General features: G+C 49.8%; 121 protein-coding genes, 1 tRNA gene and 1 riboswitch (2 of these 123 running past the window's edge). Of the genes, 48 read left to right on the plus strand and 74 right to left on the minus strand.

Features of this window, described 5'->3' with window-relative positions:
• The 6 genes in view from purL to purE are tightly spaced (each overlapping or abutting the next) and all read right to left on the minus strand, a layout consistent with a single transcriptional unit that may run on beyond the window.
• Positions 1–1,481, minus strand: the 5' portion of a protein-coding gene (gene purL, locus LLU09_RS04230; protein ID WP_228310599.1) for a phosphoribosylformylglycinamidine synthase subunit PurL. Its footprint begins 697 nt before the window's first position; only the first 1,481 of its 2,178 coding nucleotides appear in the window; the start codon lies at positions 1,479–1,481; its stop codon lies beyond the left edge, outside the window.
• Positions 1,465–2,142 carry a phosphoribosylformylglycinamidine synthase subunit PurQ gene (purQ, locus tag LLU09_RS04235; protein WP_228310600.1) on the minus strand — a complete coding sequence of 226 codons (678 nt, stop codon included), beginning with the start codon at positions 2,140–2,142 and terminating at the stop codon, positions 1,465–1,467. Before purQ ends, purL begins: the two co-directional genes overlap by 17 nt.
• Entirely contained in the window at positions 2,142–2,399 is a 258-nt protein-coding gene (purS, locus tag LLU09_RS04240; protein WP_228310601.1) for a phosphoribosylformylglycinamidine synthase subunit PurS, read from the minus strand. Before purS ends, purQ begins: the two co-directional genes overlap by 1 nt.
• Entirely contained in the window at positions 2,399–3,103 is a 705-nt protein-coding gene (gene purC, locus LLU09_RS04245; RefSeq protein WP_228311120.1) for a phosphoribosylaminoimidazolesuccinocarboxamide synthase, read from the minus strand. The genes purS and purC overlap by 1 nt, the downstream gene beginning before the upstream one ends.
• Positions 3,100–4,221 carry a 5-(carboxyamino)imidazole ribonucleotide synthase gene (purK, locus tag LLU09_RS04250; RefSeq protein WP_228310602.1) on the minus strand — a complete coding sequence of 374 codons (1,122 nt, stop codon included), beginning with the start codon at positions 4,219–4,221 and terminating at the stop codon, positions 3,100–3,102. The genes purC and purK overlap by 4 nt, the downstream gene beginning before the upstream one ends.
• Entirely contained in the window at positions 4,208–4,690 is a 483-nt protein-coding gene (purE, locus tag LLU09_RS04255; protein WP_228310603.1) for a 5-(carboxyamino)imidazole ribonucleotide mutase, read from the minus strand. The genes purK and purE overlap by 14 nt, the downstream gene beginning before the upstream one ends.
• A 285-nt stretch (positions 4,691–4,975) precedes the next feature.
• On the opposite strand from purE, the gene folD reads away from it, so the two are divergent.
• A complete protein-coding gene (gene folD / locus LLU09_RS04260) occupies positions 4,976–5,827 on the plus strand; it encodes a bifunctional methylenetetrahydrofolate dehydrogenase/methenyltetrahydrofolate cyclohydrolase FolD (RefSeq protein WP_228310604.1) in 852 nt (283 codons plus the stop codon).
• A gap of 165 nt (positions 5,828–5,992) precedes the next feature.
• Here the strand turns inward: folD and LLU09_RS04265 are convergent, their stop codons facing one another.
• The 5 genes from LLU09_RS04265 to LLU09_RS04285 form a co-directional block, all read right to left on the minus strand.
• The gene (locus tag LLU09_RS04265) at positions 5,993–6,967 is read right to left on the minus strand and encodes a nuclease-related domain-containing protein (RefSeq protein WP_228310605.1); all 975 of its coding nucleotides are present in this window, start codon (positions 6,965–6,967) and stop codon (positions 5,993–5,995) included.
• A 118-nt stretch (positions 6,968–7,085) separates the two neighbouring features.
• Positions 7,086–8,042: a calcium/sodium antiporter gene (locus LLU09_RS04270; RefSeq protein ID WP_228310606.1), complete on the minus strand. Its 957-nt coding sequence runs from the start codon at positions 8,040–8,042 to the stop codon at positions 7,086–7,088.
• Positions 8,043–8,163: 121 nt separating this feature from the next.
• Entirely contained in the window at positions 8,164–9,120 is a 957-nt protein-coding gene (locus LLU09_RS04275) for a calcium/sodium antiporter (protein WP_228310607.1), read from the minus strand.
• A gap of 106 nt (positions 9,121–9,226) precedes the next feature.
• A complete protein-coding gene (locus LLU09_RS04280; protein WP_040106898.1) occupies positions 9,227–9,616 on the minus strand; it encodes a hypothetical protein in 390 nt (129 codons plus the stop codon).
• Between the two features lie 152 nt (positions 9,617–9,768).
• Entirely contained in the window at positions 9,769–10,905 is a 1,137-nt protein-coding gene (locus LLU09_RS04285; RefSeq protein WP_228310608.1) for a globin domain-containing protein, read from the minus strand.
• A gap of 184 nt (positions 10,906–11,089) precedes the next feature.
• Between LLU09_RS04285 and LLU09_RS04290 the strand changes: the two genes are divergently transcribed.
• Entirely contained in the window at positions 11,090–11,500 is a 411-nt protein-coding gene (locus LLU09_RS04290) for an RrF2 family transcriptional regulator (RefSeq protein WP_040106896.1), read from the plus strand.
• A 5-nt stretch (positions 11,501–11,505) separates the two neighbouring features.
• Complete coding sequence (locus LLU09_RS04295) at positions 11,506–12,264, plus strand: immunoglobulin-like domain-containing protein (protein ID WP_228311121.1); 759 nt, start codon at positions 11,506–11,508, stop codon at positions 12,262–12,264.
• Positions 12,265–12,415: 151 nt separating this feature from the next.
• On the opposite strand, the gene LLU09_RS04300 is transcribed toward LLU09_RS04295, so the two are convergent.
• Complete coding sequence (locus tag LLU09_RS04300; RefSeq protein WP_094905915.1) at positions 12,416–12,928, minus strand: type 1 glutamine amidotransferase domain-containing protein; 513 nt, start codon at positions 12,926–12,928, stop codon at positions 12,416–12,418.
• A 164-nt stretch (positions 12,929–13,092) separates the two neighbouring features.
• Here LLU09_RS04300 and LLU09_RS04305 point away from each other — a divergent pair, with 164 nt between their 5' ends.
• Complete coding sequence (locus LLU09_RS04305; RefSeq protein ID WP_228310609.1) at positions 13,093–13,332, plus strand: hypothetical protein; 240 nt, start codon at positions 13,093–13,095, stop codon at positions 13,330–13,332.
• 31 nt (positions 13,333–13,363) lie between these two features.
• Here the strand turns inward: LLU09_RS04305 and LLU09_RS04310 are convergent, their stop codons facing one another.
• Positions 13,364–13,807: a hypothetical protein gene (locus tag LLU09_RS04310; protein ID WP_228310610.1), complete on the minus strand. Its 444-nt coding sequence runs from the start codon at positions 13,805–13,807 to the stop codon at positions 13,364–13,366.
• A gap of 92 nt (positions 13,808–13,899) precedes the next feature.
• Between LLU09_RS04310 and LLU09_RS04315 the strand changes: the two genes are divergently transcribed.
• From LLU09_RS04315 to LLU09_RS04325, 3 genes are all read left to right on the plus strand, one after another.
• Positions 13,900–14,094, plus strand: a complete 195-nt coding sequence (locus tag LLU09_RS04315) for a hypothetical protein (RefSeq protein ID WP_228310611.1) — start codon at positions 13,900–13,902, stop codon at positions 14,092–14,094.
• A gap of 77 nt (positions 14,095–14,171) precedes the next feature.
• Complete coding sequence (locus tag LLU09_RS04320) at positions 14,172–14,354, plus strand: CsbD family protein (RefSeq protein WP_228310612.1); 183 nt, start codon at positions 14,172–14,174, stop codon at positions 14,352–14,354.
• 120 nt (positions 14,355–14,474) lie between these two features.
• Complete coding sequence (locus LLU09_RS04325; RefSeq protein WP_228310613.1) at positions 14,475–14,762, plus strand: hypothetical protein; 288 nt, start codon at positions 14,475–14,477, stop codon at positions 14,760–14,762.
• Positions 14,763–14,815: 53 nt separating this feature from the next.
• On the opposite strand, the gene LLU09_RS04330 is transcribed toward LLU09_RS04325, so the two are convergent.
• Both LLU09_RS04330 and LLU09_RS04335 read right to left on the minus strand, forming a co-directional pair.
• On the minus strand, positions 14,816–15,547 hold the full coding sequence (locus tag LLU09_RS04330; RefSeq protein ID WP_228310614.1) for a hypothetical protein: 732 nt from the start codon (positions 15,545–15,547) through the stop codon (positions 14,816–14,818).
• Positions 15,548–15,756: 209 nt separating this feature from the next.
• Positions 15,757–17,181, minus strand: coding sequence for an APC family permease (locus LLU09_RS04335; protein ID WP_228310615.1), 1,425 nt, complete (start codon positions 17,179–17,181; stop codon positions 15,757–15,759).
• 103 nt (positions 17,182–17,284) lie between these two features.
• On the opposite strand from LLU09_RS04335, the gene LLU09_RS04340 reads away from it, so the two are divergent.
• Entirely contained in the window at positions 17,285–18,619 is a 1,335-nt protein-coding gene (locus LLU09_RS04340) for an outer membrane protein assembly factor BamB family protein (RefSeq protein ID WP_228310616.1), read from the plus strand.
• 135 nt (positions 18,620–18,754) lie between these two features.
• On the opposite strand, the gene LLU09_RS04345 is transcribed toward LLU09_RS04340, so the two are convergent.
• The 3 genes from LLU09_RS04345 to LLU09_RS04355 all read right to left on the minus strand — a co-directional run bounded on the left by LLU09_RS04345 (position 18,755) and on the right by LLU09_RS04355 (position 23,106).
• A complete protein-coding gene (locus LLU09_RS04345; RefSeq protein ID WP_228311122.1) occupies positions 18,755–20,338 on the minus strand; it encodes an SLC13 family permease in 1,584 nt (527 codons plus the stop codon).
• A 157-nt stretch (positions 20,339–20,495) separates the two neighbouring features.
• The gene (locus tag LLU09_RS04350) at positions 20,496–21,896 is read right to left on the minus strand and encodes a YfcC family protein (RefSeq protein WP_228310617.1); all 1,401 of its coding nucleotides are present in this window, start codon (positions 21,894–21,896) and stop codon (positions 20,496–20,498) included.
• On the minus strand, positions 21,871–23,106 hold the full coding sequence (locus tag LLU09_RS04355; RefSeq protein ID WP_228310618.1) for a M20 metallopeptidase family protein: 1,236 nt from the start codon (positions 23,104–23,106) through the stop codon (positions 21,871–21,873). The genes LLU09_RS04350 and LLU09_RS04355 overlap by 26 nt, the downstream gene beginning before the upstream one ends.
• A gap of 1,117 nt (positions 23,107–24,223) precedes the next feature.
• On the opposite strand from LLU09_RS04355, the gene LLU09_RS04360 reads away from it, so the two are divergent.
• Positions 24,224–25,525 (plus strand): acetamidase/formamidase family protein, encoded by a 1,302-nt coding sequence (locus LLU09_RS04360; RefSeq protein WP_228310619.1) that lies wholly within the window; start codon positions 24,224–24,226, stop codon positions 25,523–25,525.
• Positions 25,526–25,564: 39 nt separating this feature from the next.
• Here the strand turns inward: LLU09_RS04360 and LLU09_RS04365 are convergent, their stop codons facing one another.
• From LLU09_RS04365 to LLU09_RS04380, 4 genes are all read right to left on the minus strand, one after another.
• Positions 25,565–25,933, minus strand: a complete 369-nt coding sequence (locus LLU09_RS04365; protein WP_228310620.1) for a PH domain-containing protein — start codon at positions 25,931–25,933, stop codon at positions 25,565–25,567.
• Positions 25,934–26,164: 231 nt separating this feature from the next.
• Positions 26,165–27,502 carry a sodium/glutamate symporter gene (locus LLU09_RS04370; RefSeq protein ID WP_228310621.1) on the minus strand — a complete coding sequence of 446 codons (1,338 nt, stop codon included), beginning with the start codon at positions 27,500–27,502 and terminating at the stop codon, positions 26,165–26,167.
• Positions 27,503–27,597: 95 nt separating this feature from the next.
• A complete protein-coding gene (locus tag LLU09_RS04375) occupies positions 27,598–28,581 on the minus strand; it encodes an LLM class flavin-dependent oxidoreductase (protein ID WP_228310622.1) in 984 nt (327 codons plus the stop codon).
• 35 nt (positions 28,582–28,616) lie between these two features.
• The gene (locus tag LLU09_RS04380; RefSeq protein ID WP_228310623.1) at positions 28,617–30,395 is read right to left on the minus strand and encodes an SLC13 family permease; all 1,779 of its coding nucleotides are present in this window, start codon (positions 30,393–30,395) and stop codon (positions 28,617–28,619) included.
• Between the two features lie 239 nt (positions 30,396–30,634).
• On the opposite strand from LLU09_RS04380, the gene LLU09_RS04385 reads away from it, so the two are divergent.
• From LLU09_RS04385 to LLU09_RS04395, 3 genes are all read left to right on the plus strand, one after another.
• On the plus strand, positions 30,635–30,850 hold the full coding sequence (locus LLU09_RS04385) for a hypothetical protein (protein WP_175287737.1): 216 nt from the start codon (positions 30,635–30,637) through the stop codon (positions 30,848–30,850).
• Between the two features lie 82 nt (positions 30,851–30,932).
• Positions 30,933–31,406, plus strand: coding sequence for a glutathione peroxidase (locus LLU09_RS04390; protein WP_040106880.1), 474 nt, complete (start codon positions 30,933–30,935; stop codon positions 31,404–31,406).
• A 71-nt stretch (positions 31,407–31,477) separates the two neighbouring features.
• Positions 31,478–32,071 carry a pyridoxamine 5'-phosphate oxidase family protein gene (locus tag LLU09_RS04395; protein ID WP_228310624.1) on the plus strand — a complete coding sequence of 198 codons (594 nt, stop codon included), beginning with the start codon at positions 31,478–31,480 and terminating at the stop codon, positions 32,069–32,071.
• A gap of 111 nt (positions 32,072–32,182) precedes the next feature.
• Here the strand turns inward: LLU09_RS04395 and LLU09_RS04400 are convergent, their stop codons facing one another.
• Positions 32,183–33,640, minus strand: coding sequence for a protein adenylyltransferase SelO (locus LLU09_RS04400; RefSeq protein ID WP_228310625.1), 1,458 nt, complete (start codon positions 33,638–33,640; stop codon positions 32,183–32,185).
• 164 nt (positions 33,641–33,804) lie between these two features.
• On the opposite strand from LLU09_RS04400, the gene LLU09_RS04405 reads away from it, so the two are divergent.
• From LLU09_RS04405 to LLU09_RS04435, 7 genes are all read left to right on the plus strand, one after another.
• Positions 33,805–34,980, plus strand: a complete 1,176-nt coding sequence (locus LLU09_RS04405; protein WP_304612935.1) for a M20 metallopeptidase family protein — start codon at positions 33,805–33,807, stop codon at positions 34,978–34,980.
• Between the two features lie 39 nt (positions 34,981–35,019).
• Entirely contained in the window at positions 35,020–35,730 is a 711-nt protein-coding gene (locus tag LLU09_RS04410; protein WP_228310627.1) for a DUF5058 family protein, read from the plus strand.
• Positions 35,731–35,754: 24 nt separating this feature from the next.
• Complete coding sequence (locus LLU09_RS04415) at positions 35,755–36,471, plus strand: small-conductance mechanosensitive channel (RefSeq protein ID WP_228310628.1); 717 nt, start codon at positions 35,755–35,757, stop codon at positions 36,469–36,471.
• Positions 36,472–37,722 carry a M20 family metallo-hydrolase gene (locus LLU09_RS04420; RefSeq protein WP_228310629.1) on the plus strand — a complete coding sequence of 417 codons (1,251 nt, stop codon included), beginning with the start codon at positions 36,472–36,474 and terminating at the stop codon, positions 37,720–37,722.
• Between the two features lie 408 nt (positions 37,723–38,130).
• The gene (locus LLU09_RS04425) at positions 38,131–39,198 is read left to right on the plus strand and encodes an LLM class flavin-dependent oxidoreductase (RefSeq protein ID WP_228310630.1); all 1,068 of its coding nucleotides are present in this window, start codon (positions 38,131–38,133) and stop codon (positions 39,196–39,198) included.
• Positions 39,195–39,761, plus strand: a complete 567-nt coding sequence (locus LLU09_RS04430) for an NADPH-dependent FMN reductase (protein ID WP_228310631.1) — start codon at positions 39,195–39,197, stop codon at positions 39,759–39,761. Before LLU09_RS04425 ends, LLU09_RS04430 begins: the two co-directional genes overlap by 4 nt.
• Before the next feature lie 128 nt (positions 39,762–39,889).
• On the plus strand, positions 39,890–40,093 hold the full coding sequence (locus tag LLU09_RS04435) for a hypothetical protein (protein WP_228310632.1): 204 nt from the start codon (positions 39,890–39,892) through the stop codon (positions 40,091–40,093).
• Positions 40,094–40,112: 19 nt separating this feature from the next.
• Here the strand turns inward: LLU09_RS04435 and LLU09_RS04440 are convergent, their stop codons facing one another.
• From LLU09_RS04440 to LLU09_RS04450, 3 genes are all read right to left on the minus strand, one after another.
• A complete protein-coding gene (locus LLU09_RS04440) occupies positions 40,113–40,217 on the minus strand; it encodes a ZinT/AdcA family metal-binding protein (RefSeq protein WP_228310633.1) in 105 nt (34 codons plus the stop codon).
• Between the two features lie 110 nt (positions 40,218–40,327).
• Complete coding sequence (locus LLU09_RS04445) at positions 40,328–41,065, minus strand: SDR family NAD(P)-dependent oxidoreductase (RefSeq protein ID WP_228310634.1); 738 nt, start codon at positions 41,063–41,065, stop codon at positions 40,328–40,330.
• Positions 41,066–41,225: 160 nt separating this feature from the next.
• Positions 41,226–42,149, minus strand: a complete 924-nt coding sequence (locus tag LLU09_RS04450; protein ID WP_228310635.1) for an AEC family transporter — start codon at positions 42,147–42,149, stop codon at positions 41,226–41,228.
• A 191-nt stretch (positions 42,150–42,340) separates the two neighbouring features.
• Positions 42,341–42,437, plus strand: a riboswitch (TPP riboswitch).
• A gap of 80 nt (positions 42,438–42,517) precedes the next feature.
• Between LLU09_RS04450 and LLU09_RS04455 the strand changes: the two genes are divergently transcribed.
• Positions 42,518–43,102 carry a Ykof family thiamine-binding protein gene (locus tag LLU09_RS04455; protein ID WP_228310636.1) on the plus strand — a complete coding sequence of 195 codons (585 nt, stop codon included), beginning with the start codon at positions 42,518–42,520 and terminating at the stop codon, positions 43,100–43,102.
• A gap of 45 nt (positions 43,103–43,147) precedes the next feature.
• Here LLU09_RS04455 and LLU09_RS04460 read toward each other — a convergent pair whose 3' ends face one another.
• Entirely contained in the window at positions 43,148–43,573 is a 426-nt protein-coding gene (locus LLU09_RS04460) for a VOC family protein (RefSeq protein ID WP_040106866.1), read from the minus strand.
• A gap of 146 nt (positions 43,574–43,719) precedes the next feature.
• Between LLU09_RS04460 and LLU09_RS04465 the strand changes: the two genes are divergently transcribed.
• Together LLU09_RS04465 and LLU09_RS04470 are read left to right on the plus strand one after the other, a co-directional pair.
• Positions 43,720–44,643, plus strand: a complete 924-nt coding sequence (locus LLU09_RS04465) for a DMT family transporter (protein ID WP_228310637.1) — start codon at positions 43,720–43,722, stop codon at positions 44,641–44,643.
• A gap of 96 nt (positions 44,644–44,739) precedes the next feature.
• Positions 44,740–46,227 carry an aldehyde dehydrogenase family protein gene (locus LLU09_RS04470; RefSeq protein WP_228310638.1) on the plus strand — a complete coding sequence of 496 codons (1,488 nt, stop codon included), beginning with the start codon at positions 44,740–44,742 and terminating at the stop codon, positions 46,225–46,227.
• Between the two features lie 259 nt (positions 46,228–46,486).
• Here the strand turns inward: LLU09_RS04470 and LLU09_RS04475 are convergent, their stop codons facing one another.
• The 3 genes from LLU09_RS04475 to LLU09_RS04485 form a co-directional block, all read right to left on the minus strand.
• Complete coding sequence (locus LLU09_RS04475) at positions 46,487–47,146, minus strand: O-methyltransferase (RefSeq protein ID WP_175287722.1); 660 nt, start codon at positions 47,144–47,146, stop codon at positions 46,487–46,489.
• A 79-nt stretch (positions 47,147–47,225) separates the two neighbouring features.
• Positions 47,226–48,503 (minus strand): MFS transporter, encoded by a 1,278-nt coding sequence (locus tag LLU09_RS04480; protein WP_228310639.1) that lies wholly within the window; start codon positions 48,501–48,503, stop codon positions 47,226–47,228.
• A 40-nt stretch (positions 48,504–48,543) separates the two neighbouring features.
• Positions 48,544–49,056, minus strand: coding sequence for a DUF1572 family protein (locus LLU09_RS04485; protein ID WP_228310640.1), 513 nt, complete (start codon positions 49,054–49,056; stop codon positions 48,544–48,546).
• A 240-nt stretch (positions 49,057–49,296) separates the two neighbouring features.
• Here LLU09_RS04485 and LLU09_RS04490 point away from each other — a divergent pair, with 240 nt between their 5' ends.
• The 5 genes from LLU09_RS04490 to LLU09_RS04510 all read left to right on the plus strand — a co-directional run bounded on the left by LLU09_RS04490 (position 49,297) and on the right by LLU09_RS04510 (position 51,864).
• Positions 49,297–50,214, plus strand: a complete 918-nt coding sequence (locus LLU09_RS04490) for a DUF7916 family protein (protein ID WP_228310641.1) — start codon at positions 49,297–49,299, stop codon at positions 50,212–50,214.
• A 135-nt stretch (positions 50,215–50,349) separates the two neighbouring features.
• Positions 50,350–50,532, plus strand: coding sequence for a helix-turn-helix transcriptional regulator (locus LLU09_RS04495; protein WP_094906064.1), 183 nt, complete (start codon positions 50,350–50,352; stop codon positions 50,530–50,532).
• A gap of 23 nt (positions 50,533–50,555) precedes the next feature.
• Complete coding sequence (locus LLU09_RS04500; protein WP_228310642.1) at positions 50,556–51,053, plus strand: hypothetical protein; 498 nt, start codon at positions 50,556–50,558, stop codon at positions 51,051–51,053.
• Positions 51,054–51,093: 40 nt separating this feature from the next.
• Positions 51,094–51,447 carry a hypothetical protein gene (locus LLU09_RS04505; protein WP_228310643.1) on the plus strand — a complete coding sequence of 118 codons (354 nt, stop codon included), beginning with the start codon at positions 51,094–51,096 and terminating at the stop codon, positions 51,445–51,447.
• A 126-nt stretch (positions 51,448–51,573) separates the two neighbouring features.
• Positions 51,574–51,864 carry a hypothetical protein gene (locus tag LLU09_RS04510; protein ID WP_228310644.1) on the plus strand — a complete coding sequence of 97 codons (291 nt, stop codon included), beginning with the start codon at positions 51,574–51,576 and terminating at the stop codon, positions 51,862–51,864.
• Positions 51,865–51,899: 35 nt separating this feature from the next.
• On the opposite strand, the gene LLU09_RS04515 is transcribed toward LLU09_RS04510, so the two are convergent.
• Positions 51,900–52,058, minus strand: a complete 159-nt coding sequence (locus LLU09_RS04515) for a hypothetical protein (protein ID WP_170156349.1) — start codon at positions 52,056–52,058, stop codon at positions 51,900–51,902.
• 111 nt (positions 52,059–52,169) lie between these two features.
• Here LLU09_RS04515 and LLU09_RS04520 point away from each other — a divergent pair, with 111 nt between their 5' ends.
• Positions 52,170–52,346, plus strand: coding sequence for a hypothetical protein (locus LLU09_RS04520; protein WP_228310645.1), 177 nt, complete (start codon positions 52,170–52,172; stop codon positions 52,344–52,346).
• A 44-nt stretch (positions 52,347–52,390) separates the two neighbouring features.
• Here LLU09_RS04520 and ric read toward each other — a convergent pair whose 3' ends face one another.
• Positions 52,391–53,083 carry an iron-sulfur cluster repair di-iron protein gene (gene ric, locus LLU09_RS04525; protein ID WP_228310646.1) on the minus strand — a complete coding sequence of 231 codons (693 nt, stop codon included), beginning with the start codon at positions 53,081–53,083 and terminating at the stop codon, positions 52,391–52,393.
• 208 nt (positions 53,084–53,291) lie between these two features.
• On the opposite strand from ric, the gene LLU09_RS04530 reads away from it, so the two are divergent.
• Positions 53,292–54,155 carry a PPK2 family polyphosphate kinase gene (locus tag LLU09_RS04530; RefSeq protein ID WP_228310647.1) on the plus strand — a complete coding sequence of 288 codons (864 nt, stop codon included), beginning with the start codon at positions 53,292–53,294 and terminating at the stop codon, positions 54,153–54,155.
• 53 nt (positions 54,156–54,208) lie between these two features.
• Here the strand turns inward: LLU09_RS04530 and LLU09_RS12660 are convergent, their stop codons facing one another.
• The 5 genes from LLU09_RS12660 to LLU09_RS04555 form a co-directional block, all read right to left on the minus strand.
• A complete protein-coding gene (locus LLU09_RS12660; RefSeq protein WP_228310648.1) occupies positions 54,209–56,863 on the minus strand; it encodes a pectate lyase-like adhesive domain-containing protein in 2,655 nt (884 codons plus the stop codon).
• An 18-nt stretch (positions 56,864–56,881) separates the two neighbouring features.
• Positions 56,882–57,895, minus strand: a complete 1,014-nt coding sequence (locus LLU09_RS04540) for a WxLIP family cell surface protein (protein WP_228310649.1) — start codon at positions 57,893–57,895, stop codon at positions 56,882–56,884.
• 72 nt (positions 57,896–57,967) lie between these two features.
• A complete protein-coding gene (locus LLU09_RS04545) occupies positions 57,968–58,606 on the minus strand; it encodes a WxL domain-containing protein (protein ID WP_228310650.1) in 639 nt (212 codons plus the stop codon).
• A gap of 492 nt (positions 58,607–59,098) precedes the next feature.
• A complete protein-coding gene (locus LLU09_RS04550; protein ID WP_228310651.1) occupies positions 59,099–59,881 on the minus strand; it encodes a glucose 1-dehydrogenase in 783 nt (260 codons plus the stop codon).
• A gap of 71 nt (positions 59,882–59,952) precedes the next feature.
• Positions 59,953–60,786 carry a dihydrodipicolinate synthase family protein gene (locus tag LLU09_RS04555; RefSeq protein ID WP_228310652.1) on the minus strand — a complete coding sequence of 278 codons (834 nt, stop codon included), beginning with the start codon at positions 60,784–60,786 and terminating at the stop codon, positions 59,953–59,955.
• A 203-nt stretch (positions 60,787–60,989) separates the two neighbouring features.
• Between LLU09_RS04555 and LLU09_RS04560 the strand changes: the two genes are divergently transcribed.
• The 5 genes from LLU09_RS04560 to LLU09_RS04580 all read left to right on the plus strand — a co-directional run bounded on the left by LLU09_RS04560 (position 60,990) and on the right by LLU09_RS04580 (position 65,563).
• The gene (locus LLU09_RS04560; protein ID WP_228310653.1) at positions 60,990–61,676 is read left to right on the plus strand and encodes a DUF1028 domain-containing protein; all 687 of its coding nucleotides are present in this window, start codon (positions 60,990–60,992) and stop codon (positions 61,674–61,676) included.
• A 182-nt stretch (positions 61,677–61,858) separates the two neighbouring features.
• The gene (locus tag LLU09_RS04565; RefSeq protein ID WP_228310654.1) at positions 61,859–62,740 is read left to right on the plus strand and encodes a hypothetical protein; all 882 of its coding nucleotides are present in this window, start codon (positions 61,859–61,861) and stop codon (positions 62,738–62,740) included.
• A 344-nt stretch (positions 62,741–63,084) separates the two neighbouring features.
• The gene (locus tag LLU09_RS04570) at positions 63,085–64,158 is read left to right on the plus strand and encodes a YkvI family membrane protein (protein ID WP_228310655.1); all 1,074 of its coding nucleotides are present in this window, start codon (positions 63,085–63,087) and stop codon (positions 64,156–64,158) included.
• Positions 64,159–64,317: 159 nt separating this feature from the next.
• On the plus strand, positions 64,318–65,124 hold the full coding sequence (locus LLU09_RS04575) for a hypothetical protein (protein WP_228310656.1): 807 nt from the start codon (positions 64,318–64,320) through the stop codon (positions 65,122–65,124).
• 40 nt (positions 65,125–65,164) lie between these two features.
• Positions 65,165–65,563 carry a hypothetical protein gene (locus tag LLU09_RS04580; RefSeq protein ID WP_228310657.1) on the plus strand — a complete coding sequence of 133 codons (399 nt, stop codon included), beginning with the start codon at positions 65,165–65,167 and terminating at the stop codon, positions 65,561–65,563.
• Positions 65,564–65,572: 9 nt separating this feature from the next.
• On the opposite strand, the gene LLU09_RS04585 is transcribed toward LLU09_RS04580, so the two are convergent.
• Positions 65,573–67,072, minus strand: coding sequence for an aldehyde dehydrogenase family protein (locus LLU09_RS04585; RefSeq protein WP_228310658.1), 1,500 nt, complete (start codon positions 67,070–67,072; stop codon positions 65,573–65,575).
• 207 nt (positions 67,073–67,279) lie between these two features.
• Complete coding sequence (locus LLU09_RS04590; RefSeq protein ID WP_228310659.1) at positions 67,280–67,480, minus strand: hypothetical protein; 201 nt, start codon at positions 67,478–67,480, stop codon at positions 67,280–67,282.
• A gap of 168 nt (positions 67,481–67,648) precedes the next feature.
• Between LLU09_RS04590 and LLU09_RS04595 the strand changes: the two genes are divergently transcribed.
• Positions 67,649–67,846 carry a hypothetical protein gene (locus LLU09_RS04595; protein ID WP_228310660.1) on the plus strand — a complete coding sequence of 66 codons (198 nt, stop codon included), beginning with the start codon at positions 67,649–67,651 and terminating at the stop codon, positions 67,844–67,846.
• Here the strand turns inward: LLU09_RS04595 and LLU09_RS04600 are convergent.
• The gene (locus LLU09_RS04600; protein WP_228310661.1) at positions 67,830–68,468 is read right to left on the minus strand and encodes a hypothetical protein; all 639 of its coding nucleotides are present in this window, start codon (positions 68,466–68,468) and stop codon (positions 67,830–67,832) included. The genes LLU09_RS04595 and LLU09_RS04600 overlap by 17 nt on opposite strands.
• A 233-nt stretch (positions 68,469–68,701) precedes the next feature.
• Here LLU09_RS04600 and LLU09_RS04605 point away from each other — a divergent pair, with 233 nt between their 5' ends.
• Positions 68,702–70,270, plus strand: coding sequence for a hypothetical protein (locus LLU09_RS04605; RefSeq protein ID WP_228310662.1), 1,569 nt, complete (start codon positions 68,702–68,704; stop codon positions 70,268–70,270).
• Positions 70,271–70,314: 44 nt separating this feature from the next.
• On the opposite strand, the gene LLU09_RS04610 is transcribed toward LLU09_RS04605, so the two are convergent.
• The 3 genes from LLU09_RS04610 to LLU09_RS04620 form a co-directional block, all read right to left on the minus strand.
• A complete protein-coding gene (locus LLU09_RS04610) occupies positions 70,315–70,869 on the minus strand; it encodes a GNAT family N-acetyltransferase (RefSeq protein WP_228310663.1) in 555 nt (184 codons plus the stop codon).
• 72 nt (positions 70,870–70,941) lie between these two features.
• Positions 70,942–71,514, minus strand: coding sequence for a DUF6241 domain-containing protein (locus LLU09_RS04615; protein ID WP_228310664.1), 573 nt, complete (start codon positions 71,512–71,514; stop codon positions 70,942–70,944).
• Positions 71,515–71,670: 156 nt separating this feature from the next.
• The gene (locus tag LLU09_RS04620) at positions 71,671–72,228 is read right to left on the minus strand and encodes a GIY-YIG nuclease family protein (RefSeq protein WP_228310665.1); all 558 of its coding nucleotides are present in this window, start codon (positions 72,226–72,228) and stop codon (positions 71,671–71,673) included.
• A 309-nt stretch (positions 72,229–72,537) separates the two neighbouring features.
• Here LLU09_RS04620 and LLU09_RS04625 point away from each other — a divergent pair, with 309 nt between their 5' ends.
• Both LLU09_RS04625 and LLU09_RS04630 read left to right on the plus strand, forming a co-directional pair.
• Entirely contained in the window at positions 72,538–72,747 is a 210-nt protein-coding gene (locus LLU09_RS04625; RefSeq protein ID WP_228310666.1) for a helix-turn-helix transcriptional regulator, read from the plus strand.
• Positions 72,744–73,166 (plus strand): hypothetical protein, encoded by a 423-nt coding sequence (locus LLU09_RS04630; protein WP_228310667.1) that lies wholly within the window; start codon positions 72,744–72,746, stop codon positions 73,164–73,166. The genes LLU09_RS04625 and LLU09_RS04630 overlap by 4 nt, the downstream gene beginning before the upstream one ends.
• A gap of 198 nt (positions 73,167–73,364) precedes the next feature.
• On the opposite strand, the gene LLU09_RS04635 is transcribed toward LLU09_RS04630, so the two are convergent.
• Together LLU09_RS04635 and LLU09_RS04640 are read right to left on the minus strand one after the other, a co-directional pair.
• Positions 73,365–74,057 carry a copper homeostasis protein CutC gene (locus LLU09_RS04635; RefSeq protein ID WP_228310668.1) on the minus strand — a complete coding sequence of 231 codons (693 nt, stop codon included), beginning with the start codon at positions 74,055–74,057 and terminating at the stop codon, positions 73,365–73,367.
• A 102-nt stretch (positions 74,058–74,159) separates the two neighbouring features.
• A complete protein-coding gene (locus LLU09_RS04640; RefSeq protein ID WP_228310669.1) occupies positions 74,160–75,350 on the minus strand; it encodes a DUF5780 domain-containing protein in 1,191 nt (396 codons plus the stop codon).
• 111 nt (positions 75,351–75,461) lie between these two features.
• Between LLU09_RS04640 and LLU09_RS04645 the strand changes: the two genes are divergently transcribed.
• Positions 75,462–76,358 carry a phosphotransferase family protein gene (locus LLU09_RS04645; RefSeq protein ID WP_228310670.1) on the plus strand — a complete coding sequence of 299 codons (897 nt, stop codon included), beginning with the start codon at positions 75,462–75,464 and terminating at the stop codon, positions 76,356–76,358.
• A 58-nt stretch (positions 76,359–76,416) separates the two neighbouring features.
• On the opposite strand, the gene LLU09_RS04650 is transcribed toward LLU09_RS04645, so the two are convergent.
• The 3 genes from LLU09_RS04650 to LLU09_RS04660 form a co-directional block, all read right to left on the minus strand.
• Positions 76,417–76,677 (minus strand): GlsB/YeaQ/YmgE family stress response membrane protein, encoded by a 261-nt coding sequence (locus tag LLU09_RS04650; protein ID WP_040106822.1) that lies wholly within the window; start codon positions 76,675–76,677, stop codon positions 76,417–76,419.
• Positions 76,678–76,871: 194 nt separating this feature from the next.
• Entirely contained in the window at positions 76,872–78,992 is a 2,121-nt protein-coding gene (locus LLU09_RS04655) for a bifunctional glycosyltransferase/CDP-glycerol:glycerophosphate glycerophosphotransferase (RefSeq protein ID WP_228310671.1), read from the minus strand.
• Positions 78,993–80,594 (minus strand): glycosyltransferase, encoded by a 1,602-nt coding sequence (locus LLU09_RS04660; protein WP_228310672.1) that lies wholly within the window; start codon positions 80,592–80,594, stop codon positions 78,993–78,995. It lies immediately after the preceding gene.
• Between the two features lie 193 nt (positions 80,595–80,787).
• On the opposite strand from LLU09_RS04660, the gene LLU09_RS04665 reads away from it, so the two are divergent.
• A complete protein-coding gene (locus tag LLU09_RS04665) occupies positions 80,788–81,711 on the plus strand; it encodes a YsnF/AvaK domain-containing protein (protein WP_228310673.1) in 924 nt (307 codons plus the stop codon).
• 52 nt (positions 81,712–81,763) lie between these two features.
• On the opposite strand, the gene LLU09_RS04670 is transcribed toward LLU09_RS04665, so the two are convergent.
• Complete coding sequence (locus LLU09_RS04670) at positions 81,764–82,528, minus strand: LolA family protein (protein ID WP_228310674.1); 765 nt, start codon at positions 82,526–82,528, stop codon at positions 81,764–81,766.
• A 299-nt stretch (positions 82,529–82,827) separates the two neighbouring features.
• Between LLU09_RS04670 and LLU09_RS04675 the strand changes: the two genes are divergently transcribed.
• Entirely contained in the window at positions 82,828–83,250 is a 423-nt protein-coding gene (locus LLU09_RS04675; protein ID WP_228310675.1) for a hypothetical protein, read from the plus strand.
• Positions 83,251–83,290: 40 nt separating this feature from the next.
• Here the strand turns inward: LLU09_RS04675 and LLU09_RS04680 are convergent, their stop codons facing one another.
• The 3 genes from LLU09_RS04680 to LLU09_RS04690 form a co-directional block, all read right to left on the minus strand.
• Positions 83,291–83,653 (minus strand): hypothetical protein, encoded by a 363-nt coding sequence (locus LLU09_RS04680; RefSeq protein WP_040104842.1) that lies wholly within the window; start codon positions 83,651–83,653, stop codon positions 83,291–83,293.
• Between the two features lie 13 nt (positions 83,654–83,666).
• Complete coding sequence (locus tag LLU09_RS04685; RefSeq protein WP_124010350.1) at positions 83,667–84,191, minus strand: acyl-CoA thioesterase; 525 nt, start codon at positions 84,189–84,191, stop codon at positions 83,667–83,669.
• Between the two features lie 117 nt (positions 84,192–84,308).
• Positions 84,309–85,187, minus strand: a complete 879-nt coding sequence (locus LLU09_RS04690; protein ID WP_228310676.1) for a LysR family transcriptional regulator — start codon at positions 85,185–85,187, stop codon at positions 84,309–84,311.
• Positions 85,188–85,403: 216 nt separating this feature from the next.
• Between LLU09_RS04690 and LLU09_RS04695 the strand changes: the two genes are divergently transcribed.
• A complete protein-coding gene (locus LLU09_RS04695; RefSeq protein WP_228310677.1) occupies positions 85,404–86,714 on the plus strand; it encodes a S8 family peptidase in 1,311 nt (436 codons plus the stop codon).
• Positions 86,715–87,209: 495 nt separating this feature from the next.
• Here LLU09_RS04695 and LLU09_RS04700 read toward each other — a convergent pair whose 3' ends face one another.
• Entirely contained in the window at positions 87,210–87,944 is a 735-nt protein-coding gene (locus LLU09_RS04700; protein ID WP_228310678.1) for an MBL fold metallo-hydrolase, read from the minus strand.
• Positions 87,945–87,987: 43 nt separating this feature from the next.
• The gene (nadX, locus tag LLU09_RS04705; protein WP_228310679.1) at positions 87,988–88,764 is read right to left on the minus strand and encodes an aspartate dehydrogenase; all 777 of its coding nucleotides are present in this window, start codon (positions 88,762–88,764) and stop codon (positions 87,988–87,990) included.
• Positions 88,765–88,912: 148 nt separating this feature from the next.
• On the opposite strand from nadX, the gene LLU09_RS04710 reads away from it, so the two are divergent.
• On the plus strand, positions 88,913–89,218 hold the full coding sequence (locus LLU09_RS04710) for a monooxygenase (RefSeq protein ID WP_228310680.1): 306 nt from the start codon (positions 88,913–88,915) through the stop codon (positions 89,216–89,218).
• A gap of 51 nt (positions 89,219–89,269) precedes the next feature.
• On the opposite strand, the gene LLU09_RS04715 is transcribed toward LLU09_RS04710, so the two are convergent.
• The gene (locus LLU09_RS04715; RefSeq protein WP_228310681.1) at positions 89,270–89,449 is read right to left on the minus strand and encodes a hypothetical protein; all 180 of its coding nucleotides are present in this window, start codon (positions 89,447–89,449) and stop codon (positions 89,270–89,272) included.
• Positions 89,450–89,492: 43 nt separating this feature from the next.
• Positions 89,493–90,038 carry a dihydrofolate reductase family protein gene (locus tag LLU09_RS04720; RefSeq protein WP_228310682.1) on the minus strand — a complete coding sequence of 182 codons (546 nt, stop codon included), beginning with the start codon at positions 90,036–90,038 and terminating at the stop codon, positions 89,493–89,495.
• A gap of 195 nt (positions 90,039–90,233) precedes the next feature.
• On the opposite strand from LLU09_RS04720, the gene LLU09_RS04725 reads away from it, so the two are divergent.
• Positions 90,234–91,274: an acyltransferase family protein gene (locus LLU09_RS04725; RefSeq protein ID WP_228310683.1), complete on the plus strand. Its 1,041-nt coding sequence runs from the start codon at positions 90,234–90,236 to the stop codon at positions 91,272–91,274.
• 79 nt (positions 91,275–91,353) lie between these two features.
• Here the strand turns inward: LLU09_RS04725 and LLU09_RS04730 are convergent, their stop codons facing one another.
• The 6 genes from LLU09_RS04730 to LLU09_RS04755 are packed head-to-tail and all read right to left on the minus strand — an operon-like array spanning position 91,354 to position 97,932.
• Positions 91,354–92,190 (minus strand): MurR/RpiR family transcriptional regulator, encoded by an 837-nt coding sequence (locus LLU09_RS04730; RefSeq protein ID WP_228310684.1) that lies wholly within the window; start codon positions 92,188–92,190, stop codon positions 91,354–91,356.
• Positions 92,191–92,196: 6 nt separating this feature from the next.
• Positions 92,197–93,102: an ROK family protein gene (locus LLU09_RS04735; RefSeq protein ID WP_228310685.1), complete on the minus strand. Its 906-nt coding sequence runs from the start codon at positions 93,100–93,102 to the stop codon at positions 92,197–92,199.
• 49 nt (positions 93,103–93,151) lie between these two features.
• Positions 93,152–94,825, minus strand: coding sequence for an FAD-binding protein (locus tag LLU09_RS04740; protein WP_228310686.1), 1,674 nt, complete (start codon positions 94,823–94,825; stop codon positions 93,152–93,154).
• Between the two features lie 17 nt (positions 94,826–94,842).
• Complete coding sequence (locus LLU09_RS04745) at positions 94,843–96,357, minus strand: sodium:solute symporter family protein (protein ID WP_228310687.1); 1,515 nt, start codon at positions 96,355–96,357, stop codon at positions 94,843–94,845.
• 19 nt (positions 96,358–96,376) lie between these two features.
• Positions 96,377–97,246 (minus strand): N-acetylneuraminate lyase, encoded by an 870-nt coding sequence (locus LLU09_RS04750; RefSeq protein WP_228310688.1) that lies wholly within the window; start codon positions 97,244–97,246, stop codon positions 96,377–96,379.
• Entirely contained in the window at positions 97,243–97,932 is a 690-nt protein-coding gene (locus LLU09_RS04755; protein ID WP_228310689.1) for an N-acetylmannosamine-6-phosphate 2-epimerase, read from the minus strand. The genes LLU09_RS04750 and LLU09_RS04755 overlap by 4 nt, the downstream gene beginning before the upstream one ends.
• A gap of 474 nt (positions 97,933–98,406) precedes the next feature.
• Here LLU09_RS04755 and LLU09_RS04760 point away from each other — a divergent pair, with 474 nt between their 5' ends.
• Together LLU09_RS04760 and LLU09_RS04765 are read left to right on the plus strand one after the other, a co-directional pair.
• On the plus strand, positions 98,407–99,477 hold the full coding sequence (locus tag LLU09_RS04760; protein ID WP_228310690.1) for an NAD(P)-dependent alcohol dehydrogenase: 1,071 nt from the start codon (positions 98,407–98,409) through the stop codon (positions 99,475–99,477).
• A 295-nt stretch (positions 99,478–99,772) separates the two neighbouring features.
• Positions 99,773–100,900 carry an NAD(P)-dependent alcohol dehydrogenase gene (locus LLU09_RS04765; protein ID WP_228310691.1) on the plus strand — a complete coding sequence of 376 codons (1,128 nt, stop codon included), beginning with the start codon at positions 99,773–99,775 and terminating at the stop codon, positions 100,898–100,900.
• Positions 100,901–100,963: 63 nt separating this feature from the next.
• On the opposite strand, the gene LLU09_RS04770 is transcribed toward LLU09_RS04765, so the two are convergent.
• Complete coding sequence (locus tag LLU09_RS04770; protein ID WP_228310692.1) at positions 100,964–101,899, minus strand: nucleoside hydrolase; 936 nt, start codon at positions 101,897–101,899, stop codon at positions 100,964–100,966.
• 112 nt (positions 101,900–102,011) lie between these two features.
• Here LLU09_RS04770 and LLU09_RS04775 point away from each other — a divergent pair, with 112 nt between their 5' ends.
• Positions 102,012–102,479: a hypothetical protein gene (locus LLU09_RS04775; protein ID WP_228310693.1), complete on the plus strand. Its 468-nt coding sequence runs from the start codon at positions 102,012–102,014 to the stop codon at positions 102,477–102,479.
• Between the two features lie 52 nt (positions 102,480–102,531).
• Here LLU09_RS04775 and LLU09_RS04780 read toward each other — a convergent pair whose 3' ends face one another.
• The 10 genes from LLU09_RS04780 to LLU09_RS04825 all read right to left on the minus strand — a co-directional run bounded on the left by LLU09_RS04780 (position 102,532) and on the right by LLU09_RS04825 (position 111,626).
• Positions 102,532–103,446: a substrate-binding domain-containing protein gene (locus LLU09_RS04780; RefSeq protein WP_228310694.1), complete on the minus strand. Its 915-nt coding sequence runs from the start codon at positions 103,444–103,446 to the stop codon at positions 102,532–102,534.
• Between the two features lie 19 nt (positions 103,447–103,465).
• Positions 103,466–104,404: an ABC transporter permease gene (locus LLU09_RS04785; RefSeq protein ID WP_228310695.1), complete on the minus strand. Its 939-nt coding sequence runs from the start codon at positions 104,402–104,404 to the stop codon at positions 103,466–103,468.
• On the minus strand, positions 104,382–105,881 hold the full coding sequence (locus tag LLU09_RS04790) for a sugar ABC transporter ATP-binding protein (RefSeq protein ID WP_228310696.1): 1,500 nt from the start codon (positions 105,879–105,881) through the stop codon (positions 104,382–104,384). The genes LLU09_RS04785 and LLU09_RS04790 overlap by 23 nt, the downstream gene beginning before the upstream one ends.
• 12 nt (positions 105,882–105,893) lie before the next feature.
• Positions 105,894–106,274, minus strand: coding sequence for a D-ribose pyranase (rbsD, locus tag LLU09_RS04795; RefSeq protein ID WP_228310697.1), 381 nt, complete (start codon positions 106,272–106,274; stop codon positions 105,894–105,896).
• Entirely contained in the window at positions 106,249–107,148 is a 900-nt protein-coding gene (gene rbsK / locus LLU09_RS04800; RefSeq protein WP_228310698.1) for a ribokinase, read from the minus strand. Before rbsK ends, rbsD begins: the two co-directional genes overlap by 26 nt.
• 13 nt (positions 107,149–107,161) lie before the next feature.
• Entirely contained in the window at positions 107,162–108,106 is a 945-nt protein-coding gene (locus LLU09_RS04805) for a LacI family DNA-binding transcriptional regulator (RefSeq protein WP_228310699.1), read from the minus strand.
• Positions 108,107–108,251: 145 nt separating this feature from the next.
• Positions 108,252–110,186 (minus strand): aconitate hydratase, encoded by a 1,935-nt coding sequence (locus LLU09_RS04810; RefSeq protein ID WP_228310700.1) that lies wholly within the window; start codon positions 110,184–110,186, stop codon positions 108,252–108,254.
• Between the two features lie 184 nt (positions 110,187–110,370).
• The gene (locus LLU09_RS04815) at positions 110,371–110,802 is read right to left on the minus strand and encodes an RDD family protein (RefSeq protein ID WP_228310701.1); all 432 of its coding nucleotides are present in this window, start codon (positions 110,800–110,802) and stop codon (positions 110,371–110,373) included.
• 141 nt (positions 110,803–110,943) lie between these two features.
• A tRNA-Thr gene (locus tag LLU09_RS04820) sits at positions 110,944–111,014 on the minus strand.
• Positions 111,015–111,140: 126 nt separating this feature from the next.
• Complete coding sequence (locus tag LLU09_RS04825; RefSeq protein ID WP_228310702.1) at positions 111,141–111,626, minus strand: hypothetical protein; 486 nt, start codon at positions 111,624–111,626, stop codon at positions 111,141–111,143.
• Positions 111,627–111,798: 172 nt separating this feature from the next.
• Here LLU09_RS04825 and LLU09_RS04830 point away from each other — a divergent pair, with 172 nt between their 5' ends.
• Positions 111,799–113,268 (plus strand): AcpB/EbpR/MafR family transcriptional regulator, encoded by a 1,470-nt coding sequence (locus LLU09_RS04830; RefSeq protein ID WP_228310703.1) that lies wholly within the window; start codon positions 111,799–111,801, stop codon positions 113,266–113,268.
• A 64-nt stretch (positions 113,269–113,332) separates the two neighbouring features.
• On the opposite strand, the gene LLU09_RS04835 is transcribed toward LLU09_RS04830, so the two are convergent.
• Positions 113,333–113,706 carry the 3' end of a LolA family protein gene (locus LLU09_RS04835; RefSeq protein WP_228310704.1) on the minus strand. It continues 442 nt past the right edge of the window, so only the last 374 of its 816 coding nucleotides appear in the window; its start codon lies off the right edge, out of view — the gene reads right to left on this strand; the stop codon is at positions 113,333–113,335.

Consider the following 113,706-nt stretch of genomic DNA (forward strand, 5'->3'; position numbering starts at 1 on the left):
GTCATCGCAAGCGGCAGTGCACCGGTCGAAATGATGCTGCGGAAAGTCTGGGCCACCGCTTCCTTGCCGCCGTTCAACGGATCGGCATAGACATAGCGGCTCTTGCCGTCGATTGCCATGGCAATCGCCTTGTCCGTGCCTTCTACTCTGACGACGCCTGAACCGAAGCCGGATTTTTGGACGGTGTTCGCTCCGACCTGGTTGTCGTACTGTTCATATATATAGCGTTTCGAACCATGCGTCGGATGGCCGATGAGCGCATCGAACACTTTGTTCAGATCCTGGTCGCTGTAGCTGTATGGTGTTTCGTCCTGCGCCGGCGCCTCGCCTTCAAGAATGTAGACAGGTGCTTCATCGGACAGCGGCTGTACCGGGATGTCCGCATATTTTTCACCATGGAAGAAAAGTTCCAGACGGTCGGTATCCGTCACTTCTCCGATGACAGCAGCATCGAGCTCGTAGCCTTCGAACATGTCGAGGAACTTGTCCTCGGATCCCGCTTCGACGACGAGCAGCATGCGCTCCTGCGTCTCCGACAGCATCATTTCATACGGTGTGATGCCTTCTTCCCTGACCGGCACCTGATCGAGGTGGAGCGCAATGCCGGACTCACCCTTCGCGGCCATTTCAGCGCTTGATGAAGTGAGTCCTGCCGCACCCATATCCTGGATGCCGACGAGTTCCGGCTGCCTGATGGCATCAAGTGTCGCCTCCATCAGCTTCTTGCCGGTGAATGGATCGCCGATCTGGACCGACGGGCGCTTCGATTCGGATTCATCCGTCAGTTCCTCTGAGGCGAATGTCGCCCCGTGGATGCCGTCGCGGCCTGTCTTGAGTCCGACGTAGATGACCTTATTGCCGGTACCTTTGGCCGTGCCCTTCTGGATCTTGTCATGGTCGATCGTACCGACGCACATCGCGTTGACGAGCGGATTGCCGTCATAGGAAGGATCGAATTCCACTTCACCCGATACCGTCGGGATGCCGATGCAGTTGCCGTAGCCGCCGATGCCTGCAACGACACCGCGCAGCAGCCGGCGGTTGTTCGGTTCTGAGAGTTCGCCGAAACGCAGGGAGTTCAGGAGGCCGATTGGACGCGCACCGATGGAGACGATGTCGCGGATGATGCCGCCGACTCCCGTGGCTGCGCCCTGATAGGGTTCTACAGCCGATGGGTGGTTATGGGATTCCACTTTGAACACGACCGCCTGGTCATCGCCGATGTCGACGACGCCGGCACCTTCGCCCGGCCCCATCAGTACACGGTCGCCCGTCGTCGGAAACTGCTTAAGGAATGGCTTCGAATGCTTGTAGGAGCAGTGCTCGCTCCACATGACCGAGAAGATGCCCGTTTCCGTGTAGTTCGGCTGCCTGCCGAGGATCTCGACGACCTTGTCGTACTCGGAATCGGTCAGCCCCATATCGGCGTACAGTTTTTCATTCAGTATATCCTGTTCAGTCGGTTCAGTGAATGTGATCATGATTAGCCTCCCAAGCATTCATTTTTTCAAAAAGCCTCAATCCGTCGTCGCTGCCGAGCAGCTTTTCAAGCGCACGTTCAGGATGCGGCATCAGGCCGAATACATTGCCCGCTTCGTTGACGACGCCGGCGATGTCCGCCCTGGAGCCGTTCGGATTGTCATTATATGTGAGTACGATCCTGTCGTTTTCGACAAGGGTATCGTATGTCTCGTCATCGCAGTAGTAGTGCCCTTCGCCATGTGCAACCGGGAAGGTGACGGCTTCTCCCTTTTCGTATCCGCTCGTGAACGCCGTTTCATTGTTCGTGATCGTCAGCACCTCGTTGCGGGAGATGAATGTATGCGTATCGTTGAAGATGAGTGCCCCCGGCAGGAGGCCGATTTCGGTCAATATCTGGAATCCGTTGCAGACCCCGAGGACCGGCTTGCCTGCTGCCGCCGCCTCTTTTATGGCCCCGGTGATCGGTGCCACACTCGCCATCGCACCGCTCCTCAAGTAGTCGCCGAATGAGAAGCCGCCCGGGATCAGTACGCCATCATATCCTTCGAGGGAAGTTTCACGGTAGTCGACATACTCCGCCTCGCCGCCTGCCTTGATGGCGGCATTCAGCATGTCCCTGTCACAGTTCGACCCTGGAAATTTCACGACTGCAAACTTCATTATTGGGACACCTCGTCAAGGATCCTGTACGTGTATGTTTCGATGACCGTATTCGTGAACAGCTTCTCCGACAGCTGGCGCACACTGTCGTCGATCTTTGCATCATCCGTTTCATCTATTTCGAAATAAAGGACCTTGCCGACGCGGATGTTGTTGATTTCATCATGGTCGAGCTCGTGCACCGCGCGGTTCAGTGCCTCCCCTTGAGTATCCAGTACCTGTGGTTTCAGTGTGACGATCAGTTCTACCTTTTTCATTATCTAATGGCCTCCATCTTGTTATAGAATGCGGTGTACGTATCGAGCAGTGAGCCTGTGCTGTTGCGGTATACATCCTTGTCGAAATTCTCCTTCGTCTCCATATCGACGATGCGGCATGTATCCGGTGAAATCTCATCTGCAAGGACGATGTTTCCATCCTGGTCCTTGCCGAACTCTATCTTGAAGTCGATGAGGGAGAGTGACATCTCAGCCATCATCCGGCTGAGCACGGTGTTTATCTTCAGAGCGGCCGTCTTAAGCGCCCTGATCTCCTCAGTTGTCGCAAGCCCGAGCATCAGCACGTGGTCGTCCGTCAGGATCGGATCGCCGAGGTCGTCGTTCTTGTAGAAGAACTCGACGAGCGGCGGATCGAGCGGCTGGTGGGATTCCAGTCCAAGGCGCTTGACGATGCTGCCCGCAGCAAAGTTCCTGACCACCACTTCGAGTGGGATGATGTCGACGGCGCGTACAAGCTGCTCCGTCTCGCTGATGCGCTCCACAAAGTGCGAGTCGACGCCGTTTGATGCCATGTATTCGAAGATGTCGGCGGAGATCAGATTGTTGAGCCGTCCCTTTCCTTCAAGGAAATCGTGCTTTTCCCCGTTCCCTGCCGTCACTTCGTCCTTGTATTCGATGCGGTAGACGCCATCCACCTCCGTTTTGAAGACCCGTTTCGCTTTTCCTTCATATAAGAGCATTATGCTTCGACTCCCCTGATAAATTTTTGTTCCAGATGATCGAGTGTCGTGTCGACATCATCCGTAAGCAGTGTCACATGACCCATCTTGCGGGCAGGTTTGCGGCCGGTCTTGCCGTAGACATGCACATGCCAGTCCGGCTGGCTGAACAGTGTGTCCTCCAGACGGTCGAGGTCGTCGCCGAGCAGGTTCATCATGATCGCCTGCTGATGCTGGCGGACTTCCGGCATCGGGTGGTCGAGCAGCGCCAGGATATGGGCATCGAACTGGCTGATGCTGCATGACTCGATCGTGTGGTGGGCCGAATTGTGCGGCCTCGGGGCAATTTCATTCACATACAGCCGGCCTTCCCGGTCGATGAAGAATTCCACTGTGAACACGCCGACGAAATGCATGGCTTTCATGATCTGCTGCACGGCGCGCTTCGCCTCTTTTGTGTAGTCGATGCGTGAAGGGGCAATCGTACGGTAAAGGATCTGGTCCTTGTGGAGATTCTCCTGCAGCGGGAAATGGGTGACCTGTCCGCTTGTGCTGCGTGCCGTCGTCAGGGAGACTTCACGCTCCAGTCGGAGGTACTTCTCCACCACCCATTCCGCTTCGTCGAATGGGATGGATGCTTCTGTCAGGTCCGCTTCCGTTTCAATCACCATCTGACCCTTGCCGTCATAGCCGCCCGTCGTCGTCTTGACGATGACCGGCAGGCCGTGCTCCTGGATGAATCCATCCAGTGATTCCTCATCTTCTATTTTCTGATACGGGACGATGTCGGCGCCCGCCGCCTGTATCGCCGCCTTCTCGAGATCGCGGTTCTGGAGTGTCAGCACCGTTTCCGCACCCTGCGGCACGTTATAGTCATGGACGAGCGTCCGGAGAATATGCGCATCGATGTTTTCGAATTCATAAGTGACGACGTCGGATAGTTCACACAGCTGCTTCAATGACTCGAAATCACTGAAGGGCGCGTGGATGAACGTATGGCACGTCGCTCTTGCCGGTGCATCTTCTGATGGATCGAGTATTGCCACCCTGTATCCCATCCTGAGTGCACTCTGTGCAAGCATCTTGCCGAGCTGGCCGCCTCCGATGATTCCGATTGTACCTCCGAGACTAATTGAGCTCATCCTGCATCGCCTCCACTTTCTCTTCCAATGATTTCGTGTATGCCTCAAGCCTGTCATAGATTTCCGGTTCGCCTACTGCAAGCATCCTTGCCGCCAGTATGCCGGCATTCGTGCTGCCCGCCTTGCCGATCGCCGTCGTCGCCACCGGGATGCCGCCCGGCATCTGGACGATGGACAGCAGGGAATCCAGACCCTGCAGCGCCTTCGATTCGATCGGTACGCCGATGACCGGGATGTTCGTCATCGAAGCCACCATGCCCGGGAGATGTGCCGCCCCGCCAGCCCCCGCAATGATTACCTTGATGCCGCGCGATTTCGCTGTTTTTGCATAATCCATCATCATTTCCGGTGTACGATGGGCACTTACCACTTTCTTTTCGTACGGTATTGAAAAAGTATCCAGCATGTCACCAGCATGCTTCATCGTCGGCCAGTCCGAAGAACTGCCCATAATTATTCCAACTGTCATGAATAAATACCCTCTCTATATCCAAATGTTTTTTCCTCAAGTTCAGCTTAACAATATGGGTGTCGATAATCAACTTAAAAACGAACATTTTAATATATTTATTTAAAATAGTTTGTATTTTAAGCTATCAATTCTTGTATGTACAAATTATTATACGGTATCTCGACTTATTGGGAGACCTTGATGAAAATGTGATAAAATAAGCAATTCCCTTAAAATGATATGGAAATTTTCAATAAACTCATGGATAATGGAGGAGGAAAATCTTTTAGGAGGCGTTTTTAGATGACAGCAGAACTTTTGAACGGCAGGGAAATCGCGAAGGAATATCGTGCTGGCCTCGCCGAAGAAGTTGAGAGATTAAAAAGTAAAGGCATCACCCCGAACCTGACGGTTGTGATCGTCGGCAATGATGGTGCCTCTTTGAGCTATGTCCGCTCAAAAAATAAAGCAGCCGAGAAAATCGGCATGACATCCGACATCGTCCACCTTGATGAGGATACATCTGAAGAAGAGGTCCTCAACACCATCGACCGCCTGAACAATGATGATGCTGTAAACGGTATCCTCGTACAGGTTCCGCTGCCGAAGCAGGTCAGTGAAGAGAAGGTCTTGGAAGCGATCGCACCGCACAAGGACGTCGACGGCTTCCACCCGGTGAACATCGGCAGACTCTATACCGGCCAGCGTACTTTCGTGCCATGCACACCGCTCGGCATCATGGAGTTGCTCAAGCACACCGGCTCCCTCGAAGGGAAGGACGTGGCAGTGATCGGCCGCTCCCACATCGTCGGCCAGCCTGTGGCCAAGCTCCTCACCAATGAGAATGCCACTGTCACACTCATGCATTCCCGCACAAAGGACATGACGGCAAGACTCAAGGACTATGACGTCATCGTAAGCGCCGTCGGTGCACCAGGCCTCGTGACTGGCGAACACCTCAAAGAAGGCGCCATCGTCATCGATGTCGGTAATACAGTCGTTGATGAGAAGCTCGTTGGAGACGTCGATTTCGACTCCGCCAAGGAAGTCGCCAGCTACATCACGCCAGTACCAGGCGGCGTCGGCCCCCTGACCATCACAATGGTACTCAACAACACACTGCTCGCTGCAAAATGGAACAACAACATCGAGTAGCTTCATTTTATGTATGAATAAAGCCCGGGCGGCATGAGCTGTCCGGGCTTATGTGTGTGGAATCATATGACAATTAGACCTCCAACTGTCGTTGGCGGAAATCACGAGTGACAATTAGACCTCCAACTGTCATTGGCAGAAATCACGAGTGACAATTAGATCCCTTTATTCCTGATTCCAGTCCTTATACCTGAAGTTCATCCCGGCAAACAGGTACTCCATCACTTCACCCGGATTTACATATGCAGCATGCCTGCCACGCGCCGCCACCCTGAAATATTTGATCAGGATCGAACGGATATACCGCTCGCCCACCGTCCCACCCAGGAAATGATGGATGTCCGCCACACGCAGCTTACAGTCATTACGGATGACGCCATATTCGCAGATCGACCGCAGCACCGCCTTCTCCTTCGCCTCCCGATATCCGCAGCTAAGACACATGAAATGATAACGCATCACCTCGTGCTCAAACTCCCCACAACGATGGCAGCGCACCCCCTTATCCATCTTCAAATAAAGGGACGCGTCACATCGAGGTGGGGGATACGTACAATCGATGAAGAATGCTTCGATCTCCCTGCACAACACATCAACCGGCATGCGCAGCCGCGGATGCCCGCCATCCATCTCCAATATATGCTTCTTCAGCACATGGCGCATCACCACCCTGTCCTGGACCGCACCTTCTGCCTCAAACGAAAGATGTTCGTTGATGAACACGATCCTCCCTTCAGCCGGCACTGACGGATCGATTGCACCGAGCATAAACGTCACCTTTTCCATCGACCGCTTCAGCTGGACGAATATGTCCTTGATGAGCGGCCGCCCGTTCACCGACCAATTTCCACCACTATACGCATACTCCCCAGAATAATTCTTCACATCAAAAATGAAGATCCCCGCCGCACTCACGATCATCGTATCAACCTGTGTCGGTCCGCCGGCATCAATCCACACATCACGATATACCCGCCACCTTTCACTACCGTAGTCCTCAATCCAACCGTCGAACTCACACTCCCCCGCATGACCAATATCAAGGGCACCAAGGCGGCGCCTGCCCGATTCATCCAGCCCATTCCTTTCCGCCATGACCCTCATCCACTGATGTTCCTTCGTCTTCCTTCTCTTCTCCATAATAAAAACCCCCTTATCCTATATATGGAGGAAAGGAGGCATTCTCATTTTTTTCAGCTGCAAATAATTTATTTAATCCAGGTTAATAAATTGACTCTCACATACACCGCAGCCTTCCCTAGTTCCTGATGATGATGTAGGCCAGATAGGCGAGGTAGGCGGCGAGCATAACCGCCCCCTCCTTCCGCCCGATCCTGAAGTGGGTGCGCGAGAAGATCAGGAGCAGCACCGTCAACACCACCATCACCCAGCCGTCGAAGAAAAGCTTCGATTCTATGGCCAGAGGGGCGATGGTTGAGGAGGCGCCGGCGACGAAGAGGATGTTGAAGATGTTGCTGCCCACGATGTTCCCGAAAGCGATATCCCCCTGGTTCTTCATGGCTGCCGTAATGGAAGTGATGATTTCAGGGAGGGAGGTCCCCACCGCAATGATCGTCAGTCCGACAAGCGTTTCGCTCATGCCGAGGGCGAGGGCGATCTCTATTGCACCATCGACCACCATGCTGCCGCCGAATACGATGGCTATGAGGCCGCCTATAGTCAGCAGGATATTCTTCAGCCATGACTCACCGGCATCGGCCTCCACTTCAACTTGCGTTTGCGTACGGTTTTTCATTGCGATTTCAAATACATAGTAAAGGAAGACGGAGAAGATCAGCAGGATGACGAGTCCGTCACCTAGGCCCAGTACATTTTCCTCAGCATCCTGAAGGGCAACATCCGCCATCAGTATCATCAGTACGACGCCTGCCAACAGGGCGAACGGAATCTCCTTGCGCACCGTCTCACTCTTTACGGCAATCGGGGCGACGAGTGCCGTGATGCCGAGCACAAGCGTAATGTTCACGATATTACTGCCGATGACGTTTCCGAGTACGACACCCGCACTGCCTTCAAGTGCACCTGCGATGGAGACGGTCGCTTCCGGGGCGCTCGTTCCGAATGCCACGATGGTCAATCCGATGAGGAGCGGGGAGACATTCAGCTTGAAAGCGATGTTCGAAGCCCCCTCGACGAAGTAGTCTGCTCCTTTGATCAGCAGTATGAAACCCACGATGAGTAGAATATAGACCAATGCCTTCAACCCTCTTTCCTATGATATGAACTGCCTCCCCTCATTATTCCCTATTCATCATGAAATAAAAAGCTCCTTCCCGTTTGCAGGAAGGAGCAGATCGGTCATTCTTCAACCATCCCTAGTTCCTTATGATGATGTAGACCAGATATGCGAGGTAGGCAAGGAGCAGGACTGCACCTTCCCTCCGGCCGATCTTGAAGTGTGTCCGGGAAAAGATCAGCAGCAGGACGGTCAGTCCCACCATCACCCAGCCGTCGAAGAACAGCTTCGATTCTGCAGCAATCGGTGCCACAGTGGACGCTGTACCCGTAACGAAGAAGATGTTGAAGATATTGCTGCCGACGACGTTGCCGATGGCCATGTCGCCCTTGCCCTTGAGGGCTGCCGTGACCGATGTCATGATTTCAGGAAGTGAAGTACCGATCGCAACGATCGTCAGACCAACGAGGGCTTCGCTCATGCCGAGTGACAGGGCGATCTCGGTCGCACTGCTGACGACCATTTCACCACCGATGATGATCGCGATGAGACCGCCGATGGTGAAGAGTATATTCTTCAGCCAGGATTCGCCTGTGTCCGCATCCACCTTCTCCACTGTACTGGAACGGTTCTTCCGTGCCATTTCGAATACGTAATACAGGAATACCGAGAAGAACAGCAGGATGATGATCCCATCACCACGGTTGATGATGTTCGCACCGGCCCCCTGAAGTGCCACGTCGGCCATAAGTATCATCAGGACGATGGCCGCAAGCATCGCAAATGGAATCTCCTTGCGGACGGTTTCACTCTGGACGGTCAGCGGCGCAATCAGGGCCGTCAGACCGACGACTACCGTGATGTTCACGATGTTGCTGCCGATGACGTTACCGAGTACGACACCCGGACTGCCTTCAAGGGCCGCAAGGATCGCCACTGTCGCTTCAGGGGAACTCGTACCAAGTGCGACGATGGTCAGCCCGACCAGGAGCGGTGATACGTTGAGCTTCACTGCGATGTTCGAGGCTCCCTCGACGAAATAGTCCGCCCCTTTGATCAGCAGTACAAAGCCGATTATCAGAAGTATATATTCCAAAGACGCCATCTCGCTTTCTTTCTATATTTTAGTTACTACATTCCCTCCAAATCAAAAGGAAGCACAAAAAACTTTTCTTTTTAAGAGGAGGGTCCTCCTCCGCCCATCATTCCTTTTCCACAAGGAATGTGATGATGAGGAAGAGCAGAAAGGCGATGAGCAGGATGCTGCCGCCGACGATGAAATAGATCATATTGAATGTTTCGTTGAAGTTGAACGGGTTGAGCATATAGAAGTACATGCCGCTTGTAAGTGTCACTGCACCGACCATTCCCGCGATGCCGTGGATATGTACGAGCAGCTTATTTTTAATGGTGTAGACGCTGTAGAATATTCCCCATGCAAACATGGACAGCCATCCGACAAGCAGCACGTGCGTATGGATTGGACGGATGCTGTAGTCCATCTCCCCGGCCATCTGCGACCCGATGAATACACCGAGCAGACCGAATACCGATGCCACCCGTATAAAGTTTATACCCCATTTTCTTTCCATTATGAAGCCTCCTGATTTTTAAAAGTGGTCTGGAAGATTTTCCTTCTTCCATCCATCATTATAATATAAACCATTTATGGACAAAAAAATACACCCATCCGAATCTGGAACGGATGGGTATATTCTATATATGAAAAATCGTTGGACACATATTAAACTTTCTGCATGCTCATCTTCGGACCGAACGGCTCGAAGTGGATGCGGGAATCATCGATGCCCATGCCATTGAGCTCGGCAATCATCGGGGTCATGAAGCGCATGGAGCCGCAGAGGTAGATTTCACGGTCGTCACTGCCTGCAAAATCACTGCTGTTCAGGTAACCCTCTGTATCACTGTACTTCACTTGGATATCTGCACCTGCCGCCTGCAATTTCTCGAACTGATCCTTGAACGGCAGATGGTCCTCGTTGAATGTGCTGTATACGAATTTGACATCTTTGCCTTTGGAGACCGCCTCTTCAGCCATGGCCATGACCGGTGTCGCACCGACCCCTCCGGCGATGAAGAGCAGTTTATCGTGGTCTTCCTCGACTTTGAAGTCGCCTGCCGGTGCAGAAAGGAAGAGTGCGTCGCCTTCTTCGATGCCGTCGTGGAGATAATTGGATACTACACCCTTATTATCATCGACGACTTCACGTTTGACTGCGAATGTGATGCCGTCCTCTGCATCATTTGAACAGATGGAATAGTGGCGCAGTGCCTCATAAGGATAACCGGAAGGATTCACCTTCACCGTAATGTACTGTCCCGCTGTGAATATCTTATCCACATCGTCGGCATCCACTGTGAATCTGACGATATCAGGCGTCATGACTTCCTTCTTCCTGACGATGAATGGTTTGAAGCCATCCCAAGCAGCAGCCTGGTACATGTCATGCTCAACATCGATGAATACCTGGGCGATCTGATTGTAGTAGTCTCCCCATGCATCGATGATTTCAGGTGTCGCCTGGTCGCCAAGCACTTCCTGGATGCCTTCAAGCAGATGTTTCCCGACAATCGGATAGTGTTCCGGTCTGATATCAAGTGCACGGTGCTTGTGCGCAATGCCTACGACGTGAGGAACGATCGCATCAAGATTGTCGATGTGCTTGGCTGCAGCCAATACCGTCATCGCAAGTGCCTTCGGCTGGTCGCCGATCTTCTGGTTTGTCTGGTTAAAGATGTTGAGCAGTTCAGGATGGGCCTTGAACATATTCTGATAGAATGTGGAAGTGATTTCGGTGCCGTGTGCTTCCAATACTGGAATCGTCGCTTTGATGACCTCTTTTTTCTCTTCAGTAATCATATTAATAAAACCCCTTCGGTCATAAGATATATTTTAAATACACCTTTATAATAGGTTAATATGAAATGGTTTTCAAGCGGTTGTGCTCTATTTCACAATTTGTTCACAGAATAGATGCGATTCAGTTCACTTTATTTATATAGGGAATGAATGCGTGTATAATTATATGAAGGAGATGATTACAGTGAAACTGACATTGTATACGGACTACTCTTTGCGTGTACTGATGTACCTCGGCATGCGTGATGAGGAGAAGATCCAGATAGATGAGATTGCAGGCTACTATAATATTTCGAGGAACCATCTGACGAAAGTGGTGCACCACCTGGCAAAGCTGGGCTACATCAAAACTGTGCGTGGCCGTGGCGGAGGGATTATGCTAAACTATAGACCAGAAGCGGTCAATATAGGGGAAGTCGTCCGTCAGACGGAGGATAATTTCCATATGGCCGAATGCTTCTCGGAAGGCAACGAATGCGTCCTGACACCCGTGTGCGGGCTGCGCTTCGTGCTGAATGATGCCCTCAAGGCATATCTTGAAGTACTCGATAAATATACATTGCAGGATATTATTCCAAAAGCAATCCCGAGGTGACTACAATGAACTCAAGTACAATAATAAAATTCATGGCCGGCCTGCTTCCGGTAGCCCCCATCACAGGGGAACTGCTGGATGAAGAACTTCAGCAGGCTGAAGTTTCCGAAACTGAGGCCGAATCGGAAGACCAGGCCGATTCCAAGTACGCAGACTATGAGGGGCCGACGATGGAAGAGGAGATTGCAGCCCACAGCGGCAATGTGCCAGCCATCAAAGGTACCGGAGGGTATAACGTTCAAGTCGGGGACGATTTCGACCCGCTTGCCGGTGTCTATGCGGTCGACAATACGGATGGGAACATCACCGGCAACATCGAGGTGACCTCCAACAATGTCAACACCAATCAGCCGGGCACCTACAACGTCTCATACCGTGTTGAAAACAGCCGAGGGGCCTATTACGAGTACACGCGCGTGATTGAAGTATCGAATGCTGCCAGTGATCCGGTGCCGATGATTCCACCGACCGAAGCACAACTCTCAGGTGACACCGAGGAATCCGGATCCTCTGAGGATGACGCCTCCAGCAGTTCCGCCATCACATTCCTCGGCCTCGAAGATGTGACGATTTCCCAAGGGTCCGAATTCAATCCCAAGGAAGATGTCGCAATCATCGATGTGGACGGCAGTGACATCACCCACCGCACCCATATCTCAGGCGAAGTCGACACCGATACACCGGGTGAATATACGATCGCCTATGCGGTGTTCGATCATTTCGGTGACCCTCACGCTAAGGCACGGACGATTACAGTCGAATAGATGGAATTGCAACGCTCCTGAGCTCAGGAGCGTTTTTTGGTGCCATGATCCTCCAGCATTGTCCGAAAATTAAAAAATCCAACCCCGAAAAGGGTTGGATGAATACACTGCTTCATGATTTCAATTCTCTTTCTGTTGACATTCAGTCCGATCAGCCGAGCTGGGCTGAAATTTCACGGTTGAAGTCTTCTAGGTCATCCGGCTTACGGCTCGTGACCATGTTATGGCAGACTACAACGGATTTGTCATGCACCTTGGCCCCTGCGTTCTCAAGATCCTTCCTTACGGAAATGAAGGAAGTGATGTTGCGGTCCTTCAGCATGTCAGTATCTATGAGCACTTGAGGACCGTGGCAGATGGCGAATGTCGGCTTGTCTTCCTGCAGGAAGTGTTTTGCAAATTTACCGAAACGACCCTGCTCGTCACTCCGTAGCAGGTCTGGGGAGAATCCACCGGGAATCAGGATTGCATCGTAATCTTCAGGCTTTACATCTGCAATGCCTTTATCCGCCTTGAACTTGCCGCCCTGCTTGCCTTCTATTTCTCCAGCTTCCGGTGCGATGACTTCCACCTCATGGCCGTCATTCTGAAGCGCCTCTACCGGGTTTGTATATTCTACATCTTCTACCATGTCAGTCATGATTACTGCGACTTTCTTAGCCAAATCAATCACTCCTTAATAGAATGTCATTACATTATATAGTGTTCCACATATAGTGTTCCACATTTCAAGAGTCTTTAAACATATATTCATGTCATCTACATACAAATCCATGATATTGACAAATAGAACAGATGTTCCTATACTGGTCTGGCAGGAGTGATCATATGCAGTATTCATACGATAAGGATCTGGAATATAAGATTCTATATAATGTAAAGAATCATCTTTTCGAGTATCCCAACACGAGCATGGCGGAATATGACATCCGGACCGTCGACTTCCATATGAAGCTGATGGAGCAGAAAGGCCTGCTCAGACTGACGCCGTTCGACTACGACTTCTACTACAGCAATATAGAGCTGACGGATGAAGGCGAAGCGATGCTCGGAGAGAAAGTCCGGTAGCCCCACCCCTCCCGATTACGGGAGGGGTTTTTCATATGGGAAGGTTGAACGCTTTGCGGACCGCCTTCTCCATTTCATCATCAAGCACGATGACCGGATCATCCGAATCGAACCCGCCGATCATCTTCCCATCCTCGACCGAATCCACGATGGCCAGCCATTCGACACGCAATATATACTCCTCTTTTCCGAAGTGCGGGTTGATCCTCTGTATCTCCTTGAAGGGATACGTCTCCTGCTCGATCAGCAGCCCGCCCTGATGCATCCTGAAATCCTGGAAGGGCACGGCGGAATCGACCACCCGCCCGACCCCGAGCCATCCTTGGCGTGTACTGTACAGTGCAAACAGGTCCCCTCCCCCAGGACCCATGACACTTCTTTTGAAGCGTGTCGTCGTCACACTTACAATCCCTAGCTTCCGGTACGTCTCGAAATCCCGGAATGTATTGTTGAACTTTCCATTTATTGCATACATGTAATCACCTCATCCCACTCTACCCAAAAGGGTAATGTTTCACTCCAATTCGTGGGGGGTACTGAATAAAAAAGGAAAGGAGCGGTTGTTTCATGGCCAAAAAGGATAAGACTGACAGGATGTTCGAAGAATCTTCCGAAGATAAGCTTGGACAACGCGATTCAGAAGACGACTCCATGGAGGATGTCCTTTCCGATATAAATAAAAAGCGCAAGGAATTCTATGTGGATGAAGAGACGGATAAGAGCGTCTTCCACGACAATCGTCACGATTCAGGTAATCGCTAGAGGTTTAATCCACAGATGAACGGGGAATGGACCTGTGTAAAGCAAAACAACAATAATCAAGAAGAGGTGTATTATTCATGGCAGACGATACTAGCAAAAAAGACAAACTGATGGGCAAGGCAAAAAAAGCCGCAGGTGACATGATGAACGATGACAAGACGAAGGAAGAAGGCAAGCGCCAAGAGACGGAAGGCAAAGTGAAAGATGCTGCGAACGACGTCAAGGAAAAAGCCACTGATGCCTTCAACGACAGAAAATAACATCCCCCAGCACCGTCAAATGCACGGTGCTTTTTCTATGGATTTGTAGAATCATGTTTAGCCTCCTGTATGTATAGGTAGATACATTATATAAAGATAATATCAAAGGAGATGTTAATGATGGCTGAAGAGAAAAAAGGATTGTTTGATAAGGCAAAAGATCTTGTAAACAAAGCGAAAAGTGAAGATACGCGTAAAGACGTATCCGAGAACTGGGACAATATAAAGGAACAAGGCGACCAGCATGCGGATAAAGTCGGTGCCGGCGACAAATGGGATAAAGTAAGTGAAACAGGCGACAAGGTCGTCGACAAATACGGCATTGATGGAGATCCAGGCGAAGGCGAAAAGGATAAGACGACTCGCGCCGGTGATAATGCCAATGATAAGGGCAATGATGGCAAATAACAGTACATCAATATAAAAAAGGTGGATTCCATATGGAATCCACCTTTTTTATGCTATTCATCGGCAACAACGAGTTCGTCATCCGCACTGCCAGTATCCGTCTCCAGGTTTTCCAACTGGTCGATGGAGCGGGTGGCACTCGAGAGGTACTTGCTGCTGTTCTTCAGATGAATGTCGAGCATCTCCTCGTTCATGCCGTGTTCTTCATTCTGGTTCATCAGTTTGAACTCGATCAGTGCAAGCGTACGGTTTGAAATCGCCAGATACAGATCCGCCTTCACCCGTTCAAACAGCTCTTCATGCTCTGGCACCAGAAATGCCGGCGCCTCCAGGCCATCCACCTGCATCTCGAGCCCTTCATAGGATTCGTGCATCGCTTCCAGATTCGCTGCCAGCGTCTTGTTATCGAGCTCATGCCACAGGAACTGATTGTACATCGGCGTGAAGGTCTCGGCCCATACAGTGGAGATTTCATCCTGTATCTCTTCCGCGTCCTGGGTCATGTCCTCTATATGCACCGTTTCCTTTTTGGAATAGTCGACATCAACTGCGAGCATGTCCTTGCGGCTTACGGCATCCGTAGCATGTTCCTCGTAATCATCCAGGTTCAGCTTGGTTGTCCGGTCTGTATATTTTATGGAGTCATCCAACTGGATGCTCTTATGTGTAATCATGTTCACCATCGGTCTGTCAGCCTTGAAATCCTCGAAGTCGACATTTTGCTCCGCATCAGCACCACATGCTGTCAGCAGCCCCACTGCGAATAATAGGAATATCGGTCTCAATTTGGTCGTCTCCTTCATCTTTCTGATGCTTTCCCCTATATACCGAACCTATTGTAACACAACTGTAATATTAGCAAAAGCCCGATAAAAGCACTCTGATTTTACAGGAATATGAAAGGCTCCCGGACGCTTGGTCCGGGAGTCTGGATGTACAGGTTAGTCACCGATATCATATAAAATTTGCCATCGGCCAGTACGGTCATCCCTGATTATTCATCCTTGTTCAGGATGAGGTAGTCGAGCTCCTCTTTCGTCAGGGCCCTAAGCTTCTTCAGCTGGAACAGGAAGAAGATGGCGCCGAGTGCGACCCAGGCACCGAGCGCGATATAGGATGGCGCGCTGAGTGATGCAGGTGACCCCGGATACAGCAGCAGTACAAGAAATATCAGAGAAATCAGCGCACCCAGTACACCAAAGATGATATAGAGGATGTTGTAGTTCTCCTTTTTGCTGAAGAACTTGACCGCTACGAGGCTTGTGATCAGAAATGCGACCGACACGCCGGTCGATGACATGTCGACGATCCAGCTGAGTGCTGTACGGCCGAGCCAAGGTGCCGCGAGACACACGGTCATGATGAAGAGTACTGAGACATAAGGTGTTTTATTTTTGCCGAGCTTCATGAATACAGGCGGGATGAAACGCGCCCGCCCGAGGGCGAACAATAGCCGGGAAGAGGACAGATAGAAGCCGTTCAATCCCGTAAATACCCCGAATGAGATCGCCAGTGCGAGCAGTGTCATTCCAAGACCGCCCATTCCAGACTGGACGACGGATCCCGTCACCCAAAGTGCCCCATCGATCGACTGCTCGTCCGGGTACACCCAGGAAGTGATGAGGATCATCAGCACGTAGGTGATGATGGAGGCGATGATGCCGAAGACGATGAGCTTGAACGTCTTATCCGGGCTGAATTTGAATTCTTCAGCCGCCTGCGGGATGTTGTCGAACCCGACATACATCCACGGAGCGATGGCAACGATCAGGATGATCGAAGTCCATACGCCGTTCCCCTCATTGAACAGTGGCTCAGCATTCGACAGCGCAAACTCGCCCGAGAAGAATGACCATCCGAAGAGGACGGAAACTACGAGCGCCATGAACAGGCAGAACAGGAACTGGAGATTTCCAGACAGGCCGCTCCCCTTGATTGATATGAAGGCAAAGAGGATGAGCACGAGGGATGACAAAATGACTTCCATGATGTAGACATCCCAGCCTGCAATCGTATATAGATAGCCGATTTCAAGAAATTCAGGTAGAATGAACTTGAACAGCAGGCTGAAGGCGCTGGCATTCAGTGCGACGACACATATGTATCCGAGTGCCAGAAACCATGATGCGATGAAGCTGACGTATTTACCGAAACCGACATAACTGAAGGCGAACTCACCGCCCGAGACCGGAAAGCGCGTCGTCAGGCCGCCATATGCCACAGCGATGATCAGCATCAGGATGCCGCCGATGGTGATGCCGAGGGTCGACCCGAGCGTACCCGAGGAAGCCAGCCAATCCCCCGGGAGTATGAAGGCACCCCACCCGATGCTTGAACCATAGGCAATGGCCCAGATGAAACGTTTGGACATGGTATTATCGAGCTCGGTCCGCTCGACATTGGATATTTTTGTTTCCATACTTTTAATCTCCTCTGTTTGTTTTCTGAAATATAGCCTAACAGAGCAGCCGGCAAACGTAAAATGGACATATTGCACAATTAAAATGACAGGAGGAAGAAATATGACATTACTGCGCTTGATGAAATACTCGATATTATCAGGAACACTCCTCATTGCAGCATGTGGAGACGCTGAAGATCAGTCCGCTGAAGAAACGACGGAGGAACCGACTGAAGAGGCAACTGGGGAAGTTGCTGAGGAGACTTCGGAGGAATCCGGCGATATGCAGGCTTTCGGCGCCGAGGAATGGACCCAGTACCGCTTCAACCCTGAAAAGAATGCCGTCATCGATTCAGGGCATGAACCACTCGAGAATATGAAGTTCAAGACGGAGGATGAAGTCCGTGCCACGCCAGTAGTTGCGGATGGAAAGCTGTTCATCGGCAACCATAATTCCGGCCATATCCTTGCCTTCGACCTCGAATCCGGCGACAGGATATGGGAGGAGACGGCACCGAACTGGATCCATTCCGAAACCATCTATCACGAAGGCACGGTGTATGTCGGATACGGCAACCGCCACTTCCAGGATGACGGCGTACGCGGCACCGGGGAAAATGGTGTGATGGCACTTGATGCGGAAAGTGGCGAAATCCTCTGGCAGTTCGAAACAGACGGGGAAGTCATGCCGACACCGGCCATACATGGCGATCATCTCTACATCACGACCGGAGACCGCCACCTCTACAAGCTGACACTTGATGAGGGGGAGCTTGCGCATCAGCATGAACTCGGCTCCACCATCAGCATGTCCTCGCCGAATATACATGAAGACACGCTCTATGTCGGCGGCAGCGGCCCGATGCCCTATACTTTCTATGCATATGACCTCGAGCAGGATGAGTTGAAATGGCAGACCGAGTTCGATGAAGTCGTAATGGGACTCGATGATGTTCCCCCTGCCGTAAGTGACGGCACTGTCGTCACCACTGCCCTCGTCGAAAATGAAGAGGGAGAATCCGAGCATGAAATCTATGCGATGGACATTGAATCCGGCGAAATCCTCTGGGAGGACAACTGGGGAACCGGCCAGCCCGTCCAGAACAACAAATCCGGTGCGCCGATGATATATGAAGGCACCGTATATGTTGCCAGCCCAAAAACGAAGACTTACTATGCATATGACCTGGAGACGGGTGAGCAGCTGTGGGCGTATGAAGATGAGGCGGCCAAGGCACCGCCGGTGGCGAAGAACGGCATCGTCTACTTCTCCAATGTTGAAGGACGGGTTGTCGGCATGGATGCCGAGACCGGTGAGCCGGTCAAGGAAAAAGTACTCGGCGGCACCCTCGCCCCTGCCGGCCCAATCATCGTCAATGATACCCTCTTCGTCGGCAGCCAGGACAGCTACGTCTATGTCGTCCCGTTGAGTGACTTTGCAGACGCCAAAGAATAGGTTGATGGAGACCGGATGGTCATGCCCAGCCCTTAATTGTCATTCACCCGGACACTCAATGACAGTTGCCGTCCCATTAATCATAAGAACCAAAAAAGTGGCCCCCTCGTAATGAGGCGGGCCACTTTTCATCTGTTATCCACTATAGTTCAACAGGTCGATGCCGAAGATGAACGGCATCAGGAAGTATACGAATGCTACGATCAGGATGACCCCGACGATGTTCAGGGCAAAGCCCGTCTTGGCCATCTCCTGGATGCTGATCTTCTGTGTACCGAAGACGATGGCGTTCGGCGGTGTCCCGACCGGCAGCATGAATGCACAGTTTGCAGCCATGGCGGCCGGCACCATCAATGACAGCGGGTGCACTTCCAGTGCAATCGTCAGACCGGCAAGTACCGGCAGGATCATTGTTGCTGTTGCGGTATTGGATGTGATTTCCGTCAGGAACAGGATACCAAGTGCAACAATGAAGATGATGATGACGATATGAATGCCTTCGACAGCCGTCAGAAGTTCACCGAGCCATTGGTCGACCCCCGTCTCCACAATCGCTGCTGCCAGTGCGAGACCGCCACCGAAGAGCAGCAGTACGCCCCATGGCAGGTCACGGGCAACAGACCAGTCGAGTATGCGTTTCGACTTCCTTTTTGTCGGCAGCAGGAACAGGATGACCGACGCCATCATTGCAATCGCGCCGTCCGTAAGCATCTCCGTCACAGACCAGTTCGACCAGATGAACCCACGGGTGATCCACATGAATGCTGCGAACAGGAAGACGATGAGGACAAGAATCTCTTCCCGTGTGATCTTTCCGAGTTTGTCAAGCTCACTGGTGATGATCTCACGTCCCCCCGGCAGATGGTCCATGCCATGCTTGAATGAGAAGAAATGCATGTAGGCCCATGCCAGGAGCAGGAAGATGATGACGATCGGAACACCGAACAGCATCCACTGTGCAAAACTCATCTCGATGCCGAAGAGCTCCTGGAGCTGGCCGGACATGATGATGAGCGGCGGCGTACCGATCAATGTACCGAGGCCGCCGATCGTTCCAGCATAACCGATGCCGAGTACCAGTGATTTTTCGAACTTGCGCAGGTTGTCATCAAGATCATTTTTCGACAGCGAGTGTGCTTCGCTGATGATCGCCATACCGATCGGAATCATGATCATGACTGCTGCAGTGTTGCTGACGAACATGGACAATACGCCCGTCGCTATCATGAAGCCGAGCAGGATGGTCGCCGTCGTCGTGCCGATTGCCTTGATGATCGTCAGTGCAATCCGCGTGTGCAGGTTCCATCTCTCCATGGCAAGTGCCAGCAGGAATCCTCCAAGGAAGAGGAAGATGATGTCGTTGCCGTAGGCGCTGGTCGTCGTCCCGCTGTCCATGACCCCGCCCAACGGGAAGAGGAACAATGGCAGAAGCGATGTCGCCGGAATCGGAATGGCTTCCGTAATCCACCATGTCGCAATCCATAATGTGGATGCCACGACAAATACCCCGGCTGAGTCGAGCCCCTCGGTATTCAGGAAAAGGAGCGTGAGTATGAACAGCAGCGGCCCGAGGATCAGCCCCACCAACTGCATGCGTCCATAGGATTGCTCCGGCCCTTCATTTACAGGACCACGGTTGCCCTGTTCAGCGTGCTTCTTGGCTTCATCCACACTGAAGAATTTGAGCAGTGACTTCGTCCGTTTGGACTCCCGCCACATATTCTGATATGTATTCTTAAACTTTGACAATTTCTCTACCTCCCAGAAAACGCTTTCTATTGACACTAGATGAAGATATCATATTTTTTAGAATATTTCCATATGAATTTTACACCATATGGAAAACCGGCATCCACTTCCGATGCCGGTTCGTTTCCTATAGAGGACCCCAGTTGATCATGACGCCGATGGCAAGTACGGACATTGCAATGACCGACCAGATGAGGAACAGCGGCAGCAGCCACTTTGCCCACTTGATCCATGGCACGCCTGCGACTGCGAGACTCGCCATCAGCGGCCCGGAAGTCGGGAAGATGCTGTTGGAGAAGCCGTCGCCAAACTGGAACGACTGGACGGCCACCTGGCGTGTAACGCCGATCATGTCGGCAAGCGGTGTCTGGATCGGCATGATGATCGCCGCCTGACCACTTCCCGAAGGCACGAAGAAGTTGAATACGGTGTTTGCGATGAACATGCCGATTGCTGCCAGCACAGGTGTCAGGGCACCGAGAGGCACTGACAGGGCATTGACGATGGTATCCAGAATGTTTGCCTGCTCCATCACGACAAGCACCGCACGGGCCACCCCGATGATCAGTGCGCCGTAGACCAGATTCTTGCATCCTTCAAGAAACGTCAGAGTGAGCTTATTATAGTTCATGCCGGCAATGATACCTGCTACAAGACCAATGATGATGAAGAACGCTGCCATATGGTTCGTTGTCCATTGGAACTGGATGACGGCGAATACGAAGAAAGCCAGTGCTGCCGCCACCCAGGCCAGTATGAGTTTATGGCGCAGGGTGAACGGCGCATCCTTCATTTCCACCACGTCCCCTTCATCTTCAAGGATGCCCATCAGGCTGCGTGACGGATCACGCATGATGCGTTTGGCATAGACCCACGTGTACCAGATGGTCACACCGACCAGCAGTATAAATGAAATGACCCTGAAAAGCATGCCGGAGAAAAGCGGCAGCTCTGCAATCGCATGCGCGATGCCGACCGTATATGGGTTCAGGAACCCAGCTGCAAAACCGATGAATGTCGCGCCAAACGTGATGGAGACCGCAACAATCGCATCGAGCTTCAGGGCACGTGCCAGCATGACGCCGATGGCGACGAACGGAATGACTGAGTTCGCCACGGCCCCGGTTGCACCGCCCAGTGCAAACAGGATGGAGATGACAGCAATGAGCAGGAATTCCCTGCCGCGCATCTTATCCACTGCACTCATGATGCCTCCGGTTATCGCCCCGGAACGTTCAACCACTTCGAACATGCCTCCGGCAAACAGCACAAGGAATATGAGTCCAGCCGATTCGACCATCCCGGTCTGCAGGGCCATGAATACATCCATGAAGCCGACCGGATCCTGTGCAGTACTCTCGTATGTGCCTGAAACCACACGCTCGACACCGTCCACCTGTTCCCTCTCAAATGCCCCGGCAGGTACGAAATATGTTGCGATCGCCGTTGCCACAAGTACAAGGAACAGGATGACATATGTATCCGGCATCTCAAGACGCCTTTTATTTGGATGCTTCTGCTGTTTCACAATCCGCAACCTCCAGTCCATCCATATGATGCAGCACCGCGAGGATGAAGACTTTGCCGATTTCAATCATGGCACGTTCATCCACATCGAATTTCGGATGGTGATGCGGATGGACGGCATCGACCTCCGGATTGCGTGCCCCCACGAAGAAGAAGGAACCTGGCACATGCTCAAGGTAGTAGGCAAAATCCTCAGAAGTCATCATCGGTATCTTCTCCTCCATCGTCATGTCCGGCAGATGTTGTTCCGCAAGCACTTTGAGCTGTTCCGTCTCCGCTTCACTGTTGATCAGCGGTACACAGCCGTACGTAAAGTCAACCTTTGCCGCCGCGCCATTCTGTGCGGCCGTCGATTCACTCATCATTCGGATCCACTGCTCCATAACATCCTTCGATTCCGCATCGAATGTACGCGTCGTCCCAGAAATCGTTGCCGTATCTGGAATGACATTCGTCGCCTCCCCGCTATGGAACTTCCCGATCGTGACGACATTCGCTGTGTTCGGGTCCATCTTGCGGCTGACGATCTGCTGCAGGTTCACCACAAGCTGACTCATCGTCACAAGCGGATCTACTGTAGTGTGGGGAATGGCGCCGTGTCCACCCTTCCCCTGGATGGTGATTTCAAAATTATCCCCGCCTGCCATCGCCGGTCCCGGTATGAAGCCGATTGTTCCATAGTCGTCATCTGCCCATACGTGGGCACCATATATGTAATCCACACCTTCCAGACAGCCATCGGCAATCATCAGCTGGGCACCACCCGGCGGCAGCTCCTCTGCGAACTGGTGAATGAACACCACAGTGCCCGCCAACTCCTCCTTCACACCTGCAAGCACAGTCTCAACCGCCATCAGAGCGGCTGTATGCACATCATGTCCACACGCATGGCTCACACCGTCAATCGTCGATTTATATGGAACATCTTTCTCGTCCTGGATCGGAAGGGCATCAAAATCCGCACGCAGCGCCACCGTCGGTCCCGGCTTCCCCCCATGCAGGGTGCCGACTACACCGTTACCGCCGACATGGGTCCTGTATTCAATCCCGAGTGATTCCAGGTGCTGCCTGACATACTCCGGCGTAAACTGCTCCTTGAAGGATAGTTCCGGGTACATATGCAGATGCCTGCGCGCCTTCACCATCTCGGGGAATAGATTCTCCAGCTGCTCAAATAAAGTCTCTTTCATTCTGATCAGTCCCTTTTTCATTATGATACATATTATTACATAAATATTCATATATATAAATATTATTTTTAAATTTCCCCATAATAAAAACATCCCAGTATATGAGATGTATCCCCAAATAGGCATTTATTTGAAAGACCAATAAAAAAGGCATCTCAAATGGTCTCTTTCTCTCTTACATTTGAGATGCATAAATTTCCCTTTCTCACTTATTCCATTGTGGTGTGGATGAGACCACAGTGGATGTCATGGACGGAGAATGATCCTCAACCGATCCCCTAGCTTCTCTCTGTCTTCTGCTCAGTTCATTTTTCCCACACAAAAATCCCCTTAAGATTGCCCTGAAACCAGCCACTAACCACAAAGGACCCCCGACCAAGGAAAAGCTGGTCTGCGTGCAGAATGCAACTTCATTTGTGCTGAGGAATCCTGCTCGAACTTTCGTACAATACATATGAGACGCTGTATAGATATATGTTATTCAAAATATTTATTATTATAATAAAGCTTCATGCACCATTCACGATCCTCCTCCTGCTTGGCTTGAAGCTTTATAAATAATTAAATAATGTAGCAAACTTTCATGTTATGCAAAGTCCATTTCCCTTTTCCTCTGTCACTTTTAACTTGCTATCATTATATAACATGGAGTGTACCTTTACAATATAAATTATACAAATATTATGAACAGTTGAAATATTTACAAGCTATTACTTTTATTTTTAAACGATTGTATGAAATTATATATCCCTTATTTAGATTTAATCTACTGTTCCTTAATATTCTGCACATGTCAATTATGCATATTTTATTAAAAAGAATGCATGGCGCCCTGCCTATTAATCTCTCACTCAAGGGTGGTCATATCTTTGAAAAATTTTTCATCGACAAAAATTCAGTATATTCATTATGAGACCCTCTGACGGTACTGTGGCTCAACACTTACTAATGATTACCAGGTTTTATTTTTGTAAATTATTTTAAATTAGAATTTTCATGGAAGATTATTAAGTTTTTCCCTGATTTGCCTACTTCATTTGCAATTTCGGTGAATTTTCAGAAAATAATGAGCCTTGCACTCTTATATGCCTTCCGACCGTGGTAAAATAGAGATAACACTATAAAGGGGATGATTCAAATGTCAGAGCGGCAAGCGAAGCAGACAGTCTATGTCGACCAGTTCACCAATGGAATCCTCGATCCAGGCGAGGAGATGCAGTATACCGTCAAGGATGGCGGCCATATCGTCGCCAACACGGCCCCCGGCTGCTGGGGGCCAATGATCACGCCTGAGCTTAAAGGCGGTCATGAAGTGACGAAACCGGTATTCGTCGAGGGCGCAGAAGTTGGCGATGCCATAGCAATCCATATCAACTCGATACGTGTAACTTCGATGGCTACGGCTTCCGGCAACGATAAGCCGATGGAAGGCAGGTTCACAGGTGATCCATTCGTCGCCGGTATCTGCCCGAACTGTGGTGCAAAGAACCCTCGCTCAAGAATCGAAGGCATCGGCCAGGGGGCAGTCAGGTGCGTGGAATGCGGGGAAGATGTCACTCCCTTCACCTTCACCAATGCATATACGATGGCTTTCGATGAAAAACGGACGTTCGGCCTGACTTTGGGTAAGGAAGGAGCGGAAAATATTGCACATGAAGCGAAACGCTACATGTCTACACCGGAAAACTCCATACAGAATCCAGTCGTCACCTTTGCTCCCCACGATATCGTCGGCGCCCTGGCGCGTGTCGTCCCATTCCTGGGGCAGTTGGGAACCACTCCTGCGAGACCTTTCCCGGATTCCCATAATGCGGGGGACTTCGGCCAGTTCCTGATTGATGCCCCCCATGAATACGGCATTACGGAAGATCAGCTGGTCGACCGCACCGATGGCCATATGGACATCAACCGGGTACGTGAAGGTGTGACAGTCATCTGCCCCGTCAAAGTGCAGGGGGGCGGCGTCTATCTCGGAGATATGCACGCCATGCAGGGGAACGGTGAAATTGCAGGCCACACGACAGATGTATCAGGCATCGTCGACTTGAGGGTCGAGATCATAAAGAACCTCGTCATCGAAGGACCCATCATCCTTCCTCTTGAGGAGGACCTCCCTGTACTCGCTAAACCATTTACCGAGAAGGAGATTGAGAAGGCGCAGGCCCTGGCAGCAGAGTGGCGTATTGAAGAAATCGAGAAGACGTACCCGGTTTCTTTCGTCGGTACAGGTGCCGATCTGAATGGAGCGACTCTCAATGGCATGGAACGCGCAGCCTCCCTCTTCAAGATTGATGTGCCGGAAGTCATGAACCGTGCGACAATTACAGGCTCCATCGATATCGGTCGGAACCCCGGTGTCGTCACCGTCACGTTCCTCGCCCCGAGAGATTATCTGAGTAAGGCAGGCATTCTGGATCAGGTTGAAGAAATGTACAGGTAGCACACAAAAAAAACGCCTTCCCTCGTGGAAGGCGTTTTGCTATTTCAGTACGGCTTCAGCGATGAGCCGATCAAATTTGCGTATATCCACTTTCTTGCCGAGGTTGAGTTTGATGTGGCCCACCTTCGTCCATAGTTCCACTTCTGCATTCACATCGAACATGCCCGCCGCATTCTCCGTCGACCACATGTCGATGGAACTGTACGGGAGGGAATACATTTCCACCTTCTTGCCAGTCATGCCCTGGGCATCACGGATGATCATACGTTTGTCGGTGAAGATTGCTGCGTCCCTCAACGTCTTGTATGCAGCAATCGGACGTTCGTCCCCTATCAGAATATCAGCGATGTCATTTGGGATATCCGTCTCGAACTGTAGCGTCCATGCAAGTATATTTGCCGTCTCCATAATCCGCCTCCATTCATATCGTATATTTCCAGTATAATACAAATACTTGATGCTTGTCTTGTTGCAGCAGAGTAGTTAGGCCTCCAATCGTCATTGGCGGAAACTACGAGTGACAATTAGACCTCCAACTGTCATTGGCGGAAACTACGAGTGACAATTAGCGCCCTCTCCCCTCTTTTCCCATCATAAAAGCCCGCCCCTTATCCGGGAGCGGGCCTTCTTATTCTACATCTATGCATTCCTCTTTAAATGCAGCCATCCTCTTGTATACGAGAAGATGATGATGGCAATGCTCAAGGCGATTGTGATTACCGTGAACAGCCAATGCTGCCCATTCAGAATGAAGAGCGGCGCGAAAGTGATCAGCGCAATTTCAACAGGTGCGATCGGGATATAGGCAAGCCCGTAATCTTCGAGTGTGCCACTTTCGAGCTTCGGATCGACGATGCGGAGCAGGGCGATGCCCATTGCGACGGCGCCTGTAATCCATCCGAATGTGAATATGCCTTTTTCAAACCATTGCTCCTGGAAATAATACTGGGAGACGAGCCGGTAGAAGGTGTATGTGAACAGAATCCCGAACGCCATCAATATGAGGAACGGCACCAGGTTCTGTGCGACGACCGTCAGGTTGATGGAGGCGATGCCGAATGCCACGAGAACATCGGTAGCACTGCCGCTCACCTTAGCCATCACACTCTTATCGATGTATTTGTCCATGTCGGCTGCCTGAAGCAGCAGGCTCAAGGCCAATCCGACGAGGAAAGCGAGGGAGAATGCAGGTATGGCAAGTCCTTCATATAGTGATTCTCCGAACTGGCTCAAGTAGTAGCCGATCATCGTGACGAAGACGACGAGCGCCATATGGAAGACGAGCGGATCGATGGAAATCGCGGATACTGTATCCTTTCCGCCCCACTCACGTTTGTCTTCCGGGATGAGGCCGGTCCTCAGTTCCTCCGGCAGCTCATCGAATCTTGAAATGTAATTCGCATAGCCTTCGTTCGCACTTTTCCTGATCAGGGCCAGACCGACCCCGATGGCCAGTATGGCACCAAGCGTTGCAGATGTCATCGCAAGGGAAGTGGCTTCTTCCCAGCCCTGCTGGACAAATGCATCCCCGAGTGCAGCGGCGGTGCCGTGTCCGCCGACGAATCCGGCGGCAAGGATGAGGCCGAAGCCTGTGTGCACATCAAATGCCGGCACAAGAAGCACCAATGCAAACAACAGCCCGAGACCCCACATCAGGAGCATCGCAATCTGTGAATACGACCAAAGACCCCCGACCTTATTGATCATCTTCCTGATGTTAAAACGTCCCGTAGTGAGCGGGATCGCAGCGAACACGATTGCGATCAGGACACCGGGATAATCTCCGATGAACGCTGAAAACGGCAGTAAGCCGAGCATATTCGGCCCGAGGATCAGACCGAGTATGCCGGCGATGATGCTTGCCGGCATGAATGAACGCTGCAGGAGGCCGATGCGCGCACGCAGGAACATCCCGACGAGCAGCAGCATCGCAATGAGACCGAGATCGGTCACAAGATTCCATATTGTAAATTCCATGATGCAACACCTCTTTCTAAAGTCAACTAAGCTAATATAGCATAAAGGTCGTTGACGATGAAAGCGATTAAGCAAGGCACTTTTACAATATCATATCAGGGCTGCTGTAGATAAATTCCGGCAAGCCGTTCGAATGAACGCTGCTTCTCCTTCCAATCATGGAGATTGCACAGGATGAGCCAGTCGTCGCATCCATAAAGCTCCCGGTAGTGGTCGAGCTCCCTTTGGACTGTCTCCGGTCCGCCGATGATCATGCGCCGGCGGTTCTCCGCCACTTTTTCATGTTCCTTACCCGTCAGCTTTCCATACTTCTTCTGTGCCGCCTCCGGCGTCGGAACCTGGCTGTCGAGCCCCTTCTCCACGTTCAGGAGCCAGATGTCCTGTTCCTTTGCGAGCGTCTCTGCATGGGCATCATCCTCACCGCAAACGACGAAGACACATGCACGGGCGACGGGCTTTTCCATGAACCCTGGTTCGAATGCATCATGGTAGGCGCGGAACGCCTCCACGCCGCGGTCAGGGCGGATGAAGTGGCCGAATACGTATCCGATGCCGAGTATGCCGGCAAGTACTGCACTGTTCTCTCCAAGGCCGAGCGAAAAGAGCTCCGGGCGTCCAGTGGTACGCGGCGCGGCCCGCACCTTCGCACTGCCGTCCAGGTGCTGGATCAGATCCTTCAATTTATCCGGATATTCGGCCATCTGGTTCGGCTTGCCGTCAGCCAGCAGCCTGCGGAGGAACTCCCCGCCGCCGGGCGAACGCCCGACACCTGCTTCGATGCGGCCAGGGAAGAGCGACTCGAGCTGTGCGACCTGTGAAGCGACCTTGAACGAGCTGTACTGCGGCAGCAGGATGCCCCCGCTGCCCACTTTGAGCCTGCTGGTCCGGGAAGCCACTGCAGCCATCATGATCTCCGGTGCACTTGATGCCATGCCGCGCGTAGCATGATGCTCTGCAAACCAGTAGCGTTCGTATCCAAGACGCTCCGCCTTCTGTGCCATTTCAATCGTATGTGATGCCGTCTCTTCAGCCGTCTTGCCCTTCGGCTGCGGCATTTGATCCAGGATGCCCAATTTCATCTTCTTCTATCCTTTCTTTCCCTGTGTACTTTATTCTAGAACCATACGGTATAGATGATCAGTGTGGAGATCACCATCGTCATCAATGACAGCGGGACGCCCACTTTGATGTAGTCTGTAAACTTGTACCCGCCCGGCCCATAGACGATCAGGTTCGTCTGATAGCCGATTGGTGTGATGAAGCTTGCGGAAGCGGCGATGGCGATGGTGACCGTTAGGCCCATGTAGTCCATATCCATCTGTGTGGCCATCTCCATCGCAATCGGGAACATCAGCACGGCTGCACCGGTGTTGGTGATGAGTTCAGTGAAGATGTTCGTCATGATGTAGAGGATTGCGATGACGCCGATGACACCGAGCGGCCTTGCGATCATCAGCATATTTTCTGCCAGGAACTGGGCGAGGCCCGATTCCATCATCGCCGCCCCCACACCGAATGCACTGGCGATGAGCAGGATGACGTTGAACTGGATGTAGCTCAGCATCTCGTCGGCATCGATGAATTTGAAGAGCATGAGCAGGATGACCGCTATCAGCATCGCTTCGAACATCGACAGGAATCCGAGTGTGACCGATGAAATCATGACGAGCAGCAGCGCGAGTCCTGCCCAGCCTTTGGCGCTGCTCTGATTCAGCGGTTCCGGCGGCGACAGCGAAGTGACGACATAGAAGTCGATGGAATGCATATGCATCTCCATGAAATCATTGCCGGCGAGCAGCAGTATCGTATCCCCCGGCTTGAGCATGATTTCGCCGACGCGGCCCTTGATCCGTTCATTATTGCGGTGCACAGCGATGACGCCGGCATTGTATTTGGAACGGAAACTGGCAGACTTCACCGATTTCCCCACCAGACCCGACTGGTGGGAGATGACCGCCTCGATCAGCTCGAACTTGTCGTCCTTCAGACTGTCAAGTGTCTGGTCGGTACCTGTCTTCAGGGTGATGCCCTTCTGCTTCTGCACGGACGCGATCGTATTGAGCGTTCCCGAGAACAGCAGGTGGTCCCCTTCCTCTATGATGGTGTTCGGTGTCACGGGGAAGATGCGGGTGTCGTTGCGGATGATCTCGATGATGTATATACCCTTCAATGAGTTGTTCACCGCATCGACGATCCTGCCATTGACGTGTTCATAACCCTTTTCGATCACCGCTTCCGCCAGAAACTCCTTCACTTCTTTGCGTATCTGCTCCTTGGCGCCGAGCGTGTCCGGCAGCAGGCGGTAGCCAAGGGTGAAAATATAGATCAGGCCGGCGACCGCAATCGGCAGACCGACGACTGAAAGCTGGAAGAAGCCGAAGCCTTCCCGCCCGGACTGGATCAACAGCCCGTGCACCACCAGGTTCGTCGATGTGCCGATCAGTGTGATGGTGCCCCCGAGAATCGTCACATAGGACAGCGGGATCAGGAATTTCGATGGTGCGATCCCATTCTGCTGGCACCAGTTCTTCAGTATCGGTGTGAGCGTTACTACGATCGGCGTATTATTGAGAAACCCCGAAAACAGTGAAATCGGGGCGAGGAGCTTGATCATCGACCGCTTCGTCCCTCTGTGGTCACTGAGCAGACGGTCGATGTAGTTTTCTATGATCCCATGCTTCTGTATGGCACCCGCAACGATGAAGAGCAGCAGGACGGTGAGCATCCCTTCATTTGAGAAGCCGCTCAATGCCTGTTCCGTTGAAATGATGCCTGTCAGCAGGAAGACGACCAGGAAGAAGAAGACAATCAGGTCGGCCCGCGCAACCTCCATCAGCAGACCAAGCAGCATCAGCACTATCATCAGGGCAACAAAAATCATTTCAGCTGTCATCGGCAATCCCCCATTTCATACGGATGAGTAGTTAGAATATATCATAGCATAATCACATGTCCCGATAAGATGGATTTGTTTGAATATAACAGACAGGCAGTAGATTTGTGTAATATGGAAACGGTTTAATTGTAAAAGTTCACTTTAGGATGATTAATTGTTCCAAAAACGGATATGTAACAGTATCAATGCATTGAAGAAAATTCATGGGATACTCATACAAAGAGGAGGAAAGGACAATGGAAAAGTACGCAAGTGAGCAGATTAAAGACATGCTTGCGGAGAAGCAGATTAAAGGCGATCTGAAGCGCAGCGAGGATTGCATGCACAAAGATATCGTCAAATGTTTCCTTGAGGGGAAGGCACATAAATACGTATGCATGGAATGCGGCTTTGCCGACAGCAGCAGGGCAGCCTTCTTCTCCTATCCGCAATCAGACCAGGAAATGGGATAATCTCGAATCGCGAGCCGAATCAATGGAGCTCGCGGTCGGGATTACATATAATATAGATATCACCCCATAAAGGAGCAATCGTATGAGTATCTATGATATAGAAGTCAAGAAGGCGAACGGCGAAACCTATTCACTCGACAAGTACAAAGGACGGCCGATGCTGATCGCGAACACGGCAAGCCAGTGCGGGCTGCGCGGACAGTATGATGACCTGGAAGCCCTCCACCAGGAATATAAGGATCAGGACCTCGTGGTCCTCGGCTTCCCATCCAACCAGTTCAACAACCAGGAGCCGGGATCGGGCCAGGATGCAGAAGAGGCATGCCGCATCAACCATGGTGTCACTTTCGACATCCATGACATCATCGACGTCAACGGAGAAAACGCCCACCCACTTTTCAAGCATCTGAGAAAAGAAGCAGATGGCTTGATGGGCGACAAGATCAAATGGAACTTCACAAAATTCCTCGTCGACCGTGACGGCAACGTCATCTCCCGTGTGGCACCGACCACATCCCCACTCAAAATGAAGAAAGACATCGAAAAGGTACTCTGACATGACAGTGAGCACGGATCATCACATCCGTGCCCACTCTTTTTATGTCTACATATGAAAGGAAGGCTCCCATGTCCCAAGGCGAACGCACCCTCCAGTCACGATACGGCACGAAAAGACGTGCCGATGCATTCTACACGAACCAGATGATCGATCATCTGAATACTGATATGGCGCAGTTCATTTCAGACCAGGAAATGGTCTTCATCTCGACGTCCGATGCCAAAGGCAACTGCGACAATTCACTCCGCGCCGGCGACCCCGGATTTGTGAGGGTACTCGATGCATATACCCTCCTCTACCCCGAATACCGCGGCAATGGTGTCATGGCAAGTCTCGGCAACATCTCCGAGAACCCGCACATCGGACTGATGTTCATCGACTTCTTCACCCATCACATAGGGCTGCATGTAAACGGCAGTGCCGCAATCATAGAAAATGAAGACCTCCCCGCCATCGGGCTCGATGCCGACGAAATCCAGCAGATGCATGCAGAAGAGCATGGGCGTGCCGAGCGCTGGGTGAAGATCAGTGTGGATGAAGCCTACATCCATTGCTCCAAGCATATCCCCCACCTGGTGAAGAAAGCCGATGTCACCGATTGGGGCACCGATGACGAGAAGAAGAAGGGCGGCGACTTCTTCAATGTGAAAGGCCGTAAATAGAGGCTATCCCGGGGTGTCCAATTGTCACTGAGCATGCCACTCAACAACCATTAACTCCAAAAAATCACAAAAAAAGCGTATTCCCGCGGGAATACGCTTTTCTTCATATCATCATGTACCGCAAAATGTCATATGGACTTTGTCGTCATCATCCGGCGGCATCTTGTATTCTTTATCATGCCCATCGTCGAACGGATTCGACAGCACTTCGATGAGCTTGGACGCCTTGCTGTAGTCGCCCTGCTCCACGGCGAGGTCGAGTGCCTCCTCCACCAGGTGGTTCCGGGGGATGACCGCCGGATTCACACTCCGCATGAGTATGTGGGCGGCCTCGAGTGTCGCTTCCTGCGCCTCGAGACGGGCCGTCCATCTGCTGTGCCAGTCCTTGAAGCGCTCACTGCCGCTGAACGAGACATCATCAGGGGCATCGAGCGACAGCATCCTGAACGTCTGTGTGTAGTCCGCCTTATGATGTGCCATGAGATCGAGCAGTTCCATCGCAATATCGTCATCCGACTTTTCTCCACTCACCAGCCCGAGCTTATCACGCATGCCGGCCTGCCAGTATTCATTATAGAGCTGACCGAATGCACTCAATGATTGCTGGGCGATCTCCGCCGCTTTTTCCTTATCCGGGTCGAGGAGCGGCAGCAATGTTTCTGCAAACCGGGCAAGGTTCCACTGGGCGATGCCCGGCTGGTTGCGGTAACGATAGCGCTTATTGATGTCGATCGAACTGAAGGATGCCTCCGGGTCGTAGGTGTCGATGAAGGCACATGGCCCATAGTCGATTGTCTCACCGCTGATCGTCATATTGTCCGTATTCATCACACCATGCACGAATCCCGCCAGCTGCCACTTGCTGATGAGCGATGCCTGGCGGTCGATGACAGCATCCAGGAACTTCTTATATTTATCCTCATCCGTTTCATCCACAATCTCGGGATAATGCCGTCTGATGGCATAGTCGGCAAGCACTTTGACATTTCCTTCATCTTCCGTCCGTGCCGCATATTCGAACGTACCCACCCTCAGGTGGCTCTCCGCCACACGGGTCAGCACCGCACCAGGCAGCATCTTCGAACGGCTTACCGCCTCACCTGTCGTCACCAGGGCGAGGGCACGGGTCGAGGGGATGCCGAGTGCGTGCATCGCCTCGCTGATGATATATTCCCTGAGCATCGGTCCAAGCGGCGCCCGGCCGTCACCCATCCTGGAGAATGCCGTGCGTCCAGCCCCCTTCAACTGGATGTCGAACCGTTTCCCGTCCGGCGTCACCTGTTCCCCGAGGAGGATCGCCCGGCCGTCGCCAAGCATCGTGAAGCTGCCGAACTGGTGACCGGCGTAGGCCTGTGCAATCGGCAGACCGCCTTCCGGAATCGTATTGCCGGAAAAGACCTCACTTGAAGTCAGCTGCAGACTTCTTGAATCAAGACCGAGCGTTTCAGCCAGGTTCCAGTTGAACAGTACAAGCTCGGGAAACTCGGCACGCTCCGGCTGTGTTTCTTTATAGAATATCTCAGGCAGACTGGCATAACTGTGTTCCAAGTGCCATCCACTTTCTGTCATATGATCCCTTCCCTTTTTAAAAAACATGTTATTCACCTATATCTTAACAAAATATGAGCCAGAACCATAATTTTGCCGATTTGCCGCTTCAATATTGCCTTGACAGTGGATACAACATTAAATATTCTGAATTATAAGAAATATTAAGCAGGGGGATGATTATATTGCAGGAGAAACTTTTTGAACGGCTCGAAGCACTCTACCCGGACATGGTCGAATTCCGGCGGGATCTGCATATGTATCCGGAGCTTTCCTTCCACGAGGTCGATACACCGAAGAAGGTCGCCACCTTCCTGAAGGCGCTCGGACTTGAAGTGCAGACGGAAGTCGGAGAACGCGGCGTGGTCGCCACCCTCCACGGCGGTAAACCGGGGAAGACCGTCGCGCTCCGTGCCGACTTCGATGCGCTCCCGATCCATGAGGAAAATGAAGTGCCCTACCGTTCGAAGGTGGACGGAATCATGCACGCATGCGGCCACGATGTCCACACATCCGGCCTGCTCCATGTCGCGAAAGTATTGAGCGAGTTCAGGGAGGAACTGACGGGGAATGTCGTCTTCATCCACCAGTTCGCTGAGGAACTTGTGCCAGGGGGTGCCAAATTCATGGTGGAGGACGGCTGCATGGAAGGCGTCGATGCGGTATTCGGGGCCCATGTGAATTCCAAGGAGCCGCTTGGTCGGGTCGGCCATTGCGCCGGTCCGTCGATGGCGAACGGGGACAATTTCGAAATCACCATACATGGGGCCGGCGGACATGCCGGCATGCCGCACCTGACCGTCGATCCCGTGGCCATCGGGGGCCAGCTGATGGCATCACTCCAGCAGATCGTCAGCCGCCAGACGGATCCCCTCGAAGCGGCTGTCGTGACCGTCGCCACCTTCCAGGCCGGCGACAGCTTCAATGTCATTCCCGATACAGCCTTCCTCAAAGGGACCGCCCGGACTTTCAAGCCGGAGGTGCGTGAAAACGTCGAGGCATCCATCCGCTCGGTGGCCAGATCGACATGTGAAGGCCTCGGGGCTTCGGCCACCGTGAACTACATCAAAGGCTATCCGGCAGTCGTCAATGACGAAGCCGAGACGGCGCGCATCGCGCGTGTGGCCCGTTCCCTCTTCGGGGAGGACCTGGTGTATGAAATGACCCCGATGATGGGCATGGAGGACTTCTCATACTACCTCCACAAAGCCCCGGGGTCGTTCGTCTGGGTCGGCGGTGCCATGCCGGACCCGTCAGATGTATATCCGCACCACCATCCGAAATTCAACGTCGATGAGGAAGCGATGCTCCGTATCGGCAAACTCTTCATCGGCACCGTCCTCGACTATCTCGGGGAATAGGCTTCATAGGAAGTACCATAAACAAAGGGGGATTCATCAATGGGAGATATTCTACAGATCGCAAATAGTACCGCATTCTGGATTTTCGCATTCATCATCGTCGCCATCGTGGCTTTTCAGGCCATCATATTCCTATGGATCGCAGCACGTTCTGCACCTGAAGCGGACTTGACGAAACAGGAGGTCAAAACCGCCATCCGTGCAGGCTTCATCAGCTCCATCGGACCATCTTTCGGCATCGCCATCGTGCTTATCTCACTGATTGCCCTGATCGGCTCGCCGATCACGCTCATGCGCATCGGCATCATCGGGTCGGCCGCAACGGAATCCAGCGCCGCATCAATCGGGGCATCGGCATTCGGGGTTGAGCTCGGGGCCGAGAACTTCCCGATCGAGGCGCTCGCCGCCGTCATGTGGACGATGTTCCTCGGCGGTACGGGATGGCTCATCTTTACGATGGTGTTCACGAAATCGATGGGTAAGACGCAGGAGAAGATCCAAAAGCGCAATCCGAAGATCATGGCAAGCGTTGCACTGGCCGCCATGCTCGGGGCGTTCGCCTACCTGGCCAGCCAGCAGATGGTCAACGGACCGAACCACACGGTGGCAGGTGTCGTGGCGCTTGCTGCCATGGTTGCCATGATGAAATATGCCGATCACCGCGACATCAGCTGGCTCAAGGAATGGGCCCTCGGCTTCGCTCTGCTCATCGGCATGACCACCGGCTATCTGACCACGTTCATCATGTAGAATAAAAGACAAAGGGGTTTTTATATGAACAACACAGCAGATCAGACAGCAAATGTTGCCGCTGATCCACGGATCAGCGGAACTGAAGCTTCATCCATGGAAGTGTTCTACAGACGCTCCCACTTCTGGGGCCGGCTGACGCTTCTCGTCATCATCATCATGTCACTCATTCCACCACTTTATATTTCATTCGTTCTGGATGCCCATCCGGGCTGGGGCGTCATCGCAACCGGCCTCGTCGGCTATGCATCATTCATCGGCATCATGTGGGTGCTCGAACCGATCACCTACTACCCGACACTCGGCGTTGCCGGCACATACCTTGCCTTCCTGACAGGCAATATCGCCAACATGTGCCTGCCCTGCTCGTCTGCAGCACAGAAGTCGGTCGACGCGGCGCCCGGGTCCCAGAAGGCGGAAGTCGCCGGTGTATTCGGCATCGCAGTCGCGTCACTCACCAACATCATCCTGCTCGTCATCATGATCATCGGTGGTACATACCTGATTTCCATGTTCCCGCCATTCGTGGAAGGCATGTTCGGCTTCGTCCTGCCGTCCATCTTCGGGGCCGTGCTTGGACAGTTCGCGTATCGCACACCGAAATACGGTGTCATCGCACTCGTCATCGGTATGGCGGTGCTCTTTTCACCCATCTTCAGCCTGATCAAGATTGCACTCTGCGTGGCGCTCACCATCGCAGTCGTACTCTTCATGGAGAAAAAGAAAGGAAATCTCGAATAGATGAATAATACAATGCACACAATCAATGCATCACGGCTATCGGAACGCATACATGCACTCGCGGAAATCGGAAAGATCGAGGAGACGGGGGTCAACCGCCTGGCCCTCTCCAAAAAATATAGGGAAGGCATGGACCTCGTCCGCAAATGGATGGATGCGGCCGGCCTCAAGACACGCTACGATAACTTCGGCAATCTGATCGGCAGGCTTGAAGGGAAGGATGAAAATGCTCCGGCTGTCATGCTTGGCTCCCACATCGATTCCCAGCCATATGGCGGCCGCTTCGACGGCACCATCGGTGTGCTCGGCGGGCTGGAGGCGGTCCAGACTATGATGGAACAGGGCATCGAACCCGACGTTCCAGTCGAAGTCATGTCCTTCTGTGATGAGGAGGGCCATCGCTTCGGCGTCGGCCTGTTCGGCTCCCGCGGCATCCTCGGCAAGCTCGAACAGGGTGAGCTTGAACGTACGGACGCTGAAGGTGTGACCCGGCGGCAGGCACTGATCGAATTCGGCGCCGACCCCGATAAGCTCGAGGCATCGGAATACAATCCCGATGACCTCAAGGCCTATGTGGAGATGCACATCGAGCAGGGCCCGAACCTGGAAGCGGCGGATGTACCCGTCGGTATCGTCAGCGGCATCGCCGGACCCAGGTGGCTCACCGTCGAACTGACAGGCGTCTCCGGCCACGCCGGCACAGTGCCCATGGGGAAACGCCGTGATCCGCTCGTCGGCGCGTCCTACATCATCGCCGCCTTCAACAGCCTCGTCCAGTCCGAAAAGGACGCGCCGTCCGTCGGCACAGTCGGCGACCTCGAAGTGTTCCCGGGCGGGCGTTCCATCATCCCTGAGCGCGTCACCTTCACCATCGATCTTCGGGACAGTGACCAGGAACGCAGGAACACCTATGAAGAGGCACTCATGAACATCATCGAAAGGACCGCATCCGAACACGGACTCGTATACACCATCCATGATGACGGCGGCACCACACCGAAGGATGCCAGTCCTGAAATCATGGATATCATGAAGTCGGAGAGTTCTGAAATGGGCCTCGAGCCTCCCGTGCTCATGAGCGGCGCCTTCCATGACGCCAGCAACATGGCGGATGCATGCGACATGGGCATGATCTTCGTCAGATGCAAAGACGGCATCAGCCATAATCCGGCAGAGTACTCCACAGACGCCGACATCGCCGTCGGCACCGAGCTGCTTTACCGCACCATGCTGCGCCTCGTTAAGGAATAGTGCTTATGAAACTCCAGTCCGTCCCCTTTTTGGGATGTGCTGGAGCTTTTTATATGGGCAGGCTTGGGTGGCCAATTGTCATTCGTCATTTCCGCCAGTGACAGTTGGACTCCCAATTGTCATTCGTCATTTCCGCCAGTGACAGTTGGACTCCCAATTGTCATTCGTCACGCCCGCCAGTGACAGTTGGACTCCCAATTGTCATTCGTCACGCCCGCCAGTGACAGTTGGACTCCCAATTGTCATTCGTCATATCAGCGAATGACAATTAAGCACTGCCCTCCCCAAACATCAGTCCTAGGCCGTATTTTTATTCCCACCTGCCCGAATCCGGACGGATTATTTCTCATTTCATCCATTTCATTACATAATAAAAGTACCAACCTGACACATGAAAGGACGACTTCAATGGAACAGTACCGCATCAATAAGGATAATGGCCTGGAATTCGGGCTCTACACACTGGGGGACCACCTCCCGAATCCACAGACCGGAACAAGGATCTCTGCCCAGCAGCGCATCAATGAAATCATCGAGCTCGCGAAGCTCGCAGAAGAAGTTGGCATCGACTTCTTCAGTGTCGGCGAGAGCCACCAGGACTATTTTGCGACACAGGCGCATACCGTAGTGCTCTCCGCCATCGCCCAGGCGACCGAAAAAATAAAGATCTCAAGCTCATCGACCATCATCAGTACATTGGATCCTGTAAGAGTTTATGAGGATTTCGCCACCATCGACCTCATCTCGGGCGGCCGTGCTGAAATCATCGCCGGCCGTGCTTCCCGCGTCGGCCTCTTCGACCTGCTCGGGTACGACCTCAGCGATTACGAGGCACTGTACGAAGAGAAATTCGACCTGCTTCTGAAGATTAACGAGAATGAAATCCTCAATTGGGAGGGAGAGTTCCGCCCCGCCCTCAAAGATGCACGGGTCCTCCCCCGTCCGCTCGACGGCGCATTACCGATATGGCGCGCTGTCGGCGGTCATCCTGCGAGTGCCGTCAAAGCCGGTGCCGCCGGTGTACCGATGCAGATTGCGATGCTTGCCGGACCAACCCAGAACTTCAAGGAAACGATCGGCACGTACCGGGATACGGCACGGCAATATGGCCATGATCCGGAGCAGCTCCCCGTCGCCACGGCCGGCTTCTTCCATGTCGCCGAAACGACGCAGCAGGCACAGCGGGAGGTTTACCCGCACATAAATGAAGGTATGAAATTAACAAATGGTGCTGGATTCCCGAAACGCGGCTTCGCCATGGGAGCCGACAAACGCAACGTGCTGAACGTCGGCAGTCCGCAGGAAGTCATAGAAAAAATCCTCTACCAGCATGAACAGTTCGACCATCAGCGCTACATCGGGCAGATGGACTTCGGCGGCGTACCATTCGACCAGCTCATGCGGAACATCGAATGGATCGGCAAAGAAGTGCTTCCTGCCATCAGAAAATACACAAAAAAGGAGGCTGACCAATGAAAATTGTAGGACTCTCCGGCTCGAACGTCGGCTCCAAAACACGCACGACCATGAAATATGTTTCCGAAAAATTGACCAGCCAGTACCCGCATGTCGACTGGACGTTCATCGACCTCGCCGACTACACCATGCAGTTCAGCGACGGCCGCAACTACCTCGACTACGAAGGGGATACGGCATATATCACAAAAACCATCATGGAAGCGGACGCCATCATCATCGGCACACCGATTTTCCAGGCCTCCATCCCGGCGACACTGAAGAACGTCTTCGACCTGCTGCCGATCAATGCACTGCAGGACAAGATTGTAAGCTTCTTCGTCACCGCTGGGACATCCAAGCATTTCCTCATTCCGGAAACCCAGCTCAAACCGATTCTGAGCTACATGAAGGCACAGACCGTGAGCACATATGTATTCATTGAAGAGAAGGATTTCATGAATAAGGAAATCGTCAATGACGACATCATCTTCCGGCTCGATGCACTGGTCGAAGATACCGTCATGCTGACCGATACGTACAAGCGCATCCGTGAAGAGAAGGAATCGATGTATGATTTCTGATAGTGATGACCTGGATGGTTCCAGGTCATTTTTATGTTACATTGAAACCAGTAGACCTATCACATATCACTCTTTTAAGATGCAGATTGGAGAGATTACTTGATACGCGAAATCAGTTTCATTTTTCTATGATAATAGGCGGACTCGCCTTCTACATTCTCTTCACCGGCAATGATTGGCTGATACCATGGTTTTTTCTCGCCATGTCGTTCATATTCCTGTCTACGGCAATCGAGAAGTTCATGGAGAACCGTAAAATATTGTCCGTCTATCTCCTTGTGGTTTTCGTAAGTATCCCCTATCTTGCTTTAGATGCGTTTTTCTTGAATTAGCATTCGCAGTCCATATTTCTTAACACAACATTTCTAATGCACCGTCATTGTCGGTATGGATATGAAAGTGATCACTTTCGACAGGGAAGATGCTATGGTCGCTGAATTGAATATAGTTCGGCATCGATCCTCCTTCCAATCCGGCGTCCGTCCTTCAACCTGATCATCCTCGATGTAGCCATTAATGAAAAAGACACCAGACCTTTTGGTCTGGTGCCTCCAATATCCACTACATTACTGGGCTGTATAGCCGCCATCCACAAGAAGTGTGGTGCCTGTAGTGAATTCATTTTCCGCCAGGAATACGACCGCATGTGCGATTTCTTCCGGTTGTCCGAGTCTTCCGATTGGGTGCTTGTCAACGAGAGTATCATAATACTCACCTAATGCATCCTTGTTCACCATGCCGGACTCGACGTAGCCGGGAGCTACTGCACTGACACGGATGTTGTCCTTGGCATATTGTAAAGCGACGGATTTCGTCATCAGATTCACGGCGCCTTTGGACGCGTTGTACGCGAATGCTGTCGGCTCGCCGACACTGCCGAGGATGGAGGCTGTATTGATGATTGCACCGCCGCCCACCTTCTGCATTTCAGGGATCGCGTATTTTGAACCGAAGAATACACTGTCCTGATTGACTTTGATTACCTTATTGTAGTCTTCATAGGAAAGCTTGTGCGTCTCGCCCTGAACACCGATTCCGGCATTGTTGAACATGACATCCAGTCGTCCAAACTTTTCAACGGCGAGAGCAACGACGTTTTTGACATCCTCTTCAACGGAGACATCCACTTTCTCAAACAGGATATCCCCATATTGTTTGAGGCTCTCTTCTGCTTTCTTACCAGACTCTTCATTGTAATCAGCCACAATGACTTTCGCGCCTTTATCCAGGAACGCCTTCGCTGTAGCTAAACCAATACCTGATCCGCCACCTGTTACAATCGCAACTTTATCCTTAAGTTCCAAAATCATTTCCCCTTTCGATGACTCCATCTGATTCACTATACATATACCTCAGCCAGAGATGACTGAAACACGATAAGTGTGTCTAAATTAAGGCAGTTGGACCTTTCAATTGTCATTCACCCGAACACTCAGTGACAGTTAACCCTCCAACCGCCCCCATCTAGAACAGCTGCATGGACAGATAGATGACGAATGTCACGGTGATGCTGCTGAGTACCGTGGAATAAAGGACCACCTGGGCATGGAGTTCCGGTTCGACATCGTATTCGAGTGCAAGCGTCGCAGTATTCCTCGAGGTCGGGAACGCGCTCGCAATGAACAGCGACTGGGCGATGACGCCTTCGATGCCGAGCATGAATATGATGGCCAGGGCGACGGCGGGCCCGATGACCAGCCGCCCGAGTGCACTCCAGGCGATGACCTTGTGGAAGGAACGGATCTCAATCTGTGCGAGCTGCATCCCGAGCAGGAGCAGCGCGAGGGCGGCGAACCCGCCGGCGAGCTGCTCGACAGGCACGCTGATGAAACTCGGCAGTTCGACGTCAATTGCCTGCAGGATGAACGCGGCCGCCAGTGCATAGATGATCGGCAGCCGGAGCAGTTCCCGGAAGAGTTCCACGACGGATTTCGCATTGGACCGCAGATTGTACAGGCCATATGTGAACGTCAGCAGATTCTGGACGACGAGTACGATGATCTGCACAGATACACCCACCGGGTTGGCACTGAATACGAGATGGCTGACGGGCAGCCCGTAGTTGCCGGAGTTCATCAGAGAGACACTGTTCTTGAGCGCGGTCCGCTCCCCTCCGCGAAGGCCGAGCCCCCGGGCCAGCAGTTCACCGACCACCATCATTGCAGTAATGAACAGTACCAGATACAATGCGAGCTGTCCCAGCAGTTCAAAGTCGATGTCCGCTTCATATATGTTCAGGAATACCGCGGCCGGCAGGAAACAGTAGGTGACAAGATTCGCGATCGGACGCAGACGGAATTCGAACTTCTTCTGGAGGATGACACCGACGCCGAGCAGAATCAGGATCGGCAGTATGACATCCAGAAATACAAGGGAGATATATGCCATATCCTCCCTCCTTTCTACTCTCACCCCTATATTCTACCACTTTGCGCAGGGCCCGCTCCAAAGCACTGCCTCTTCAAGCGCTTCCACTTCAGAATATACATCCCGGGACTGATTCCTCTGACGCTCTCCATACCGCTTTACACGCCAGGCCCCAATCCACTATCATGGTAACTGTAATGAAAAACTGCATACCGATGCACTGGGGGCGCCTTAGGCTGAGACGGAGATACCGGACCCTTACCACCCGATCTGGATAACACCAGCGTGGGGAAGTGCAGCATTGTATGTCCGCACCACTCCATACATCCGCTGCATTCCCTCGGGAGTGCAGCTTTTTCATTTCAATAAAAGTCATTGGAGGCATGATTATGGTACAGGAATGCGGAACAGAACGGATTGCAGGCTGCCAGTTCAACTTGAGTGTGATGAGCGATGATTTCGCGGAAGTGATCCTCGGTGCACTGGATCAGGTCGACACATCGAAAGTGTGGAAGGAGACGGATGACGTCTCGACATGTGTGCGGGGTCGGATCGAGCATGTATTCGATGTCGTCCAGGGAATCTATCTTGAGGCAGCCAAGACGGGGAAACATGTCGAGATGAGCGGAACGTTCTCCATCGGCTGTCCGGGTGATTCTTCAGGGGATGCCTACGTGGAGGCATCCCCGGAGCGGTTGAATGCACCTTCAAAAGACATCCAGCAGAAGGCGGGATGCAAGTTCGCCCTCTATCCGATGAATACGACCAACTACATGGATGTAATCTACGAACAGATCGACTTGTCGAAGGAAGCCGGCGTCACGGTGAGCCCAGCCCATTACGCCACGCGGCTCGACGGGACGGTGCCGGACATCTTCAGCGCCATGGAGTCATCGTTTACAAAAGTACAGGAAGCGGGAAGCCACACGACGATGACATTCACGATTTCAGCAAACAGCCCGTCGAACAGCTAGGACGATATGAAGAGGGGAACCCGGCCGGGTTCCCCTTTTTCTGTATCAGATGATCAGCATGTCGTTATCGTCGAATTCCCAGTCCGCGCCATATGCCACTTCCCAGTAGTGGCCGTCTGGATCGGTGAAGTAGCCGCTATAGCCGCCCCAGTCCGTCGGGGCCGCTTCCTTCACAACCGTCCCTCCGATTCTGCCGGCAGTCTTGAGAACCTGGTCCACTTCCGATTCGGACTTCGCATTATAGGCGAGCGTCAAACCATTGAATCCGCCATCAGGCACCGGCTGTCCGGTCTCCTCCGCCAGTTTTTCCAACGGATAGAGTGAGAGCTTCGAACCCTTCATTCTGAAAAATACGATTTCCAGTGCTTCTTCACTGCCAACAAGAGATGCTTCAAATCCAAGCTTGCGGTAAAAGTCGACTGCAGTTGACATATCCTTTACACCGAGTGTAATCAGATTGATCCTGTCCATGGCAATTCCCCTTTGCGAATAGGATGCGTGAGTCCGGAGCATTTTTACACTTCCAATATACCATAAAATGAAACGCGGCGTGTCCTCCGCTTTGCAGCCTGTCTGCTATAATGGATGATCAGATATTTCGACAGAGGTGAAGATGCATGCAAGATCCTGTAAATGAATTTCCTTCAAAGAACAAATCCTGGTGGACCTACCCCATCCTGCTGCTCTGTGTGATCATCTGGGGCAGCAACTTCATCATCGGAAAGGTGCTTGTCGACCACTTCGACCCCTACAGCATCACCGTCATCCGCCTCATTGCCATCAACCTTTTCCTGTGGCTGTTTGCTTCCCGGCACTTCCACATGCCCATGGTCCCCCTCAAAGTGTGGCTGGTGATCATATCTTCAGGCATCATTGGCATTGCTGTGAACCAGTATACGTTCTTCCTCGGACTCGTAACCGCAAGTCCGGTGACTTCGGCACTGATACTCGCGGTCGCCCCTATCATGACAGCCATCCTGACCATCCCAGTCTTCGGGGAACGCAGAGGATTGAAATTCTGGCTGGGTGCACTCCTCGCCTTCGCCGGCGTCTCCCTCAGCACTTTCGACGGCAGTGCCCTCACTTTCGGACTCGGGGAAGGCATCATAGTAATCACCATGCTGACATTCGCCATATTCATGATCCTCATCCAATGGCTGTCACAGCATATCAATGCCATACAGCTTACACTGCTCTCCAACTTCTCAGGTCTGCTGTTCCTTCTTCCATTCCTCCCGGAAGCAGATTATGGCAGACTCGCTTCATCCACCTGGCCGATGTGGCTCCTCCTCATGCTGAGCGGCATCATCGTCCACGGAATCAGCAATATGATCTGGAACCGTGAGATGCCGAAAGTCGGCGCAGCGAATGCCTCGCTGCTCATGAACATGGAACCGTTCGTTGCGATGCTCGGGACTGCCCTCGTCCTCGGCAGCAGTGTGCTTGTGACGGAAGTCATCGGAGCCATCCTGATCATCGGCGGCGTAACCCTTTCAATACACAGGAGACGCAGGAGTAAGACTACGGTGCTCTATGATTGAGGGAAGCCCCGCTGCATGATGTTTCACGCGCCGCCCAAACGGGAAAGAACGACAGTGGATAACCAGTAATGATACAAATACAAGGAGGCAATCACATTGGCACTTAAAATTGAGACACCACTGACAGTGAATGCATATATAAATGGCGAAATAGTCGAAGCACAGGAACACGCACCCCGTGAGAATCCAGCGAAACCGGACGAGACGGCAGGCTATTGGCCGAAAAATACAGTCGAAGAGGCGAAGCAGGCGATCGATTCTGCAGATGAAGCCTTCAAATCCTGGAAACATTCAGAGATGAGGGATCGCATAGAACGCATGCAGAAAGGGATCCAGAAGATAAAGGACAACCAGGATGGCCTCGCCAAACTGCTTTCCAAAGAGCACGGCAAGCCGATTTATGATGCGCAAGGTGAATTGACGGTTTCCCTCATGTTCATGGAGTATGCAGTGGAGAACGCAGAACGCGTCTACAAGGAAGAAGTCAATGAAGACGAGCGCGGCAAGAACATCCTGCGCCATGACCCAATCGGTGTAGTATCCGCCATCAGTCCATGGAACTATCCATTGGCACTCTCCACCGAGAAGATTGCCCCGGCACTGCTTGCCGGCAATACGATGGTGATGAAGCCGAGCCCGATGGCGCCGCTTACTGTGACGCTTGTGACACAGATGGTCGCAGAAGAATTCCCTGAAGGCGTGCTGAACATCGTCAATGGGGATGCAGACATCGGTATTGAGCTTACTTCAAACGACAAGGTACGCAAAATCGCCTTCACCGGCGGTACGAATACAGGTCGCCACATCATGAAGGCGGCAGCAGACACGATCAAGAACGTCACGCTCGAACTCGGCGGCAACGACCCTGCCATCTTCCTCGACGACTTCGATGTGAATGATGAAGCAGCCATGCGCCGTGTCGTCATTTCGAACTTCCTCACAGGCGGGCAGATCTGCATGATTGCAAAACGCATGTATGTGCATGAATCCATCTACGACCAGTTCGTCGAGAAGTATATGGAAGCCGCAGAAAAATGGCTGCGCATCGGTGATCCGACACTCGAAGAGACGACGGTCGGCCCGGTCAACAACAAGGCACAGCTCGAATTCGTCCAGGAGCTCATCGAGGACTCCAGAAAGAACGGCTACGACATCAGGGAAGTCGGCAACGTTGCAGATGAAGAATTCTTCAACAACGGCTACTTCATGTATCCGACGGTCGTACTCGGTGCCGACTACGATGCACGCATCGTGGCTGAGGAACAGTTCGGACCGGCAGTGCCGATCCTGAAATTCAAGGATGACGACCATGCAGTCGAACTCGCAAACGACAGTGAACTTGGACTGACAAGTTCCGTCTGGGGCGAGGAAGCGCACGCAATCGAGATCGCGAAGCGCATCGAAGCCGGTGTGACGATGGTCAACACCGCAGCGATCCAGGGACTCGACATCCGTTATCCATTCGGTGGTGTCAAGCAGTCCGGCATCGGCCGCGAATACGGCGAAGAAGGCATGCTCGAATATGTGGACTCCCACTCCATCAACATTCCGAAGACGAAGGACCTTCCGCATATTCCACAATAAATCCATCATATCCAGGTGACCATTCCAGGTTGCCTGGATTTTTATTTTATTCTACATAAAAAAATCCCCTGTGAACGGGGGACAATCCGTCCAAAGGGGCAGACAACGCATCAGGGTGCATTGAAACCAGTTGATATTTGCAAGGGATCTTGGGGGGCATCAGATATCCGGAGGTGGATCTGATGCTGATTCCATCATATCAACGGAATGTTGATATCCTTTTAAGGAAAAGTAAAGATTCTGTTTAGATGAATGCCCTCTACTTCACGACCCCCATCAGGAAGCCGTCATAACCCTTCTGTCCGACGGTCTGTATGGCCGTCGATTCGATGCGTCCGTCGTGTTCCAGCATATCGAACATCTGACGGATGTATGGGATTGACTGTGTTTCAGTATCGTCGATGATCCGCCCACGCCGGACCACATTGTCGACGATGATGACGCTGCCCTTGTGGGAGAACTTGAGCGCCCATTTGAGGTACTCCACATTGTTCTCCTTATCGGCATCGATGAAGATGAGGTCGAAACGCGCATATCCACGTTCCATCAGCTTCGGCAGCCGATCCAGCGCCTCCCCCTCAATGACATCCACAGGTGCCGCAAGCGCCGCTGAAGCGATGTTCCGCCGCGCCACTTCCGCATGATTCGGATCCGCTTCAATCGTCGCCATGCGCCCGTCCTCCGGCAGCGCACGGGCAAGCCATACGGTACTGAACCCGCCGAGAGTGCCGATTTCAAGGATGGATTCGGCATCCACCATCTTCGCCATCAGATACAGCATCTTGCCATGTGCCTTCGACACTTCGATCTGCCGCATGCCGGCATCATCGGTCTCTTTCAGTATGTGATCCATAGTGTCGTCCGTCGTCTTGAGCTTCTTTTCGAAATATTCATCGACTGCTTTCCATGTCTCTTCCATTTTCCGAGCCTCCATCATTTCATTTTTCCCCATTTACCCGTGCAGACGGGTACAGGAAACTCGAAATTTTCCCACTGAATCAATTTTTTTCAGGATTCATCATGTAAAGTGCCGGTATGAGGCCGAGTGCAAGCACGCCGCCGGAAATCGACAGGAAGCCGAAGCCCGCCCCAGCAGCGACGACACCCGACATCGCGCCGCCGGCAGCTCCGGAGAGTGCGATCAGCACATCCACCGTCCCCTGCGTCTTCGCGCGGGAGTGCGGTGCCGTCGCATCGACGAGGATCGTCGTACCGCTGATCAGTCCAAGGTTCCATCCGACACCGAGCAGTGTCAGCGAGATGGCCATCATGGCAAACGACTCTCCCGGCGCCGCCGCTGCAATGATGCCTGAGATCAGCAGGATGATGGCCGCCGCAATCGTCATCGCCACCCGGCCGATCTTGTCGACCAGTATGCCGGTGAAGAGCGACGGCAGATACATGCCTGCAATATGGAAACCGATGACCATGCCGATGGCACCGAGGTCGTGGCCGTGGTGTCCCATATGTACAGGCGTCATCGTCATCACCGCAACCATGACGATCTGCGTCACGACCATGATGAGGGCGGCAAGCATGATGCCGCGATGATCGTTCTCCGTCCGCTCCGTCGCGTCGAATGTCCCGGCCCTTTGCCGTTCCGCTTCAAGCACCTGGGCCACTTTGAATGGGTCCGGACGCAGGAAGAAGGTCAGGATCAGACCCGCCGTGACGAACGCCACGCCCGCAAGGATGAACGGCCCTGCGAGTTCCGGTACATTGATCATCCGGGCAAAATCACCCATGACTTCAACGAGGTTCGGCCCCGCCACGGCCCCAAGCGTCGTACTGACCATGGCGATGCTGACGGAAGTCGCCCGCTGGTGCTTCTCAGCCAGGTCCGTCCCTGCAGAGCGTGCCTGCAGGTTCGTCGCCGTCCCCGCACCATAGATGAAGAACGAGATGAACAGGAGCAGCGGGCTCTCGATGATCGCAGCCAGAACGACACCCGCCGCCCCAAGCCCGCCGGCCATGAATCCTGCCGCAAGGCCCGTCCGGCGTCCCATCCGCTGTGACAACCGTCCGACGAGGAAGGCAGCCAGTGCCGATCCGAGCGTAAACAGGCCGACCGGCAATCCCGCAAGCGAATCCGTACCCAGCATGTCCTGAGCCAGTAGTGCGCCCACCGTGATGCCTGCAGCCAGTCCCGCGCCGCCGAAGATCTGTGAGATGACGACCACCAGAAGCGTCCGTCTGTACAGCCGTGCCTTCTTCTCAGGGTCATCTATGTATATATTGAGATCGTGGCCTTTATTCATATGTTCCACCGCTTTCATAAAATAAAGGAAGCGCCTGCTACGCTCCCCCATCCGTCTATCATTTCAAGTATTCCTCGGATTTCCCCTTCGGGATGCTCAGCGACTGCCAGTCCTCCCCTTTGATCTGCTTGCCGATGAACATCATCTGCCCGATGTGCGTCGCATAATGTGAATGCTGCCGCTCCAGAGCCTCCAGGATCGTATGGTCCTCACCCCGGATCTTCTGGGTGCGCAGAAGATCATCCACAGTGAAGCTGTTCAGCGCGTTGAAGAACACCTGCCAGCCATCTTCCCACGCAGCCATCACATCCGCTTTTGAATTGAGGTCATCCTCGAATTCATCATCCCGTCCGCGGTCCGCCTTCTCCCCGTCTGATGTGAACACATCCGTCCAGCGCGAATACATGTTGCCCCTGAGATGCTTCGCAAGCACCGCAATCGTATTCGATGACTCATTGTACCGCCAGTGCATATCATCATCCGACAGCTGATCCAACGTCCGGTCCCCGAGGCGTTTGATCTCCTTGAACCGTGCGCGGATGACGTTCAGGAACTCCTGTTCAAATTTCATGGCGCTCTCCCCTTTGTTTTTGGAAAATTACTACTTTCACTATAGCTGAAATGGAAGCCGTTGCCAATGGTTTGGAAGGATGGGAGGGGGGAGGCTTAATTGTCACTCGTCACATCCGCTAATGACAGTTGGAGGCCCAATTGTCACTGGCCGCACCCACGAACGACAATAAACCTTCCCACCTATCAAAATATCCTGCAAACCGATAAAATGAAGTTAATATGAAAGGGGACGATATACATGAAAAGACTGCTCGACTGCACCGCTTCCGACTTCCTCAATATGACAGGCCAGGATCTGAAGCAATCGATCAAGGCAAGTGAGGGCCGGACTATGCTCGCTGAGACAATGGCGACCGTACCACCGCTCTATCCGGATGTGACGAATGCGGAACTCACCGTGTCATTCGGCGCCGATCTGCTGCTCTTTAACGTTTTCGATGTATTCCATCCTGAAGTCAGGGGCTACACTCCATCAAATCCGGCTCAGGTCATCCATGAAATAAAAAGACTCACCGGCAGACCGGTCGGCCTCAACCTGGAACCGGTGGACCTCAATGCCGAACAGATTGAAACCTTGGACGCCATTGACCGAGGCCGCATCGCTTCAGAGGAGGCACTTGCACAGGCGAAATCGCTCGGCTTCGATTTCATCTGCCTCACCGGCAACCCGAAGACCGGTGTGACGAACGTCGAGATCACGAACGCCATCCAGCGTGCACGCGCAGTCTTCGGCAGTGATGCGCTCATCATCGCTGGAAAGATGCATGGTGCCGGTGTGACGAATGAGACCGGAAGCGGCATCATCTCGGAATCCGCACTCGATGCCTTCATCGATGCCGGTGCAGACGTCATCCTGATGCCGTCACCTGGAACCGTGCCGGGCATCACCACTGAAGATGCACAGAAGTATGTTTCATACGTCCATTCGAAAGGCGCCCTCACCATGCTCACCATCGGAACCAGTCAGGAAGGTGCGGATGAATCGACCATCCGTCAGATTGCCCTCGCCGCCAAGATGGCCGGTGCAGACATCCATCATATCGGTGATGCAGGATTCTACGGCATCGCGGTACCTGAGAACATCATGGCTTATTCCATCACCATCCGGGGGCGCCGCCATACTTATGTACGCATGGCCCGCTCCATCCACCGCTAGAATCTCTGGGAGTTGAATGTTTATACTTCTTCTTCCCGGGTACTTGTATACTAAAAGTAATATATATTTTACATTTAGAAATTTATTTATTACATTTGAATTGAAAGAGGTGATTTCTTGGCGAAGAATCTGAAGATGAAGAGCGCACGTGCCAGCCGGGATCTCACCCAGAAAGCACTGGCCGAACAGGTGGAGGTCAGCCGCCAGACAATCAACTTGATCGAAAAGGGGGAGTACAATCCTTCATTGGCATTATGCATTAAAATCTGCAAGGCACTTGGATGCACATTGGATGACCTCTTCTGGGATGAATATTAATAAGTTAAAGGATGGAGATTTTCATGGAATATCTGCTCAATCGGTTCATAGGGGATGAACGTGCAAGAAAATCAGCCGGCAAGGCCGCCATCACCACCCTGCTGCTCATGTGGGCTTATATGATTACCCGCATGCTGCTTGTGGCGATGGGGATATGGGAAACCGACATGGTGATGAACGATCTATACTTTGTCATGCTGTCATTCATCATATTTACCACCATATCCGTACGTGATGAATCCGATGCGTTGATATATTCTCCAATAGTGAAAAAGGAACTTCCCTATAAGAAAGGCCGTTTCTTTGGCCGTTTTGGCATCTACTTTATGGAATCCACCATCGGTGCCATCTTTATGACACTTGTTGAACTGCTCGTAAAGAGCCTGGTTGCACGTAGTTTCAGCTTTGATCTTTTGATGTTCATCAGCAGCATCATTGCCTTCACCATTATCCTAATATTTGTTAACATCGTGTTAGGAGAAATAAGAGTAAGACGCTACCGCAAAATGGAAGAGGAATAAGGAGGCAACGTCTATCAACAAGGTTCGACCGCTACAGATTATGGGCTATGGTCTTATCGGATTTGCGTTCGTCATGGACCAGTTTCCGCAACTCCCCTTTGCCACATGGCAGACGCAGCTGATCAATGCGTTATGTATTATTGCGCTGCTCTATATGGTCACAAAGCTCAATGATGGAGACTCGGAGGAAGAGAAGACAGATTCATGGATGGAGGAACTGAACTATTATTTGTGCATATTCGGCTTTATCACATTCCTGAATCTGATCGGCGGTGAGTCTTCGATCGGTCTGGACTTCGCCAGTGAAGGGTTCTGGTTTGCAGCCATTGGAGCATTCATAAAAATCTACGGGACATATGAGGCGGGCCAACGCGCTCGTAGGCAGCTGGACTAGCATCGCATACTATCCAACAAAGGGGATGAGAACATCACGATTCAAAAGATACTTTCAGCATTTGTAGTCATCATTTTTTCAGTCACCATCATTCTCGACCAGTTTCCCCTCCTGCCCTACTCGAACATGCGAACAATTGTCATCCTAGTTGCCGTAATGATCATTTTGGCAATCGCGGGCAGCATATTCGGCCACATGGACCGGAAGAAGACAGGGAGGGAACAGGAGGAATCGTGGCATAATGTACTGATTTTCGAATTGTACTTCATATCACTCATACTTATACTGACCCAGCTCGGCGGGGATTCCCGATTCGGTCTCAATCCGGATTCCGGCCCTTTCTGGATACTTTTGTTCTCAGCCACACTCAGCGTTTTATTTTCCTATCTTCGTCAAAGGAAGACCACAGAACAGTAGAAATCACAACCGGATCCGGTTGTGATTTCTTTTTTCTAGCGTATGAACAGGTGTTTAATGAACGTGCCCACCATCCAGAGCCCAAATTCGATGAAGCCCTCAGGGTGCCTCTGGATTTCAAGCCTTGAAGGCACATAATCATTGTGCGCATGCGTCCCAACGTAGCCATCCGGTCCATTATAGTTCCGGTGCATCCTCATACCCCCTTTGATTCATTATACCCTTTCCTCCGCCATCCAAAAAACAGATTTCAGAAGATTATGTTAAAATATAGAAGAAAACCACCATCCATGAAAGGACATCCCATGAACAAAAAATTATTCGGGGACAAGAAAGTCCTCCTCGGCTTTGCGCTATCCTTCCTTCTCAGCATCATCGCCATCATACTTGCTGCAAATGACATCGGCTACTGGGTCGTCTGCGTCATCCTGGCATTCATCCTGCTGTTCGCAAGCACCACCAGATTCCAAAAAAGCCAATGAACACAAAAATCTCGGGAGCGGTCTCCCGAGATTTTTTATACCCCTTAGATTGCTCTTCTGACCCGTTCGAACAGTTCGTGATTTTCCAGATGGACATGATCGAATGTGTCCTTTTCAAGTTTCTCGAGCCGTGCGTATACCAGCCTGTACGTGCCGCATGCATTCGCGTGCGGCGTAAAGTCGTCTGTAATGTCACGGATCTCCTTCAGAATATCTCCCACAGCTTCATGCTCCCCTTCGAGTTCGCTCACATGCGGCCGCACTTTTTCGGCCAGTTCAGGTGTCGGGTGCTCCATGAATTCGATGATCATCGGGAATACATTCTGATCCTCGTCCTCCGTATGCTCGACCATTTCATGCTTCAGTGTGCGATACAGCTCCTGGATTCTCACCAGATGCGGTTCGTTCGATCCATGCTTGCGGGCGAGCTTCGTCACGTATGGTGTCAGGGCGGCGAACTCGTCCATCAGCTCCTGATGGTACCTGTTCTGGATGAACTTCACGATCCCCTTCTCATCCAAATACTTCGGCTGGATGCCGGCCTCTTCATGCTGCTCGATACTGTTGATCTCTTCAATCATGCCTTCGAGGTCGAGCCCACGCTCTTCCACTGCCTGGGATATCGGCATCTTGCCGCCACAACAGTAGTCGATTCTATTTTTCCTGAATATATCTGCACTCTTCGGGATGTCTTTGACGATTTCACTGACCCACATTTCACGGTTTACTGTAGTCATATTAACCCTCCTGTTTTAAACATACATTTTAAATACATGTTTAATATAACACACTGCACACCTATATGAACCATTTCTCAATGTGAAGTATTGAACATTTAGTGACAGCGCTTTATCCGGGAATGAAAGACCTGCCCACTCCCCGTCTCCGTGTTTAGACAGACGGAGTCGGGGTACATTTTTATAAAAAAGACAAAGGAGCATTCTAATGAATATAGATGACTACAGATTGACTGGAGACAAGAAGATAGATCTCACTGAAATACCCACTACAGAAGGAAAGACGGATGAAAATGAAAAGATAAGGGACGAAGTCATTCCGCCGCTCGTCGACCGGCTGCAGCTTCTCCATCAGAAGCTGAATGCCGAGGAGAAACACGGTATACTCGTCGTCCTGCAGGCACTCGATGCCGCCGGGAAGGATGAATCGATCAGCTACATCTTCTCCAACCTGAATCCGCAGGGGCTCAAGGTCACCACCTTCGGCAAGCCGACCGAAGTGGAACAGAAGCATGACTACCTATGGCGCATGATGCCCGCACTCCCCGCCCGCGGCGAAGTCGGCATTTTGAACCGTTCCCATTATGAGGAGGTCATCGCTCCACGCGTGCACGACAATGTGCTGCTCGATGGAGACTACCCGGCAGGTGTCGATGAGGAGTCCATCTGGCCCATGCGGTACGAACAGATCAAAAACTATGAGAAATACCTTCATGACAACAACATCCACATCGTGAAGTTCTTCTTCAACATGTCGAAGGACGAACAGAAAAGACGACTGCTCGAACGCATGAAGGACCCTGATAAACAACACGAATTCTCCTTCTCTGATGTCGAGGAAAGGCAATACTGGGATAAGTATCAGGAAGTCTTCCAGGATATGCTGAATGAAACATCCACCGAATATTCCCCTTGGTATGTCCTGCCGGCCGATGACGAATGGCATACACGCCGGCTCGTCAATGAAGCAATGATCGACCTGATGGAGAAGCTCGATCCGAAGTTCCCGGAAATGACCGGTGAGGAGAAAGAGAAACTCGAGGAGTATATAGAGAAGCTTGAAAGTGAATAGAATTATAAGCAAAATCCCCTGGAGAAAGTTTCTCCAGGGGATTTTTGGTTCTACTAGGGCCCATCCGACAATATCCATTTGATGGTTGTCTTATATTCTGTGTCCGCCGCAGCACGGATCGGGTTCAGTTTGAGTAGGATACCTTCATCCGGCACCCATTCTATTGTTTCACTTGTCATGCCACGCGCTACAGGGACAGGTGTCCCTTCAATCAGTTCAGGTTCGCTCCCCGCACTGAAATAGTACAAGGCATTCTCTAACGTATCCTGATTTTCATTGGTCAGTGGTGTTGTTGCCTCGACACTCAGTTTCCAACCTCTATCTTCCCTTGTCTCCACTATTTCAATACCGGGATTGTCATTTTGTCTATAGATTTTCATCTCTTCATCTTTAATTTCAGTTGTGTTAAAAGGGATACTTGTAGATACATGACCAAACTCCAGCCGGTTGCCAATTACAGTCTTTTCAACCGTTTCAGAAGCGGCATTATCGAGTTTTGCGTCGAACCTCAAAACTGTACCCGCTTCGAATCTCTCATCCAAATTGAAGGTGAACTTGCCGTCGATGTCAGCCTTTGTTTTTGTAAGTGTAATTCCCACAACATCGGCTATCGTTACCTCAGCATGAGGTACGGTAGTGCCGGAAATTTTGGTGTTCGTATCCAAAATTTCCTCTATTTTCAATGATTGGATTACTTCCCTTTCAAAAACCATACGTCTCATGTCTGGAGGGAAATCTTCTTCAAATTTTCGAGTATCTATACTAGGTCTCATCTGTCCTACCACTGTACTTTCCCAAAGGGGGATAACTAATAATAGCCATGTCGTACTAAAAGTAAATCCACCTTTTTCAATTGGCGGAGATATCTTGGATGGTTTATCTTCCATATTCTTAAGATGCCACCCACTCAGCTTAGTGTTTTCCATGCTAAAAGTGACATCATTCCACTTTTTAAATAACCTTGTATTTGCCCTATCGTTAATGATATCAATATTTCTTGGACTATTGATATTAAAATCCATTTTGGTGTTCAAGTCAAATACTACTGAACCTGAACCTATAAGGTTGACTTCACTTCCCTGATCAACATTAAATTTTATATCATTGTTTCTAGATAAATCAGTCTTTATAACAGCGCCTTCGGATTCAACTTCCAAAATGGAGAACTTTTCGACTTTGAAACCGTACTCCCCCGAAGAAGTCTTATCTCTATTGAACAAAAAAGCAGGCTTGCCGCCATAATGATGTAAGTCCAGGTGTGCTCTCTCATGAATGATTACTCTGCGAAACGCCATGCTATAGTCACTGCCTGTATTTATTTCATTCTCACCATAGAAATGTACATCGCTTTCCCAACTTGAGCCAAACATGCCCAATGAATCACTTTGATTCTTGTTGAACCTGATATTCTCCAGTCTGAGATCCATGCGGGTATCTTTTTTCCTGATAAACCCCTGATCTTTAGCTCTGTTAGTTGAGAAGATGTCTATATTCATGATGTTCATGCTTATGACTCTGTCCTCAATCACCAGTGTGTCATTACCAATGTTTAGCGCATGCCCCTTACCCTCTATAATTTTCTGGGTTGAAGTTGAATTAACCTTTATCTCGACAGCACCAGACACTTCGCTTTTATTAAAATCACTATTTAGAATGATTTTTTCTACGTTCTCATTTTCCAAAGCTTTTTTGAAACCAGAATAGCTAGAGACATTTGCTGTTCCAGCTTGTATTTCTTCAATTGGCAATTCACTCTCTTCTGACACTCCCTGCACTGTTGCCATCGAAAATCGGGCCATCCTATTCTCAGACTCGACACTATTTTCTTTCAATACTTCCTCTGTCTCTTCTTCATTTTCTTCCGAAGCTTCTTCTATCGAATCCGCTTCTTCCGTCCGTTCGTGTTTATCAGCAACTTTTTCCTTGGCGATGTCCGTTTCCTTATCGGCATCACCTTCGGATTTGACCTCTTCTTTTTCCTCTACATCCGGCTCCTTCGCATTTGGAGCCGCTTCTTCACTTTCCAATTCTTCCTCTTCTTCCTCAATTGGTTCCTCTGATGAAACCACCTCTTCTGCCGGCCCGTCCTCTTCCAGCACGGCTTCATAAGATTCTTCTACTACAGGCTCCTCAATCATCTCTGATTCTTCGGGACTCTCCTCGGCAGGCGCTTCCTCAGATTCTTCATCAAGAGAAGTTTCCTCAGCAGATTTCTCTGCCCCCTCCTTCTCACCTTCCTCAATGGATGCATCCGAATCTTCCTCCATCGTCTCTTCTTCGACAGAACCTTCCGCTTCCGTACCTTCCACCTCTTCAGCAGGTACCGCAGGTTCACACGTATCGACCAACTCTGCCTCTAGTTCTTCATGCTCCGCCTTTCCCGCTTCAACAGTCAGTTCAATTTCGTAAGGCACATTCGTGAGCGTGATGGTATCACCTTCAGCAGGCACTGCCTCTTCCCAGACATGCTCGAAATGGCCTTCTTCATCCGCCTCGATGACTGCCTCCATATCCTTGAACTGGAGGTCGATCTCCTCACCCGGATGCCCTTCGCCTTCGAGCTTCTCATCCCCGGTGATGAACGGCTCGACGGTGAAAGCCTTCTCTTCGCATTGATTGCCCGCCTCTACAGCATTCACCTGAACGGGGGAGAGAACTTCTGTGAATATAAGCATAAGCGCAAGCACCACAACAACGAATCGCTTCACATCATTTCTCCTCCGTCCCTATTTCCTGCGTCCTAAAAGCAGGTAAATGACTACAGCGAGCAGTACAACAACCAGCGCCCCCAAAGCAATCAATGCCGGCATCATCCAGGTATTCTCTTCCTCTTCGATTTCGACCGCCTCGTCATTCGCTTTATCAGCCGCTTCCGCCGTGATTTCGAATACTTCCTCAAACGTCCATTCATGCTCACTGTTGCTGACGAATGCTCTGAAGACATAGTCACCCGGCTCAAGCTTCTGGTCCTCGAACATCACGGGGAAGTTGAATTGTGAGTTTGGTGCGATGCTGAAGTCCTCCACAGTCCGTGTATGGATGGGTTCATCCGATCCTTCCGGATATATACTCCCCTCGAATTCGATGCCGCCGATGAGTTTCGGCGCCGTATTGGCGAACTGCGTCTGGAGGCCCGTCCGATGGTTGATGAGTCCCGGCTCAAGGGACAGGAACTCCAACACCGGTTCGACGACGGTGTCGTTCCCCGCCTCGCGTATCTGTACTGCGAGCGCATATGCATAGCGGTTCTCGATCTGCAGGCTGGCTTCACTTTCCGATGCTTCCTGCTTCTGTATAAAATGAAGACCGCCAAGGATGGTGCCATCGAACGGCTCGTTTGGTGCATCAACCGTCACAGTGACCGTCTCCTGGCTATTCGGTCCAATCTCAACTTCTCCCTGTTCAATCGATGTGATTTCATTGAAAGGATGCAGCATGGATTCATGCGGCTTCTCCTCAGCCGCATCATAGATGATGAGCCCGTTGCTGTTGGTGGCGGCGGCATTGGCGCGCGCTTCTACAGTGATTGGTTCATCCGATGAATTATATACGATGACTTCAAGTTCCTGTCTCTCCCCCTGTTCCATCTCGATGTCAAAGTAAGTGACACCCTGATCGACCTGGTTTTCAGGAATCACCGCTTCAACCGAATAGGGCACGACACCATCATCGGCTTGGGCAGTCAAAGAAGGCAGCAACAGTAGACTCAGGAATATAAGTAAAAACCATTTTCTTTTCATAATTGTGTCTCCCGTATGTTTAAAATGGAGTGCCCCGATCGATTGATCAAGGCAGTCCTGCCTTGGTGCCTTCTATTGGTTCTCAGTTGCGGGTCCGTTGTATAATGTCCATTCAATATCTGCGGTATGCTTTCCTGTAGAGGCTGACCTTGCGGGAACATCCAATTTCACTCTTGAATCTGATGTGTTATCCCATTCTGCCACCCAAGTGCCGACTCCCTGTGCCTCTTGAATATTTTCGTGGGAAGAGGCGTTAACAATAAGAGTGCTATCGCCACCTGCATAGAGTTTTATTTCTTGCGTTACACCAGGTTCTTGGTTCTTACTAGCATCCGTATCCACAGTGGATCCCCTATCGAGCAGAATTTTTGAGCCGATTAGTGTCTCTTGGCCTGCTTCATTATGAAAATTCAAGGCTCTTGCAGTCAGGTGCCAACCTCCACCCGTACCCCTCTCATCTGTCACTTGAAGTGAGAACGAATCATCTGCAGAGTTGTAAATATTCGCTTTACTCGTAACTTCTGTATTACCGAAACTTATCGAAGTTACATTATCCAAGGTAAGATGTCCCCCAGTAAACTCAACTTTCGCTTCCGATGGAGCAGAGCCTGCTACATTACTTTCACTCCCATACGCAGTCGCAGAATTCACCCCCATCGACACAACCAGTCCTGTACCTAATACGCCTGCCATCCACTTCTTGAAATTCATTTACTTTTTCCTCCTCTGGGCTCTAACCCGATTTCCTTAATTGGTTTTTCATTTCACGCACTGCACTCCAGATGACTCTTTTTGCTGGTTTTGTTTCCCGACCAGGAACCAAAGTAATTTGTTCATCGTGATGAACATTTACATCATCTTCATGCAGCAAAGATAACATAACATATTTTTACACATTATTACTATTTCGAGATATTTTTCATACTTTAGATGTAAATAAATTTTTAATATACACAAACTTACTTTTTATGTGTATATTGGATGGATATATTATTTTTCATACATTTCTTTCGTCCCCCTTTCAAGTTTTTATGGCTTACCCTCCTTTACTTGTTAATTATTTCACATTAGTTTATACCCTTAATTTTGAATAAAATACCATATCAAATCAAATTATCTTCATTTAGTTATAAATATATGTAAATAAAAACCCCGCCTCCACTTGGAGAGGGGGTCGAACGATCATTACCATATTCCGTTCAATTAATACTTGTACGATTGGCCGCCATCGATCGGAATGACTGCACCGTTGATGAACTGGGATTCCTGGCTGAGCAGGAATGAGACGAGTGCGGCGACTTCTTCAGGTTTGCCGAAACGTTTCATCGGGTTGACGCTGACGAACTCCTTACCTGCCGCCTCCCAGTCTTCGCCGGCCATCTGACGCAGTGAGCCTTCGACCATGGCGGTCATGATGGCACCCGGGGCGATGGCGTTGATGCTGATGCCGTATTCACCGTATTCGACGGCGGAGTTGCGTGTGAGTCCCACGACGCCGTGCTTGCTTGCGGAATAGCCGGACTGGTTGCCAACACCGCGGATGCCTCCGACGGAGGCAGTATTGACGATGGTGCCGGAACCCTGCTCCTTCATCACTTCGAGCACATACTTCATGCCAAAGAATACACCGTTCAAGTTGATGTCGATGACCTTTTTGAATTCGTCTATGCCGTAGTCCTGCGTAAGATTCTGCTTGCCTTCGATGCCGGCGTTGTTGAAGAATCCATCGATGCGGCCGAACTCCTCGACCGTCTGATCGACATAGTTCTTCACTGCCGCTTCGTCAGAAACGTCTGCCGTGATCAGCAGTACTTCTGCCTTTGAATTCTTTTCCCTTACCAGGTTCTGCGTCTCTTCAAGTGCTTCCGCATTCAGGTCGACGAGTGAAAGTTTCGCGCCTTCCTCTGCTGCATAGACTGCGGCTGCCTGGCCAAGTCCGCTTGCTGCACCTGTCATAAGAATCACTTTTCCATCAAGTTTACCCATTAAAAAGACCTCCTGATTTCTGTTTCTTTACACATTCCCCTCTTCCCTTCCACATCTTTCTTAAACTGACATCATCCTTCTGCATTGCCGATCGGTGCCCTGCACCTTCCCATCGATGCCTCTGCTTGGTTGAGCAGTCTTTTCAGGTTCACGACGGCATTGCCCGTGTATACCTGCGCCATGATCTCCTTCACCCGATCCCCCTCTCCTGCACCGGTGTCCTCTCCGGTGCGGAGGCTTTCGAACCAGTTCCTTATTTCCACCGGGGCCACGTTCCCCGCAATGGAGGACAGGCGGTCGTATCCGTAGGCAGTCTTCTCCCGGAGATCCTCTTCCCCGCCGGCATAGAAATGAAGTTTTGCTCCATACACATCTTCTTGAATCTGTTCGATCTTCTTCCTGTCCCCTGCATCCTTTATACCGATTACAGCATCCCGCCGGGCGAGTTCGATGATGCTTTCCGCTGACAGGTCGAAGCCTGTACGTCCAGAGTTATTGTATAGGATGACAGGCTTCCCGGCCAGTTCGATGATGCGTTTCGAATAGGTCAGCGCCTCCGCCTGTGACGGTCGTATATAAGGCGGATACCCGAGCATGACGCCTGCTATTTTCGTCTCCCCCACTGTCTTGGCCAATTGCTCCGCCTCCTTCTGGCGTATGGATGCGACACCGAATATGATTTCCATATCATCGACGAGTGTACCCTCAGATTCCAGCGTCTCGACCATCTTCAATTTTTCCTGGAGGTTCAGGCTGTGCTGCTCCCCGGTCGTTCCAGAAACAAGCACCGATTTGACGCCCTGCTCCTTCAGATTCGTGATATGGTCCATCGTCCCCTTGATATCGAGGGATTCATCTTCGAAAAATGCGGTCGGTACCGCAACATGAAAATGTTCTATCAGCATTTTAATTTCTCCTTCATCATTTAGTCAGCATGAATGGATGCCTTCGTGAAGCGCTTCAACAGCTAAAGTGTAACACTCCATCAGATTTTTTCTACAATATGAGGCGTTTTGCGATGATTAGGATGCATACAACCTGGCTATCTATATAATACAGGTGGTTTATGGGATAAAACCCACATCCTACATATAAGGGGGATTCATATATGGTTGAACTCAATACGTTTTCCATCACGGCACGGTGTGCCAGGACCGGCCAGCTCGGGGTCGCGGTTTCGACGAAGCTGCCGGCGGTCGGCATGCTGTGCCCGTTCGGCAGGGCCGACACCGGTGCCATTGCGACGCAGTCGTTCGTCAATCCATACATTGGCATCCAGGGCATCAAGTACCTCTCCCGCGGGATGACCGCGGAAGAGGCGAAGGAGAAGATCATCGCATCAGAACAGGATCTTGAACTCAGACAGTTTGCGATCGTCGACCGGCACGGCGGCACCGCTGCATTTTCAGGCGACCGTTGCGTCGGCTACTATAACCATTTTGAAGGGGACGGCTTCGTCGTGGCCGGCAACATGCTGGTAAATGAAAAGACGCTGACGGATATGAAGCGCACATTCGAAATCCATTCCGATCTGGAGCTCTCGGAGCGTCTGCTGCGTGCGCTCCAGGCCGGTCAGAAGGCAGGGGGTGACAAACGTGGAAAGCAATCTGCGGCACTGAAGATATATGGCGTCGAAGACTACCCGCTCGTCGACCTCCGTGTCGATGAACATGAAGATCCGGTAACAGAACTCGCCCGTATCTACGATGTCGCCAGAAAAGAGCTCTTCCCATTGTTCTCGCAGATGCCGACCAAGCAGAATCCGGGTGGCAGCTTCGAACCGGATAAAATCTAGCCAATACACAAGGGAAAGGAGGATAAGCCGACCGAAACGACAGGTGAAGAGGACATGGCGGAGTCGATTGACGAGGCAGATGCAGATTAACCGAGGCACTTCCGAAGCTTTAGGGGACGGGCATCCGGTCACATGCAACTCTGGGTGCAGTCCAGCAATGTCAAAATATAAAGGGGTATTCGATGAAGAACCTGCTGAGTCTGCCACTGATGACATTGATGTTGCTTATGCTTGCAGGATGCGGCGGTAATGGAGACGAGTCCGAAGACGCGATGCCCGAAGTTGAAGATGAGTCGACAGAGGAAGTGACGACTGAAGAATCTGCAGCCGGCGGTACAGGAAATACTGAAGATAATGAAGAGGCAACAGAAGGATCCCAGGAGGAGACGACGGAAGAAAGTGCATCCGATTCAGGCACTTCTGAACCTTCCACGGAGGAAGGCGCTATGGGTGGCGCTTCTGCATCCGGCCCATATGAGCAGAACATGGTGCAGAACCCTGCGGGTGAGCAGTGCATCATGAACCGGCTCGCTGCTGAACATTGTGATGGCATCACCATGCAGGAGAAGTTTCTCGCCTACCATCACCTGACCTTCACCAATGAACTGCCGATATCACCGAACATCGGCTGTCTCGAATGCATGGTCGATTATTCATTCGCAGTCATGGATGGCGATCAGGAACCCATTTCCAAAAATGAAGTGGATCAAAAAGGAGTGCCATTCACTCCGGAACTAGAGACTTTCATGGAATCATACGCCTATGAGCTCGCCAATTTCTTCAACGGCCACCCGAGTGCACTGCTCGAATATCTGGATCGGGAAGGCCCGGCAATGATGTATATCCACAATAACCGCCTCTCCGGCAACTTCGCAGACCATACCACCCATGCAGTCGATGTACAGAATATCTTAGATCTCGGAGACGGTGCCTACAGGGTCACCATGCACCGTGAATACGAACATGCCACTTCAGATGGGATAGGAAGCAGTACGTTGGATTACACTGTACAGGAAACGCCATTTGCGTTTGAAATAGTGAACTTCCAGGCTATAGGCAGATGAAGCTAAAAGACCACTACAAAATGGTGGTCTTTTACACTTCATTCCCTTTCAAAAATTTCTTCCGCTCCCTGCTAAAATTTCATCTTTCATTAAAATCGCGGAAAGCCTTGATACCCCTCGCCCAGCGCGCTTTCATAAAAACGCTTACAATTTTACAATTAAAACTATATTTCAATTTATATAACACATAATTTCACCAAATATTTCCTCAAATCAATTTGACATCGCCACAACTGTTATGTTTATTATAGATAGTCTGAAATAACTTTCAAAAGAGGCATATAACTTTATTCTGCCATCCCCCTCTTCTACATATCGGGATGGTGGGAAAGTGGAGTGATTATTTGAGTAGTCAACAGGAACCCCTCAAAATCGGGTTTGCCTATGTCGGCGTCGTGCTGGGCGCAGGATTCTCGACAGGGCAGGAAATGCTGCAGTTCTTCACCAACTACGGAACAATGAGCTATTGGGCGGTCATACTGTCCGGTCTGGTCATCATGTTCATCGGCCGCCAGGCATCGAAGCTCGGTAATCGGCTGGAGGCGGAATCGCACCTCGAGCCGATCAACGAAATGTTCGGAGAAAGACTCGGAAAAATCATCGACTACATATTGATATTCTTCCTCTACGGCGTCATGGTCATCATGCTTGCCGGTGCAGGATCGGCCTTTTATGAAAGCTTCGGCGTGCCTTCATGGCTCGGATCGCTGATTCTTGCGGTTGCGGTATTCATCACGCTGAACCTCAGCTTCAACAAGATCCTCGTTGCACTCGGTGCGGTGACACCGTTCCTGATCGCATTCGTCATGATCATTGCGGTATACAGCTTCCTGAACCCGAGCGTGCCGTTCAGTGAAGCAAATACCTATACTGATGTAGCCAAATCCCCATCCGGTGTATGGTGGTGGGACGCGCTGACATACAGCGGCATCGTCCTCGCCATGGCATTCAGCCTGCTGTCCATCATGGGCTCACAGGCTTCAGGCATGAAGGCTGCACGCAAGGGCGGACTCTTCGGCGGCATCATGCTGCTCGTCCTGCTGATACTGTTGAACGGCGGACTGTTGGCACGCATCGATGTGACCAACGCAGCAGAGATCCCATCACTGATACTGGCTAGGGAGATCCACCCGATCCTTGGACTCGGACTCTCACTCGTCATGCTGCTGGTCATCTACAACACAGCAGTCGGAATGCTCTATCCATTCCTGACACGCTTCTCGGATCCATATACGAAACGCTACAGGATCCTGCTCGGCGGCGGTCTCGTCATCGGCTACTTCCTGAGCCTCGTCGGCTTCGTCGGCCTCGTGAACTTCTTCTATCCGATCCTCGGATATGTCGGACTCCTGCTCGGTGCCGCACTGACCGTCAGATGGCTGAGAAGCAAATTTGCAGTAAAACAGACAGCACAATAACCAATAAAGCGGATCTTATATTGACCTGCTTATTACTAAGGCATGTTTCCTGTTATTTACAGGAAGCGTGCCTTTTTGTTATCTTGAATACAAATAACAAGTCGATTATCAGACAAGTACTGTTGGAAATAAAAATTAATCACCATAGAGGAGAAGACAATGGGAAAACTGTTCAGGCCATTAGTGTTTTTTATAACGTTTTTGATACTGCTCATTACAGAGATTCTGAGACGGCGGGAGGGGGCGCCTTCCCTTCTTGCCGACAACTTTCCAATGTGGTTCTTGTACCTAGTCGTGTTCATCATGTTCCTATCCATTGTAGGTACGCTCTACATGAGGAAGCGGACAATCAGAAAGCACGAGACAATACTTAAGGATGTAAACTTGGACACAGACCTTCCTCTTGATAGAGGAGAATATTTCTATCAGGCGCCAATTTATGATGCTGATGGACAGAGGATACGTATATTTGGTGGTGAAGATATTACCTACTCCCTCCATTTCAACAATTCATTTGAGAGGTGGTTTGCCATCACCGTCCCTCTACCCATATATGGCATACATTTAAAGTCAAAAAGTCACGACATCATAATCAAGTGTGATAAGATCTTCAGCTTCAAGTTTCACTACTCGATACTGGTCGATGGGGAATTCTTCGGTAAATTTTCGAATCATCGTTTAACGACAAAAGATGGAATATCACAGCTTTTACCCTTCTACGTACAGGATGCGGCGCACCGATACTCCGTTAAAAATCCCTACGGCAGTTTGACCACTGCCATCTTAAAGGATGATCAGATAAAGCTACTGGAGGGGAAAAGATCCTTCCTCGACCTCTCGAAATCCGAGAAGACAAATATGCGCGGAGAAGAACATACATTAAAAGTATATGATGATGAGAATCCTGATGAGCTGTGGCTCGCAGTCTATGGTTTTTGCATGATCCTGAAAAACAGAAGTTCATAATACAGCACTCCATTATGAACAGCTGATATCCTGTACAAAAGTGAAAAGACTGATACACAGGGGCATGGATGGCGCCCCAACATATCAGTCTTTTAAATCTTCACTCGATGGAAACTTCCTGTTCAAATACTTAGTAAGAAAGAACTGCATGACTAAAAAGAAGGGAAGGGCCATAATAGTAATGGCAAGAATATCCACCCTTTCTGAGAGGAAGAACACCACAATAATATACATGATCGGTACAACCAGGCTGATCCAGGCTTTCTTGTTCTCATTCGACAAAATAACATCCCCCTTTCGAGTACAATCTATCAGACTTCATACCATCATTCAAAAACATAAGAGTGAGCGGAATAATTATGTAGAATCTCCAATACAAAACAGCCCCCTGGAGCCGGGTTCATCATCCGGCTCCAGGGGGCTTTCATTCAAGTTTTAGTTTCCACTTCTATTTCTGCTTCATGTTCACAAACACGCTCTTCACTTCGATATAGTTGGAGATACCGTAGTCGCCGCCCATCTCACGGCCGACACCGGACTTCTTGTAGCCGCCGAACGGCATCGTTTCCCACTCGAGGCCGAAGTCGTTGATCCATACTGTGCCGCTCTCGAGCTTGCCGGAAATATAGTGGCCGGTACGGATATTTTCCGTCCAGACGCTGGCGGCGAGACCGTACTCGCTGGAGTTTGCACGTGCAATCACTTCATCGACGGTATCGAACGGCAGGATCGACATGACGGGTCCGAAGATTTCTTCTTTCGCAATCGTCATCTCATCCTCGACATCGGCGAATATCGTCGGTTCGACGAAGTAGCCTTTATCACCAGTGTGGCTGCCGCCCGTGATGAGCCTCGCCCCCTCTTCCTTACCCTTTTCGATATAGCCCATGACCGTATCAAGCTGCTTCTTCGAGACGAGCGGCCCCATGTCGGTCGAAGATTCGATTCCGGGACCGAGTTTCACCGCTTCTGCCCTGCTCTTCATCTCCTTGATGACCTTCTCATATATCGGACGCTGGACGAACACACGTGTCGTCGCACTGCAGTTCTGTCCGTGGTTGTACATCGTGCCGTCGAAGATGCCATCGAGGGAGCTTTCAAGATCCGCATCCTCAAGTACGATGCTCGGGGACTTGCCGCCGAGTTCTAGTGTCACACCAGTGACATTGTCCGCTGCATTCCGCATGATTGTGCTGCCCGTCTTCGTCGAACCGGTGAATGCCAGCTTGTCGACTTTCGGGTGTACATTGAGTGCTGCTCCGGCCACGCTGCCCGAACCGGCGACGACGTTGACGACCCCTTTCGGGAAGCCGGCTTCATTGATCAGTTCGCCAATATAGAGCATCGACAGCGGGGTTTCGGAAGCCGGCTTGATGACGATGGTACATCCGGCTGCGAGTGCCGCACCCATCTTCCAGCCCGCCATCGCAAGCGGGAAGTTCCATGGGATGATCTGCCCTACGACGCCCACCGGCTCATGCAGTGTATAGGTGACATAGTCCGGTGAGACATTCGTCGTCTTGCCGAATATCTTCGTCGCCCAGCCGGCGTAATAGCGGAAATGCTGGACGGTGCCATCGATGTCATCCTCCAATGCCACATTATACGGTTTTCCGTTATCCAGTGCCTCGAGTTGTGCCAGCTCCTCGCGGTGTGCTTCCAGAAGATCCGCAAACTTATAGATGATCCGTTCCCGTTCCGCCGCTTCCATCTGCGTCCATGGGCCTTCATCGAATGCCTTCCGTGCAGCCGCCACCGCACGGTCCACATCTTCCTCCTGCGCTTCACTCAGCGTCGCAATCACTTCCTCCGTTGCAGGATTCACCACATCAAACGTCTTGCCGCTATCGCTTTTGACATACTCCCCATCAATGAAGAACCCTTCCACCTGATCGAGGAATGTCTTCACCTTCGGCTTCAGTTCTGTTGCCGGTTTGTAATCGGTCATTCTTCACCCTCCTCATTTGTAAACGCTTACACTAGAGTCCATTAAAAATTCCGCAGTGAATATGCGGATGTATGAGGTAAAGATTATGGAAGTTCTGCGGGTGATATGTATCTTCTTAATTTCATTATAGTGCCCCGCTTCTCCGTACTCAAACATTTTGATGTGTTTAATCCATAAAAACACAGCCCCTTAGGGCTGCGCCTGTTTCTATAATAGATTTATCACTACCGAGATGAGATAGCTGATGAGGCCGCCTCCGACCAGTACAGCGGTGTTGATCCAGTAGCCCCTTGAACTGTATTCGACTACACCCAGTTTCCCAAGCATCAATGTGATCGACGCAAATGCGAATGCGATCGCCCCGATGCCTAACATGATGAAGGAGACTGTGATGAAGAATCCTGCCAAATGAATCACCTGTTTCCGTATTATGCTATCTGTACTCTACCAGAGACCGCCCCGCCATTCCACAGGAAATTGAACGTCTTCAATAAACAGATGATTACGGAGTGAATATGGTGTAAAATGAAAATAGAATGGTTCGACATAAAATTTGTAGAATGGAGGATGATCTGTATGGATGAAAGAAAAGACTTCATAGATGAGGAATACGACTACCCCGGCAAAAAGCGGACGAACCAGAGGTTCGGCCATAATGTTCGCGTCAACCATGGGCCCAGTCCCGGTAACGATGACGACCTCTCCACCGACTCGGTAAAAGGTAATGAGCAGGGCCCTCTGCCCCGTTCCATCTTCCTCAACGATGAGAAGTAGGGTCATAATCCGACTTGCTATTGGGATAGTTGATGAAGTAGATGATCATTCCCTTATCAAAATCCATCATATGTGAAGCTTCTGATGGATCCAGTGTCTCGAAACGCTTCTTGAACTTGGCATAGTCGAGGTTACTCTGTCCGTCGGGATAAAGGATGAATCCATTCTCGCTGTATGAGTAGTACTTGAGATATCCTGATTCCACAAATGTGTGGTTGAAATCGAAGAATACGCACTGGATGTATCCACCCACCGCTGGTTTTCCATCATGGATGCGGTCCATGAAAGGTATATTCGAACGGTTCTTCTGTCCATTCTTCTCAAGATGATCCTCAAGCATTCTGCGGCCATTTCTGATGACAAACGGATAGATCCAGAATGTGAGTAGGAGGGTAATGAAGACTATAAGAAGAAATCCAGCTATGCTCATGACTTCCAAGTTGAATGATTCCAAGAGCAGCAGGATGACAGCAATGTTCGTCAGGGAAAGTAGCCCGATCAGCATCACCTTTTCATCTGTCTGATCCTTCGTATAAATTAGGATGTTCCTTTTCACCAGAACAACATACGTGAAAAATCCCGGAAGCCCCAACGCAATTATCGCAAAAACTGTTTCACCCATTAAACTCCCTCCTCTGTATAGTTGGATATATCACCCACTGATCTATGGCGTCCAATCAAGCCTTAACCTTCTATTCCCCCTACTACCAAAATAATGTATAATTTTACACTTAATTGTTTATTTCACCCACTTATCCTTTAATTCTTCATTCTATAAATAAACACCTTTATATAGGGTAAAATTATATGAATGCGATACGTATATAATTTATAGAGGATTGTGAGGTGAAAACGATGAAACGTCCATATGCTGCCGCATCCCATGCGGCATTGAAGGCAGGGCTCCACGAGCGGGCACTTGAACTGTTCAAGAAAGGACTGAGCTACCAGATCGGGGCGGACGAACCTGTGATCAGAATATATTTGAGGTTCTCCCAACACGCATACCTGCACAGCCAGCTGGATCTGCTGGAGCTGGAGGAAGAATATAGAAGTTACCTCAGAAGTCTGGTCTTCCGCCACGAGAAGAACTATCAGGCATCCTGGGAAGTGATCGAGTGGATTTCCAACGAGGCACTCATCCCCCTCAAGGTGGATATCCTCTGTGACATGAAGAAGGTGGAGGAACTGATTGAACTTTCCGATGCTGGTGTCGATGTGCTCTCGCATCTGAAGGTTGAACGGAAGGAGGCCCTGATCCGGTATATGATTCGGAATCATGACAGCGAGAGGGCAAAAAGGCTCATCGACAGGACCGAAGTCGACCAGAAACGGCTGCGCACCCTCTTCGAAACGGAAAGCAGTCATCCGGTCGCCCGGTTCACGTGGGAGGCGTTCAGGGATACGCATCTCGGGATGACGGAGGACCCCATTCCCCAGGACTTCCCTGAACTGGCCACCAATATCAAAAATCTGGATGCCACCCTTCAGGATGCGGCCCATATCCACCTCATCAACCGCTTCTACGATAACCCGCAGTACCACCGGGCGCTCAATTTGAATTCGGTCCCCCATATGAAGGAAAAGGCCGATCTCATCCAATACATCATGATCGAGGCACTGTACACACTGAAATTCGATGCATCACTTCTCGGCACACCGGCTGCACAGCTTGATATGCTGTTTGAATACTATCACAGCGGCAACCGCAGCCCGGCCGTCATCCGGGCCATCCACCAGCTGCTGCCTGATGCGAAGTTGACCGACAGCCACATACGCTCCATGCGGAAGATGATACTCTACGGCACACTCGACCTCTATAACGAACGGCTGATCCAGATGTTCAGGGAGGACAGGAAGGCCTATACCGTATTCCAGTATCCGGCCCTCTTCCTGAATACAAAGATAAACAGGACCGTCGACAACTTCGTCTATTACCACTTTTCCGCCAAAGTGCGGGAGAAGATCTTCCGCCCCCTTGTGACGGAACTGGTCGAATCGACCGAGAAGACCACCCTCCCCCGCTACTTCGTCCATTACCTCGAACGGACGAGGCACAGAAGCTTTTCAAGCATGTGCATCCTCGTCAGGCACACATATCGGCGGGGCGACTACAGACAGGTCGAGAAGTACATCAATGAACTCATGCCCGACAACCAGTTCAGGATCAGACTCTATCTGGCAAAGTTCCTCTACGGCTTCGGAGAGTTCGAGGAAGCACTGCATGAAGTCAAGGCAGCCGAGAAGCTTACCGATCAGCATGCCGAGCTCTATATGCACTTCATCAAAATCTACAGGCGCCTCGGGGACCCGGAGAATCTCCTGAAGTATATGGACAAAATGAAGGCATACTACCCGAAGGCGCTGTCGGACCGTGAATATGAAAAGGCGAAAGCCGCATATGAGAAGATGAACAGAAATTAAAATGAAGAAGCGGAGACCGCCATGGTCTCCGCTTCTTCCTCGTTCTACGCTTTATAGTCACTCCGCACGATGGCATACAGCGCGCTGTCACAGATTCCCTGATTGTTGCGGTCCGCCTGCCGCTTCGTCCCTTCATACAGCAATCCGCACTTCTCCATCACCCTGCCGGAGCCGGGATTCCTCACATCATGCTGTGACTCGATCCTGTTCAGTTCTACATCTTCGAAGAAGAAGGATATGAGACGTTCGAAGGCTTCCGTCGTATACCCCTTCCCCCACCATGCCCTGCCGATGCAGTAGCCGATGTGGACCATCCCGACAGAATCATCCGCATCCACCACACTGATCGTCCCGACCGGTTCACCCAAGTCCTTTGGCATGATCGCCCACTGATAGAAATCCTCTTTTTCGTACTCCTCCATCCAATGGCCGATCAGCTGTCTGGTCACTTCAACCGATTCATGCGGCGGCCAGGTCAGATACTCCGTCACTTCAGAATCCGATGCCCAGTTGTTATACATCGCCTCCGAGTCATCTGAAGTGAGCTTTCGAAGCACGAGCCGTTCCGTCTCCAAAGTCTGCGTGCCAAGATGCTGCATATGTATCTCCCCCTGAATGTACAAATCGATGCTACTACTATGATTATACTAAAAAAGCAGGTCCATGACCTGCTAATCAAAATGCCTGATCTTATAATCCATCTCTTCTTCCGGTGACATCAGCCCTCTTGCCTTGCCGATGGTGCCGTCTCGTTCATTCCAGATTGTATTATGTACCTGCACTGCGTTTGAAAAGTCGCCTTCCATCCAGTCCTCGAGCGCTGCCATATAGAACTCCCGATATTCATAATCCGATTTCTTGGCGGTTTCATACTTCTGCTCGATACGCTCGTCGGTGATTTCAAGGTGGCCCCATTTCTGAGTCGCCTTGACCTTCTGGTGTGTCATATGGTGGATGCTATCTGCGAACTGCCGTTCACTCGGCAGGCCGTCATTCGACTTCTCATCCGACACCTCAAAAGCCCCCTTCGCCTCTTCAGATTCCTTCGAACCGGAATTTGCCAATGCAGCAAGCTCCTCATCCTCTTCTGGCATCTCCGCTTCATCCGCCACAGAGCGATCGAGTGCATTGCCGATGCTGTCCTTCACACCCGAGAAGTTGAAGGCGATGACTCCTCCAGCGATGATCGCTATCACTACAACTGCCGATAGCGTCCATAACGCCACTTTCGTAAAACTGCTCATAAAACCGTCCTTTCATGATGTTGTGTTTCTTTGGCTTACTTGCCATAATATGGTTATATTCACTCTAACATTCCTTGGTAACAAAATGTAACCCCTTATGATGAAAGATCAGAATTTTCTTTGGATACAAAAAAGAGAGCCTTCTGGCCCTCCCTGTTACGCCGTCGTCCGCTTGTGGCTCGTGCGTATCTTCTGTTTTCTCACATCTTCATCTTCACCTGAGCCGTAAGCCCACTTGAGATATTCCGGAACATAGTTGTAGGAGATGATCTTCTCCAGACGCTTTCTGAACATATAATTCTGTTCATCTGTAATCCTGTAGATCACGATGCTCATGTTCCGCTTCTCAAGCACACCATTGAATGGCTTCAACTGCTTTTCCTTCTTCGACGGCTTCTTCTCGAACGGCTTGCTGAAGTGGCGCTTCAGACGCCGGGCAATATTCGTGCTGTGCCCGACATAGAAAAGGTTCGAACCTTTATAGATCAGGTAGACCCCGACAAGCGCCTCATCATCAGACAGTTTGAACTGCTTCTGAATCTTTTCATCGAGATCCTTGTGATCCACTGCCCGCCGGCCATCACTCGTCTTGATGATTGAAGGGGAGATCTCCGCTGACTCGATGCCCTTCTTCCAAATCCTTTTCGATTCCTTACCGAAGTTCTTCATTACCCTATCCAGCTGCTTATTCATGCTTCTCAGCTGTCTTGCCATAATTATCACCTCAGGATACCTATTCCCCAGTAGCCGGAATCCACACATGAATGATAAATCAAATTGACAGACTCCCTTTAGAAGTTAACGTTGATGTTACAAAGAAAATGACATGGTCAGAAATAAGAACAGTACATTCTACTCGGTACGTCTCTACTCTACATACTACATAAAATTAATAGGTTTAAACTGCTTCAAAATATCTGAATGTCATATTCAGCCAAATAATATGTAAAGATATGTTTACACAAATCAATCAGGATGATAATATAAAAGTAAAGATATCTTTACTATTTTGGAGGCCATAAGATGCCGGTAACCAATAAGATAAGAGAAATTCGTAAGGAAAAGGGAATTTCGCAAGTTAAGATGGCTGAAGATCTACAGGTCACGCGTCAGACGATCAATGCGATCGAAAAACATAAATATAATCCCAGCCTTGAGCTGTCCCTTAAGATTATTAAATATTTTAGTATGCCTATTGAAGCAGTGTTCACCTTAGAGGAGGATGACAGATGAAGGTACAGGAAACAAAATTCCAAAATCATAAAATGAAGACTTGGACGCCTTATTTCATAATTGCATGCGGCTTTATCGGAGCTGCAATCGGTTCTTTCTTCGCCTACTTTATTCAGGGGGAGTTTCCATATAGTGTGATGATTGGTGCCGCAGTGGCATCTTTCATACTATGTGTCATTCAATTTATTAAGCAGACTAGTAAAAAAGATCGTTTACCTGAAGCTGATGAACGCACCATTAAAAATCTCAAGCGTTACTTTGCAGCAACTTCACATCTTACTGTGGGGGTTCTTTTCATCTCCTTGACTGCATTTACTCTTATTGGGTACGATTCTGTTCCCCTCCTTTACCTATGGATCTTATTCTTTTCTTATATATGGATCGGCGGGATTGGTGCCATCATCGTCAAAAGACGATAATCTTCATGAATGGCGGATAGAAGCCTCCATCCCTGGCATCACTAGGAATGGAGGCTTTCCTTACGATTAGCCGATAGACTTCAATCATATCCCAAGGGTGAACTTGGCTGCATAAGTTGTAACACTAATCATCAAAGCTTATCATCTATCATTCTTTCATTGGATATATTGAATTTGGATTCTTTCATGGGTATTTCTTTACCTCCTGTTCCTCCCGGCACTTCTGATGAACGCAAGCTTCTCCCCGGAAATCCCCGTCTCATAGGATTTGAAACTTCTGATACCCGTACCGAAATGGAGACTCTCCGGTTTCAACTTCTCAACCATTTCAGTGACATTGTCTGTATTGAGCCCGCCACCCGGCATGATTGTAATATGAGTACCTTCTGTTTTCTTCATCAGTTTCTGCAACTTCCCGAAATTATCAGTGACACCACCGGGGCCGCCTGAAGTGAGGATGGTCTTCACCTCCGGATATTTGAGGAGCATCTTTAGGCCTTCAACTTGATCATCCAATGCATCGAATGCCTTGTGGAAGGTGATATCCATCTCCCCACAGATCGAAATGAAACTCTCCAAAGCGTTGGCGTCGATACGTCCATCTTCTGCCAGTGCTCCGATGACGATGCCGTTTGCACCATAGCTTCCCACTTCCCTTATCTGATCTTCCATCTGCATGACTTCCCGATCAGTATAACGGAATGATAGATCATGGGGCCGGATCATGACATTAATCGGAATACTGGAAGCTTCGACCGCTTCCTTCACCAGAGCCATTGCCGGGGTAAGTCCATCCTGTTCCATATCGCTACAGAGTTCAATCCTGTCTGCGCCGAACCGGTTCAGGTCATGCACATCCTGTATGTTGGTCGCGATGCCTTCTATAATCATACCGTCACCTCCATATATGACTTTTACACGGTGGAAATGCATCAATTTGATGATGAATGAAATGAAAACATCCCTTAAGTTTTAGGAAAATGTTTAGGACTTCTATAAATCAGTAAAGTTTTTGATTATGAAAGTATCATTCTCAGGTTGATAAATCAGATCGTAGCCAGTAATGAATACATGAGTGCCCTCAAGATTATCATGTGTTCTTTCAGAAGAAACTTCCATATAGATCTGATTACCTTCTTCGCTGTACTCAGTCACTTCAACCGCCCATATTTGCATGTTCGGGAAATTCTGATTCTGAACATTGCTCCTCAAAGTATTATATATGCTGCTTCCTGCTTCCAGATAACTTTCAACATACGAGAAATCGTCTTCTGTATATGCCAACTGCAAGTCATTCAAATATTCATTAATGAATGCTTCAGCTGCCGGATCGTGTTCACCATGACTTTCAGTTGAATTTGCCACTTCGGTTTCTTCTGGCTTCACGGTGGATGTTGATCCATCTCTATTGTATATGAACTCTTCATGCCCCTCTATATCCGCCAATCTTTTTCCCTCATATATATCTAGAAAGTCATTCAGATAAGGGTTCTCCCATGACTCTCCATTGAAACCTTCATAGCTGACGGCAATCGCTTTTAAGGTATGGATATTATCAATGTCAGAATCTATGCCGAAACCATAATCCCTTCCATGTACTTCACCAGGGGCAACGTTTATCGCTTCGCCAGTGCCCCCATGGAAATATGAACCATCCGAGAAATCTATATCTCCCTTCAGGCGTACAGGTAGACCGTTCTTGTCCCATGCAACAAATCCATAAGTCATATTTTTTATATCAACATTTGAATTATTCCTGATGATCGCTGAAAGCATGTCAGGATATAGATTTTTATATTCTGAATCCTGTATGATATAATCCACATCTTCTACAACCAGTTCCTGATTCATGAGTTCCTCTTCGAGCTTTTCTGCAGTCATATCCCCCGGAGAAGCGGTCTGCTTATTCTTTGCAGTAGATGTTTCCGTTTCTTCCTCAGGCTCCTCATCTTCAACTGATTTATCCTGTCTTTTGCTCTCCTCAACTTTTTCACTTTCTTCTTCTGTTGATTCCTTGTCTTCCTCACTCTTTTCTTCTGTGGCTTCCTCACTGGTCGCTTCCTCTTTTGAGTCCGCAACTACTTCTTCCGACGGCTCTTCTGTCTGGTTTACGTAGATCATCCCAAGGAACACGAAAATGCCAAGGAGCAGGAAGACAATTAATCCAAGCATTACATTTTTCATCAGTTTCCGCCCTTTCTATTTTATACTTGATAGTATACTTATTATAATCTCAAAAGACGGAATTTGATATACAATATTTTACATAGAATCTAACTCAAAAAAGGAGATACCATGCATACAATCAGGAATTCATTCCCGTACCTCAACATCCATCATATTGAGAAACTGGATAAAGGTTGGTCCGACGACGATAAGTACATCCTCCATGTTGACGATGAAAAGTATCTGCTCCGCCTCAGCAATCTGGATCAAAAGGATTTCAAGATCCGCGAATATGAACTGATCCGGAAATGCTATGAAGCCGGACTGCCTGTGCAGAAGCCGATTGAGCATGGGGAAGCAGACGGCCATTACTACCTCCTGCTCCAATGGATTGATGGTCAGGAGGCAGCTATCATACTTCCTGAACTGCCTGAATCTGAACAGTACAGATTGGGGATTGAAGCAGGGAGGCATTTATGGAAGCTTCATCAGATGGATGTGCAACAGCCTGAAGAATCCTGGGAGTCGAAGATGAACAGGAAAATTGACCGGAAAATCATTATGTACAACGAATGCGGCTATAAATTCGAAAAGGGCCACCTGTTCCTGGAATATATAGAAGCACACCGCCATCTCCTCCAGAAACGCAGACAGGTCCTCCATCACGGAGACTACCATGTCGGCAATATGATCATCGATGCTGACTATAATCTTCACATCATAGATTCCAACAGGCATGATGTCGGTGAACCATGGGAGGAGTTCAACCGGATCGTCTGGAGTGCCCAGGCAAGTCCAGCTTTCGCTTCGGGACAGATAAATGGTTATTTCAGTGACGATGTTCCTGAAACCTTCTGGCGGCTGCTCCTCCTCTATATCAGTGCGAATATGCTGTCGTCCCTTCCTTGGGGCGTTCCATTCGGACAGGCACAGATTGAAATATTCATGGCACAGGCCGATGAAATCCTGGACTGGTACGATGATTTACGGACAGTCATTCCTTCCTGGTATCGCAGTTTTTCGTAACGCAACCATTTTTGCACTAAAAAAGCCATCCCCTTCCGGGAATGGCCTATCTTTTCGTCTATGCTCTTTTGTTTCCGCCAAGCGCCTTCATGATGAAGGATACGATCAGAATCAGTATGATGGCACCTAACAGTCCACCAATGATGCTGACGCCGCCGAGTTCTGGACCAAAGCTCAGTCCAAGTGCATTTGCCAGTGAAGCACCGACAAGTCCTGCGATGATGTTACCGATGATACCGAATGGTACATCTTTTCCGAGAATAAGACCGGCGAGCCATCCGATGATGCCGCCTACGATCAATGTAATAATCCAACCCATTAGTAAAACCTCCGTGAAATTTTTAATATTATAACTGAATACATGAATTAGATACCCCGGATATTCACTCCAAAACTTAAAAATCCACGATGTAAATACTTGTCATCAAACGGTAATCCCCATGTAATAAATCTGAAAATGGCGTCCAGACATAAAATAAGGGCAGGAGATTGAAATATCTCCTGCCCTTTCATCTATTCCTCAAACACCGCTTCCACGACCTTTTCAGACGCCCTGCCGTCATCCCAACTGCAGAAGCGATCGTAGAATGCGTCGTATCTTTCCTGATATTCTTCCTCGATCTCGCCGATGTTTTCTATCGCATCGACGACTGCGTCATTCGTCATCAGCAGCGGCCCAGGGAGCTCGGTCTCCATATCGATATAGAACCCGCGCAGCTGTTCTCCGTACTTTTCGATGTCATACGTAAAGAAGAGCACCGGCCGCCTGAGGTTGGCGTAGTCGAAGAAGACGGATGAATAGTCTGTGATGAGCATATCCGAGGCGAGGTACAGTTCGCTGACGTCATCGTATTTGGAGACGTCGTATGCGAAGTCTTCCAGGCCGGTGAGGTTCATCTTGGAAGCAACGACATAGTGCATCCTGAGGAGGATGATGTATTCCTCGCCGAACTTCTCCTTGAGACGCTCCAGATCCAGCTGCATCGAGAATTTGTATTTTCCCACCTTATAGTATTCATCATCCCGCCACGTCGGTGCGTAGAGGATGACCTTTTTATCCTTCGGCAGTCCGAGCTTCTCCTTGATGTCCTGGATGATGACGGGGTTGTCGTCGGTCATCAGGATATCGTTCCTCGGATATCCGGTCTCGAGCATGGTGTTGGTGAACCAGAATGCCCGTTTGAAGATGGCAGATGAGTACGCATTCGGAGCGATGAGGTAGTCCCACTTGTCGGTCTCCCTGCTGAAATTCCGTTTGTAACGGGCAGCGTCTGTCCCCGGCATATGTACCGAATCCATATCCCCTGCGAGCCGCTTGAGTGGCGTGCCATGCCAAGTCTGCAGATATTTCTGACCTTCCCTCTTGATGTAGCTGTTCGGCATCCTGACATTGCTGACGATGTATTTCGCCCGCGCCATATAATAGTAGTATTTCAGCGAGAACCGTTTCACGGTCACGGGGTCGCCGGGGAGCTTTTGCTTCTTGTTCAGCACCCAGATGTATTTATATCCCCCCCGGCTCCTCAGCATCTGCTGGTATATATACTTGGGGCTGTCGGAATAGGCTTTCCCCTGGAAACTCTCAAATACCACCACGTCCTCCATCAGTCCCATCTTTTTGAACAATCGCTTATAGATGAACTCCTTGCGCCCCTTCTTCGAGGAAATGGCTCTCCGAACGTCACGCAGAAGATGGTGGAAATTGCTGAGCCTTTTGAATGTGCCCACTTTATTTGTCTGGATAGCCTTGATATCATTCACCAGTACTCTGTCCTTATTGCGCAGCACCCTTGGATTTATCTTCTGGATGCTTTCAGCCAGTCCTTTAAAGTGCGCATCAATCTCGGAGTCATCCTTGAATTTGACAACCAGATGCTTGCGATAGAAGTTCAGCAGTGTATTGTCCAGGAAATTTTCCGCTTCTGTGCTCAATTCCAACTGTTTCAGACGGTTGTAGATGGCAAACAGATCTTCCATACGTTGCTCCACAGGTAATTGTCGCAGAGAGGGATGGGTGACCGGGTCATTCCTCCGCCTTCTGAAATAGATTGCTTCATGTACATACGGCACCACTTCTACGGCTTCCAGCAGTGGAATCATGAACATGAGGTCCGAGTATGTCTGATGACTATCATCAAACCTCAATTCCAGACGGTCTATGAAGGCCTTTGAAATGAGGAATCCCAAGGCAGAATGGTTTCTGATAAGCTTGTATCGGTTCCGATGGAATATTCCCAACTTATTCGTACCCGACATGATGATGACGAAGCTTGATCCGAAGTCGGTCTTCTGCATCTTGGTCCTGATCAAAGGATGGTCCTTTATATTTTGGACAAGCAGTTCCAAAGTATTTTCAGAAATATAGTCATCACTATCTAGAAAATATACATATTCACCTCCTACAGCATCAATGCCGATGTTGCGGGCGGCGCCTGCCGTAATGTCCTTAGGCGTTTCGATGAAGCGGAATCGCGCGTCGTCAAGGTATTTCCGCCCTACCACCCGCTTCAGCGCATCGATGTCAGAATGAAGCACCAGGGCTTCGAAATCTGTATGGGTTTGGGCTTCGACCGATTCGAGTGCCCTATCGATATAGTTTTCGTTCTTTTCTGCAGGTATAATGATGGAAATCATCTATTCCTCTGCACCTCTACTTTCCTCGTTCTCCAAAAGGTGGTCCACCAGGGAGAACCATTTATTTTGATAACTTTCTATGCTGAATTTAGTCCGCATCGTGTGGCCTGCGGCGATGCCCATATTCCTCGTCTCTTCAGGATTCTGGAGCATATGGATCATCCTTTCGGCAAGCGCCGCCGTATCGCCTTTTCTGATCAGGTAGCCGTTCTCCCCATCTTCGATCATATCCGACGGGCCATACCGGATGTCATAACTGACGACCGGGGTCTCGTTGACCATGCTTTCCATGACGGAGAGCGAGAAGCCTTCCGCCTTCGACGTGACGACGGAAAGCGCACCGGAACGGTAGACGTCCCCGGGGTGCTGGGTGTAGCCCTTCACCTTCACGCTGTCTTCAAGGCCGAGCTTCTTGATCAGGTCCTTGTACTCCTGCTTCTTATCGCCACTCCCCCATATTTCGAGCGTCGCTTCCGGCACAGCGGCCACCACCTCTTTGAAGGCCTTGATGGTGTGGTCGATGCTCTTGATGCTGGAGAAGCGGGAGACGATGACGACCTTCTTCATATCCCGTTCGATCTTCCGGGTGCGCTGCTGCACATTGTTGAGGAGGGTACGCACGCCAGTGATCTTCGGCGGACCCGGGTTATAATAGTTCGGCACGACGAACACCTTCTCCGGGTGTCCGAAGCGCTCGACGATGTCCTGCCGCTGCTTCTCCGTCAGGACGACGAGACCATCGACGTCCTTGACGCTCTCGACGGCATACTTGTTGCGGCGGTTGAGTTCCGATGCGGGATCATCCGGATTGCGCAGGTGGTTGCTGTGGGGGCGGATGAGGCCCTTCACCTTCTCGTCATCGAGCAGCACCACGAGCTCATCCGTTGGCCGTGTATCCGAGATGACCACTGTCTCGCGGTCCGATTCCGCGAGGACCTGGTCCAGCCAGTCCTTCCTGTACGGCGTCTGGTCCCCGTCGGTTTCGGAGAGCACCCTGTCGTCCTCGCCGAAGTTCTTGACCTGGGTGACCTTGCCCGTCTCAGGGTCGTGATATATCGTGAGGATCACCTTGCCCCTTCGATTGTAGAAGTGCTCCTCCATCACTTTGTTCTCTTCTGGGGTGAAGTACTGGAGGCGTGTCATATTACCATAATAATCGATATATTCTCTGCGTTCACGCCGTTCGTGTGCATCAAAATAATCGATGAAATCAAGGGTGTCGTCCTCCCTCAGGGAAATGTACTTCATATACGCGTCGTCCTGGTACAGCCTGTAGGCATTGTGCTTCGGACGCTTTGACACCTTATAGTCCTTTTCATACTCCGAGATGTCGACCTTGACGCGCTTCTGGCGTATCCTGTCCGTCGGCCTGTACAGTGCACGTTCATGGAACAGGTTGCGGATGTGCACATTTTTGCTGACCTTGCCCATGCGCACAAGCTTTTTGCAGATGACCGGGAAGCGCGGGTCATATTTGAACGTCAGAAGTTCGGTCTCATAACCGGCATCGGCGAAAGTGCTCGCCTGCCGCAAGGACGCGTGCGTGAGCCCGCCCCGGTTCACATCCACGGAATTGAGTAAAAACAAGATTCTCGGTTTCATAGGATCACCCTTTTTCCGGCTCTTTATTTGAATACATGCAGTGTATATTAATCCAATTATATATCAAATGGAAAGAAATAAGAAAGTCATGTGCCGATTCCCCTTGCCTCCCCTGTTTAACCCTTTCCGACAGGGGTAATGAACTACTAAGATTGGATGCTTTTGAAGGACACATATACTGGAGGCAGAGTCCATGGGAAGAATTGAAACGTTCGACAATAACAGCGATCTGCTCGGCAGGATTGAACACCTCAAGCTGAATGGTGTCGATGAGGCACGGATGCTGGTGATATCAAAGGAGAATCTCGATGAGACGCTGCTCAGCCACCTCGACGTCAGGCGCATCAGCACCGAAGTCGATACTTGGGACCGGATCGTCGCGTGGCTGGCCGACGAGATTCCGGGCGATGAGGTCATCGGCAGCATGCCGCTTACACCGGCTGAACAGAAGCGGTATACGGAAGAGATTGAAGTGGGCAGACTTCTGCTCCATATTGAAGACAGTGGAAGGATAGGTGATCAGCCAATGAGTGAAAAGGAATCCAGAAGGGTTGAACGCAGACAGGGTGCATCAGTCGACGAATATGACTACAATACAACCCGCGGTGACATCAACAACATGGAAGATTTCGATAAGGATGAGGACTTGGTTTCCCGTGCATCCGAGGGCAGGGTGGAAAGTCCGGACCGGGAAAGGCGCATGGATGATGAAGACGAGGAGCGGATGACACTCCGTGAGGAACGCCTCAATGTCGAGAAGGAGAATGTCCAGGTGGGCGAAGTCGGCGTCGACAAGCATGTGACGACACGGCTTGAAGAGTTCGACGTCCCCGTCGACCGCGAGGAAGTGACGGTGGAGCGCCGTCCGGTGGACGGCAATCCGACGCTTGATGTCTACAGCAGGGATGATGCGGGCGACGATGAGAACGTCATGCGCATCCCTCTCACTGAGGAACGCGTGAAAATCATCAAGGAGACGGTCGTCACTGAAGAGATCGTCATCCGCAAGAATATCGTCACGGAAAACCAGCATATCGCTGAAGAACTCCGCAAGGAGGAAGTCGACATCTCGGAACACAATAATACGCGTGAAAACTTCGATGACCATAGGAGATAGACAAAAGGGACAGAGCCCCCTCGGCCCTGTCCCTTTCTTATGCATGGCGCAGCTACTGGTCGATGACCTCCACACCTCCCGGCAGATCCAGCCGGAAGAGATCCATCGCCGGCTCGATGCCTTCGACAAGCGTACCGACCTCATACTCCATCCGTGCCTCCCCCTGGTCGAGGACCTCCTTCAGTGTCAGCCAATGCTCCGCGTCAATCCAGAGGTCCATCGTCGTCCCGCTCTCCCGGGCCGCTTCCTTCGGGGTGAAGACGAGGTGGTGGCCTGTGCGGCCGTTGACCGCCTCCTTACCCACCAGTTTGGAATCATGGGACATCCTGTAGCTTGAGAGGCGCCCCTTCATCGCTTCCGATGGTGAGGGCAGGCTCGACCCTTTGACGAAATTGCCCGTCCGCACTGCGGTATCCTCCCCCTCCGTATAGAGCATCGAATGCTCATCATTGCCCACAATGTACTGGATCGGCACATCCGCCTGCTCCACCTCCTTGCGGAAATAAAGTTCCCCATCCTTCCAATAGAACCATTCGCGTGTCAGCGTTTCGTCGGTCCGGCCGTCCATGTACGTCGTCACCTTCGACTCAAGATAATAGTTTTCCAACTGCTGATCCACCTCCGATGCGTTCTCGAGCACTGCCTCCTTGCTGATGTCTTCCGATGCTTGGGTCTGATTTCTTGAGGACGCCGTCTTCTCCGTCTTATCCTCGGTCTGCTGATCCATTGGAGCACCTGCTCCCTCTTCTGATGTGCAGGCCCCGAGCATCAGCAGCAGGACTGCAGCCAAGACCACTGTAATGAACTTCCGGCCCATTCCTTCCCTCCTTATCTTCTCTCCTTCTTTTGAAGTCATAAACTTACTTTATACAATAAAATGAAACCCATTATTACAATTATTAGAAAATAAAGGGAATTATAATGCATTTTATTCAAATTTATGACAAAATTTAATATATGCATAACTCATCCTTTGGACTCATTTTTCGTACATAAGTACAGGACTATTGATAATTATGATAGCCTGTCGAATAATGAAAAGTGAGTAGGCAATTCCCGATGTCCATACACTTTTGTGCCTTTAAGGATAAGAATTTCTGATTGAAGGAGAGAAATATGAAGCGGTTCATTAAGAAGCTGAAGCGGCCCAAGTCCGTAAGCATCAAATGGAATAAGCATATCGGAAAAGCCGGACTTGCCTTGAAGAAGGCCCGAGGATCGGCCGCCGCCTTCATCCAGCGCAGGCGGGAACAGAGAAGGATCCGGGAGACCGCACGCCACCAGTACTACTGGCAGTTCACGAATGCACAGCTGCAGGAGATGCATGACCGGACGGATTCGATGCGGACCCAGGGGGCCATCAAGCGGCTGATGAAGCAGCGGGGCTACAAGTACGACTTCGAAGTCGATCTGTTCGTTCCGGACGATGCGTCCAAGGTGGAAAAGAGCGGTAAGGTCCACCTGCTCGAGAACCGGAAGATCCGAAGCTATGAGGAGATCGAGTCCCAGTTGCGGGCGCGGGAAGAGGAAAAGGGATAGACCAAAAAACCCAGGCATCTTTGCCTGGGTTGATTCATGATCAGCTGATGATTGCGTTGTTCACGACCGCTTCCGGCTTTGCACCGAGGATCAGCAGGAATATTTCCGGCGCATCCGTATGCCTGTTCCTGTTGAGCAGGTCGCAGAACACTTCAAATCCCGGTGTCTTCTGGAGTTTCTCCACTTCATCGATGAGGATGTTCAGTACGGACAGCTTGATGAAGGCCGGCTGCGGCTCGCGCGCCTCTCCCGTGATGAGGTCCGCAAGATATCTGTACTTCACCTGAAGCTGTCTGGCGAAGCTTGTGACATGCTCGATCCTTGCGTAGAGTTCCGGGTGGTCTCTGCTGATTGCTCCGAGTTCCTTCTGTACCTGGTTGATGGTTTCCTGATTTGCATACATATATGTCCGCCCCCTATAGATTCCATGGTTTTTCGATGCTGATGTTCGTCGTCAGCTCTTTGCTGTGGTTACGGCGCTCCCGGCGCATTGCCGTACGCTGCGCATTGGATTCGTAGAGATATTTCTCCTCATCGGTTTCAGGCACGATGCCGGGCACCGGAATCGGACGCTTCGTCTCCTCGTCGAGTGCAACGAATGTCAGGAAGGCCGTCGCCGCGACTTTCCTGTCCTCCGTCACGAGGTCTTCCGTGATGACCTTACAGAACACTTCCATGCTGTGGTTGCCGGTCGAAGTCACGAATGCCTCGATGCATACGGATTCTGCCTGTGTGATGGGATGCAGGAAGTCGATGGAGTCGATGGAAGCCGTGACGCATTCCTTCACCCTTGCATGCCTTCTTGCCGCGAGTGACGCGACATTATCTATGCGCTTCATCAATACACCGCCGAACAGCGTATCGTAGTTGTTCAAGTCATTCGCAAACACCTGGTCGATGCTGATCACTTTACTGTCTTTTGGATTTTTGAAATCTGCCATAATCTTACTACCTCTCATTCATCTGATGGACCCATCCTACACCTTGAAAACCCTTTCCAAAAAATAGTGGTATTTCATGGGGTCCATAGATAAAAACTATGAAAGCGTTCTTAGGCGCTATTCATAGTACTGCTGGAAGAATTTCAGCCATTCCTTTGTGATGAAGTTCATGTAGCGGTCGCGGTTCCATATGACGCCGAGCCGCCATTTCAGCACCGGCTCATGGATTTCCACCGTCACCGAGGAACTCTTGAGCAGTGCCGCGACGCTCTCAGGCAGGATGCAGACGCCGAGCTCCGCATTGATCATCTCCTCGATGAAGTGCCACTGGGCGGTGTTCGAGACGACCTTTGGGGTGAACCCTGCATTCTTGCACGCGGAAGTGATGATTTCATTCAAATAGAAATCCTCGTTGAACATGATGAAAGGCTCATCCTTGAGTGCCTTCAGATCGATGGACGCCTTACCGGCGAGCGGATGATCCTTATGCACCACAAGCTTCATCGGTTCCGTCAGGAAATTGAAGGCATCGAAGTCCTCCCCTTCCGTCGGCAGCACCGTGATGCCGATGTCGATCGCGTCCTGCCTAAGCCGCGTCTCTATCGTGCCGCTGCCGCTCTCGATCAGCTGGAACGTGATCTCAGGGTATAGTTCATGGAAGTCCTTGACGATGCCCATCAGCCTGCCGACATCCATGATCGGTGGCAGGCCGATTTTTATTTCACCCTGGCGCATGCCGACCATGTTCTTAAGATCATTCTTCAGCTCCGAATGCCGGCGCAGTATCTCCTCGCACTGGTCGTAGAACACCTTGCCCGCATCCGTCAGCACGAACTTCCTGCGGTTGCGGTCGAACAGCTGCATCCCGAGCTCCGTCTCCACATCATGGATCGCCTTGCTGATCGTCGGCTGCGATATGTACAGCTGGTTGGACGCCTCCGTCATGCTGCCGTGTCGTACGATGGCGGCAAAATAGCGCATATGCTTGATGTCCATTTGAAACACTTCCCCTCACTCACATTTTACAAAGACCTTTCATATTATACCCTTTCATTCCCAAGTGAACAAAAAAATCCAGGGCGCAATTCTCTCGACCTCATAAGCTTCTCTCACTATAAATATTTCAAATGTTTAGATAACTCCAATTCGGAAATCTAATAGTAAATGGACTTATAGATGAAAGTTGCATCCAAATATAAGGAGGCGAAGCACATGAGCAGGAAAGAAAGAGTGTGGTATGAAGAGAGCGGCAACAGGCTCGATCCGGGTCTGATTGAACAGCTGCGCAAGGACCAGAGGAATGTCTACCAGGCAACGGGGACGAGTGAAATCCCGATCATCATAAAGTGCAGACAGGGATGCCGGGACGCGGAGAAGGACGACCTTTTCCAGAAATGCAATGTGGATTCCCATAACCATCTGGACCGTGAAATGCGCATCATCAACAGCATGAAGGGGACACTGACACCGGACAAGATCAGGCAGATCAAGGATCACGAGGCCGTTGAACGGATATACTATGACCGCCCCGTCTCTGCATACCTGGATATCACGGATTCGCAGATCGGGTCGGCACAGGTCAGGACCGACCATAACCTCAGCGGTGAAGGGGTGACAATCGCCGTACTCGATACCGGCATCCACCCCCATGATGATTTGACCACACCCGAGAACCGCATCATCGCCTTCCATGATGTCATCAATGGAGAGACGGAGCCCTATGATGATAACGGCCATGGTACCCACTGCGCCGGAGATGCAGCAGGAAACGGCGCAATGTCGGATGGGGAATACAAGGGACCTGCACCGGAGGCATCCCTCATCGGAGTGAAGGTGTTGAACGGCTCAGGCGGCGGCAACCTGTCCAATATCATTGAAGGCATCGAATGGTGCATGGAAAATAAGGAGGAATACGGTATACAAATTCTCTCCCTGTCACTCGGTTCGGAAGCCTACGAGTCATTCAGGAGGGACCCGCTGTCACTGGCCGCCCAGGAAGCATGGCAGGCCGGCATGATCGTATGCGCCGCAGCCGGCAACAGCGGTCCGGCCCCCTCCACCATCGGCACGCCCGCCATCAATCCATTCATCATCACCGTCGGTGCCACAGACGACCGGGATACAGTCGAACGGACGGACGATGAAATTGCCGAATACTCCAGCCGCGGACCAACCATCGACCAGTTCGTCAAACCCGACATCTACGCCCCCGGCACAAACATCGTCTCACTGCTGTCACCCGATTCTACAGTAGCAGCCGAACGCGCCGAACAGATCGTCGATGAATACTATATCCAGATGTCCGGCACATCCATGGCCACACCGATATGTACAGGCGTCATCGCCCTCATGCTTGAAGCAAACCCAGACTTGAGCCCGAATGATGTAAAGAGCATCCTCCAGATGACCGGCGACCCGGCATTCGGCAGCGGGTGGGGCTACATCGATGCACGACTCGCTGTCGAGATGGCGATGCGTCAGGCAGAAGATCGGCAGGCATCCGCTTCAGCAGACGGGCAGTGATGGATGTAAATGGGGTGCGGGGTTTATTCACAGTGGTGAGCGCTCCGACTGTGAGTTAAGTCTCCAACTCACCGTCGTGAGCAAAACGATGGCAAGTTAACCCTCCAACTCACCGTCGCAGGCGAAACGACGGCAAGTTAACCCCCTAACTCACCGTCGCAGGCGAAACGATGGCAAGTTAACCCCCTAACTCACCGTCGCAGGCAAAACGATGGCAAGTTAACCCGCCAACTCACCGTCGCAGACAGAACGATGGCAAGTTAAGTCTCCAATTCACCGTCGCAGACGAAACGACGGCAAGTTAAGCCTCCAATTCACCGTCGCAGACAGAACGATGGCAAGTTAATGCCCCAACTCACCGTCGCAGGCGAAACGACGGCAAGTTAACCCTCCAACTCACCGTCGCAGACGAAACGATGGCAAGTTAACCATAAATAAGGCACCCTCTGCCATTATTCGGTAGAGGATGCCTTATTTTTATGAATAAAACCTCGTCTATACTTCAATCTCCATTCCTACTTCCGCCAATACAACATTCTCTCCTCCTGCTGACTTGGCAGACGCTAAAAGCTCATCGAGATTGCCGTAATGCGGCAGATGGGACAGCACAAGTTTTCCGACCCCTGCCTTCGCTGCGAGCCCGCCGACTTCCTCGGCATTCATGTGCCCCATCTTCTCACCGTCTTCACCGGCGTACAGGCTGCATTCCGAAATCAATACGTCCGCCCCTTCCGCAAAACGCACGAGGCTCTTACGGTAGCTCGTGTCTGCGGTATAGACGAGCACATGCCCATCATCATCAGTGATCCGCATGGCGTATGTCTCGACCGTATGGGCATTCTTGTGGAACTCGATCGAGAACGGTCCGACTTTGAATGTGCTGTCCTTTCCATATGCGTGGAAGGTGTTGTTCCGCACCTTGTTCACCTGACCCTCGACGCCCTTATCCTTCGGTCCGTAGAAATTGAGTGTCTTATCCACCCGGCCGAGCTGCGTGCTGATCATCCGTCCGAACAGGAATGATCCGATATCGACGGAATGATCATAATGATAGTGGCTGAGGAAAATGTGGTGCAGATCATTCAGGTCGATGTAGTTCTGCACATGGGCGGCGACCCCGCTCCCCGCATCGAGCAGAATCGAGAAACCGTCCTTCTCGACGAGATAGCCAGAAGTCGGTCCATTCTGCTTCGGGAACCCGCCCCACATGCCGACAACTGTACATTTCATGTTATCCACTCCCATTCATCATATTTTGAATAAAACCCCTCGCCTACCCGATCCTGAAGTGCCTGTTCATGCGCTCCAGTGTGCCGAGGATGCTGATGGCGGCAAGATAGCTCGTCTTCGGATTATCAGGCAGCGGCTGGTTCTCCACTTTGAATTCCGCTTTGCCGAATGCCCCTTCGACTTCGATATGATGGATGTTGCGGTCGACATTCGGATCTGCGATCAGCGTCACTTCCGTCTCCTCGATGCCCATGCCGGCCATGCCGAGGATGATCGCCACGTTCATATTCTGCGGATAGAGTGTGATGGCCTCCTTCGCCCTGCCGTCGAACACGACCCGTTCGGACTGCAGATCCTCATAGCTGAGTGCAGCCGCGGGCTTCCTCGTCGTCAGCCTGACACGCTTCAATTCCCCATGGGACTGGGCATTCTGTATGAGGTCCAGGCCGCCGACCGCACCGGATGGCAGATGGAGGGTGTGGTCATATTTTTTCGCAATCTGCATCAATTCGGCCACAAGTGCACCGTCCGCCAGGGCACCGACACTGATCAGCATCGCGTCCTTGTGCTTGAGCACTTCCGGCATATGCGACTTCACCACTTCCCCATTTGCCGCTTCCACTACGATGTCTATATCTGACGATAGGAATGCCTCAAGGTCCGTATACAGCGTGATCCCAAACTCATCTTCCAGGTGCTGATACTTTTCTTCATTCCTCACAAAGACGCTTTTGACCTTCAAATTTTCATGGCGGTCATGATTGATCCGCTCCATCATCACATTCGCAATTGCCCCTGCGCCAATGATTCCGATATCCATATTGATCCCCCTTCACATATTCATCTAATCCTACTCTACCCTAACATCGGCCTGAAATACATAAAGATGGAATGCCTCCCGCAATCAGAAACATGAGAACGACAGAATCGGGTAGAGGATAGGGACTAAATGATTGGAGGGAAACATCATGGCAGTACTATTACAGGTGGATTTTGAAATGGAGGGCCCTTTCGGCACTGAAATGGCGGAAGGGTTCAGGGATCTTGCTGAAAGCATCAATGAAGAGCCGGGCTTCCTGTGGAAGATCTGGACGGAGAATGAAAATGAAGGTGAAGCCGGTGGCATCTATGTATTCGAAACGAAAGAGGATGCCGAGAACTACTTGAAGATGCATACCGAACGGCTCGCAGGCTTCGGCATCACAGATGTGAACGGTAAGATATTCAATATCAACCAGCAGCTCTCAAAAATCAATAATGCACCGATGGAATAGAAATGCAGAGCCCGAACGGGCCCTGCATTTTTTTACATTCATCATATATCCTCAATCATACGCCTTCTCCTGGTAGTCCGGATGATCTTCATCCGGTATCACAAGGCAGTTGGCCGGATAGTTCACGCCGCTTGAGAAGCCCTCTTCCTCCTTGTATACGAGCAACAGGTCCGCTTCAGGAATCGTCTGTATGATCGTATAGACGACCCCTTTATATTCGATGGTCCGCATGCCATTCACCTCCTTTTTCAACAGGCGCCCCTTAAGGCACTTCCTACGCCCTTCCATAGATCAGCTGGACGACACCGGAGTCATATCTGTTCACTTTCTGGAGCTCGAGGTCGAGCCGCCCTTCAATATTGCTGAACAGCGGCTTGCCCCGGCCGAGGACGACCGGGTGGACGGAGAGCCGGTATTCATCGACAAGCCCCAGGTTGACGCATTCTGCAATCAGTTCGGCACCGCCGTACAGCCAGAGGTCCCGTCCTGCCTGCGCCTTCAATCTCTCAACAGCGCCTTCGACATCATCAGAGAATGTCACATTGCCCTCCGTTCCGCGCTTCGAGCGTGAAAAGACGACCTTCTCCTTATCTTCAACCATCTGCATCATCTCTTTGTCGAGGTCGGACACTTCCCCTTCCGGAACATAAGATTTCCACAAGTCATAGCTCTTCCTGCCGAAGAGTATAGTGTCCACCGATTCGAGGAAGGCCGTAAAGTCCATCTCCGGATCCATGATGCACCAGTCTATTTCCCCGTGTTCCCCTTCAATGAAACCATCCAATGTTACAGCAAGATCCAGTACGACGCGTCGCGCCATGGCAACTCCCCCATCCTTTTGCCCTCATCATATCATATGACGCTGTTACGCGGGTGTAACCGCTCCGTCATTTTTGTAACGGATTCTTAACACCCTTTACAATTGAAATCCGCTCATAAGGGGGTATATATTGAGTGGGAATGAAACCTGAAAAACCCCATGAGTGTACATGGGGACTGATGGGAGCGCATAATCATGTCACAGAAGAAACGCTTCACAGAGATTGATGCACTGAGGGGGCTCGCCGCCATTGCGGTCATCCTCTTCCACTATACAACCTACTACGACGGACGCTTCGGCCACCTGAAGGATGGCTATATCGACTGGTTCTGGTTCGGTGAATACGGCGTGCAGCTGTTCTTCATCATCAGCGGATTCGTCATCTACATGTCCATCATGCGGGCACGGTCCGCTTCCGATTTCGCCATCAAGCGGTCCATCCGGCTGTATCCGTCGTATATGTTCGCCGTGGCCCTCACGTTCATCATCGTGTCGATGTCGGTGATGGATGACCTCAAGGTCGGGTTCGGCGAGGCCCTGATCAACATGACCATGCTTCAGGACTTCTTCACCGGCATCGGCCGGGTCGACGGCGTCTACTGGACACTCCGTGTGGAGCTGACCTTCTATGTGCTGATGGGTGTCCTGCTGCTGTTCGGGAAGGCGAAGCACATCATGCCCGTCACAGTCGGCTGGCTTGTGGCTTCCGTGCTGATCCAGATCGTCCACCGCACGGTAGATACGGAACTGACTTCGATCATCCGTGAATACTCCATCGCAAGCTTCAGCCATATGTTCATCATCGGCATGATGTTCTATGCTATCTGGCAGCACGGCCACCGGTTCAAATACCACATGGTGATGGCGATGGCGGTCATCTACGACATCTTTTTCCAGAGTGTCGAGAACGCGATGTTTACACTGCTGTTCATCACCGTCTTCCACCTGATACTCGCCGGCAGGCTGAAGTTCCTGAGTTCGAAGGTGTTCGTCTTCTTCGGCACCATCTCGTATCCGGTCTACCTGGTCCACCAGAATATCGGCTATGTAATGATCAACCGGATGGAATCCACCGGACTCGTACACGAAATTTACCTGCTGATTCCAATCGGTGTCAGCATACTGCTGGCATACGCCATCCACCGCCTCATCGAGCAGCCGAGCCACAATGCGCTCTACAGGCTGTATAAGGAGAGACGCGACGCATATCCGGAAGGCGCCATGCTGAAGCGGTGATGGAAAAACCTCCAGAATCTTGGAGGTTTTTTCAGTTATATTATGTTGTTAGCATGTCATTTTATAGAATTCATTATTCTTAATATAACTTTCCAGTAATACTCTCACTTATAATCATTTTGGATTCTTCTGCTCTTTCGAAATTTCTGATAGTCAAACCTGTACAAATCAAATCAATCACAAATAACTGAGCAACTTTAGAAACAAGAGAACCACTATCCAATGGACTTTCTTTTGCAGAAGATAACAGTATACAATCAGAAAGCTTTGTTAAAGGAGATTTACTGTAGTTAGTTATGGAAATTACTTTAGCACCTTTCTTCTTAGCCGCTTCCACGCTATCTACAGTATCTTTAGAACTTCCTGTGAGACTGATCGCGATTACGATAGTATCAGTATCCATAGAGGCTGTTCTCATTATTTGAAAGTGAGGATCTCCGAAAACTTCGACATTAATGCCAATCCTGAGTAATCTTGTTTGCATATCAAGTGCTGCAATGGAAGAAGATCCTACACCGAAGATTACAACCTTCTTACCATCCTCAATAAGTTGCAGGGCTTCCTGCAATTTACGTTCATCAATCACATGATATGAGTCTTCAATGGCAGTAACCATGTTCTTCTTAACTTTATAAACATATGAATCATCTTGGTTCTCTTCGTCATTTGAATCTATTTCTTTCGCCAAGGAGAATTTAAATTCTTGAAATCCTTTATAGCCGATTTTTCTAAATAAACGTAGCACCGTTGCTTCTCCTACACTACACGCTTCTGAAAGTTCCGTCAGAGAATGATACAGCACATGGTCAGTATTGTTTATAATGTATTGATATATCTTGTGCTCCGACTTAGTAAAATTTTGTTTAGCTTGTTCCAGCCTTATAGTGGCTTTTATTTCTTGATTTCCTTTATTCAAATCTGCCTACCTGCTTTCATATGTACTCCAAAAATGTATAGCTGCCCCGTAAAGATTGGCTTGGTTACGATTTTTAGCAAGTTTAACTGTCAACTTATCCTTATGGTTAGGAAGCAACATCCCTTCAATTTTTACATTAATGGCATTCTCCAGAAAAGTTCCTTGAGCAGTTATTCCTCCTCCAATTAAAATTAGAGAAGGGTTCATTGCATGAATAAGAGATTTGAGCCCTAGTGTAAGGTCTTCAATCCATTCATCAAAGATCTTCACTGCTATATCATGACCTTCTCTCACTTTTTCAAAAAAGATTTTGAGATCCATGCCGGTAAAATTATCATCCACTTTTCTTTGAAGCGCACGACTGGATGCATATTCTTCGTAACACCCTTTAAACCCACATAGACATGATTTTCCGTTTGGGTACAATGTCATATGTCCCCACTCACCTGCGGCAAAAGTAGTACCTGTATATAATTCTCCATTCAGAAAAATCGCACCACCTATACCCGTACCAATTGTAACACAAAGAAAATCATCTTCTTCTTTAGCATTTCCATTCCATTTCTCACCTAGGGCAGTACAGTTAACATCATTTTCCACTGAAACAGGTAACTGTACCTTTTCTGACAGCATATCTGAAATATTAAGGCCTTTATATCCAGGAATAGAATCAGTAGCATGCACAACTTTCCCCATCATAGAATTGATTTGTCCAGCCGAACTTATACCTATGCCTTCAATTTCGTGTTTTTTTTTCAACATCTCGGCCAGCCTTCCAACACGTTCTATAATCGAGTTTCCACCATTATAAGCTTCGGTTGGAATAGTGCCCTGTTCCGTAAGATTGCCCTGTATGTCGATTATCCCATATTTTATTGAAGTTCCACCAATATCAAAAACACCAATCTTCATGCTTTCCCTCCTATAAGTGAAAAAAGAAAAACCATTTGATGGTTTTTCTTCATTCTGTAAATCTGTAGGTTACAGTGCTTGTTTCGCTAAACTTCACCTTCGTTTTGTATCTATATTCTTTTGATTCACACGGATAATCCATTCTATAATGTGCTCCTCTGGACTCCCTTCGTCTCAACATTGTATTCAGTAGAATCTCTGATAGTCTTAGAAAGTTCATTGCTTTCACTGCTGACTTTTTATTTTTGCTTTCTAATATGGATGCGGCTGTAAAATTTGATGATAAGTCATTCACTTTCAACAGTGCTGTTTTAAGTCCTTCTTCACTTCTAACAACATTAGCATGATACCACATTATCTCCTGTATTTCTTTTATAACCTGATTAGATCTTAATCCTTCTTCCGAAAATTCATGAAGTTCATCAATATGGCAGAACGAAAGGAGTGCACTCTCTGCTTCAAGAATACTGGAGCTCACTGAAGATGATTTGAGATATTCATTGCAGTGTAATCCTGCACGCTTACCAAACACCATGCAAGCACCTGTGGAGTTCCCTCCAAGCCTGTTGGCCCCCTCCACATTACATGATAGTTCACCAATGGCATATAAACCTCCTACCCCTGTACATCCGTTTACATCGATTGATACACCACCGTTACTTGCATGTGCGAAAGGTGCTATTTTAATATCATCTTCCACCATATCAATTCCCTGTTGCTTAAGCCAATCCAGATAGACAGAATAGAACTGATCACCCGTCTTATACAGATTTTCATCAAATATCAACTTGAAGCCATCTTCTTTTTTCTCTTCAATTATTTTCTGCATCATAGAAATATCGAAATACCGTGATTTCAGAGTATGTGTAAAAGGGCCATGAGTACTTCTGATCGACATCAATTCACTGCGCGAAATCCCTGCAGGCAGCCAGCTATCGATTATACTCGCTCCTGAATCATCAACAATATCCTTACAGTATTCTAAAGTGTGCTCACCAAATAAAGTTTTATACTTTGGTGTAGTGATGCCAGGTATGAATTGAATGAACTCCATATTCACTAATTCTGCACCAGCATCCAATGCAAGAATATGTCCAGAGCCATCAACATCGTTTGGATTCAGATTATGCTTATATATATTCCCGAATCCACCGGTGCATAATATGACAGCACTACATGATACATGAACAAAATCGTTATTGTGATCGATGAGAACTGCGCCACTAACTCTTCCATTATTCACTATCAAAGTAACTACTACTGTTTTGGTCATAAGTTCAATTGAATCAAACTTTTCGAAGATTTGTTCAACATTTTTTCTGGTCTCGTTCCAATCTTGGAGCAAATATATATCTCTCGGATGTTCCGCAAAACAAGCTTTCCGTTCATCTTCAAGCTTGTTAGCTTTAACTCCTACATCTCCATATTCAGAAACGGCCTCTGGTATCTCGTCTATATAGGTTTCAGCTAATTTTCTGTCATGCATGCCGCGGGACATTCTTTCTATATCCTTGTAGAATACTTTTCTATCGGCAATATCTCTGGTAACTTGCGTCCCCAGTGAGGCTTTCAAAGGAAAGAAACTGGAGCCAGAAGCCAGATGCGTCTTGGTGACCATCATGACTTCATGTCCTTTTTCTGCTAGTTCTTTAGTTACCCGTATACCTGAAAGACCACTGCCTACAACTAGTACATCTGTATGTACTGTATGTTTAATATGCATCTGTATCCCTCTAATCATTAATTTTCCAGATCATAATAGGTCAAAGGATGCTCAGATTTCTTTGCCGCACTCTTTTTATTCATAATCATACTGAAAATGTAACCGAATACAAAAGAACTTATAAGATTGATTATGGAGTATGCCCAAAGCGAAATGTCAGTAAAATAGGAAACATATACTGCTACGATAGACGTTGCTATAAATGCCATCAATGCTCCATCTGCATTAACTTTTTTAGTTAGGACACCAAGTGCAAATGTACCGCCGACGATTCCGAGTACCAGCCCCATTAAGCCATTGAACCATTCATATGCCGAACTGATATCCGAATTGGCCAATATTATAGCTACTAAGATGGAGAAAACACCTACAATTGCTGAAACATACCTTGCTATTCGTGTACTCCTTCTATCATCGAGACCTGGCATTAGTATCTGTTGAATATCAAGTGTCCAACTTGTAGCCACACTATTCAAACCAGTTGAGAGTGTAGATTGACCCGCTGCAAATAAAGCAGCAATGAGGAGACCAGAGACACCAACTGGAAGCTCACTGACAATGAAGTTAGCAAAAATCAAATCGGAGTTTCCAGCTGGTATATTATCTCCCATTCTTTGGGTATAGAATACGAAAAGTGCAGTACCCAGGAAAAAAAAGAGTGTCGCTGTACCTAAAGAAAGAACACCGTTACCCATAGTCATCTTATTCATCTGCTTGATATCAGTTGTCGTAAGGTAGCGCTGAACCATATCCTGACTAGATATATAGGAGAATCCCGTGGACAGACCTGCACCTACGATGAGCAAGAGAATACTGTCTCGTGTAAATGTTGGATCGAATACAATCGCTTCGCTTAAGAACTTATTATTTGCTATACCTGTGTTGAATATTTCTCCTACTCCACCATCGATTGCAAAGATAAGAACGATCAAAGCGAAGACACCACCACCTATCAGTACAACCCCCTGTATGAAATCTGTCCACAGAACCGACTTGATACCTCCGAATGACGAATAGATGGTCGCTATTACTCCCATGAATAATATGATGTATAAAGGTCGGATTCCTGTTACTGCCGCCAATGCAATAGCAGGCAGGTACATGATTATTGACATCCGCCCAATCTGATAGATAATGAAAAGTACTGAAGATATTACCCTCAACCTTTTATCAAAACGAATTTCAAGATAGTGATACGCAGTATCTAAATTCAAGTTCCTATAGACAGGGAGGAAGAATATGATTGCCATTGGCACTGCAATAAGTAGCCCAAGTTGAGCAAACCAGAGAATCCATGTCCCACTATAGGAGTTTCCTGCAAGCGACAGGAACGATATTGGGCTGAGCAGCGTAGCGAATAGACTAACAGATGTCACCCACCATGGTATTGTTCCATCCCCTTTGAAAAACTCTTTTCCCTTCATTTCTTTCTTACCTACTGCTATACCGATATACAATATGAACAGCAAGTATGCTACAAGTATCACATAGTCAATAAAAGCAAATTCCCCCATTTGAAAACTCCTATCCATGCTGATATTTTTCCATCTATTAATTCAAGTGTGTTTCAGCAATCCTCTTGGCATTTTCTACAGCTTCATCATTCAACTTTTTCATCGGCTTCTTGCAGTCTCCTGCATCGACACCTTTGGTTTTCAGCAATTCTTTTATAGTTTGGTACAATCCATTTCCAAGGATTTCAGTAATCAAATCGTTAGTGTCCTTTTGAATTTCATACGCTTTATCGATTTCACCATTTCTGCCATGGTCAAAGATTTGTTTTGCACGTTTACCGTTAACATTAAAAGTACTGCCTATTGCTCCATCGATTTTCATAACGCTTGCAGGGAGCAGCATTTCATCAAAACCTGAATATATAAGTTTCTCAGGATAGGTGCTCCTCAACCTTTCTAGAAGATAAAAATCAGGTGCAGTGAACTTTACACCTATGACTTTCGGGTGCGCAAACAACTCATCAAATTGATCTAATGTCATATTGACTCCTGTAAGCGCTGGTATGGAATAGATAATCATATCATTGTCCACATTCTCCATGATGGTAAAATAATAGTCTTTAACTTCTTCAAAATCGAATGGATAGTAGAAAGGCGTAACAGCTGAAACCGCATCATAGCCAAGTTCAGTGACATACTGACCCAATTCAATCGATTCATTCAGGTTCAAGGATCCGATTTGAGCAATGAGTTTTGCGTCGTTCGCTACTTCATCTTTTGTGATGCGGAATATCTTTTTTTTCTGCTCTGTCGAAAGCATGAAGTTCTCACCTGAACTTCCGTTGACATATAGCCCATCTACTTCGTTTATGTCCAAGTTGTATCTGATAATTTCCCTGAGTCCTTTTTCGTTTATATTACCTTCTTCGTCGAATGAACAAATTAATGCTGAGTAGATTCCTTTCATTTAAATGCCTCCTTATTTTTTAAAGCATCCTTAAAACGCTTGGTAATGATTTGTGGTCTGGTGATAGCGCTGCCAACTACTACTGCATGGGCTCCGATTTCTAAAGCTTTAGCCGCTTTCTCAGGTGTATCCATATTGCCTTCTGCAATAACTGGAACAGAAACTGCACTGACCATCTTCTCCAATGTCTCCAATGGTTCATCTCCATGAGAATGAGGTGTATAACCGACAAGCGTAGTAGCAACTATATCCACACCTGTCTCAGCAGCCATCATTCCTTCTTCAACAGTGGACACATCAGCCATGAAAACTTGATCAGGATATTTCTCCCTGACTCTCTTGAAAAATTCTTCGAATTGACTCCCGTCAGGCCTTATAAGGTTGGTAGCGTCAAACGCAATCACTTCCATCCCCTCTTCTACCAGTTCATCTATCTCTTCCATGGTGGGAGTGATATAAATTTCACTATTTTCAAAATCTTTCTTGATGATTCCAATTATCGGTAAATCCACTTCTTTCTTGATTGCTTTTATATCCCTTACCGTATTCGCTCTAATTCCTCCTGCACCGCCCTCATATGCAGCCAATGCCATCTTACTCATGATATATGCATCATGGAGTGGTTCGTCTTCCAATGCCTGACAAGAAACAATGAGTTCTCCCTTTAATTTATAAACTTCTTCCAAATTTTTCACCGCCTATTAGTAAACGCTTTCAGAAGCACTATATCATTTTGATTATATATTGTCAAAACTATTTATAAATTGATTAGTATAAATCAATTTTCATTTAATATTTTCATAACAATCTTATCTAAATTTAAAATCCTTCCATCTTAAAAGATGCTAGGATTCTATATCCCTGTTCCTCTCTTACTGACTATCGTGCCAAAAAAGTAACATTTTTTATTTACATAAAAATATAAATTCGCAATTCTCCATCTCATGATGCGGATCACGATATGTTAGATGTTCTGATGGTAATCAAGGAGAATGATCGTCTCTACGTTAGTAGATATGGTGAGTCCTGATCCCATCAATATATATTCCGGTCAGAAAGTACAGGTTTTGAAATCTTCATAAAAGGGTACCCCTCTCTCATTCAATCAATTCTTCTGAGTTCAGAAAGCCCATTCAAAAACATATAAGAAGAATTCATCTATGAATATTAAAGCTGCAGTTACACCAAAAAAAGGAGAACCCTTTGAAATAAAGGATGTTGCGCTGCCTGACCCTGATGCGAATGATGTCTTTATTAAAGTGGCGGCATCGGGCATTTGCCATACCGATGTCTCGGACAGGGATACGGACATGGTCAATCCGCCATCTGTGCTCGGCCACGAAGGTGCCGGCATCATCGAAGAGGTCGGACCTGAAGTGACGGACCTCAAGAAGGGCGATCATGTCATCGTCTCGTTCGCCAGCTGCGGTAAATGCGACAACTGCCTGAACGGCCCCCCTGCACACTGCGAAAACTATGCTGAGCTTAATCTGAACAACCACGTGGATCAGGAAACGAACGAACTGGTTGAGAGGTTCTTCGGACAGTCTTCATTCGCTTCCTACTCACGCGTCAACCAGAGGAATGTTGTAAAGATCGACAAGGACATCGACCTGGCTCTGGCAGCTCCGCTTGGTTGCGGTCTGCGGACAGGCGCAAGCACAGTCCTCAATGTACTGAAGCCGGAATCAGGAAGCTCCATTGCGGTATTCGGTGTCGGCGCTGTAGGACTGAGTGCCATCATGACTGCGAAGATAGCCGGCTGCGAGCACATCATTGCAGTGGATCTTCACGAAAACCGGCTTGAACTGGCCAAAGAACTTGGCGCTACAGCATCCATCGTAAGCGGCAAAGATGCCGACATCGCCGGAGAAATCCAGGATATCACCGGCAAAGGTGTGCAGAACATACTTGATACTACCGGGGTCGATGCGGTGATCGAGCAGACCATCAAATCATTGGACAGCTTCGGAAAACTCGCCACCGTCGTCACTGATGACAGCTTCTCCGTCCCTCTTGAAATCCTCGCCTTAAAAGGTGCGAGCATTGTAGGCACCAGCCAGGGCGATGCCACACCACAGGAATTCATTCCGGAAATGATTTCCTACTACAAGGACGGACAGTTCCCATTCGATAAAATGGTGAAGTATTATGACTTCGAGCAGATAAATCAAGCCTTTGAAGAATCTGAAAACGGCTCGGTCATCAAGCCTGTTTTAAGGATGGAATAATAATTTAAAGCATGTAAACAAACCTCCCGCAAGCCGATCAGGCCCCCGGGAGGTTTCTATACAATTCTTCTTTTTCTTTAGCTTTTCCCTTTCATTTTTATTTACCCATAAACTTTTATTAAGTAATCAATTGACTTTATATAGTTTTCTAACTATTATGATAATTATATCATGTATGGATAAATCTTACTGGAACTAGCACACATTTTTGTAAGCGATTACAAAGGAGGGAATAATTAAATCCATAATACATGGTATCTAGCATATTAAAATTATCATCAAAGGGGACGGAAAAATGGAAATAAAATCAGCAGTAGTCAATGCAACGGATGAAGAATACAAAATTGAGAATGTGAAACTCAGTGATATTCAGGAAGACGAAATACTTGTGAAAATGGTTGCCAGTGGCATATGCCATTCAGACGAAGTGGCCAGAAACGGCGAGCTACCGCACCCAATGCCGGCGATTCTTGGACATGAAGGGGCGGGAGTTATTGAGGCAGTTGGACGGTTCGTAAAGAATATCAAGCCTGGAGACCAGGTGGTATTATCCTATAAGTATTGCGGCCACTGCGAACATTGTCTGACCGGCAAACCTGCCTCATGTAATTCATTTGCATCCTTGAACCTCGATGGCAAACGACCGGAAGGTACATACTACTTCGAGAAGAGTGACGGCACACCGATCAATTCATATATGCATTCAGCCTTCAGCACCTACTCCATCGTAAATCAGGCCAATGTTACTGTAGTGGATCCGGATGTTGACCTGAGATTGGTTGGGCCTCTTGGATGTGGCTTCATGACCGGCGCGGGTACTGTATTCAATGGTCTGAACCCTGAAGCAGGCTCTTCCATAGCTGTATTTGGTACCGGGGCAGTCGGGATGGCATCATTGATGGCAGGAAGGATTGCAGGCTGCACAAAGGTGATTGGCATAGACATCCACGATGACCGTTTGACAACTGCCCGGGAACTCGGAGCAACAGATGTCATCAACAGCAAAACGCAGGATGTACAGGAAGAAATCAACAAACTCACAAAGAACAAAGGGGTTAACTATATAATAGATACCACTGGGGTCGTTCCGGTCATCCAAAATGCAATATCGCTCCTTTCAAAAGAAGGCGTCATTGCACCAATTGCCGTACCAAAAGGAACAATCGAACTGAATACGTTGACCGAACTCGCCACATTCAACCGTTCGATCATTGGGGTACTGATGGGTAATACGATTCCGCAGCTTACCATCACACAATTGATCGAACTTCACAAGTCGAATCGCTTCCCGTTCGACAAACTCATAGAATTCTATAAGTTTGAGGACATCAATCAGGCAAGTCAGGATTCAATTTCCGGAAAAACGGTAAAACCGGTATTGATTATTGATGAAGATTACGAGCCACAGAAAGCAAATTCCTAAAAAGACAAGTTGAATGACAAACCTCCCGGAAGCCAATCAGGCTCACGGGAGGTTTCTACATATCTACCCTTCTCTACCGAGCGTTTCCAGAAAATGCGATACGAACGCTTCCGCATCGACACCCAGACAGACATTCACGTTCGGCTCCCTTCCGAGGAGATTGTTGAAATCACACACCGTCTGCCCGTAGTTGAGCGGGCTCACCGTGTCGACATCGACATGGTGCTTCTCGATCTTGAGGAAGTCATTGTTCAGGACGTAGCCGACCGTCAGCGGATCATGCAGTGCACAGCCGTCGAGATTGAACTTCTCCTTGCTGAAGGCGCGGTAGACTTCCGTCGACTGTTTGACGAAGTCATGGTACTTCCTGCCTTCGAGCGTTTCGATATTCCCATTCGACAGCAGCGTCTGCTTCGTAACATCGAGGCTGACCAGCGTCGTTTCGGCCCCGCTATGGAAGACGATCTGTGCCGCTTCGGCATCGGTATATATGTTGAATTCCGAATTCGGCAGCTTGTTGCCCCGCCCCATCTCGGATACCAGGCCGCCCATGATGACGACTTCATCGAGCCATTCGGAGAGCTTCGGTTCCTTCCTGAATGCCAGTGCCAGATTGGTCAATGGCCCAACAGCGATCAGCGTGACTTCCCCGGGGTGCTTTTTCGCCTGTTCGATGATGAAGTCTGCTGCGAACTGTTCCCGGCACTGGTTGCTGTAGCTGAAATCATCGAGTGCATTGCCGATACCGTCATCCCCATGGATATGATGGACATGTTCAGACGTCCTCATAAGCGGCCGGTCTGCACCGGGATGCACGGGCACATCCACCCTATCCGCCAGCGACAGCACCTTCAGCGTATTCACATTCACCATCCCGAGCGGCACATTGCCGTTCACCGTCGTGATGCCCAGCACATCGAGCTGTCTGCTTTCCAGTGCATAGAGGATCGCCAATGCATCATCCACCCCGGTATCGACATCCATGATCACTTTCTTCATATGTATCCCTCCTTCACCCTAGATTATAACAGACGCCCCGCTTCTTCTTTCCATCCATCCCCCGTACTGTGCTAATATGCATGATGTATATCGGACAATGGAGGTTCATGTTATGAAAAGGAAAATGATGATGGCAGGACTGGCATCTGCACTCCTGCTTTCTGCGTGCGGCAATGGAGATGAAGCCACTGACGCTGCTGAAAATGAAGACCCGGCTGCTGCGGAGGAAACTTCGGACAGTGAACAAGCGGATATCACCGCTGAACAGCAGCAGTCCCTTGATGAGAAATTCAACGGCATGGCGAATGATGAGTTCATCGATGCCATCGAGCCGCAGAGTGCGGACTACTCCGAGATCACCATCAGAGTTAGTGATGAAGCGGCCTCAATGAATGATGATGCCCTTCGAGGCAAGATGCAGGGCATCGGCGAATCGGTCCGAAGCGGCACGGCAGGCATCCTCCACGACGGCGCGGATGATAAGCTGCCCCTCGTTGAATTCGAGAATCCCGAGGGCGATGTCATTGCATATTATGACAGCCACGAACGGGATGCAGAGCTGATGATTGATCAGCGTTAAAATAAAAAAGATGAATGGTCCCACGCCTAGGAGTTACCATTCATCTTTTTTATTATTCTGTTACAAGTTCAAGTTCCACTTTAATTTCCTCTTCGACCGACTCTCCATTTTCAAGTTTTTCAACAGTATTGATTGCTTCCTCACCCATCAATTCAGGTTGTTGGGCAACAGTAGCATCCAGTTCCCCATCTTCAACAGAATTTATAGCATCATCTGTACCGTCAAACCCTACTACAATTACATCTTCATCTGATAATGCTTCCAAGGCGCCTAAAGCCATTTCATCGTTATGTGCAAATATAGCTTGGATGTCTGAGTTGGCTTGAAGTATATTCTGCGTTACATCCAAGCCTTCTGACCTGTTAAAGTTCGCTGTTTGACTTGTTACAACTTCCAAAGATTCCTCCGCAACATTTTGGAACCCTTCACCACGTTCCCTTGTGGCACTCGCCCCAGGTACACCTTCCAATTCAGCTACTTTAGCTCCTTCGCCCAGTTCATCTACTATGTACTGCGCTCCAAGTTCTCCACCCTCCACGTTGTCGGAAGCAATGAAGGCAGCAACCTCTCCACTCTCTACTGAACGGTCTATAGTGATGACGGGGATATCTTCTGCGTTAGCAGTTTCTACAGAGCCGGATACTGCTGAAGAATCAGTCGGGTTGACAATAAGGTAGTCCACATCTTGTTGCACCAGATCTTCGATGTCATTCACTTGCTTCGCTGAATCATCTTGCGCATCCACTATTTCCAGCTCATACTCCTTCTCCTCGGCTAACTCTTCAATACTGTCTCTCAAAGTTACGAAGAATGGATTGTTCAAAGTTGAAATGCTGACTCCTATTTTGACTGTGCCATCTCCACCAGATTCACCTGAAGATTCCTCGCCACTATCGGATCCTGGAGATTCCATTGAACATCCTGCTGTAAATACGAGTAGACTGAAAAATAAAAGTAACTTTTTCATTTGTAAACACTCCCTATATTTATTTTTTTCGGTCAATGAGGACCGCTATTACTATTACAAGACCTTTTATGATCTGTTGATAAAAGGACGATACTCCAATCAGATTAAGCCCATTGTTCAATACACCAATAATTAATACGCCAATCAGTGTGCCTACGATGCGTCCTTTACCCCCCATCAGGGAGGTGCCACCAAGTACTACCGCAGCAATGGCATCAAGTTCATAAGTTTCACCTGCTGTCGGCTGTGCAGAATCCAATCTTGATGCTAGGATGATACCTGCAATTGCTGACATTAGGCCAGATAGTGCATATATCATTATCTTAGTTCGATTGACCTTGATACCAGATAGGGCAGCTGCTGTTTCATTTCCACCGATTGCGTATGTACGTCTGCCAAAAATCGTCTTGTTCAATACAATATATAGAATAATGAATATTACAATCATCGTGACGGCAGGAACTGGAATTCCAAAGAAATAGCCTTTTCCGAACATCTGGAACAGGAGACTGTCTCCCAAGCCTGTGATTGGCCTTCCATCTGTAACAACCAGCGTCGCGCCCCGGTAAATTGTCATTGTTGCCAAAGTCGCAATGAAGGGTGCCATCCCCCCAACTGTGACAAGCAGGCCGTTGACTGCTCCGGCGAGCAATCCAACCACACAACCCAGCAGCATTGCAAATACAGGGTCTATTCCGGAAGTGATCAGCAATGCTGTCATCGCACTTGAAAAAGCGAGGATTGAACCGACACTCAAATCAATACCTCCAGTCAGTATGACAAAAGTCATTCCAAAAGCAATCAGGCCATTTATCGACACTTGTCTCAACAGGTTCAACAAATTATCCGGGGATAGAAACTGCTGATTCATGATGGTGATTACAATGACAAGAAGCGTCAATCCCACTAGGGGAAGGAATCGATCCACCATTTCATTAACTGTAAGCTTCTGTTTCATTCAAATTACCTCCTGTAGCCAAGGTCATAATATTTTCCTGGTTGATTTTTTCTTTATCAAGGATGCCCATCAAGTGCCCTTCCTTCATGACTGCAACACGATCACTCAGTCCGATGACTTCAGGCAGCTCGGAAGAAATCAGTATGATCGACATCCCCCTTTCTGTCAGTTCGTTGATGAGGTAATAGATTTCCCTCTTGGCCCCGACATCGATTCCACGGGTTGGCTCATCAAGAATCAGTATCTCAGGTTGGCTTCCAATCCATTTACCAATGACTACTTTTTGCTGGTTCCCTCCAGAAAGAGAGCTGATCAACGAATCCTTTTCAGATTTAATGTTCAATTTCTTTATCATCAAATCTGAAAAGTCCGCTTCATTCTTACTTTTCATAAAGCCTTTGGATGAAAAACTTGTTAAAGAAGGCATCGTGATATTATCAATCAAGTTGAAATCGAGAATCAGACCCTCGCTTTTTCTATTTTCTGTAATGAATCCGAGACCATATTTGATTGCATCCGATGGTTTTTCTATCTTTACTTTCCTGCCGTTGATCTCCACAGTTTTCGTTCCCGGGTCTACACCGAAAAGGGTTCGCATGACTTCCGTCCGCCCTGCACCCATCAGACCTGCAAAGCCAAGAATCTCTCCTTTTCTCAGATCGAAATTCACATTTTCAACATGATGCTTACTGTTTTTCAAATTCTTAACGGATAGCGCAATTTCATCTCCTGAGTATGATTCCCTGTCCGGGAATTGTTCATCAAGTTCGCGTCCAACCATCGCTTTAACCAGCTCATTATAAGTAGTGTCCTCTTTGGATTTATATAAGACGCTTGTGCCATCTCGGAGAACTGTAATCTCATCTGATATCTTGAATATTTCATCCATCCTATGAGATATATATACAATCGAGACGCCAGTGTTCTTCAACTCCTCTATTATTTCAAACAGCACTTCAATTTCAGAATCCGTGAGCGCGGCAGTAGGCTCATCCATGATCAATACTTTTGTATCCATCATCAATGCTTTGGCAATTTCAATCATCTGCTGTTGCCCGACAGAGCAATCTCCAGCACGGCGCTTCAAATCGATATGGAATTTAAGCCTGTGGAAAACTCCCTGGGCTTTCTTCTTCATCTTCTTATTATCCAAGAGGCCAAATCTGGTCTCTTCATTCCCAATAAAAAGATTCTCGAGAACCGTGAGCTCCGGCCAAATATTGAGTTCCTGATGAATGAATATGATACCGTCTTTTTCGGCTGCCTTAAGGTCCATATACTCCACTTCTTTTTCATTATTGTAGATCGACCCCTGATCTGCAGTATGTACCCCTGAAAGTATTTTCATCAAGGTGGATTTCCCGGCCCCATTTTCTCCCATCAAAGCATGCACACTGGAGTCTCTCAGGGTGAAGTCCACGCCTGTCAGGACTTTATTTTTATTGAATGCCTTATGGATATTTTTCATTTCAATCATATTTTCCACCTCCTAAAAGAAAACATTTGAATACATCAGTACATTGGAATAAGGGGTTACAGAACCTGTCCGTATGACTGCCTTGGCATGCTTCACCATCTCTTTCAGTTTTTCGTGGGATACTTTTTCATAAGAAACGCCATCATCCATAACTCCCAATAAGTCAGAGTCTTCAGCCTCTATGGCATAGATTTTCTTTTCTACATGCATGCTTTTCTTAAGCAGGGCATATACATCTTCAAACGATGGGACTCCAGGCTGCAGAGCTACATCGATTTTCTTCACACCTTCCGGGATAGGAAGGCCACAATCGCCTATCGCGATAAAATCGCCGTGCCCCAGTTCGCTCAACACCTTCGATATCTCACTATTCAATATTACTTCCTTGTACATCCTGAACTGCCTCCTTCCATTCCTCCAGAGTCGGTATTCCGCCTTGGGCACCCATCTTTCTGATAGACAATGACGCAGCAAGATTAGCATCCAGTATTGCCGTCTCCAACTCTTTGCCCTGTGTTAGAAAAGCTGCCAATGCCCCATTAAATGTATCTCCTGCGCCGGTTGTGTCCAGGGGTTCTGCCTTAAACGACGGTATTATCAGCTCCTGCTGGCCATTGTGATACAGGCATCCCTTATCCCCCATCGTGACAATAAGCTTGTTCGGATACTTGGCGACTGCCTTTGAGGGCTCCATGTTGAACAGGCTCATGCACTCTATTTCATTTGGGGTGACAAGGTGGCACTTCTCCAACGTTGAGACATCAATATCGATGTAAGGAGCGGGGTTATATATCACCTTTACACCATTTTGATCACAATGATTGATGACATATTCTATCGACTCCACAGGTATCTCATTTTGCACCAGGACATATTCTGCCTCTCCAATAGCTTTCAGGTGCTTCTTCAAAACTTCAGGCGTTAATAGGCCATTGGTGCCCGGGACCACAACAATAGAATTATCATTGTCATATATGTTGATGTGCGCTGTACCACTCGGCACTCCTGTAAACGTTTCCACATCGTCACAAAAAATACTATTATCCTTCAAGTTTGATATTAATTTTTCACCGAAAGTATCATCACCCACTGCTCCTATAAATGCAGTTTGCGCCTCCAACCGGGCTGAAGCCACTGCCTGATTCGCTCCTTTGCCCCCAAATGCAGTACTGAAGCCATGTCCAAGTAAGGTTTCTCCTTTTTCCGGCATCCTATCCGCCTGCACAATAAAGTCTGTTGAGAGACTACCCACCACTACTACATCCATTAGAAAAACTCCTTCATGTACTTTTTCTTTTAATAAGTTTGACATCCATCACTTGGCTTTCAACCTTGCCACCTTCATTCAACTTCTGAAGCATCTTGAAAGCAAGAGCGCCCAACTCGTAGACAGGTTGCTCAATTGTCGTCAATGAAGGATGAACGTATTGCGAAAAATCAAGATTATCAAATCCGATCACCTTCACCTTTTCCGGTACAGAGATACCATGATCCACAAGTGCGTTTAGAATTCTATAAGCGACCAGGTCATTGGGACAGACGATGCCGTTGACATCCATCAAAAAATCAATGTTCTGATGGGTCATTTTTCTATCCATTTCGTCATAGTCAACGGTTTTATAGAAGACATCTTTGGCTTGCAGTATTTCTTCTGCACCTAAAGTCCTTTTGTTGAAGGAACTATAGTTTTGAGGACCCTTGATTATTAGTATTCTGTCAGCTCCCTGCTGGATAAGATGGGTCGCCTGTAGACGCCCCCCCTTCATATTATCCGATTCTACTGATATATGGTCTTCCACAACGCGATCGAGTAGAATGAGTGGCCTTCCTAATATTTCATCTCTTGAGGATGACCAGGTTGCAGAAATGATGCCTGCACAATTATTCTGGTCAAAGACCTCCAGATACTTCGACTCTTTCTCTAAATCATGATCAGTGTTACCAATGATAATGCGATAGTTATTCTTCATCGCAGCATCTTCTATCCCTCTGATCATTTTAGGAAAGTATGGGTTTGATATATCTGGAACTAGGACACCAATAATGTTTGATCGGCTAGTATTCAACGCCCTCGCAACTTCATTCGGTTTATAGTTTAATCTTTTTGCTGCTTCAAGAACCCGTTTCTTCACTTCCGGGCTTGCATATCCAGAACTGTTCAATGCACGTGAAACTGTAGCCACCGATACTCCAATCTCTGCTGCTAAGTCTTTTAATGTGACCATGTTTATCACCTGTGTAAACGTTTACACAGAATTTACCATAGTCTTATATGATATGCAACAATAATTAGAATATTTTTTCCATTTTAAAAGCCGTCCAACCATAATGTAGGTTGGGCGGCTTAGTACTTCCTAGTAATTATGGGTGTCACTGCCTCTGCTTCGCCCAGTTGATGATGCCGCCGGCGAGCATGAGGTCGAGATGACGTTTCGTCATGCTGTGCCTGACGGTGATTTCCTCACCGGAGTCCTTCAATTTGACTTTGAATGTTTTGCCGTCCTGGATGGCCTGATGAACGTTCCTGAACTCGATGACATCGCCTTCGTCGATCTTCTCGTGGTCTGCCGGATCTTCGAATGTCAGCGGCAGGATGCCGAAGTTGATCAGGTTCTGCAGGTGGATCCGCGCGAAGTCCTTCGCCAGTACGACTTTCAGGCCGAGGTACCGCGGCGCGAGGGCTGCGTGCTCACGGCTCGATCCCTGACCGTAGTTGTTGCCGGCGACGACCATGTGTCCGCCCGAATCGCGTTTTCCTTCAGCGCGTTCAGTATAGGTCTCGTCGACGCCTTCGAATACGAATGTACTGATCTTCGGTATGTTGCTCCGGAATGGCAGTACCCTCGAGCCGCCGGCGAGTATCTCGTCGGTGGAGATGTTGTCGTCCATCTTCAGCAGTACCGGCATGTCGAAACTGTCTTCGATCGGGTCGAAGTCTGGAATGGTCGAGACGTTCGGGCCCTTCACGATTTCGATGTCGCTGGTGTCTTCCGGCGGGTCCTCGAGCATCTTGTTTGTCTTGATGGCTGCGGCTTCCGGTATTTCCGGATACTCCATATCGAGCGTTCTCGGATCTGTGATGACACCCGTCAGAGCCGAAGCAGCTGCGGTCTCGGGACTGCAGAGGAACACCTTGTCCTCTTTCGTTCCCGAACGTCCCGGGAAGTTCCGCGGTGTCGTCCTCAGACTGTTCTGATCCGTCGCCGGTGCCTGTCCCATACCGATACAGCCGTTGCAGCCTGCCTGGTGCAGCCGCGCACCGGAAGACAGCAGGCTGGCGATATGCTTATTGTCCACCAGCTGCTGGAGCAGCAGTCGGGATGTCGGGTTGATGTCGAATGAAATGCCGGTGGCAATCTGTTTGCCTTTGACGATTTCTGCTGCGACCGCAAAGTCCCGGTAGCCCGGGTTTGCGGAAGAACCGATGTATGACTGGTAGATCTCCTCGCCAGCAATCTCTTCGACCGGTACGACGTTATCCGGGCTCGTCGGCTTCGCAATCAGCGGCACGAGTTCAGAAAGGTTGATTTCCTCATGATCATCATATTCCGCCCCTTCATCCGCCTTCAGTTCAACCCACTCGTCTTCACGTCCCTGGGTCTCCATGAAACGCTTCACTTCTTTGTCGGATGGGAATACCGATGTCGTCGCGCCGAGTTCGGCACCCATGTTCGCAATGACGTGCCTATCCATTGCGGAAAGATCATCGAGCCCTGGACCATAATATTCGATGATTCGGCCGACACCGCCGTTCACCGTATGGCGGCGCAGCATCTCGAGTATGACATCCTTCGCACTGACCCAGTCCGGCATCTCCCCGGTCAGCTTCACACCCATAATACGAGGCATCTCGATGTAATACGGCTCTCCCGCCATCGCCATCGTCACGTCGATGCCGCCGGCGCCCATGGCCAGCATACCCATGCAGCCGTTTGCGCATGTATGGCTGTCCGAGCCGAGCAGCGTCTTGCCGGGTATCGACAGTTCCTGCATATGCACAGGGTGGCTGACCCCGTTGCCCGGCCTGCTGTAGTGTACGCCGAACTTCTGTGCCGCACTCCTCAGGAACAGGTGGTCATCCGGATTCCGGTGATCATCCTGTATCAGGTTATGGTCGACATACTGTGCGGAAACTTCCGTCTTCACCTTATCTATGCCCATCGCTTCCAGTTCCAGCATCACCATCGTACCCGTCGCATCCTGCGTCAACGTCTGATCGATCTTCAGGCCGATCTCTTCCCCGGGCTTCATTTCACCCGATACGAGATGATCCTGAATCAGTTTCTGAGCCACATTCAATGGCATGTTCCCTTCCCCCTTATCGTATTTTATGGCGTTCTGCCTAAAGTCTGTCTTATACTTACTATTGCACTAAACGGGGGATTGTAAACTGAATATCCGGACTTTCGTATCTGAAGAAGGTGGAACACCTCAAATTTGACGAAAAAAATGCTCCGGACATTAAAGTCCCAGAGCATCATTCAACAATCTATTCTTCCTTCTTCCAATGTTCCGGACGGTCATGTGTGACATACGTACCGGCAATGAGATCGTGGATGCCGCGCTTGTCTCGCCTCAGCCCCACCATGAAAGCGGAGACGATCAGCGCAATCCCGAATGTGATGGTGTACAGGAAGCCGCCGAGGACTTCCCGCAGCACCATCGTACCGAGTCCCACATTCGAACCATCCATCTTTACGATCCTGATATCAAGTACACGCTTGGCAATCGTATATCCATACAGGAAGACCGGCACCAGCACAAAGTACAACATCGCCATGACGCTCTCCGCCGTCTGCACCACCTGGCTGCCCGTATCGAGCTGGAGCACGAAGATGAGCGTCCCCACCACCATGCCGACCAGCAATCCATCCAGCAGCCGTGCCGCAAGTCTTACCCAGAATCCTGCTATGTTCGTCATTTCTAAACCTCCATACTATTTTTCTTTCATCCATTGTAGCACTGCGTGGCAGCCGAAGGATATATATTCACATAATAAAAGACCACCGCCCCACCTGCTGCATCTTCCGGCAGGTGAAACGATGGTCATGACGTTCAAGGAAGCCGACAGCGAGAATCGAACTCGCATCGCAGCCTTACCATGGCTGTGTTCTACCATTAAACTATGTCGGCACAATCAGGATATGCATTGGGAAAATATCCAAATTGATTATAGCATACCCGGGCTGTGACATTCCACCGGCCCCCTGAACTTTTTATGATATTTTTACCCCTTCCAGACCGACCGCAGGAAGAACATCAATTCATCGTCTCGCGCGACGCATCGACAAGCGACTGGAGCAGGCGGAAGTGCCCGACATCCATGCGGCGGAGGATATGTCGCACAGCCTTCGCATCTTCCGTTATGCAGTCGATCTGAAGCGTGCCGAGCTCCTTGTCCCCATCCACCCGCTCAAAAGACATCTTGACGACATCGCGGAATTTGAACAGGTCGACCGTCCAGCATGCCGTCTCTGCATCCTTCAGGCGGGAGGCGGAGGCGATGACCATTCCACCATCCGTGATGATGTATATCCCATCATGGACGAAGCTCGTGGCGCAGTCTCCGATGCCGATGGCCTGATGGTTCAAGATTTCTGCATATGAAGCATCCTGCATCATTGCCTCGGCTGCCCCACTGATGAAAGGATGATCATCCTGCTTCATGCATTCCAGGGTGATGCTGAAACCTGCCGGCAGGGAAAAACGGGACTCCAGTTCGCCATATGTATCCTTTCCAGTCATGCTACCGCCTCTTTCCGTTCATATCTCCCTCCTATCCTATCAGGCAGACGGCCCTGCTCCTTTTCAAATTTTTCATGGGATGGACACTTTTTGATAAGGGGATAAGGATTGACCTCCCAAGTGCCCGGGAAGATAATAGTCTTCAAATGAGAGTGCACGGAGGAGTGGAATCATGAAAAGCCTGTTGTCGAAGTCGGAACGCCGACGCATTGAAATGATGGAGATGCTGGATGCCGCTGAAGGATGGATGGCCGCGAGCCAACTCACAGAAACCCTTGGGTGTTCGGAGCGCATCATCCGGGAAGATGCGTCTGAACTGAACGCAATGTTCGATTACCTCAGCATCGAATCACAGCGTGAGCACTACCGGATCATCTTCAAGCCGGGCACCGGCCTTGAGACGCTGAACAGCCACCTGCTGCATCACAGCATCGCCTTCCGGCTGTTGCGGTGTACCTTCTTCAAGAACTACAACACCATGAAGGCACTTGCCGATGCGCTGTACATCAGCCAGGCGACCCTGTACCGCCTCCTCGCCCGCATCAATGATGCGCTGGGCCGGCATTACGGCATCCATTTCGACACGACCGCCGTCCGACTCGAGGGGGACGAAGCCGACATACGCTTCTTCTATTCCCAATATTTCGCTGAAGCCTATGGCGTGTTCGACTGGCCATTCGAAAGGATCGATGAGCGTGCATTCAGCAATTTCCTTGAATGTGTCATAGAAGAAAGCGGCGTCTATATGGACTTTGCCATATTCCGCTATGTGAAGATCGTCTCGGCAGTCAATTTCATACGCTACTCGAGAGGATATCGTGTCGACCACAGAAGTGATATGGACGAAATCTACGCCCGGCTGACGCAGGATGCACATAGGTTTGAGGATGCAGAAAAACGCCTTGGCATCCGGTTGACCCGCAGTGCATTCGAACAGATTTTCACTGCATTCGTCCAGCCGCATTTCCACTATACCTATACGTCACTCGCCGCTTCTGCCGATCATGATGATTACACGGCCGCTTCCATAGACACACTTACCAGACTGATACATCAGCTGTCCGAGGATAACGCTATCCCCCATCCCGATCCGGCACCCATCATACTGAATGTGCATAATACCGCGCTGCTGGAGAAGCATGACATCTACCTGCGTCCCATACTGTCCGACCGGAAACAGGCATTCATAAAGCGTCTTGAGCAGAATCACCCGGACTTCTGCCGGCAGCTCCACGAAGCCGTCATCGAATACAGACAGGTGCTTGGACGCAGCACGGATACCTACATCATCAACCAGCTCATCTATACGTGGTTCGTGAACTGGGAGGGGCTCGTCCATCATCTGGAGGCAAAACGCCGGCCCCTCCACCTGCTGGTACTGAGCAATCATGACATGTACCATGCGGAGATGATGGCCGACATGATCACCCATGCGTTCGGCAAAGGCATCACCGTCGAAGTGCCTCGATGCATCAATATCACAAAGAAGGACCTCGAACACTCGAATTGTGATCTCATCATTACGAACTTTGCCCTGCAAAATTTCCAGGGCCCGCCCTGCATACAGGTCTCCCAGTTCCCGGACCAGTCCAATATGCTCAAGATCAGGGAGGCATTGATGCCTTCGGAGGTAGAAACTTAATTCCGGACTATAAATAAAAGGAGCCCCGGCCACCATTCATCAGTGGTCGGGGCTTCAATATGGATCAGAAGCTGTCGAGGTCGGTATCAGGTTCCGGCTGTGACATATCGATGATTTCCACATCTTCCGGCAGATCGAGTGTATAGCGTCCGGCCGAGTGTTCAATGTCGCCGTCATACTCAAGCAGCTCATACACCATCTGGTGTCCATCCTGAATCATGACCTCCTTCAGGATCAACCCATTCTCGATATTAAGGTAGACATCAAGTGCCGTACCGCCCGTTTCCTCATTCGGTGTGAAGGCGATATGGTGACCCGTGTATCCGGCGATCTCCACAGTCTCCTCGAGCCCCATCGTATGGCTCTCCTGATAGCTGCGGAGCCGGTTGCCGATGGCACTGGAAGGACGCGCCGTCATATCTCCACCATGCATCGCAT

Origin of the sequence: Salinicoccus sp. RF5, assembly GCF_020786625.1 — a bacterium.
Lineage (GTDB): Bacteria > Bacillota > Bacilli > Staphylococcales > Salinicoccaceae > Salinicoccus.

Excerpts from the sequence above, each read along its gene's own strand:
- purQ (WP_228310600.1), bottom strand. The coding sequence starts at position 2,142 with ATGAAGTTTGCAGTCGTGAAATTTCCAGGGTCGAACTGTGACAGGGAC.
- purS (WP_228310601.1), bottom strand. The coding sequence starts at position 2,399 with ATGAAAAAGGTAGAACTGATCGTCACACTGAAACCACAGGTACTGGAT.
- purK (WP_228310602.1), bottom strand. The coding sequence starts at position 4,221 with ATGAGCTCAATTAGTCTCGGAGGTACAATCGGAATCATCGGAGGCGGC.
- purE (WP_228310603.1), bottom strand. The coding sequence starts at position 4,690 with ATGACAGTTGGAATAATTATGGGCAGTTCTTCGGACTGGCCGACGATG.
- folD (WP_228310604.1), top strand. The coding sequence starts at position 4,976 with ATGACAGCAGAACTTTTGAACGGCAGGGAAATCGCGAAGGAATATCGT.
- LLU09_RS04265 (WP_228310605.1), bottom strand. The coding sequence starts at position 6,967 with ATGGAGAAGAGAAGGAAGACGAAGGAACATCAGTGGATGAGGGTCATG.
- LLU09_RS04280 (WP_040106898.1), bottom strand. The coding sequence starts at position 9,616 with ATGGAAAGAAAATGGGGTATAAACTTTATACGGGTGGCATCGGTATTC.
- LLU09_RS04285 (WP_228310608.1), bottom strand. The coding sequence starts at position 10,905 with ATGATTACTGAAGAGAAAAAAGAGGTCATCAAAGCGACGATTCCAGTA.
- LLU09_RS04295 (WP_228311121.1), top strand. The coding sequence starts at position 11,506 with ATGAACTCAAGTACAATAATAAAATTCATGGCCGGCCTGCTTCCGGTA.
- LLU09_RS04305 (WP_228310609.1), top strand. The coding sequence starts at position 13,093 with ATGCAGTATTCATACGATAAGGATCTGGAATATAAGATTCTATATAAT.
- LLU09_RS04310 (WP_228310610.1), bottom strand. The coding sequence starts at position 13,807 with ATGTATGCAATAAATGGAAAGTTCAACAATACATTCCGGGATTTCGAG.
- LLU09_RS04315 (WP_228310611.1), top strand. The coding sequence starts at position 13,900 with ATGGCCAAAAAGGATAAGACTGACAGGATGTTCGAAGAATCTTCCGAA.
- LLU09_RS04320 (WP_228310612.1), top strand. The coding sequence starts at position 14,172 with ATGGCAGACGATACTAGCAAAAAAGACAAACTGATGGGCAAGGCAAAA.
- LLU09_RS04325 (WP_228310613.1), top strand. The coding sequence starts at position 14,475 with ATGGCTGAAGAGAAAAAAGGATTGTTTGATAAGGCAAAAGATCTTGTA.
- LLU09_RS04335 (WP_228310615.1), bottom strand. The coding sequence starts at position 17,181 with ATGGAAACAAAAATATCCAATGTCGAGCGGACCGAGCTCGATAATACC.
- LLU09_RS04340 (WP_228310616.1), top strand. The coding sequence starts at position 17,285 with ATGACATTACTGCGCTTGATGAAATACTCGATATTATCAGGAACACTC.
- LLU09_RS04345 (WP_228311122.1), bottom strand. The coding sequence starts at position 20,338 with ATGTGGCGGGAGTCCAAACGGACGAAGTCACTGCTCAAATTCTTCAGT.
- LLU09_RS04355 (WP_228310618.1), bottom strand. The coding sequence starts at position 23,106 with ATGAAAAAGGGACTGATCAGAATGAAAGAGACTTTATTTGAGCAGCTG.
- LLU09_RS04360 (WP_228310619.1), top strand. The coding sequence starts at position 24,224 with ATGTCAGAGCGGCAAGCGAAGCAGACAGTCTATGTCGACCAGTTCACC.
- LLU09_RS04365 (WP_228310620.1), bottom strand. The coding sequence starts at position 25,933 with ATGGAGACGGCAAATATACTTGCATGGACGCTACAGTTCGAGACGGAT.
- LLU09_RS04370 (WP_228310621.1), bottom strand. The coding sequence starts at position 27,502 with ATGGAATTTACAATATGGAATCTTGTGACCGATCTCGGTCTCATTGCG.
- LLU09_RS04375 (WP_228310622.1), bottom strand. The coding sequence starts at position 28,581 with ATGAAATTGGGCATCCTGGATCAAATGCCGCAGCCGAAGGGCAAGACG.
- LLU09_RS04380 (WP_228310623.1), bottom strand. The coding sequence starts at position 30,395 with ATGACAGCTGAAATGATTTTTGTTGCCCTGATGATAGTGCTGATGCTG.
- LLU09_RS04385 (WP_175287737.1), top strand. The coding sequence starts at position 30,635 with ATGGAAAAGTACGCAAGTGAGCAGATTAAAGACATGCTTGCGGAGAAG.
- LLU09_RS04390 (WP_040106880.1), top strand. The coding sequence starts at position 30,933 with ATGAGTATCTATGATATAGAAGTCAAGAAGGCGAACGGCGAAACCTAT.
- LLU09_RS04395 (WP_228310624.1), top strand. The coding sequence starts at position 31,478 with ATGTCCCAAGGCGAACGCACCCTCCAGTCACGATACGGCACGAAAAGA.
- LLU09_RS04400 (WP_228310625.1), bottom strand. The coding sequence starts at position 33,640 with ATGACAGAAAGTGGATGGCACTTGGAACACAGTTATGCCAGTCTGCCT.
- LLU09_RS04410 (WP_228310627.1), top strand. The coding sequence starts at position 35,020 with ATGGGAGATATTCTACAGATCGCAAATAGTACCGCATTCTGGATTTTC.
- LLU09_RS04415 (WP_228310628.1), top strand. The coding sequence starts at position 35,755 with ATGAACAACACAGCAGATCAGACAGCAAATGTTGCCGCTGATCCACGG.
- LLU09_RS04420 (WP_228310629.1), top strand. The coding sequence starts at position 36,472 with ATGAATAATACAATGCACACAATCAATGCATCACGGCTATCGGAACGC.
- LLU09_RS04425 (WP_228310630.1), top strand. The coding sequence starts at position 38,131 with ATGGAACAGTACCGCATCAATAAGGATAATGGCCTGGAATTCGGGCTC.
- LLU09_RS04430 (WP_228310631.1), top strand. The coding sequence starts at position 39,195 with ATGAAAATTGTAGGACTCTCCGGCTCGAACGTCGGCTCCAAAACACGC.
- LLU09_RS04435 (WP_228310632.1), top strand. The coding sequence starts at position 39,890 with ATGATAATAGGCGGACTCGCCTTCTACATTCTCTTCACCGGCAATGAT.
- LLU09_RS04440 (WP_228310633.1), bottom strand. The coding sequence starts at position 40,217 with ATGCCGAACTATATTCAATTCAGCGACCATAGCATCTTCCCTGTCGAA.
- LLU09_RS04450 (WP_228310635.1), bottom strand. The coding sequence starts at position 42,149 with ATGGCATATATCTCCCTTGTATTTCTGGATGTCATACTGCCGATCCTG.
- LLU09_RS04455 (WP_228310636.1), top strand. The coding sequence starts at position 42,518 with ATGGTACAGGAATGCGGAACAGAACGGATTGCAGGCTGCCAGTTCAAC.
- LLU09_RS04460 (WP_040106866.1), bottom strand. The coding sequence starts at position 43,573 with ATGGACAGGATCAATCTGATTACACTCGGTGTAAAGGATATGTCAACT.
- LLU09_RS04465 (WP_228310637.1), top strand. The coding sequence starts at position 43,720 with ATGCAAGATCCTGTAAATGAATTTCCTTCAAAGAACAAATCCTGGTGG.
- LLU09_RS04475 (WP_175287722.1), bottom strand. The coding sequence starts at position 47,146 with ATGGAAGAGACATGGAAAGCAGTCGATGAATATTTCGAAAAGAAGCTC.
- LLU09_RS04480 (WP_228310639.1), bottom strand. The coding sequence starts at position 48,503 with ATGAAAGCGGTGGAACATATGAATAAAGGCCACGATCTCAATATATAC.
- LLU09_RS04485 (WP_228310640.1), bottom strand. The coding sequence starts at position 49,056 with ATGAAATTTGAACAGGAGTTCCTGAACGTCATCCGCGCACGGTTCAAG.
- LLU09_RS04490 (WP_228310641.1), top strand. The coding sequence starts at position 49,297 with ATGAAAAGACTGCTCGACTGCACCGCTTCCGACTTCCTCAATATGACA.
- LLU09_RS04495 (WP_094906064.1), top strand. The coding sequence starts at position 50,350 with ATGAAGAGCGCACGTGCCAGCCGGGATCTCACCCAGAAAGCACTGGCC.
- LLU09_RS04500 (WP_228310642.1), top strand. The coding sequence starts at position 50,556 with ATGGAATATCTGCTCAATCGGTTCATAGGGGATGAACGTGCAAGAAAA.
- LLU09_RS04505 (WP_228310643.1), top strand. The coding sequence starts at position 51,094 with ATGGGCTATGGTCTTATCGGATTTGCGTTCGTCATGGACCAGTTTCCG.
- LLU09_RS04510 (WP_228310644.1), top strand. The coding sequence starts at position 51,574 with ATGCGAACAATTGTCATCCTAGTTGCCGTAATGATCATTTTGGCAATC.
- LLU09_RS04515 (WP_170156349.1), bottom strand. The coding sequence starts at position 52,058 with ATGCACCGGAACTATAATGGACCGGATGGCTACGTTGGGACGCATGCG.
- LLU09_RS04520 (WP_228310645.1), top strand. The coding sequence starts at position 52,170 with ATGAACAAAAAATTATTCGGGGACAAGAAAGTCCTCCTCGGCTTTGCG.
- ric (WP_228310646.1), bottom strand. The coding sequence starts at position 53,083 with ATGACTACAGTAAACCGTGAAATGTGGGTCAGTGAAATCGTCAAAGAC.
- LLU09_RS04530 (WP_228310647.1), top strand. The coding sequence starts at position 53,292 with ATGAATATAGATGACTACAGATTGACTGGAGACAAGAAGATAGATCTC.
- LLU09_RS04540 (WP_228310649.1), bottom strand. The coding sequence starts at position 57,895 with ATGAAAAGAAAATGGTTTTTACTTATATTCCTGAGTCTACTGTTGCTG.
- LLU09_RS04545 (WP_228310650.1), bottom strand. The coding sequence starts at position 58,606 with ATGAATTTCAAGAAGTGGATGGCAGGCGTATTAGGTACAGGACTGGTT.
- LLU09_RS04550 (WP_228310651.1), bottom strand. The coding sequence starts at position 59,881 with ATGGGTAAACTTGATGGAAAAGTGATTCTTATGACAGGTGCAGCAAGC.
- LLU09_RS04555 (WP_228310652.1), bottom strand. The coding sequence starts at position 60,786 with ATGCTGATAGAACATTTTCATGTTGCGGTACCGACCGCATTTTTCGAA.
- LLU09_RS04560 (WP_228310653.1), top strand. The coding sequence starts at position 60,990 with ATGGTTGAACTCAATACGTTTTCCATCACGGCACGGTGTGCCAGGACC.
- LLU09_RS04565 (WP_228310654.1), top strand. The coding sequence starts at position 61,859 with ATGAAGAACCTGCTGAGTCTGCCACTGATGACATTGATGTTGCTTATG.
- LLU09_RS04575 (WP_228310656.1), top strand. The coding sequence starts at position 64,318 with ATGGGAAAACTGTTCAGGCCATTAGTGTTTTTTATAACGTTTTTGATA.
- LLU09_RS04585 (WP_228310658.1), bottom strand. The coding sequence starts at position 67,072 with ATGACCGATTACAAACCGGCAACAGAACTGAAGCCGAAGGTGAAGACA.
- LLU09_RS04595 (WP_228310660.1), top strand. The coding sequence starts at position 67,649 with ATGGATGAAAGAAAAGACTTCATAGATGAGGAATACGACTACCCCGGC.
- LLU09_RS04600 (WP_228310661.1), bottom strand. The coding sequence starts at position 68,468 with ATGGGTGAAACAGTTTTTGCGATAATTGCGTTGGGGCTTCCGGGATTT.
- LLU09_RS04605 (WP_228310662.1), top strand. The coding sequence starts at position 68,702 with ATGAAACGTCCATATGCTGCCGCATCCCATGCGGCATTGAAGGCAGGG.
- LLU09_RS04610 (WP_228310663.1), bottom strand. The coding sequence starts at position 70,869 with ATGCAGCATCTTGGCACGCAGACTTTGGAGACGGAACGGCTCGTGCTT.
- LLU09_RS04615 (WP_228310664.1), bottom strand. The coding sequence starts at position 71,514 with ATGAGCAGTTTTACGAAAGTGGCGTTATGGACGCTATCGGCAGTTGTA.
- LLU09_RS04620 (WP_228310665.1), bottom strand. The coding sequence starts at position 72,228 with ATGGCAAGACAGCTGAGAAGCATGAATAAGCAGCTGGATAGGGTAATG.
- LLU09_RS04625 (WP_228310666.1), top strand. The coding sequence starts at position 72,538 with ATGCCGGTAACCAATAAGATAAGAGAAATTCGTAAGGAAAAGGGAATT.
- LLU09_RS04630 (WP_228310667.1), top strand. The coding sequence starts at position 72,744 with ATGAAGGTACAGGAAACAAAATTCCAAAATCATAAAATGAAGACTTGG.
- LLU09_RS04635 (WP_228310668.1), bottom strand. The coding sequence starts at position 74,057 with ATGATTATAGAAGGCATCGCGACCAACATACAGGATGTGCATGACCTG.
- LLU09_RS04640 (WP_228310669.1), bottom strand. The coding sequence starts at position 75,350 with ATGAAAAATGTAATGCTTGGATTAATTGTCTTCCTGCTCCTTGGCATT.
- LLU09_RS04645 (WP_228310670.1), top strand. The coding sequence starts at position 75,462 with ATGCATACAATCAGGAATTCATTCCCGTACCTCAACATCCATCATATT.
- LLU09_RS04650 (WP_040106822.1), bottom strand. The coding sequence starts at position 76,677 with ATGGGTTGGATTATTACATTGATCGTAGGCGGCATCATCGGATGGCTC.
- LLU09_RS04655 (WP_228310671.1), bottom strand. The coding sequence starts at position 78,992 with ATGATTTCCATCATTATACCTGCAGAAAAGAACGAAAACTATATCGAT.
- LLU09_RS04660 (WP_228310672.1), bottom strand. The coding sequence starts at position 80,594 with ATGAAACCGAGAATCTTGTTTTTACTCAATTCCGTGGATGTGAACCGG.
- LLU09_RS04665 (WP_228310673.1), top strand. The coding sequence starts at position 80,788 with ATGGGAAGAATTGAAACGTTCGACAATAACAGCGATCTGCTCGGCAGG.
- LLU09_RS04670 (WP_228310674.1), bottom strand. The coding sequence starts at position 82,528 with ATGGGCCGGAAGTTCATTACAGTGGTCTTGGCTGCAGTCCTGCTGCTG.
- LLU09_RS04675 (WP_228310675.1), top strand. The coding sequence starts at position 82,828 with ATGAAGCGGTTCATTAAGAAGCTGAAGCGGCCCAAGTCCGTAAGCATC.
- LLU09_RS04680 (WP_040104842.1), bottom strand. The coding sequence starts at position 83,653 with ATGTATGCAAATCAGGAAACCATCAACCAGGTACAGAAGGAACTCGGA.
- LLU09_RS04685 (WP_124010350.1), bottom strand. The coding sequence starts at position 84,191 with ATGGCAGATTTCAAAAATCCAAAAGACAGTAAAGTGATCAGCATCGAC.
- LLU09_RS04690 (WP_228310676.1), bottom strand. The coding sequence starts at position 85,187 with ATGGACATCAAGCATATGCGCTATTTTGCCGCCATCGTACGACACGGC.
- LLU09_RS04695 (WP_228310677.1), top strand. The coding sequence starts at position 85,404 with ATGAGCAGGAAAGAAAGAGTGTGGTATGAAGAGAGCGGCAACAGGCTC.
- LLU09_RS04700 (WP_228310678.1), bottom strand. The coding sequence starts at position 87,944 with ATGAAATGTACAGTTGTCGGCATGTGGGGCGGGTTCCCGAAGCAGAAT.
- nadX (WP_228310679.1), bottom strand. The coding sequence starts at position 88,764 with ATGGATATCGGAATCATTGGCGCAGGGGCAATTGCGAATGTGATGATG.
- LLU09_RS04710 (WP_228310680.1), top strand. The coding sequence starts at position 88,913 with ATGGCAGTACTATTACAGGTGGATTTTGAAATGGAGGGCCCTTTCGGC.
- LLU09_RS04715 (WP_228310681.1), bottom strand. The coding sequence starts at position 89,449 with ATGCGGACCATCGAATATAAAGGGGTCGTCTATACGATCATACAGACG.
- LLU09_RS04720 (WP_228310682.1), bottom strand. The coding sequence starts at position 90,038 with ATGGCGCGACGCGTCGTACTGGATCTTGCTGTAACATTGGATGGTTTC.
- LLU09_RS04725 (WP_228310683.1), top strand. The coding sequence starts at position 90,234 with ATGTCACAGAAGAAACGCTTCACAGAGATTGATGCACTGAGGGGGCTC.
- LLU09_RS04735 (WP_228310685.1), bottom strand. The coding sequence starts at position 93,102 with ATGAAGATTGGTGTTTTTGATATTGGTGGAACTTCAATAAAATATGGG.
- LLU09_RS04740 (WP_228310686.1), bottom strand. The coding sequence starts at position 94,825 with ATGCATATTAAACATACAGTACATACAGATGTACTAGTTGTAGGCAGT.
- LLU09_RS04745 (WP_228310687.1), bottom strand. The coding sequence starts at position 96,357 with ATGGATAGGAGTTTTCAAATGGGGGAATTTGCTTTTATTGACTATGTG.
- LLU09_RS04750 (WP_228310688.1), bottom strand. The coding sequence starts at position 97,246 with ATGAAAGGAATCTACTCAGCATTAATTTGTTCATTCGACGAAGAAGGT.
- LLU09_RS04760 (WP_228310690.1), top strand. The coding sequence starts at position 98,407 with ATGAATATTAAAGCTGCAGTTACACCAAAAAAAGGAGAACCCTTTGAA.
- LLU09_RS04765 (WP_228310691.1), top strand. The coding sequence starts at position 99,773 with ATGGAAATAAAATCAGCAGTAGTCAATGCAACGGATGAAGAATACAAA.
- LLU09_RS04770 (WP_228310692.1), bottom strand. The coding sequence starts at position 101,899 with ATGAAGAAAGTGATCATGGATGTCGATACCGGGGTGGATGATGCATTG.
- LLU09_RS04775 (WP_228310693.1), top strand. The coding sequence starts at position 102,012 with ATGAAAAGGAAAATGATGATGGCAGGACTGGCATCTGCACTCCTGCTT.
- LLU09_RS04780 (WP_228310694.1), bottom strand. The coding sequence starts at position 103,446 with ATGAAAAAGTTACTTTTATTTTTCAGTCTACTCGTATTTACAGCAGGA.
- LLU09_RS04785 (WP_228310695.1), bottom strand. The coding sequence starts at position 104,404 with ATGAAACAGAAGCTTACAGTTAATGAAATGGTGGATCGATTCCTTCCC.
- LLU09_RS04790 (WP_228310696.1), bottom strand. The coding sequence starts at position 105,881 with ATGATTGAAATGAAAAATATCCATAAGGCATTCAATAAAAATAAAGTC.
- rbsD (WP_228310697.1), bottom strand. The coding sequence starts at position 106,274 with ATGTACAAGGAAGTAATATTGAATAGTGAGATATCGAAGGTGTTGAGC.
- rbsK (WP_228310698.1), bottom strand. The coding sequence starts at position 107,148 with ATGGATGTAGTAGTGGTGGGTAGTCTCTCAACAGACTTTATTGTGCAG.
- LLU09_RS04805 (WP_228310699.1), bottom strand. The coding sequence starts at position 108,106 with ATGGTCACATTAAAAGACTTAGCAGCAGAGATTGGAGTATCGGTGGCT.
- LLU09_RS04810 (WP_228310700.1), bottom strand. The coding sequence starts at position 110,186 with ATGCCATTGAATGTGGCTCAGAAACTGATTCAGGATCATCTCGTATCG.
- LLU09_RS04815 (WP_228310701.1), bottom strand. The coding sequence starts at position 110,802 with ATGACGAACATAGCAGGATTCTGGGTAAGACTTGCGGCACGGCTGCTG.
- LLU09_RS04825 (WP_228310702.1), bottom strand. The coding sequence starts at position 111,626 with ATGACTGGAAAGGATACATATGGCGAACTGGAGTCCCGTTTTTCCCTG.
- LLU09_RS04830 (WP_228310703.1), top strand. The coding sequence starts at position 111,799 with ATGAAAAGCCTGTTGTCGAAGTCGGAACGCCGACGCATTGAAATGATG.